The sequence below is a fragment of the Thorsellia kenyensis genome (assembly GCF_042432445.1).
Taxonomy (GTDB): Bacteria; Pseudomonadota; Gammaproteobacteria; order Enterobacterales; family Thorselliaceae; genus Thorsellia; species Thorsellia kenyensis.
Genome location: NZ_JBHLXE010000100.1, coordinates 1 through 115,343 on the forward strand (window position 1 = coordinate 1; position 115,343 = coordinate 115,343).

Annotated in this window: 85 protein-coding genes and 3 pseudogenes; 27 read left to right on the plus strand and 61 right to left on the minus strand. The window is 35.9% G+C overall.

Annotated features, from left to right (window positions below):
• On the minus strand, positions 1-198 hold a 198-nt coding region (locus tag ACFFIT_RS09435; protein ID WP_385877409.1), incomplete at its 3' end, for a helix-turn-helix domain-containing protein.
• A 136-nt stretch (positions 199-334) separates the two neighbouring features.
• On the opposite strand from ACFFIT_RS09435, the gene ACFFIT_RS09440 reads away from it, so the two are divergent.
• Positions 335-793: a GNAT family N-acetyltransferase gene (locus ACFFIT_RS09440; protein WP_385877410.1), complete on the plus strand. Its 459-nt coding sequence runs from the start codon at positions 335-337 to the stop codon at positions 791-793.
• A gap of 533 nt (positions 794-1,326) precedes the next feature.
• Here the strand turns inward: ACFFIT_RS09440 and prc are convergent.
• From prc to rpsF, 26 genes are all read right to left on the minus strand, one after another.
• Entirely contained in the window at positions 1,327-3,366 is a 2,040-nt protein-coding gene (gene prc / locus ACFFIT_RS09445) for a carboxy terminal-processing peptidase (RefSeq protein ID WP_385877564.1), read from the minus strand.
• 65 nt (positions 3,367-3,431) lie between these two features.
• Positions 3,432-4,220 carry an RNA chaperone ProQ gene (proQ, locus tag ACFFIT_RS09450; protein WP_385877411.1) on the minus strand — a complete coding sequence of 263 codons (789 nt, stop codon included), beginning with the start codon at positions 4,218-4,220 and terminating at the stop codon, positions 3,432-3,434.
• Positions 4,221-4,238: 18 nt separating this feature from the next.
• Positions 4,239-4,742 (minus strand): free L-methionine (R)-S-oxide reductase MsrC, encoded by a 504-nt coding sequence (msrC, locus tag ACFFIT_RS09455; protein ID WP_385877412.1) that lies wholly within the window; start codon positions 4,740-4,742, stop codon positions 4,239-4,241.
• A gap of 54 nt (positions 4,743-4,796) precedes the next feature.
• A complete protein-coding gene (locus tag ACFFIT_RS09460) occupies positions 4,797-5,156 on the minus strand; it encodes a DUF2511 domain-containing protein (RefSeq protein WP_385877413.1) in 360 nt (119 codons plus the stop codon).
• 95 nt (positions 5,157-5,251) lie between these two features.
• On the minus strand, positions 5,252-5,566 hold the full coding sequence (locus ACFFIT_RS09465) for an integration host factor subunit alpha (protein WP_385877414.1): 315 nt from the start codon (positions 5,564-5,566) through the stop codon (positions 5,252-5,254).
• A 4-nt stretch (positions 5,567-5,570) separates the two neighbouring features.
• Positions 5,571-7,970 carry a phenylalanine--tRNA ligase subunit beta gene (pheT, locus tag ACFFIT_RS09470; RefSeq protein WP_385877415.1) on the minus strand — a complete coding sequence of 800 codons (2,400 nt, stop codon included), beginning with the start codon at positions 7,968-7,970 and terminating at the stop codon, positions 5,571-5,573.
• Between the two features lie 14 nt (positions 7,971-7,984).
• A complete protein-coding gene (gene pheS / locus ACFFIT_RS09475; RefSeq protein WP_385877416.1) occupies positions 7,985-8,998 on the minus strand; it encodes a phenylalanine--tRNA ligase subunit alpha in 1,014 nt (337 codons plus the stop codon).
• Positions 8,999-9,287: 289 nt separating this feature from the next.
• On the minus strand, positions 9,288-9,647 hold the full coding sequence (gene rplT / locus ACFFIT_RS09480; protein ID WP_385877417.1) for a 50S ribosomal protein L20: 360 nt from the start codon (positions 9,645-9,647) through the stop codon (positions 9,288-9,290).
• Positions 9,648-9,682: 35 nt separating this feature from the next.
• On the minus strand, positions 9,683-9,883 hold the full coding sequence (rpmI, locus tag ACFFIT_RS09485) for a 50S ribosomal protein L35 (protein ID WP_385877418.1): 201 nt from the start codon (positions 9,881-9,883) through the stop codon (positions 9,683-9,685).
• A 106-nt stretch (positions 9,884-9,989) separates the two neighbouring features.
• Positions 9,990-10,529, minus strand: a complete 540-nt coding sequence (gene infC / locus ACFFIT_RS09490) for a translation initiation factor IF-3 (protein WP_385877565.1) — start codon at positions 10,527-10,529, stop codon at positions 9,990-9,992.
• A 3-nt stretch (positions 10,530-10,532) separates the two neighbouring features.
• Positions 10,533-12,461 (minus strand): threonine--tRNA ligase, encoded by a 1,929-nt coding sequence (gene thrS / locus ACFFIT_RS09495; RefSeq protein WP_385877419.1) that lies wholly within the window; start codon positions 12,459-12,461, stop codon positions 10,533-10,535.
• A gap of 524 nt (positions 12,462-12,985) precedes the next feature.
• On the minus strand, positions 12,986-16,594 hold the full coding sequence (gene mfd, locus ACFFIT_RS09500) for a transcription-repair coupling factor (RefSeq protein ID WP_385877420.1): 3,609 nt from the start codon (positions 16,592-16,594) through the stop codon (positions 12,986-12,988).
• A gap of 247 nt (positions 16,595-16,841) precedes the next feature.
• Positions 16,842-17,816 (minus strand): siderophore ABC transporter substrate-binding protein, encoded by a 975-nt coding sequence (locus ACFFIT_RS09505; RefSeq protein WP_385877421.1) that lies wholly within the window; start codon positions 17,814-17,816, stop codon positions 16,842-16,844.
• A 234-nt stretch (positions 17,817-18,050) separates the two neighbouring features.
• On the minus strand, positions 18,051-18,809 hold the full coding sequence (locus ACFFIT_RS09510) for an iron ABC transporter ATP-binding protein (protein ID WP_385877422.1): 759 nt from the start codon (positions 18,807-18,809) through the stop codon (positions 18,051-18,053).
• Complete coding sequence (locus ACFFIT_RS09515) at positions 18,806-19,765, minus strand: iron chelate uptake ABC transporter family permease subunit (RefSeq protein WP_385877423.1); 960 nt, start codon at positions 19,763-19,765, stop codon at positions 18,806-18,808. The genes ACFFIT_RS09510 and ACFFIT_RS09515 overlap by 4 nt, the downstream gene beginning before the upstream one ends.
• Position 19,766: 1 nt before the next feature.
• Positions 19,767-20,729 carry an ABC transporter permease gene (locus ACFFIT_RS09520; RefSeq protein ID WP_385877424.1) on the minus strand — a complete coding sequence of 321 codons (963 nt, stop codon included), beginning with the start codon at positions 20,727-20,729 and terminating at the stop codon, positions 19,767-19,769.
• Positions 20,730-21,044: 315 nt separating this feature from the next.
• Positions 21,045-21,659 (minus strand): OmpW/AlkL family protein, encoded by a 615-nt coding sequence (locus ACFFIT_RS09525; protein WP_385877425.1) that lies wholly within the window; start codon positions 21,657-21,659, stop codon positions 21,045-21,047.
• A 298-nt stretch (positions 21,660-21,957) separates the two neighbouring features.
• Complete coding sequence (umuC, locus tag ACFFIT_RS09530) at positions 21,958-23,232, minus strand: translesion error-prone DNA polymerase V subunit UmuC (RefSeq protein WP_385877426.1); 1,275 nt, start codon at positions 23,230-23,232, stop codon at positions 21,958-21,960.
• Between the two features lie 37 nt (positions 23,233-23,269).
• Complete coding sequence (gene umuD, locus ACFFIT_RS09535) at positions 23,270-23,749, minus strand: translesion error-prone DNA polymerase V autoproteolytic subunit (RefSeq protein WP_385877427.1); 480 nt, start codon at positions 23,747-23,749, stop codon at positions 23,270-23,272.
• A gap of 286 nt (positions 23,750-24,035) precedes the next feature.
• Positions 24,036-24,536, minus strand: a complete 501-nt coding sequence (gene tpx, locus ACFFIT_RS09540) for a thiol peroxidase (RefSeq protein ID WP_385877428.1) — start codon at positions 24,534-24,536, stop codon at positions 24,036-24,038.
• A gap of 124 nt (positions 24,537-24,660) precedes the next feature.
• Complete coding sequence (gene pabB, locus ACFFIT_RS09545) at positions 24,661-26,211, minus strand: aminodeoxychorismate synthase component I (protein WP_385877429.1); 1,551 nt, start codon at positions 26,209-26,211, stop codon at positions 24,661-24,663.
• Positions 26,212-26,622: 411 nt separating this feature from the next.
• A complete protein-coding gene (gene bamJ, locus ACFFIT_RS09550; protein ID WP_385877430.1) occupies positions 26,623-27,237 on the minus strand; it encodes a BamJ family beta-barrel-assembly machinery protein in 615 nt (204 codons plus the stop codon).
• A 113-nt stretch (positions 27,238-27,350) separates the two neighbouring features.
• Positions 27,351-27,803, minus strand: coding sequence for a 50S ribosomal protein L9 (gene rplI, locus ACFFIT_RS09555; RefSeq protein ID WP_385877431.1), 453 nt, complete (start codon positions 27,801-27,803; stop codon positions 27,351-27,353).
• 24 nt (positions 27,804-27,827) lie between these two features.
• The gene (gene rpsR / locus ACFFIT_RS09560) at positions 27,828-28,055 is read right to left on the minus strand and encodes a 30S ribosomal protein S18 (protein ID WP_093321864.1); all 228 of its coding nucleotides are present in this window, start codon (positions 28,053-28,055) and stop codon (positions 27,828-27,830) included.
• 4 nt (positions 28,056-28,059) lie between these two features.
• Complete coding sequence (gene priB, locus ACFFIT_RS09565) at positions 28,060-28,374, minus strand: primosomal replication protein N (protein WP_385877432.1); 315 nt, start codon at positions 28,372-28,374, stop codon at positions 28,060-28,062.
• An 8-nt stretch (positions 28,375-28,382) separates the two neighbouring features.
• Entirely contained in the window at positions 28,383-28,778 is a 396-nt protein-coding gene (rpsF, locus tag ACFFIT_RS09570; RefSeq protein WP_385877433.1) for a 30S ribosomal protein S6, read from the minus strand.
• A gap of 505 nt (positions 28,779-29,283) precedes the next feature.
• On the opposite strand from rpsF, the gene ACFFIT_RS09575 reads away from it, so the two are divergent.
• Together ACFFIT_RS09575 and ACFFIT_RS09580 are read left to right on the plus strand one after the other, a co-directional pair.
• Positions 29,284-30,600: an O-acetylhomoserine aminocarboxypropyltransferase/cysteine synthase family protein gene (locus ACFFIT_RS09575; RefSeq protein WP_385877434.1), complete on the plus strand. Its 1,317-nt coding sequence runs from the start codon at positions 29,284-29,286 to the stop codon at positions 30,598-30,600.
• A 617-nt stretch (positions 30,601-31,217) separates the two neighbouring features.
• The gene (locus ACFFIT_RS09580) at positions 31,218-32,267 is read left to right on the plus strand and encodes an isopenicillin N synthase family dioxygenase (protein ID WP_385877435.1); all 1,050 of its coding nucleotides are present in this window, start codon (positions 31,218-31,220) and stop codon (positions 32,265-32,267) included.
• Between the two features lie 362 nt (positions 32,268-32,629).
• On the opposite strand, the gene ACFFIT_RS09585 is transcribed toward ACFFIT_RS09580, so the two are convergent.
• The 3 genes from ACFFIT_RS09585 to ACFFIT_RS09595 form a co-directional block, all read right to left on the minus strand.
• The gene (locus ACFFIT_RS09585) at positions 32,630-33,445 is read right to left on the minus strand and encodes a symmetrical bis(5'-nucleosyl)-tetraphosphatase (RefSeq protein WP_385877436.1); all 816 of its coding nucleotides are present in this window, start codon (positions 33,443-33,445) and stop codon (positions 32,630-32,632) included.
• Positions 33,446-33,471: 26 nt separating this feature from the next.
• Entirely contained in the window at positions 33,472-34,242 is a 771-nt protein-coding gene (locus ACFFIT_RS09590; protein ID WP_385877437.1) for an ABC transporter permease, read from the minus strand.
• Between the two features lie 98 nt (positions 34,243-34,340).
• Entirely contained in the window at positions 34,341-35,255 is a 915-nt protein-coding gene (locus ACFFIT_RS09595) for an ABC transporter ATP-binding protein (RefSeq protein WP_385877438.1), read from the minus strand.
• A gap of 268 nt (positions 35,256-35,523) precedes the next feature.
• On the opposite strand from ACFFIT_RS09595, the gene can reads away from it, so the two are divergent.
• The 3 genes from can (at position 35,524) to ACFFIT_RS09610 (ending at position 37,817) form a co-directional block, all read left to right on the plus strand.
• The gene (gene can / locus ACFFIT_RS09600) at positions 35,524-36,273 is read left to right on the plus strand and encodes a carbonate dehydratase (RefSeq protein WP_385877439.1); all 750 of its coding nucleotides are present in this window, start codon (positions 35,524-35,526) and stop codon (positions 36,271-36,273) included.
• Positions 36,274-36,275: 2 nt separating this feature from the next.
• The gene (locus ACFFIT_RS09605) at positions 36,276-36,764 is read left to right on the plus strand and encodes a SoxR reducing system RseC family protein (RefSeq protein WP_385877440.1); all 489 of its coding nucleotides are present in this window, start codon (positions 36,276-36,278) and stop codon (positions 36,762-36,764) included.
• A gap of 297 nt (positions 36,765-37,061) precedes the next feature.
• Positions 37,062-37,817: a MipA/OmpV family protein gene (locus tag ACFFIT_RS09610; RefSeq protein WP_385877441.1), complete on the plus strand. Its 756-nt coding sequence runs from the start codon at positions 37,062-37,064 to the stop codon at positions 37,815-37,817.
• A 254-nt stretch (positions 37,818-38,071) separates the two neighbouring features.
• On the opposite strand, the gene sixA is transcribed toward ACFFIT_RS09610, so the two are convergent.
• The 5 genes from sixA to ACFFIT_RS09635 form a co-directional block, all read right to left on the minus strand.
• Positions 38,072-38,572 (minus strand): phosphohistidine phosphatase SixA, encoded by a 501-nt coding sequence (sixA, locus tag ACFFIT_RS09615; RefSeq protein WP_385877442.1) that lies wholly within the window; start codon positions 38,570-38,572, stop codon positions 38,072-38,074.
• Positions 38,573-38,590: 18 nt separating this feature from the next.
• Entirely contained in the window at positions 38,591-39,337 is a 747-nt protein-coding gene (locus ACFFIT_RS09620; protein ID WP_385877443.1) for an MlaA family lipoprotein, read from the minus strand.
• Between the two features lie 208 nt (positions 39,338-39,545).
• Positions 39,546-40,946 (minus strand): MATE family efflux transporter, encoded by a 1,401-nt coding sequence (locus ACFFIT_RS09625; RefSeq protein ID WP_385877444.1) that lies wholly within the window; start codon positions 40,944-40,946, stop codon positions 39,546-39,548.
• A 408-nt stretch (positions 40,947-41,354) separates the two neighbouring features.
• Positions 41,355-42,965 (minus strand): Ppx/GppA phosphatase family protein, encoded by a 1,611-nt coding sequence (locus tag ACFFIT_RS09630; protein WP_385877445.1) that lies wholly within the window; start codon positions 42,963-42,965, stop codon positions 41,355-41,357.
• A gap of 602 nt (positions 42,966-43,567) precedes the next feature.
• Entirely contained in the window at positions 43,568-44,845 is a 1,278-nt protein-coding gene (locus ACFFIT_RS09635) for a citrate synthase (RefSeq protein ID WP_385877446.1), read from the minus strand.
• 777 nt (positions 44,846-45,622) lie between these two features.
• On the opposite strand from ACFFIT_RS09635, the gene sdhC reads away from it, so the two are divergent.
• The 8 genes from sdhC (at position 45,623) to sucD (ending at position 55,182) form a co-directional block, all read left to right on the plus strand.
• Positions 45,623-46,027 carry a succinate dehydrogenase cytochrome b556 subunit gene (gene sdhC / locus ACFFIT_RS09640; protein WP_385877566.1) on the plus strand — a complete coding sequence of 135 codons (405 nt, stop codon included), beginning with the start codon at positions 45,623-45,625 and terminating at the stop codon, positions 46,025-46,027.
• A gap of 9 nt (positions 46,028-46,036) precedes the next feature.
• On the plus strand, positions 46,037-46,393 hold the full coding sequence (sdhD, locus tag ACFFIT_RS09645) for a succinate dehydrogenase, hydrophobic membrane anchor protein (protein ID WP_385877447.1): 357 nt from the start codon (positions 46,037-46,039) through the stop codon (positions 46,391-46,393).
• On the plus strand, positions 46,394-48,160 hold the full coding sequence (sdhA, locus tag ACFFIT_RS09650) for a succinate dehydrogenase flavoprotein subunit (RefSeq protein ID WP_385877448.1): 1,767 nt from the start codon (positions 46,394-46,396) through the stop codon (positions 48,158-48,160).
• Positions 48,161-48,182: 22 nt separating this feature from the next.
• Entirely contained in the window at positions 48,183-48,899 is a 717-nt protein-coding gene (locus ACFFIT_RS09655) for a succinate dehydrogenase iron-sulfur subunit (RefSeq protein ID WP_385877449.1), read from the plus strand.
• 61 nt (positions 48,900-48,960) lie between these two features.
• Positions 48,961-51,756 (plus strand): 2-oxoglutarate dehydrogenase E1 component, encoded by a 2,796-nt coding sequence (gene sucA / locus ACFFIT_RS09660; protein WP_385877450.1) that lies wholly within the window; start codon positions 48,961-48,963, stop codon positions 51,754-51,756.
• Positions 51,757-51,836: 80 nt separating this feature from the next.
• Positions 51,837-53,024, plus strand: coding sequence for a dihydrolipoyllysine-residue succinyltransferase (gene sucB / locus ACFFIT_RS09665; RefSeq protein ID WP_385877451.1), 1,188 nt, complete (start codon positions 51,837-51,839; stop codon positions 53,022-53,024).
• Between the two features lie 106 nt (positions 53,025-53,130).
• On the plus strand, positions 53,131-54,291 hold the full coding sequence (sucC, locus tag ACFFIT_RS09670) for an ADP-forming succinate--CoA ligase subunit beta (RefSeq protein WP_385877452.1): 1,161 nt from the start codon (positions 53,131-53,133) through the stop codon (positions 54,289-54,291).
• 15 nt (positions 54,292-54,306) lie between these two features.
• Complete coding sequence (gene sucD / locus ACFFIT_RS09675; protein WP_385877453.1) at positions 54,307-55,182, plus strand: succinate--CoA ligase subunit alpha; 876 nt, start codon at positions 54,307-54,309, stop codon at positions 55,180-55,182.
• 176 nt (positions 55,183-55,358) lie between these two features.
• Here the strand turns inward: sucD and ACFFIT_RS09680 are convergent, their stop codons facing one another.
• Entirely contained in the window at positions 55,359-56,345 is a 987-nt protein-coding gene (locus ACFFIT_RS09680; RefSeq protein WP_385877454.1) for a helix-turn-helix domain-containing protein, read from the minus strand.
• A gap of 279 nt (positions 56,346-56,624) precedes the next feature.
• Here ACFFIT_RS09680 and ACFFIT_RS09685 point away from each other — a divergent pair, with 279 nt between their 5' ends.
• Positions 56,625-57,152 (plus strand): cysteine hydrolase family protein, encoded by a 528-nt coding sequence (locus ACFFIT_RS09685; RefSeq protein ID WP_385877455.1) that lies wholly within the window; start codon positions 56,625-56,627, stop codon positions 57,150-57,152.
• 153 nt (positions 57,153-57,305) lie between these two features.
• On the plus strand, positions 57,306-57,542 hold the full coding sequence (locus ACFFIT_RS09690) for a DUF4282 domain-containing protein (protein WP_385877456.1): 237 nt from the start codon (positions 57,306-57,308) through the stop codon (positions 57,540-57,542).
• 100 nt (positions 57,543-57,642) lie between these two features.
• Here the strand turns inward: ACFFIT_RS09690 and thiQ are convergent, their stop codons facing one another.
• Positions 57,643-58,293, minus strand: a complete 651-nt coding sequence (gene thiQ / locus ACFFIT_RS09695) for a thiamine ABC transporter ATP-binding protein (RefSeq protein WP_385877457.1) — start codon at positions 58,291-58,293, stop codon at positions 57,643-57,645.
• 59 nt (positions 58,294-58,352) lie between these two features.
• A complete protein-coding gene (locus tag ACFFIT_RS09700) occupies positions 58,353-60,005 on the minus strand; it encodes a DUF2813 domain-containing protein (RefSeq protein ID WP_385877458.1) in 1,653 nt (550 codons plus the stop codon).
• Between the two features lie 30 nt (positions 60,006-60,035).
• On the opposite strand from ACFFIT_RS09700, the gene ACFFIT_RS09705 reads away from it, so the two are divergent.
• Positions 60,036-61,001, plus strand: a complete 966-nt coding sequence (locus ACFFIT_RS09705) for a LysO family transporter (protein WP_385877459.1) — start codon at positions 60,036-60,038, stop codon at positions 60,999-61,001.
• A 152-nt stretch (positions 61,002-61,153) separates the two neighbouring features.
• Here ACFFIT_RS09705 and ACFFIT_RS09710 read toward each other — a convergent pair whose 3' ends face one another.
• The 6 genes from ACFFIT_RS09710 to ACFFIT_RS09735 form a co-directional block, all read right to left on the minus strand.
• A complete protein-coding gene (locus ACFFIT_RS09710) occupies positions 61,154-62,161 on the minus strand; it encodes a 1-aminocyclopropane-1-carboxylate deaminase/D-cysteine desulfhydrase (RefSeq protein ID WP_385877460.1) in 1,008 nt (335 codons plus the stop codon).
• On the minus strand, positions 62,154-64,268 hold the full coding sequence (recD, locus tag ACFFIT_RS09715) for an exodeoxyribonuclease V subunit alpha (protein WP_385877461.1): 2,115 nt from the start codon (positions 64,266-64,268) through the stop codon (positions 62,154-62,156). The genes ACFFIT_RS09710 and recD overlap by 8 nt, the downstream gene beginning before the upstream one ends.
• A 159-nt stretch (positions 64,269-64,427) precedes the next feature.
• On the minus strand, positions 64,428-65,369 hold the full coding sequence (locus ACFFIT_RS09720; RefSeq protein WP_385877462.1) for a phosphatidate cytidylyltransferase: 942 nt from the start codon (positions 65,367-65,369) through the stop codon (positions 64,428-64,430).
• The gene (locus ACFFIT_RS09725) at positions 65,359-66,213 is read right to left on the minus strand and encodes a lysophospholipid acyltransferase family protein (protein WP_385877463.1); all 855 of its coding nucleotides are present in this window, start codon (positions 66,211-66,213) and stop codon (positions 65,359-65,361) included. Before ACFFIT_RS09725 ends, ACFFIT_RS09720 begins: the two co-directional genes overlap by 11 nt.
• Positions 66,214-66,289: 76 nt before the next feature.
• Positions 66,290-66,910 carry a YniB family protein gene (locus ACFFIT_RS09730; RefSeq protein ID WP_385877464.1) on the minus strand — a complete coding sequence of 207 codons (621 nt, stop codon included), beginning with the start codon at positions 66,908-66,910 and terminating at the stop codon, positions 66,290-66,292.
• 342 nt (positions 66,911-67,252) lie between these two features.
• Positions 67,253-68,221 (minus strand): NAD(+)/NADH kinase, encoded by a 969-nt coding sequence (locus ACFFIT_RS09735; protein WP_385877567.1) that lies wholly within the window; start codon positions 68,219-68,221, stop codon positions 67,253-67,255.
• A 155-nt stretch (positions 68,222-68,376) separates the two neighbouring features.
• Between ACFFIT_RS09735 and grpE the strand changes: the two genes are divergently transcribed.
• Positions 68,377-68,985 (plus strand): nucleotide exchange factor GrpE, encoded by a 609-nt coding sequence (gene grpE, locus ACFFIT_RS09740; RefSeq protein ID WP_385877465.1) that lies wholly within the window; start codon positions 68,377-68,379, stop codon positions 68,983-68,985.
• A 134-nt stretch (positions 68,986-69,119) separates the two neighbouring features.
• On the opposite strand, the gene argH is transcribed toward grpE, so the two are convergent.
• The 4 genes from argH to ACFFIT_RS09760 form a co-directional block, all read right to left on the minus strand.
• Complete coding sequence (argH, locus tag ACFFIT_RS09745; protein WP_385877466.1) at positions 69,120-70,496, minus strand: argininosuccinate lyase; 1,377 nt, start codon at positions 70,494-70,496, stop codon at positions 69,120-69,122.
• A gap of 120 nt (positions 70,497-70,616) precedes the next feature.
• Positions 70,617-71,417, minus strand: coding sequence for an acetylglutamate kinase (argB, locus tag ACFFIT_RS09750; RefSeq protein WP_385877467.1), 801 nt, complete (start codon positions 71,415-71,417; stop codon positions 70,617-70,619).
• Positions 71,418-71,665: 248 nt separating this feature from the next.
• The gene (gene argC / locus ACFFIT_RS09755; RefSeq protein WP_385877568.1) at positions 71,666-72,661 is read right to left on the minus strand and encodes an N-acetyl-gamma-glutamyl-phosphate reductase; all 996 of its coding nucleotides are present in this window, start codon (positions 72,659-72,661) and stop codon (positions 71,666-71,668) included.
• 118 nt (positions 72,662-72,779) lie between these two features.
• The gene (locus ACFFIT_RS09760) at positions 72,780-73,385 is read right to left on the minus strand and encodes a LysE/ArgO family amino acid transporter (protein WP_385877469.1); all 606 of its coding nucleotides are present in this window, start codon (positions 73,383-73,385) and stop codon (positions 72,780-72,782) included.
• A 356-nt stretch (positions 73,386-73,741) separates the two neighbouring features.
• Here ACFFIT_RS09760 and argE point away from each other — a divergent pair, with 356 nt between their 5' ends.
• The 3 genes and pseudogenes from argE to ACFFIT_RS13375 all read left to right on the plus strand — a co-directional run.
• On the plus strand, positions 73,742-74,917 hold the full coding sequence (argE, locus tag ACFFIT_RS09765; RefSeq protein WP_385877471.1) for an acetylornithine deacetylase: 1,176 nt from the start codon (positions 73,742-73,744) through the stop codon (positions 74,915-74,917).
• A 48-nt stretch (positions 74,918-74,965) separates the two neighbouring features.
• On the plus strand, positions 74,966-77,608 hold the full coding sequence (gene ppc, locus ACFFIT_RS09770) for a phosphoenolpyruvate carboxylase (RefSeq protein ID WP_385877472.1): 2,643 nt from the start codon (positions 74,966-74,968) through the stop codon (positions 77,606-77,608).
• 114 nt (positions 77,609-77,722) lie between these two features.
• Positions 77,723-78,413 (plus strand): annotated as a pseudogene (locus tag ACFFIT_RS13375) (IS982 family transposase); the annotation flags it as partial.
• Positions 78,414-78,558: 145 nt separating this feature from the next.
• Here ACFFIT_RS13375 and ACFFIT_RS09790 read toward each other — a convergent pair.
• Positions 78,559-79,329 (minus strand): DUF6882 domain-containing protein, encoded by a 771-nt coding sequence (locus ACFFIT_RS09790; RefSeq protein WP_385877475.1) that lies wholly within the window; start codon positions 79,327-79,329, stop codon positions 78,559-78,561.
• Positions 79,330-79,735: 406 nt separating this feature from the next.
• On the opposite strand from ACFFIT_RS09790, the gene ACFFIT_RS09795 reads away from it, so the two are divergent.
• A complete protein-coding gene (locus ACFFIT_RS09795) occupies positions 79,736-81,019 on the plus strand; it encodes an arsenic transporter (protein ID WP_385877476.1) in 1,284 nt (427 codons plus the stop codon).
• A 382-nt stretch (positions 81,020-81,401) separates the two neighbouring features.
• Positions 81,402-81,632 (plus strand): annotated as a pseudogene (locus ACFFIT_RS09800) (IS982 family transposase); the annotation flags it as partial.
• A 153-nt stretch (positions 81,633-81,785) separates the two neighbouring features.
• Here the strand turns inward: ACFFIT_RS09800 and ACFFIT_RS09805 are convergent.
• A complete protein-coding gene (locus tag ACFFIT_RS09805) occupies positions 81,786-83,426 on the minus strand; it encodes a lactate permease LctP family transporter (protein WP_385877478.1) in 1,641 nt (546 codons plus the stop codon).
• Positions 83,427-83,959: 533 nt separating this feature from the next.
• On the opposite strand from ACFFIT_RS09805, the gene purD reads away from it, so the two are divergent.
• Together purD and ACFFIT_RS09815 are read left to right on the plus strand one after the other, a co-directional pair.
• Positions 83,960-85,264, plus strand: a complete 1,305-nt coding sequence (purD, locus tag ACFFIT_RS09810; RefSeq protein ID WP_385877479.1) for a phosphoribosylamine--glycine ligase — start codon at positions 83,960-83,962, stop codon at positions 85,262-85,264.
• A 217-nt stretch (positions 85,265-85,481) separates the two neighbouring features.
• Positions 85,482-86,057, plus strand: coding sequence for a Maf family protein (locus ACFFIT_RS09815; protein WP_385877480.1), 576 nt, complete (start codon positions 85,482-85,484; stop codon positions 86,055-86,057).
• A 414-nt stretch (positions 86,058-86,471) separates the two neighbouring features.
• On the opposite strand, the gene ACFFIT_RS09820 is transcribed toward ACFFIT_RS09815, so the two are convergent.
• A complete protein-coding gene (locus ACFFIT_RS09820; RefSeq protein WP_385877481.1) occupies positions 86,472-87,017 on the minus strand; it encodes a DUF1543 domain-containing protein in 546 nt (181 codons plus the stop codon).
• Positions 87,018-87,044: 27 nt separating this feature from the next.
• Positions 87,045-87,482, minus strand: coding sequence for a hypothetical protein (locus ACFFIT_RS09825; RefSeq protein WP_385877482.1), 438 nt, complete (start codon positions 87,480-87,482; stop codon positions 87,045-87,047).
• 322 nt (positions 87,483-87,804) lie between these two features.
• Between ACFFIT_RS09825 and nagB the strand changes: the two genes are divergently transcribed.
• Both nagB and nagA read left to right on the plus strand, forming a co-directional pair.
• Positions 87,805-88,611, plus strand: a complete 807-nt coding sequence (nagB, locus tag ACFFIT_RS09830) for a glucosamine-6-phosphate deaminase (protein WP_385877483.1) — start codon at positions 87,805-87,807, stop codon at positions 88,609-88,611.
• Positions 88,612-88,695: 84 nt separating this feature from the next.
• Positions 88,696-89,868: an N-acetylglucosamine-6-phosphate deacetylase gene (gene nagA / locus ACFFIT_RS09835; RefSeq protein WP_385877484.1), complete on the plus strand. Its 1,173-nt coding sequence runs from the start codon at positions 88,696-88,698 to the stop codon at positions 89,866-89,868.
• Positions 89,869-90,153: 285 nt separating this feature from the next.
• Here nagA and mscM read toward each other — a convergent pair whose 3' ends face one another.
• From mscM to ACFFIT_RS09880, 9 genes and pseudogenes are all read right to left on the minus strand, one after another.
• Positions 90,154-93,510, minus strand: coding sequence for a miniconductance mechanosensitive channel MscM (gene mscM, locus ACFFIT_RS09840; protein ID WP_385877485.1), 3,357 nt, complete (start codon positions 93,508-93,510; stop codon positions 90,154-90,156).
• A gap of 46 nt (positions 93,511-93,556) precedes the next feature.
• Positions 93,557-97,981 carry a chromosome partition protein MukB gene (gene mukB, locus ACFFIT_RS09845; RefSeq protein ID WP_385877486.1) on the minus strand — a complete coding sequence of 1,475 codons (4,425 nt, stop codon included), beginning with the start codon at positions 97,979-97,981 and terminating at the stop codon, positions 93,557-93,559.
• Positions 97,982-98,124: 143 nt separating this feature from the next.
• Positions 98,125-98,880 (minus strand): annotated as a pseudogene (gene mukE / locus ACFFIT_RS09850) (chromosome partition protein MukE); the annotation flags it as partial.
• Positions 98,881-99,000: 120 nt separating this feature from the next.
• The gene (gene mukF / locus ACFFIT_RS09855) at positions 99,001-100,359 is read right to left on the minus strand and encodes a chromosome partition protein MukF (RefSeq protein WP_385877487.1); all 1,359 of its coding nucleotides are present in this window, start codon (positions 100,357-100,359) and stop codon (positions 99,001-99,003) included.
• Positions 100,360-100,379: 20 nt separating this feature from the next.
• On the minus strand, positions 100,380-101,255 hold the full coding sequence (locus ACFFIT_RS09860; RefSeq protein ID WP_385877488.1) for a methyltransferase domain-containing protein: 876 nt from the start codon (positions 101,253-101,255) through the stop codon (positions 100,380-100,382).
• On the minus strand, positions 101,245-102,909 hold the full coding sequence (gene glnS, locus ACFFIT_RS09865) for a glutamine--tRNA ligase (protein ID WP_385877489.1): 1,665 nt from the start codon (positions 102,907-102,909) through the stop codon (positions 101,245-101,247). The genes ACFFIT_RS09860 and glnS overlap by 11 nt, the downstream gene beginning before the upstream one ends.
• A 666-nt stretch (positions 102,910-103,575) precedes the next feature.
• Complete coding sequence (locus ACFFIT_RS09870; protein ID WP_385877490.1) at positions 103,576-104,163, minus strand: thymidine kinase; 588 nt, start codon at positions 104,161-104,163, stop codon at positions 103,576-103,578.
• Between the two features lie 454 nt (positions 104,164-104,617).
• Positions 104,618-108,250, minus strand: a complete 3,633-nt coding sequence (locus ACFFIT_RS09875) for a hypothetical protein (RefSeq protein WP_385877491.1) — start codon at positions 108,248-108,250, stop codon at positions 104,618-104,620.
• Between the two features lie 182 nt (positions 108,251-108,432).
• Positions 108,433-115,095 carry a hypothetical protein gene (locus ACFFIT_RS09880; protein WP_385877493.1) on the minus strand — a complete coding sequence of 2,221 codons (6,663 nt, stop codon included), beginning with the start codon at positions 115,093-115,095 and terminating at the stop codon, positions 108,433-108,435.
• Positions 115,096-115,343 lie beyond the last annotated feature (248 nt).

Genomic DNA, 115,343 nt, shown 5'->3' on the forward strand with positions numbered 1-115,343 from the left:
TTCTTTATGGCGCTGTATGGCTTTGTTGTTTGCTTGCTGGAAACGATACCCTTTCAGGCCTTTATTGCGTTTAACTTCTCTACTAATTGTACTTTGTGAACGTCCAAGATCTTTTGCAATTTGTGATAAAGACAAATGCTTTTGTAATGAAAAATAGATATAATGCCTATCTTCAAGACTCAGTTGATTATAGCTCATTGTGTAGCCCTCTGCTTAGTTTGGTCGCTTAGCATTATATCTCTGAGTCTTGAACTTTTCGACCCTCAATTAATCCCATGCGACTGACAGCGGGTATGCACTTATTATAAGAATCCACGACTTAAGGATTATTTGTATGAATAAAATCTATCAATGGATTAATGATCCATTTCTAATAACAACGGATGAAAAGTCAATTGATTATACAGCCGTTCATGAATACCTTAACCGTTCTTTATGGGCAAACGGTATAGATTTAGAAACAGTGAAAGAATCCATCGAAAACAGTTTATGTTTCAGCATCCTTTTACAAGGCAAACAGATTGGCTTTGCAAGGGTAGTTACAGATAAAGTAACTTTTGGTTACCTTTGCGACGTGTATATTTTGGAACCATGGCAAAACCAAGGTTTAGGACGTTGGCTCATAAAATGTATATTGTCACATCCTCTGATCCTAAAATTAAGAAGAGTTATGCTTGTCACCTCATCAGCGCCATTATTTTATGAAAAAGCAGGTTTCAGCCCTATAAACAGAGAAAATTTTGTTTGGCAAATTAACAATCCTAACATCTACCAAATAAAGGATAAAACTTAATTTTGACATTTTTACCTTTTTACCTTTTTAATTAGGTAAGTGTCAATGCATTGATGAACTTGTTTAGGACGCTTTCTTAGGGTTTTCCGAGATAATTCTGCATTTCTATTTGCTGTGAGACCGCTATTAGAACAATTGGGCTAGGCTGCACTATATTAATTTACGATATAATTTACTATATATTGATAACCTGCTGTTAAATTATCTTAACCAACCTTTGGTACCCATTCAATTTTAAGACTACTAAAGAAACGTTTTATAGTGCTATTATTCAAGGAATTTCTCGTCTAGATAAACTCTGCTTAATCTGATATTTTCAGCCCACTAGACGAAATTACTTGCTTGAGTAGTACATCCCTTAGTTATTATAAAAGAGTAGCTAGATAGGCTTGTTGATCGCATCAACATCGATAACCAACGCTTGACAGGTCAATTGCTTTCGGTTTTACCAGTTTTGTTTGACAAAAAAAGCCCATATTTTTTTATGGGCTTAAATTAAATCTATACCTTTTAATTATATGAATAACTAATGGCTATTTTTTATTTTCTATCACGTGCGATTCAGCAAACTTTGCAAAATCCAACATAATATTGACTGTTTCATCTAAATAAGGATCTGGTCCTTCATAATCCTTAGGCAATTCTTCCAATGACTTAAGCAGTGGTTTCCCCTCTACCTTAAGTCTTTCATTAATACGAGATAAACGTGTTTTCTCATACTCTTCATCTTCTTTTTTACGCTCATCGTAATTTAAAGAAATTGTTTCTTTATCTTTATTTTCACGATATTTTTTTATGTCTTCGTTGATATAATTAAATTCACGGTTTTTAGCGATTCGTGATTCATATGAATTAATTAGATCAGGCAGTATTTTAGAAAATCGCGCATACACTTCATATTGCGCAGGGTTTATGCTATCCCAAGGTAAAGCATTATCTTCTTTAGTTTCCCCTTGCTCTGCAGCATCTGGACCCGTTGGCATCATTATATCCGGTGTCACCCCTTTAAGTTGAGTACTGCCACCATCGATTCGGTAAAATTTCTGAATTGTATACTGTACTGAACCTAAGTCTGGCCAATCCGAACCCACCATACTATCATAGAGTCTATTTAATGGTCGGTGTTGTTGCACAGTTCCCTTACCAAAAGTAGGTTCACCCACAATAAGTGCTCTTCCGTAATCCTGCATTGCTGCTGCAAAAATCTCAGATGCTGAAGCACTATATCTATCAACTAAAACAACTAGAGGCCCTGAAAAATAAATTGTATCATCTTCATCTTTATCTTGGCGTGTTCTTAGGTTACTGTCTCTGACTTGTACTACTGGGCCACTTGGAATAAATAAACCTGATAATGAGATAGCTTCTGTTAAAGCGCCTCCGCCATTAGAGCGCAAGTCAATCACCAGTTTATCGATGTTATCTTTTTTCATATTCTGCAGTAAAACTTTCACATCATCAGTTAATCCAACATAAAAACCAGGGATTTCAATGACAGCGACCTTAGCACCTGAGACTTCTTTAATAGTCAATTTAGCTGCTCTGTCCTCTAATCTGATTTTTTCGCGAATCAGAGAAACTTCGGACGTTTTACTTGTCGTACCTTCAGGCAATATTAAAAGACGTACCTTAGTCCCTTTTTTTCCTTTAATTTTGTCCACAACATCATCAAGACGCCAACCAATGACGTCTTCCATCTCGCCGTCCCCTTGTGCAACACCAACGATTCTATCACCCACACCAATGGCCTTACTTTTAGCTGCAGGTCCTCCTGGGACTAATGAGTTTATTTTTGTATAATCATCTTCTATCTGTAATACAGCGCCTATACCTTCTAAAGAAAGTGACATCTCTGAATTAAACTGTTCTGTACTTCTTGGAGACAAATAACTCGTGTGTGGATCTATTTCTCTCGCAAAAGCCGTCATCACAAGCTGAAAAACATCTTCACTATTTGTCTGTGCAAGACGTTTTATCGCGCTTTTATATCTTTTATTCAGCGCTTCTGTAATTTCAGCATCTGTCTTATCCGCTAATTTAAGACTTAATGCATCATATTTTACTTTTAACAGCCAATATGCATCTAATTCTTGTTCCGTTTTAGCCCATGTTGCTTCTTTTCGCGATAAATTAATCTCTTCTTTAGCAGAAAAATCAAAACCTTTTTCTAGTACAGTTAGTGCAAAATTGAATCTTTCATAACGTCTTTGCTGGGATATATTATAGAGATCGTAGGCAACTGATAAATCACCATTTTGCAAATCAAATATAAAACCATCAGCTGCTTTGTCAAATTTTTTTATATCTGAATCAAGAAATAGTGATTTGTTAAAATCTAAGATATTTAAATAGCGTTCAAAAATTTTTCTAGAAAAATAGCTATTCATTTCGATTTGCTTATAATGAGATCTTGAAAGAATCCCAACTACTCTCTGGCTTACCGTTTTATGCTGCTTTTCCTGAGTCAAAATCGGGAGTTCTTGGGCCGATTCAACATTTATCTCTTTAGCAAAAGTTTTGCCAACAAAACCCAATAAGAAAATGATCAACCAGATTGCATTAATCAATTGGATAGTTACAACTCTATTTTTAAATTTATTCACTCAATAAACTCCCCCAACGCAACCAAGTCGATTAATTATTCACTTAGATTGTCAATTTTTACATTTAATGTTAAACCTGAAAGTAAGCTTACTCTAACATTGTCTTTATTAATTTCTAATATTTCAGCTTGCGAATACGACTGGCCTATGAGTACATTCACTTTTTTGCCTACTTGTAAACTCTCCTGTTCTAGGGGTTTCTTATTTATCTTTTGCAAAGGTGAATTGCCTGCTTTTTCATCTACCCCACTATTCTGTGCTTTAATCTTATTTTCTTTAGCACTATTATGTTGATTACTTTTATTATTTTTGGTTGCTAATTTATTAGGATTGCGCTTTGTTTTTGGTTGCGTTTTCTGTTCATTAGCTTTCTTAACTGCTTGGCGTGATTTGACTCTAGCCTTAGCTTCAGCTAACTGAGTTTCTGCATGCTGTTGTTGTTGTTCATCAACAATACCCACAGATTCCCCTGCTAAATCAATTCTTGCCCCACCTTTTGATACAGCTTCTAAATAACGCCAACTCATTGTGTAGTATCTAAGTGCTGCGCGTATATTTGTTTTACTATATAAAGCAGCTATCTCTTCATTTTCAACAACATCCTGAAAAATACCTAATTTAAGTGGTTTAACTGAGTCATCTTTACCAAAACAGAGAGGAAACTTTTCTATTAGTGTATTGATTATCTCTTTATTAGTTTCAATTTTTTTTGCATATTTTTCTTTTTTCGCTAATCCATCCGACTGAGCATGATTAGCAGTCGTCTCTTCAGTGTTTATTGTTGTTTCGTTTTGCTTAATATCTTCAACTAATTCATTTTGCATAATAATTTTAAAAATCCCTTAACTTAATACATTTAATAAAATTTCAATCTCAGCATTTGCTAATGCCCGAGAAATCAATTCGGCTATTTCAATCAAATTTTTTTCATCTTCTTCAGAAAATCTTGCTTTAATCGGACTATCAATATCTAAGACAGCAAAACATTCTTTTTTTCCATCAATTTCATAATATAAAGGGATGACTATTTCTGATTCACTTGCACTATCACAAGCAATATGACCTTCAAAAAGATGTACATCTGGAATATTTTGAACTGTATTAGTTGCCCAAGCAGTGCCACAAACCCCTTCTGACTTTGGTATTCTTGTACAAGCAATTTTTCCTTGAAAAGGGCCTAGTGTGAGCACTCCTAACGAGTTGTTGACTAGGTAAAAACCAAGCCAATTTATATTAGTTAGATGCTCTTTTAACAAAGCAGAACTATTGCACATTATTATAAGCGGATTAGTTTCTTCTGCAATTAATGCGTTAAGTTCACTTTTAAGTACGCTGTATCTTGTCATGGTGTTATAAATGCCCTATCCTATTTAATTTTGTGTATTATTGCAAATAAAACTTTAATCACACAAGGTTTTACCTAATTCTATCATAGCCGTTAAGTCTTTACTGTTCCCCTTATCGTCAGTTAATAGAATATCTTCAACTGGTTTATAACCATTAAGTGTTTTAGCTGCTTCTTTTGCATTTTCATTCAATGCATAAGAAGCAAGAGAACTGGCATGAATAGCGATAACCCTTTCATTTTCTAAGCATTGAATCATTATTTCAGGCCTCTTAAAAGGCCAATCACCATCAAATTTTTCTTTGATCACCAAACTGGGCTTCGCTGCCATTGCAGGAAAAACTAAAAAAATAGATAAAATACATAAAATAAAAACAGCTGTTCCTGACATGGAGAGTGTCTTTTTTACTGACATACACATTTTTTCACCTATTAAAAAAAAACCGCTATAGAAAATATCCATAGCGGTTATGATAATCAGGTTCGAGACAAAATGAAATCAAAAAGTTATTATTTTACAAGTTTTTTGATTAAAACTTGTGAGTTATCCTCAACTCTCAACTTTAATTTTTGCCCCGTTTTAAAAGTAACAACCCGTCTTGCAGATATTGGCACATCAACACCTGTTTTTGGATTTCGCCCAGGCCTCTGTGCCTTATTCTTTAGCTCAAAATTACCAAAGCCTGATAATTTGACTTCTTCACCATTTTCCAGTGTCGTTCGAATTGTTTCGAAAAATGCATCGACAAAACTTTTCGCATCTGGTTTAGAAAGATTTACTTTTTCACATAAATATTCGGCTATTTCTGCTTTAGTTAATGCCATCTTATTACTCCCTTAAAGAAGCACCCACATGATGTTTCAAAGCTGAAACACAAGCGTTAACAGTTTGAGATATTTCATCTTCTGTTAATGTGCGATTATTTTCTTGTAAAACTAAACTAATTGCAAGGCTTTTCTGTCCTTCAGCAATCCCCTTACCCTCATAAACGTCAAATAATTTTACTTCAATAAGAGATCTTTTTCCAACTTCCTTACAAATTTGTAATATTTTTTTCGCCTCAACATCATTATTTACAATTATGGCTATATCTCTTCTATTTGCAGGGTATTTAGATAACTCCTGTGGTGCTGGTAAAATTGTTTCATTGATGGAATCCCAGTTTAATTGAAATACCATTGTTTTACCATTCAAATCAAGAGCTTTCTCTATCAAAGGATGTAAAACACCAACAAAACCTACATATTCGTCACCTAAATAGATATCCGCTGATTGACCTGGATGTAACGCATTATGTTTAGAATGTACGAAATGGAAATTCTCCATTTTACCCGTTAAGGATAATAAAGCTTCAACATCGCCTTTTGCATCAAAATAATCGGCTTGGGATTTATCAAAACACCAATGTTCTGGGTATCTTAAGCCTGTTAATACGCCTCCAAGGTGTGCAGTTTGACTGATCCCCAAATCACTCTCCTTATCTGGCGTGAAACATAATCCATACTCAAACAAGCGCAAGCGTGTTTGTTGCCGATTTTGATTATAAACCACTGCAGATAACAAGCCAGGTAATAGAGATAATCTCATGGCTGACATGTCTTGTGAAATAGGATGAGGCAATATTTCCGCTACTTGGTTTGGATGCAACATGCTTTGTATTTTAGGGCAAACAAAACTATAGGTTATTGCTTCATAATACCCTTTTTCCACTAAACTATATTTTAGTCGTTCTATAGTAAGCGCTGTTTCAGATTTCTTCCTGATGATGAGTTCACTTTCAATATTCTGACTTACAATTTTGTCATAGCCATCTATTCTGGCAATTTCTTCAATCAAATCTTCTTCAATAGCCATATCAAAGCGCCAGCTAGGTACTTTAACAAGCCATATTTTTTCATCCCTAGTCGATGCATCTTCTATTTCACACCCTAAACGCGTAAGTATAGGTTCAATTATGCTACTCTCAATTTGATAACCTAATAGTTGAGCAATTCTCTTAAAGCGCAGGGTGATACTATTTTGTTTTGGCATATGCTCATCTGAGATAGCTTCCACTATTTCACCCGCCTCACCGCCACAAATTGCTAAAATAAGTTCAGTTGCTCTGTGCATAGCTTGAAAAGGTAATTGATAATCAACGCCGCGTTCATAGCGATAAGAGGCGTCCGTATGCAAGCCATAGCGCCTTGCTCTACCTGTGATAGCTAATGGGTGAAAAAATGCTGATTCTAGGACTATTGATTGAGTATCTGCAGTAACACCTGAATTAAGTCCACCGAATATTCCTGCCATAGCTAATGCTTTGTTATTATCTGCAATAACTAGCACATCCTCATTGAGTGATACCGTTTGATTATCTAATAGAGTAATTTTTTCATCTTTTTTAGCCATCCTTACTTTGATGCCACCTTCAATTTTATTAAAATCAAATGCATGCATTGGTTGTCCTAACTCAATCAAGACATAATTGGTTACATCAACTATAGGATCTATTGAACGAATACCCGAACGGCGTAGTTTTTCTTTCATCCATATAGGTGTTTTAGCTTGCATGTCGACATTTTTGATTACGCGACCTAAATATTTCGGGCAGGCAATTGGGGCTTCAATGCTTATTTTTAATATAGCATCCGTTGTTGGCTCGGTTATTTCAATTTTTGGTGTTTTAAGTTTCAGATCATAATATGCTGCAACATCTCTTGCTATACCTAATATGCTATTAGCATCAGCTCTATTCGGTGTCACACTTACCTCGATCATTTTATCATCTAAATCGAGGTACTCTCTTAAATTCATCCCAATAGGTGCATCTTCAGGCAATTCAATTATACCTTCGCTCTCTTCATTAATACCTAACTCTGAATAAGAACAAAGCATTCCTTCAGAGGGTTCGCCTCTTAATTTTGCTGCTTTTATTTTGAAATCACCAGGTAAGGTAGCACCAACCATAGCGACGGCAACTTTTAACCCTTTACGGCAATTTGCTGCACCACACACGATGTCAATTAGGTTTTCCTGACCCACATTCACTTTAGTGACTCTTAACTTGTCTGCATTTGGATGTTGTTCTGCTTCAATAACCTCACCAATAATGACATTATCGAATTGTCCAGCAACAGGTTGTACATCATCTACTTCTAATCCTAGCATCGTTATTTGATCTTGCAAGGTAGAAGAGTCGACTTTTACATCAACCAAGCTTCTTAACCAATTTTCACTGAATTTCATAGTATCCTCTTTACCTATTTAAATTGTTTTAAGAAACGTAAGTCATTTTCAAAAAAGGCGCGTAAATCATTAACTCCATACCGTAGCATGGTAAATCTTTCAACGCCCATTCCAAATGCAAATCCACTGTATTCATTGGGATCTATTCCTACATTTTTTAACACTGCAGGATGCACCATGCCGCATCCTAAGACCTCGAGCCATTTACCATTTTTGCTCAATACATCGACTTCTGCACCGGGTTCAGTAAATGGAAAGTACGAAGGTCTGAATCTTACTTGCATCTCTTCTTCAAAAAATTGATTTAAAAACTGCTGAAGTGTTGCTTTTAAATTAGCAAAAGTGATATTTTTATCAACGATCAACCCTTCTACTTGATGAAACATAGGGGTATGTGTTTGATCATAATCATTTCTATACACTCTGCCTGGCGCAATAATTCTTATAGGTGGCGATTGCTTCTTCATGGTACGGATCTGCACACCTGATGTTTGTGTTCTTAATAACCTCTTTGCATCAAACCAAAATGTATCGTGATCTGCTCTCGCTGGGTGGTGTGGTGGAATATTTAGTGCATCAAAATTATGATAGTCATCTTCAATCTCAGGACCTGTCTCAACAGTGAAACCCATATCAGCAAAAAAATCCGTGATGCGCATGATTGTCCGGCTTACAGGATGTATGGCGCCTTGTTCTATATTTCGTCCTGGTAATGAAACATCTATGGTTTCTTTAGCAAGCTTTTGATTCAATTCTTCTTGTTCAAATTGCTCTTTTTTTATATTTAATTTATTTTGGACTAGTTGTTTCGCTTCATTAATTATTGCACCTGCTGCAGGGCGTTGTTCTGCTTCAAAATTTCTCAACTCAGCCATTTGTAGAGTAAAAAGCCCTTTTTTTCCGAAATATTCTACTCTCAAGTTTTCTATTGTTTGTGTAGAATCTGCACTATCAATTCTCTCAAGTGCATCTTTTGCTAATTGATTTAAGTTACCTTTTAACGTTTCTAGATTGGCTAAATCTGACATATAATCCCTCTGTTCTTAGCGTTTATTGCTTTTTAGTTTCACGGCAATTTTAAGTAGTTTAATGAAATTTCTTTTGTAATTATTCTGCATAGGAAATCTATACGCGTAAAAACTATCTTAGCATGAAAGCATCAACATTATTTTATGTGTAGATGTTTTTTATATCTTATGATCAGAAAAACCTCCACAAGGGAGGCTTAGAATACTTAAGGTTCTTTTTTAACAATCACGTTATAAATATATATAAAAAAACAGAGCACAATAGTGCTCTGAAAACCTTAATAGCAAATTAAGCAGCTAATGCGCCTTTTGCTTTTTCAACTAATGCTGCAAATGCATCTTTATCGTACACAGCAATATCAGCAAGAATTTTACGATCTACTTCAACTGAAGCTTTTTTCAAGCCATTGATCAAAACACTGTAAGATAAACCATTTTGACGAGCCGCTGCGTTGATACGTGCAATCCATAGTTGGCGGAATTGACGTTTACGTTGACGACGGTCACGATAAGCATATTGACCTGCTTTAATGACTGCTTGGAAAGCAACACGATAAACACGTGAACGTGCTCCGTAGTAACCTTTTGCCTGTTTTAAAACTTTTTTGTGACGAGCACGAGCTATAACACCGCGTTTTACACGAGCCATGATTTTCTCCTAATTATCCTATTTTAAAATGTGAATTATGCATATGGCAGACAAGCAACAACAAGACCTAAATCACCTTTAGATACCATTGCCATTTGACGTAAATGACGTTTACGCTTAGTCGACTTTTTAGTTAGGATATGACGAAGATTCGCTTGCTTACGTTTAAAACCATTAGCTGTTTTTTTAAAACGCTTAGCTGCACCACGTACAGTTTTCATTTTTACTTTAGACATTTTAATACCTTTTTTAAAAAACATGAATGAATTCATGTGATTACTTCACATTGGTTAAACTTAAAAATAGTTGGCGTGTATATTACTATACCTCTTGAAGGCCACTCTATTTTTTCTTAGGTGCTAACACCATGATCATTTGACGTCCCTCAATTCTGGTAGGGAACGATTCAACAACCGAAATGTCAGCGAGATCATCACGCACGCGTGTTAATACGTCCATTCCAATCTCTTGGTGAGCCATTTCACGTCCACGGAAGCGAACAGTAATTTTAGCTTTGTCACCTTCTTCTAGAAAGCGTATCAGGCTGCGAAGTTTTACCTGATAATCGCCATCATCTGTACCAGGTCTAAATTTAATCTCTTTAACCTGGATAACTTTTTGTTTTTTCTTTTGTTCTTTAGCCGCTTTACTCTTTTCATAGAGGAATTTGCCATAGTTCATTATACGGCATACGGGCGGCTCTGCATTTGGGCTTAATTCAACTAAGTCTAAACCCGCTTCTTCAGCTTTTTGCAGCGCTTCATTGATAGTTACAATCCCTAGCTGCTCACCTTCTTCACCAGTTAAACGTACTTCAGGCACTTTGATCTCTTCATTTAAGCGATGAGCACGCGTTGGTTGTAATTTTTTTCCCGTTTTAATAGGTTATTCCTCCAATAAGTTAATACGACGATTGTTAACTTCATCTACTATTAATTTAACAATCTCTTCTACTGATTTTACACCAAGATCGGTTCCCTTGCGAGTTCTAATTGCAACTTGTGACGATTCCATCTCTTTATCACCACAAACGAACATGTAAGGCACCCTTCTTAAAGTGTGTTCTCTGATTTTAAATCCAATTTTTTCATTTCTCAAGTCTGCTTTCGCTCTAATACCTACTTTCTGTAACTCTTTGATTATATTTTGAGCGTATTCAGCTTGCTTGTCAGTAATATTCATGACTACTACCTGCAGTGGTGCTAACCAAGTTGGAAAAAATCCTGCGTATTCCTCAGTCAAAATACCAATAAATCTTTCTAATGAGCCTAGTATTGCTCTATGTATCATCACAGGGACAACTTTATCATTATTCTCATCTATGTAGGACGCGTCTAACCTATCAGGTAATGAAAAATCTAGCTGCACCGTACCACATTGCCACGCTCTATCCAAACAGTCATATAGTGTGAATTCAATTTTAGGTCCATAGAACGCTCCTTCACCTGGTAAATAAGAAAAATCGATGTCATTTTCTTTCAAGGCTGCAGCTAAATCACTTTCAGCCTGATCCCAAATCTCATCACTACCGATACGTTTTTCTGGGCGAGTAGAAAGCTTAACTACGATATTATTAAAGCCAAATGTCGCATAAATATCATAAACCATTTTTATGCAGTTATTAACTTCGCTTCTTACTTGTTCACGAGTACAGAAAATATGTGCATCATCTTGGGTAAAACCTCTCACTCTCATCAGTCCATGTAGAGAACCTGAGGGTTCATTTCTGTGACAACAACCAAATTCAGCCATTCTTAAAGGTAAATCACGGTAAGATTTTAAGCCTTGATTAAATATTTGTACATGTCCAGGGCAGTTCATTGGTTTTACACAATATTCACGACTCTCAGAAGAGGTTGTAAACATATTTTCTTTATAATTTTCCCAATGACCAGTTTTTTCCCACAAAATACGATCCATCATCAATGGACCTTTGACTTCCTGATAGTCATATTCTGTGAGTTTAGCTCTCACAAAAGATTCTAACTCTCTAAAAATTGTCCATCCATCATTATGCCAAAATGCCATTCCTGGTGCTTCTTCTTGCATATGATAGAGATCCATTTGCTTACCAATTTTTCGGTGATCTCTTTTTGCCGCTTCTTCTAATCTTTTCAGGTAACCGGCTAGTTGCTTTTTATCAGCCCAAGCTGTCCCATAAATTCTTTGTAACATTTTATTATTGCTGTCACCACGCCAATATGCCCCTGCAACTTTTTGCAATTTAAAGTGTTGGCAAAAACGCATATTAGGTACATGTGGTCCACGACACATGTCAATATATTCTTCATGATGATATAAACCTGGCTTGTCATCACGCTCAATATTTTCTTCTAGTATTTGAATTTTATAAGTTTCATTTCTTGCTGCGAAAACATCCCTAGCCTCTTGCCAAGAAACCACTTTTTTTACGACATCATATTCTGTTTTAGCAAGTTCCATCATTCTTGACTCTAATTTTTCAATATCTTCTTGAGTCAATGAGTGATCTAAATCCACATCATAGTAAAAACCATTGTCGATTACAGGTCCAATAGCCATTTTAGTATTTGGCCATAATTGTTTAATTGCATGACCGAGTAAATGTGCACATGAATGCCTCAATATTTCAAGCCCTTCATCATCTTTAGCTGTAATAATAGATAAAGTCGAGTCTTCAGTAATCTGGGTACATGCATCTGCTAATTTACCGTTAATTTTTCCAGCAATGCAGGCTTTAGCAAGTCCAGGACCTATATCCAATGCGACATCTAGAATAGTTACTGGTGCATCGAAACTTCTTATACTTCCATCAGGGAGGGTTATTTGAGGCATTATTGAATCCTTATAAACAGTGGTGATCCCTACGCCAGATCACATGTGGGTTTTGAATATTTTTAATAAACATTTATTTTTTTAGATTAGCTATTTTAGCATTGATTCAATTTTCTTAAAAGTAATAATAATCCGATATTTTATTTTTATCTCTTTTTTGTGGATTAAAGCTAAGTTAGATTTTTTGAATTCTATTCTATTTACCATTCTTCTGAATGGTGAATGTAGGTAATTTCTTTTTTCATTTGGAGAATACAAAGTCATCGTTCTCTTTCAAGGCGCTTATTACACAGTGACTTCTAGCTATATTTTTTAATAGGTTACATAAAATTCGAACTAAAAAGAGTTAAAACAATACGTTTGTCTTTGTTCTTCTAGTGTGGGATATTTAGATAAAAAAACCGGCTTTTTACAGCCGGCGTTTTCGATTTTATTTAATAATTTAAAAGCAGAGGAATGAAGTAACTATTTAGACCGCCAATTTTTAAAATAGTTCATTTTTTTTGAAAAAAAAATTTTTTTATTCACTCACTCCCCATAAAATATTTGATTAAATTAGAAATAAAGGCGATTCTTTTCTCTCTTTCGCTTAAGTCCGTCGTAAATTTAATTTTTGTCGGTCCATCGAATTTAAATATATGAGGTTGTTGCTGTAATAATTTAATCAAAATTTCTAAATCCACCTGATTTTTTTCATAAAATTGGACGAACCCTCCTTTATCGTGGGCATCTATTCTTTTAATGCCTAATTTGTCTGCTTGTTGCCTAAATTCAGATATTTTTAATAAGTTCAACGTTGGATCTGGTAACTTACCAAACCTATCAACTAATTCAATTCTTAGTTCAACTAATTCATCTTGGTTATTTGTACTAGCAAGACGCTTGTAAAGAGACAATCTAGTAGCAACATCATAAATGAAGTCATCCGGAAAAAGTGCAGGTATTCTTAGATCAATTTCTGCCTGGGTTTGTGTTAGATCTTCTAAAGAGGGTTCCTTGCCTGATTTTAGTGCCTTAACAGCGTTATCTAGCATATCCATATACAGTGAAAAACCGACCGTATTCATTTGTCCACTTTGTTCTTCTCCCAATAATTCACCTGCACCACGTATTTCCAAATCATGTGTTGCCAAAGTAAACCCTGCACCTAAATCTTCCAATGACGCAATGGCTTCTAGTCGCTTTTTCGCATCTCCAGATAAAGCTTTAGGCGGTGGAGTCAAAAGATAGGCATATGCTTGATGATGAGATCTCCCTACTCGTCCTCTAAGTTGGTGCAATTGAGCTAGCCCAAATTTATCAGCTCTATCGATAATTATGGTATTAGCTGATGGGATATCTATTCCTGTTTCAACAATCGTTGTACAAAGCAACACATTATATCTTTGATGATGAAAATCAGTCATCACTCGTTCAAGTTCTCTTTCTCGCATCTGCCCATGCCCAATGATAATTCTTGCTTCAGGAACTAATTCACTTAAGCTACTGCGCATTTTTTCAATGTGCTGAACATCATTATATAAGAAATAAACTTGCCCTCCACGTAAAATTTCTCGCAATATGGCCTCTCTGATAAGGGGAGTATCATACTGTTTTACAAATGTTTTTACCGGAAGTCTCCTTGCAGGGGGAGTAGCAATAATTGATAAATCTCTGATGCCGCTCATAGCCATATTCAGTGTTCTTGGAATAGGTGTTGCAGTCAGCGTGAGAATATCTACATCACTTCTCATGGCTTTAATTTTTTCTTTTTGTTTTACTCCAAAACGATGCTCTTCGTCAATAATAAGTAACCCCAGATCATGCCATAAAATACCACCTTGCAATAGCTTGTGCGTACCTATCAAAATATCAACTTTTCCCTGTTCTGTTTGTTCTAACACACCTTTCGTGTCTTTTATGCTTCTGAATCTTGAAATCAATTCAATATTCACAGGTAAATTGGCAAATCTATCTCTAAAATTATCGTAATGTTGCTGAGCAAGTAAAGTTGTTGGGACTAAAACTGCCACTTGTTTATGGTTATTTACAGCTAAAAATGCTGCACGCATAGCCACTTCTGTTTTACCAAACCCCACATCACCACAAACTAGTCGATCCATAGCGATAGGCTGACACATATCGCTAAGTACAGCATTAATTGCTTGCTCTTGATCGAACGTTGTTTCAAATGGAAAGCCTGCCCTAAATTCATCATAGGCTTCTTTATCATGAATAAATGCAAATCCAGGCTTAGCAGCGCGTTTAGCATGTATATCTAGCAAATCAGCAGCAACATCTCTTACTTTTTCAGCTGCCTTTTGTCTCGCTTTAGACCATGCATCACTACCTAATTTATGCAGAGGTGCCGTATCGGTATCTCCCCCACTATAGCGTGAAATCATATGTAATGAAGAGACTGGCACATAAAGTTTCGCGTCATTGAGATAAGTCAGCATCAAATATTCCGCAATTATCCCATTGGTTTCAAGCGTTGTTAAGCCTTGATATCTTCCCACACCATGTTCTATATGTACTACAGGTTTGTTAATATTTAACTCAGCAAGATTTCTAATTAATGTATCCGCATTAATCGTTCTTTTACGTTCATTCCGCCTTTGCTTAACTTTCTCACCCAATAAATCTGATTCGCAAATCAGAGCAAAATGCTTAGTAATACAACCATTTTGCGTTGCCCCCTTGATAATATACAGGTGCTGATGGGAGTGTTTTGGTGTTTTTTGTGAGGTGTTTTTTTCCTTCTGCTCATAAAAGTCAGGGGCATCTTGTGTTTCTACAATAGCGCCATAGATGTCACTTAGTCGGTTAATGACCGTGGTTTTTATAGAGTTTTTTGCCAATAATTCAATTAAGGCTTCTCTTCGACCTTCAGTCTCCACTGAAAATATGACCGGTTTTTCATAGAAATTTAAAAATACTCTCAAACCAATCACACTGTCTTTTTGTGTTACATCAATACCAATTTGTGGTAAGTGACTATACCCTAAGTTAAAATGTCCTGCTTTTTGTGGTAGTACTTCTGATTGTAGTTGAATTTTAGGATAGTGTTTAAAGTGAGTGAATATTTCCTCTTTTGTCATCCAAAGAAAACTTGGTGCAAGTAAAGGTCGCATAGGATCGACGCGCATATTTTCAAAACGATACACTAAATCATGCCAAAACTTATCCATTTGATTTTCTAAATGGCCCATAGTCACTAGCAATGTTTCCTCTGGCAAGTACTCAAAAAAAGATACTAATGATTGTTCAAAAAACAGTGGTTGCCAATATTCTATCCCGCCTGGTAATAACCCTTTACTTACTTGTTGATAGATATGTTCTTCTTCACGCAACACATCAAAATGAGTGCGCCACTGATTTCTAAATAACTCAATACCAGCTCCATCTAAGGGGTATTCATGTGCAGGCAATAAATTGATTGCATTGACCTTTTCTGTAGTTCTTTGCGTATCGACATCAAACAGTCTCAAAGAATCTATTTCATCATCCATATAATCAATACGAAATGGGTGCTCGCTTCCCATAGGAAATAAATCAAGCACAGATCCCCTAAGTGCATATTCTCCATGTTCCATGACCTGTTCTACATGGCGATATCCCGCAGATTCAAGCTGCAGTCTTAATTCTTCTCTAGGTAACTCTTGCCCAACTGACATTTGCAATGCATGCGCTCTCAAGAACTCTGGTGGGCATACTTTTTGCATTAAGGTATTAATTGAAATGACCACTGCACCTTTACGTAAATATTTTAATTGTGATAAAAGTGAAAGTCTGTCGGAAATAAGTTCCTGTTGTGGTGAAAAACTATCAAATGGTAATGTTTCCCAGTCTGCAAACATTTTTACAGGATGCTCTGTGAATGTTTTAATTTCATCAACAAGCATCAATGCATTTTGCATATCTCTTGCCACAACGAGCACAATTGAATTATGCCTTTCAATTAAAGCTGCACATTCTAATGCAAATCCGGCACCTTGTATTTCGCCCAATTGTGTTTGTATGCCGGGTTTAGATGATATGTCAAAAACTTTCTTTTTAGCAAATAGTTCATCACTTTTATTGCTCGGTGTAATTAAGGGGATTAAAGAGTAAACTCTTTGTGTTGGCTTTGTTGAGGTATTTTGATTCATCATGAATATTTTTTATAGTTATCGACTGTAATAATGTATAAGTTTAAAAAGAATAATAGCATATTTTTGATTCATTACACTGAATATAATAGCGATGTTTCTTTAAGTATTTATTATTGTCTTAAATTTTATTTTTGATGAAATGAAATAGTTTGCGGTAGTTAAATAGCAGGTAAATTAGTGGAGGTTGCTCTATCTTTAATGAGGAACCTTCCACTTGAGTAGATTATTTATTACATTTAACTCTTCATTATTTTTCTGAATAAGTTAATGCTTTTGATGCATCATCTAATATAATTTGAAAGCCTTCATACCCTCCAGCCGAAAGATACCATGCTTCTCCTGTTAAATATATCACTTGCTTGTTTTTTACCGCATTGACATTGCTAAGCAACTGATTACTCATAATTTCTTCAGCAGTTTTACTTTGTCCCATCGCTTCACCTCTATCTAACACAAATACTAAATCAGGATTTTTTTCAATTAGATATTCGTATGTGACTTTCTGACCATGATTAGTAATTTCTAATTCATTGTCTACTGGTGTAAACCCAAGTTCATCATATAATAAACCAAATCGAGAACCTGGGCCAAAAGCATTCAGATTCCCTTCGGTAACTATCATCGCCAGTGCTTTAGGTGAACTGCCTGATTGCTTATTTTCTTCAGTAATTGTTTTAAAATCAGCAATCCTTTTATCTAATTTATCAATCAATTGAGTCACTTCGTCCTCCTTTTGAAAGATTTTGCCTAATATTTTCATGTTTTCTTTCATAGAGCTCACATAAGCTTTATTATCCACGCCCATGAGAAGTGTTGGTCCTAATTTAACAAGTTCTGGATAAATATCTGCTTGTCTTCCTGAAATGATTATCAAGTCCGGTTCTAAACGGCTTATTTCTTCAAGATTAGGTTCCTTTAAACTTCCCACATTAATATATTTAGCGTCAGAGAACTGGCTAAGATACTTTGGTAAAGGTTCTTTAGGAAGTGCCTTCACATTAACATTCAAAGCACGTAATGTATCTAGCACTCCATAATCAAATACCACAACATTTTTCGGTGATAAATTCACTGTAGTTTCGCCTAATCGATGTGTCACAGTAATAGACTCTTTCTTACTTGCTTGCGTAGTTTCTTTAGCATCCTCATTTTCATTACAACCAACCAAAATGAGTGCAGCTGTAATAATAAGTACGGACATAAATGACTTAAACAAATTCATGTGACTCTCCTAATTAAAAATAAATCTCAGTTGCTCTAAACGAACTGATGTAAATTGATTGGCTAGTTCATTCGAGTTCTTACAAGTTCGCCTCTTGCGTTAGCATGTTTTCTCCTTTAGCAAATAAGGAGTATGACTATTTGGAGTACTAGCAGCTAAATAATTGAAGATCATGTTATTTACTGAAATAACCTAATTTTTCTCATTTTTACCCTCAACACATGCTTTTTTTATTTAGTGGTAATGCAAACATATTTTATTGTTTTCGTATTCTTTTAATGTTAATGGCATATCATAAAGTGATTCAAGTAAAGTTTTATCCATCATCTCATTTTTTTTACCTACCGCGACGATGTTACCTGATTTCATTGCGACCATTTCATCTGCATAAATAGAAGCAAAATTTAAATCGTGCAGTACAACAATCACCGTCTTACCCGCTTCATCAACGAGTTTTCTTAACAATTTCATGACTTCAACAGCATGGCGCAAATCCAAATTATTTAAAGGTTCATCTAATAAAATGTAGTCAGTATCTTGAGCAATTACCATAGCGATAAATGCTCTTTGCCTTTGCCCACCACTTAATTCATGAATGTGTTTGCCTGCTATATCTGTCAAGCCTACATACTCTATAGCCTCAGAAATTTTTTGTTCATCATTTTTACTTAAACGCCCTTTCGAATGGGGAAAACGACCAAAAGCCACCAGTTCTTTTATTGTCACTCGCATATTTAAATGATTAGATTGTTTCAAAATTGACAGTTGCTTTGCTAATTTTTCTGTTTTAATTTTATTAATCGCTAACCCTTCAATAAGAATTTCACCACCGTCTTGTGCCAACAACCGACTCATCATACCAAGCAAGGTACTTTTCCCTGCTCCATTAGGACCAATAAATGCAGTCAATTTCCCTTTTGATATATTAAATTGCTCCGTTTGTAGCACTGTTTTATTACCAAATTTTTTCAGTAGATGATTTATTGAAATCATGATTGTGTCCCTTTTAATAACAAGTAAATAAAATAGCTTCCGCCGATGAGATTAAGAACTACACTGAGTGCTGTAGAAAAATTTAATACATGCTCAATAATCAGTTGACACAGCGCTAAGGCAATAAAACCAACCAAAAATACTCCTAATGCTAAAAGTAAATGTCTATAGGTATTCATTAACTGATAGGTGATATTTATAGCTAACAACCCAAAAAATACGATTGGACCTATCAGTGCTGTTGAAATAGAGACATAAATAGCAATAATTATCAAAAGCTGTCTTACCACGCGAGTATAATTAATGCCCAAATTAATAGCATGAGAGCGCCCCAGCGCTAAGATATCTAAGTTACGAAATAAAAAAGCCAGCCATATCGTATTGGCAAGAATAAGTATACTTGATAGTTTTAATAGTTCTTGATTAACATTATTAATGCTTGCAAACGTCTTATCTTGAATAAATAAAAATTCATTAGGATCAATAAGCACTTGCAAAAAAGTTGATATACTTGAAAAGAATGCTCCTAATATCAACCCAACTAAGAGTAAAAAATAGATCCCAAATCGGTTTTCTTTGAATAGTAATTGGTATAAGACCAATGCAAATCCAACCATTAATAACACCGTGAGCATAAATTTATTTTCAGGGCTTATACTCATTAGGGCTAAGCTACCAAAAAAGTAGAGTAATAAAGTTTGCAATAACCCATATAATGAATCTAGACCAATGATACTGGGCGTTAAAATTCTATTTTGGGTTATGGTTTGAAAGAGTAAAGTAGATAAACCTATCGCTAAACTTGTTAATCCCATCGTCCAAATTTTTATCCATCGCCTATGTATTATATAACTTGAACCCCCCTGCAAATTTACCGTGAGATAGAGACATAAAATTAACAAGGCACACAAGGAAAGGAGTAAAATTTTTTTTTGTCCCGATAACTGTTTATTCATATTATTGCTGCTCATGCTTTTGTTGACGAAAAAGCAAAACTAAAAAAATTGCACTACCTATACTACCTACCATTAAGCTGATAGATATTTCATAAGGCGCTACCAATACACGGCCTAAAATATCTGCAATTAATATAAATAAAGATCCATAAAGTGCAGTGAGCGGCAAGGTTGTTTTAATATTATCCCCATGAAAAATTGAAACAATATTGGGTATAATTAATCCTAAAAAAGGGATAATTCCGACCGTTAATATGATGGTTGAAGCAATAATTGAAACTATCATTAAGCCAATAAAAACCACTTGCTTATATGACACACCTAAATTTTGAGCGAAACTCTCGCCCATCCCCACAATAGTAAATTTGCTTGCAAAAAAATAGGCTACTGCAATCAAGGGTAAGGTGATAAAGAGTAGTTCATATCTACCTTTTGTCATCATAGAAAAGTCTCCTTGTAACCACCCCGTTATGCTTTGCATCAAATTAAACTTTAATGCAAAAAAAATTGCGACGCCACTCACGACACTTCCGAGCATAATGCCAACTAATGGAACAAAAATAATATCTTTCATACGGATCCGTTCTAAAATTTTCATAAATAACAACGAACCCATAAATGTGACTATGAAAGCTACACTTAGCTTCATAAACAAGCTTGATTCGGCAAAAAGGATCATCGCTATTACTATACCTAACATAGCAAAATCCATTGTCCCAGCTGTGGTTGGAGAAACAAACCTATTTTGTGTTAACTGCTGCATAATTAATCCAGCAATACTCATTCCTGCTCCCGCCATTAATATACTAAGCAATCTGGGCAATCGGCTGAGCCAAAATATATTCCACTGTCCTTCACTCCAAGAGTGAATACTCAGTATATCCATTTTTGCCACACCTATAAATAAGGAGCAAATGGAAACGCTGATAAGCAATATAAGTGTATAAAAAATATTCTTATTCAATGAATTATGCCTTTTGTGTATAGTGTTTAATGAGTATTATTCAATTAATCAAATAATAACACAAATGAGACTTATTATCATTCGCATCTAATAACATAATAGATTTGATTGATGATGTTGTCAATGAATAATATTTATTTAGATTTTATTACAAGTTGTGGACAGGAGGCATGGTGTGAATACAGCAGAAAAGCTCATTTGGTGTATCACTTTGATACACCAATTTTAGAAGGTTATCTGCCTATATTTAATTCATAACGCCAAGCTTGATAAAGGAATCACCAAGCTTCAGAGGACATATCTAGGCTCTTTTATTTAAAACCGATACCCTAATGCAATACCAAAGACCCAAGGATTTATTTCCGCTTTTCCTATCTTTTGGCCATTTAGCTTTACATCAGATTCAATATGCATATAGCGGATATCTGTATTGAAATGCCAACTATTATCGATTCGATAATTTAATCCTACTTGCCCTGCCACGCCTACAGAGTTATCTATTGAAAGGTGCTCTCCTGCTAGTGGTCCTTTTGTTTTCGTATCAAAAAAATTCGTGAAATTTACACCCAAACCGACATAAGGTTGAAATGCTTCATGTTGGGTAAAATGGTACTGAGCACTTAGTGTTGGTGGAAGTTGCTTTGTTTCCGCTATTTTTGTTCCATCTAATTTAATTTCATGTTTAAACGGCGCTGCGACTAAAAGTTCCACACCTATATTGGGTGTCACCATATAACCTAAAGTCGCATGTGGACGAAAACTATTATCTGCATCTAGTTGCCCACCTCCCGTTATTTTGCCATTATTTGACTTTGGCACAACGGCAGCCATACCTCCTTGCACCACCCAATCCCCCGCCTCAAAAGCAAATGCATTAGAAAAAGGCATTAGCATAACTAAACTCATTACACCATATTTGAATGCTTTCATATCTGTCTCCTTTTGTATAACCTCTTTACTATGAATACTCCTTGCTTTACGTGTTACGATTAATGCTAAATGCAGCAATAGAGTGTTTGATAAGATCAGTATGACAAAGGTGCGGTTAAATATTATTGACCATGATCATTGAGTCTGTAAACCGTGCATTCTAAAACCCTAAACATTGATTAATATCAACATTTTAAGAACAACATGGAAACTAATTTGTGATCTTCTAATGCCAAATAGATAGAATGCAAATAAAAATTTAAGAGACACTTTATAATCAACATTTTTATGGTATTAATTACCCTTTTACCACAAGCAAATCATTCCATTGAGTTGTATATTGAGGTGAAAGAAAGCGCCGTTTCATTTGCCAAGGTTCATTAATTCCTTCACTAGCAAAAAAAAGCGTATGGCGTGTCTTCAAATTAATTTCATCGATCGTTTTCATTAGTTTTTCATTCCGCCATGTATCAATTGTGTTAAATAGATCATATTGATATTGATGATTTGGTGTAAAATCAGTGAGCATTACCCCTGCTTTTGCATAGAAATAATTAGCCCGAAAAATGGATTTTAAACCATGTTTAGCAGCCTGGATCAGTTGTCTTGAATCATCCGTTGGATGTAGAAATTGAATGCCTTGAGAGCGATTATAATAAGGATGTTTTGGATTAAATCGGCTCGTTGTTATAAAAATACTTAAATATTTTGCTTTTTGTTTCTCCTGCCTTAATTTATGCCCAGCCCTCGCTGCATGACTTGCAATCGCTTGTTCTAAACTGTCAAGTGATGTGACGCTTGAGCCAAATGAACGGCTACACACAATCTGTTTTTTAGTGGGGATAATAGATTCAATTCTTAAACAACTTTCCCCATTGAGTTCTCTGACTGTTCTTTCTAGGACAACAGAAAATCGTTTTCTAATTTCAAAGGTTGGTATACAGGCTAAGGCAAAAGCAGTTTTAATATTTAGTTCAGCTAATCTCTTACCAAGTTGCCTGCCAACACCCCAAACTTCCTCAACAGGAGTAATTTTCATTAATTTAATTTGTCTTTGTCTGTCAGTTAAATCAACGACCCCGCCTGTTTTAGGGTAAGCTTTGGCAGCATAATTTGCCAATTTGGCTAAGGTTTTCGTAGGTCCGATCCCAACCCCAATACTCAAGCCAACTTCTTGCTTGATTTTTTTTTGTATAGATTGGCCATAGGACAAAAGTTCAAAATTTTGTTTTACTCCTGATAAGTCAATAAAAGCCTCATCTATAGAATAAACTTCAACTTCTGCTGATATTTCTTCTAATGTTTGCATGACTCGATGACTCATATCTGCATACAAGGCATAATTAGAAGAAAATAAAGTGATTTGGTGCGCTAGAACAAGTGGTTTTATTTCAAAAAAAGGAACCCCCATTTTAATTCCAAGGGCCTTCGCCTCAGCAGAACGAGCAATAACACATCCATCATTATTAGAAAGCACAACTACTGGCTTGTATTTTAAATCTGGCCTAAACAACTTCTCACAACTAGCATAAAAATTATTACAGTCGACTAATGCAAAACAGGTATTTCCCATCTATCCTCTCTCTTTTTATTTCACTATAAGGCGATCTTTAAAAAATTGGATTCGAAGAGGCATGTGATGTCCCTTTATGTCTAGGTAATTTCCTGATGACATTAGTAACCACGCCAAAAATGTCTAATTCATCTCCCTCTTTAATTATGCGAATAGGATATTTAGGGTTATGAGCAACTAAGGCCACCTGAGGTGTGAGTTGTAACTCTTTTACAGTGAATTCACCATTCAAATTTACTATAACAATATCACCCTGTGCTGCTGTTATAGCCCTATCCACGATAAGAATATCACCAGAATATATTCCTGCCTCAATCATAGATTCACCTTCTACCCTAACAAAAAAAGTAGCCGATGGGTGTTGAATACATAATTCATTAAGATCAAGTGTATTTTCAACATAATCTTGCGCTGGAGATGGAAATCCTGCACTTACCTTAGAGAGATAAAAAGGGAGATAAATCGATTCTGGTAAACCATATGATTCACTTACTTTTCCTACAAATTTAATATCCATTGGTTCCTCTCTTGTAAACTGATTAAATACTGTTTATTTGTACAGTATATTTTAATGGATTTTTTTTGCAAGATCTACAAAATTAAAATGGCAGTCACATAATCTAAAAAACAGTCATTCTAGGCTGGGTAGACTCTATTACACGACGGCTAAACAACGAATTAACATACATAGCTAAATAGAGGATATAAATAGATGATATAAATAGATGAGAGATAACGTGGAGCATCAATTAAATTGTTACCTGATGAGTGACTCTTCAGATAACAATTATCAACAAGAATTATTATTTAAGGTGATTCATAGCTGCATCATAATTTGGCTCTTGGCCGATCTCTGGTACAAGTTCAGCATAAATGACTTCGTTATTTTCATCTAAAATAATCACTGATCTTGCAGCTAAATGCGCTAGAGGGCCTTCAGCAATTTGTACACCATAAGTTAGAAGAAAATCACTTCGAAAAGTAGAGGCTGTTTTCACATCATTTAGTCCCTCAGCACCACAAAAACGACTTTGTGCAAAAGGTAAATCTGCTGAAATACATAATACTACTGTATTATCTAATTGGCTGGCTAAATCATTAAAACGTCTCACCGACATTGCGCAAACACCTGTATCAACACTAGGAAAAATATTAAGTACTTTGCGTTGATTAGCAAACGTATCTAGTGTGATGCTCCCTAAATCGGCACCAACTAAGTCAAAAGCAACTGCTTTATCGCCGATTTTTGGAAATTTTCCATTTAAAGCAACAGGTGTACCTTTAAACGTAACTGAATTAGACATTATATATCTCCTAAGTTAAAAAACAAACTGCTTGATGACAGTTATAAAAGAGTGAACGTTTTGCTTTAGTATCAAATCGAATCACCATTATAGATTATCTTACCATACGCTTAGTAAAAAAAATCTATTTGTTTTGCCAAAGTGTCAATATTTTACTGAGCTTTGCGTATACTTCTTCATATTCTTCAGATTCAATGCTGTCTAAAACGATACCACCACCTGCAAAACATATTAATTTGCCTCTAGGAGATATCTCTTGGATGTCAAATCCCTCAGGATTTTCTGGTATGGCAATTAGCGTTCTGATTGCTATATTACTGTCCATTTGCCCACAAGCACTTATATACGCAATACTGCCACAATAAATTGATCTCTGAGTAGGCTCAATATGCTCTATTTTTTGCATAGCACTCACTTTAGGGGCTCCTGTAATTGATCCACCAGGGAAACACGCACGCAGTAATGCCAACGGGGTTATCTCATCTTTAAGCTGAGCGCTGATTGTACTCACTAAGTGATGAACGGCTGGAAAAGATTCTATTTCAAACAGTTTAGGTACTTCTACTGTTCCAGGCCTTGCTATTTTACCTAAATCATTACGCAGTAAATCTACAATCATCACATTTTCAGCACGATTTTTAGCTGAGTCTGCAAGTATTTTTTTATTACGCTCATCTTCATAAATATCATCACTCCTAGCAATAGTGCCTTTGATAGGTTTAGTTGATACTTGCTGCTTTTTTAACAATAAAAATCTTTCTGGTGATGCGCTTAATATTTTTGCTTCAGGTAAATGGCAAAAAGCAGAAAACGGAGCTTGATTAGCTTTAAGAAGATCGTTGAAAGCTTGCCATTCATCACCTTCATATGTTGCTTGGAATGCTTGGGTTAAATTAACTTGATAACACTCTCCTGCCTCTAACGCTTCTTGAACCTGTATAAATTGCTTATGATAATCAGTGGCAGTTATCGTTGATTGCCAAGATGATGTCAATTGAAATCGACTCTCTACGTTCGATGACTTACTGTTTTCTGTTGCTAATTCATCAATTTGCGTTAGATACAATTCAAACCGTGTTTTAGCTTCTGCCTCATTTTCTGCCTGAATGACACAATTTAACTTATTTAGTATGTTGTCACGTATAAATGCAACATCATAAATACCTACCGACATCGCAGGTAAAGGATCAATTTTTTCACTTATATTAGGGATATATTCCTGAGTTCGTCCTAAATCGTAAGTAAAAAGCCCAAGCGCACCTCCTTGAAAAGGAACATCTTCACGATGGTTTGCACTCATTTTATAATTATCAATCACTTTATCTAAGCAAGCAAAAGGACAACTTGCAAATTTATCTTGTGTGCCTTGAATTGGCTCATAAACCAATAAATTTGGTTCGTGTGATAAATAAGATATTTTTGTATCTATCAATACACCAATTGGGGCATTTGAATCAAATGAAGGAATAAGATTTGTTACTATAGTAGCTATAGGGTGACTGACTAGAATATCAAAACGACTATTGATGTGTTGTGATTGCCCTGAATGCAAAAGCATTGTCCAGGGATAGTAGACTAATTTATCACAGAGCTGAGTAAACAGATGAACAGATTCAATTTCAAAAATAAAGGCCTGTGTATTAGGGTATTGTTTATTATTGTACATAGTCGTCATAGTAAAAAATCCTATAGAGCCTTACTTTCATAATGCTATAGAAGAAAAGTAAATATCAAAGACGAACCGACATGAGAGAAATTTGTTCGCTACTGAGGCTCCCTAGCAATAAAGTCGTATAATTCATAAGACCTCATGTGCGAATTTCATCCTGAATTCAGGCTCAAATAGCCTACAAAGAAGCCGAAGATATGGAAGCATTCGAATTTAGTTAAAACTCTCATTTTTTCCAAATTGGAAAAATCTCCATATATGGCGTACTTTGCCCACGATCCTATTTCGTTTGTCGTACTGGAGGTGCGACAATAGAAACGCTTGAATCGCATCTACAATCATAACAACCCCCTAGTTTGCGCGTTTATATCCCCGCCCAATTGGACGAGGGGTTTAGAGCTTTTTGCTAACGTTTCATTAAATAATTTCTAATAATTCTACTTCAAATACTAACGTACTGAAAGGTTTAATCATTCCGCCAGCACCACGCTCTCCATAAGCTAACTCATATGGAATGACTAGTTCCCATTTAGATCCAACTGGCATCATACAAAGTGCTTCAACCCATCCCGCAATCACACCATTGACTGGAAATTCAGCAGGTTCGCCACGTTGTACCGAACTATCAAATACTTCCCCTGTGACTAATTTCCCTGTGTAATGTACGCGTACTTTATCTGTTTTACCCGGAATTTCACCCTCACCAGCCGTAATGACTCTATATTGCAAGCCCGACTCAGTTATGTTCACTCCTTCTAATTTAGCATTGTTTTCAAGGTAAACTTTCCCTGTTTCAGCTAGAGCTGCAACTTGAGTTTTTCTCTTTTCTTCAGCTTTTTCATGCATGGTTTGTAGCGCTTCATGAATTTCTTCAATCGCAATAATAGGCTGATTATTTTGCAGGGCATCCATAATCCCTGCTAATAAACCATCAGCAACAAGTTCCGTCATATCAGCTTCTCGAAGTTGTTGACCAATTTGTAAACCAATACCATAACTTGCTTTTTGTTCTAATGTAGTGAATTGACTCATAGCATAACCTTTTTTGGGTAGGATAAGTAAAGATTGAATATCAATTTTAACTTATGTAGAAATAACAACGCCAGCTTTCGCTGGCGTTTAAGAATTGAAATAATCAGGCTAGATTAAGCTTCAGCGATGATTTCAAATTTGATGTCAGCAAAAACTTCACTGTGTACTTGGATAGTGATTTCAAACTCACCTGTAGTACGTAACACACCATTGGGTAAACGAACTTCGCTCTTAGCTACTGCAACACCTGCAGCAGTGATTGCATCTGCAATATCACGAGTACCGATTGAACCAAATAGACGACCTTGATCACCCGCTTTAGAAGCGATAGTAACTTTGCCTAATGTAGTGATAGCTTCAGCACGTTGGTTTGCTGATGCTAAATTTGCTGCTAATTTTGCTTCTAATTCAGCACGACGTGCTTCAAAATAAGCAATGTTTTCTTTAGTTGCAGGAACAGCTCTTCCTGTTGGTACTAAAAAGTTACGCGCATAACCCGGCTTAACAGTAACTTGATCACCTAAGTTACCTAAGTTAGCGACTTTATCTAATAAAATAACATGCATAAGTTTATCCTCTTATTCAAGCGCTTACTTGTGGTTATCCGTGTAAGCCAATAATGCAAGGAAACGAGCACGTTTAATTGCACGAGCTAATTGGCGTTGATACTTAGCAGCAGTACCAGTAATACGACTAGGTACGATTTTGCCACTTTCAGTAATATAATTTCTCAATGTATTGATATCTTTATAATCAATCTCTTGCACACCTTCTGCTGTAAAACGACAGAATTTGCGACGACGGAAGTAACGTGCCATAGGGCTATTCTCCATGAATTAAAAATGTAATTTTTTCTGCATGTAAAACAAGTTTTGATAATCCATTTCTGGATTGGTGTTGAGAAATGAAACCTTCAACGCTTATTTTACTGCCTACGATTAACTGCTGTATAACAGATTGAAGTGATGATCCACTTGCCACAACTGAAACTTTACACCATGCTTGTCTCTTTAAACCCGCTTCATATTGAAATGATCGATGTTCAAGTACAAAACTAGAATGAATAACACCAGAAGGGCTTGTTTTTTGAACTATGCTCTTAGAGACGATACCTTCTAAAACCAAGCGATTCAACACAAACTATCTTACTCTGCGCTTTCTAAATCAGCATCATCACTCATTACTTCGTCATGAGAGAAATCATCACGACGCTCACGGCGATCGTTTACTTTCATCATAGGCGATGGCTCAGTGATAGCTGTTTTTACACGCATAATCATGTTACGAATCACAGCATCGTTAAAACGGAATAACGTTTCTATTTCATCGATTACTTCTTGTGGCGCTTCTACATTCATAAGAACATAGTGTGCTTTTTGAATTTTATTAATTGGATATGCGAGTTGACGACGACCCCAGTCTTCAAGACGGTGTACTTGACCTTTCGCTGCAGTAACCATGTTACTATAACGTTCGATCATGCCAGCAACTTGCTCAGATTGGTCCGCATGAACCATAAATACGATTTCGTAATGACGCATCGTTAAGAGCCCCTTTCGGTTTAGTAAGCTTCCTGTCTAGGCAACCGCGACCTATGGAAGCAAGGAACAAAGATTGAGTGCGGTTGAAAAAGACACTGCATTATATACATTAAGAATAAAAACTCAAGCACTATGCACTTGATTCGGTAATTTAATTGATAGATGCAGGCATTCTAAAAAGCCTAAAAAATAAATTCAGCATTTGAATAGTGGGAAAAAGTCTATAGTCAATCCTTGATAACAATAAATTACTCCTCTTTTATCTAATTCATGCTTAATGGGGATCACGATGCTGTTTTTATATTACTTAACGCCCACTAAATAGGTATCGCAATATATCTGCGACAGTCAATTAAAATTATTTAAGTATATAGCATCAAATACTGATTAGTTGTCAATAAGAATGCGCTATAGATGATAACTTTTGATTCTTTTCTCACAAGAAAAAAATCAAGTATATTTTTTAAACGAAGTTTAATTTTACTTTTTACCCTAGGAGATAATCATGAGCAAGCCTGAAATTAATGAAACTGAATTTAATTTAAAAAACAATTGGAAGCCAGAAACTCTTAGTCTACATGCTGGTTATGATGCCAATGAACATCAGCGTTCTGCTGCATTACCTATTTATCAAACGGCCTCATATCTTTTTGATAATGCCGAGCATGGTGCAAATTTATTTAATTTAGCTGAAGCAGGTTTTATTTATACAAGAACGGGGAATCCTACCTTAGATATTTTAGAAAAACGTATCGCGGCCTTAGAAGGTGGTGTTGGAGCGGTGACTTTTGCTACAGGTATGGCTGCTATTGATGCCGCTATCAGCACGATCGTATCCCATGGAGACGACATTATTGCTAGTAAAGAAATTTATGGTGGAACCCATAATTTTTTTAGAGATGTCTTACCAAGCAGAGGTATTAACGTTCAGCAATTTCCGATTGATGATTTAATGGCATTAGAAAATTTAATTAAACCGACTACTAAGGCCATATTTGTTGAGTCAATCAGCAACCCTAGCACCAGAATTGCTGATTTACCAAGGATTTCAGCAATAGCAAAACGTTATGGCATACCTTTAATTGTTGATAATACCGTTGCATCACCTATTGGAATTAATGCTTTGGAATTAGGAGCAAACATTGTTATACACTCCTTAACAAAATATATTGCAGGTCATGGTAATACACTTGGCGGTATTGTAGTAGATGGTGGGAATTTTGAATGGAATGACTACAAAGAAAAGTACCCTGCTCTCTCCACCCCTTCTAAAGCCTATCATGGTATTATTTTTAACGAAACATTTAAAGAGCTTGCATACATTGTTAAAGTTCGAACTAGTCCATTAAGAAGCTCAGGGGCAGCTTTAGCACCTCACTCTGCTTTTTTAATAGCCCAGGGACTTGAAACTTTGTCCTTACGGTATGAGAGAATAAGCCACAATACTTTAAAAATTGTTGAATTTCTCTCTTTGCACCCTAAAGTCATTTCCGTTCATCACCCAAGTCATACACATCATCCAGATCATGAATTAGCAAAGCAATTATTGAACCATAATGGCGCACCTGGCATCATTAGTTTTGAAATAGACGGTTTGGCAGAAGAAGTTACTTTATTCTACAATAAATTGTCTCTCTTTTTACGTCTTGTCAACATTGGAGACAACAAATCATTAGCCGCTATTCCCGCACAAACGACTCATCGGCAATTGGACAATGAGGAATTGAAGGCCGCAGGGATATCTGAAAATTTAGTTAGGCTGTCTATCGGTATTGAAAATATTGATGATCTAATTGATGACCTTAAGCAAGCTCTCAGCTAATGAATAACCAAAGCTAAAAGAAATAAAAGGGATAGGACTTTGCTTTCACAATTTCGATCTGTTATTAAAAAATTTTGATGCAAAGATCGAAAAAAATAGTTGTAAAATTGCAATCTATCAACCCAAAGTACACATTTTTATGTGCATGAACATGATATAAAACGGGCTTTATGACATTAAAACACGAATAAAAATAGAACTATATGATGAATTAACAATACTAATAAAACTAAATTTATTAGATAGATTGATAATTTACAAAAAAATGCGTCAAAAAACTCTATTAATAGGCGTGGCAAGGCTGAAAACTTCGATGAGCAAGGGGTGACTGTTCTAGGGTTGAGTCAAACTATTCTTGGAATGACAAGAACATAAATCGAATTAATTCTTTCAACCAATAGAGGTGAAATCGCTCCTAAGGAAGTAAAAAGTGGAAAAATCAAGAGAATTAAATCATCAGCATATTATCTTCAGAAACAATTAAAGAGAACATTTTAACTAACCGGAACGCTAAGCCCATCAGTCTTCAAAAAATCATATCGTGATGCCACTATATTATGCACACTATTATGCATATTTTTTTCAAAGACGCATATTCAAAAAATAGGAGTAATGCTATGCAAAATGTTATCAATAGCAATGTGAAAATAGAGGAAACTAAAGTAAATATGGACTCGCTTCCTATTCTCAATTTGCAAGAAGCGGAAAACCCAGAGTCAGCAGAAGCATTTGATGAAACATTTAGAAAACAGGCAAGAGAAATAGGTTTTTTTTACTTAGTCGGCCATGATATTAGCCATGAAGAAATCCTACGTTTGGAAAATATAGCTAAGGAATTCTTTGAATTAAGTGTCACGGATAAAAATAAAATAAGTATGGCTTATTCAAGACACTTTAGAGGGTATACAGGAATCGAAGAGGAAAACACCCAAAAACATCCTGATTACAGGGAACAGATAGATATAGGACCAGAATTGCCAGCTGATCCTTTAGTCTCTGACCTCGATTTATGGAGAAATCTACAAGGTCCTAATCAATGGCCTGAAGCATTACCTGAATTGAAAGACATCGTCTTAGATTGGGGGGAGAAAAATCGGCAGCTAGCCATAAGAGTTTTACGTATTTTTTTAAGAGCTTTATACCAAGATGATACAGCTGTCGATTATCTCATTAAAGGTACACCTCACCATTTGTTAAAGCTAATTCATTACCCTGGCAATTACGAAAATCCGCAAGGTGTTGGTGCTCATAAAGATGCTGGTCTGTTGACTCTTTTATTACAAGATAAGGTCGGAGGGCTTCAAGTTCAATCTGATAAAGGATGGATTAATGCACCCTATCTAGAAAATGCATTTATTGTCAATATAGGAGAAACTCTTGAATTACTGACTAATGGATATTTAAGAGCAAATATCCATAGGGTTATTGCGCCTAAAAAAGGAATATCAAGATTCAGTAATGCCTACTTTTTATCTCCATGCTTATCTTTAGGTGAATTGATTCCGTTTAAACTACCCGCTAATTTAGCTAAATTAGCGAAGGGGCCGACTAGCGATCCTAATAACCCTTTATTCCAGCACGTTGGAAAAAATGCAATAAAAGGGAGGCTAAGATCGCATTTAGCGGTAACAGAACGATTTTATCCTCACATCTTAAGTAATGAATAAATGGATAAATGGATAAATCGATAAATTCAAAAATGAGGGTAAACGAGGCTTTTTCAAAATTATGGTTCCGTGACTATATTGGCTGCAAATTATTTCGCTGTTGGTTTTAAAGGAGAAACTATCGTAAGAAAAGAGCTTTATGCTGAAGAGTAAAGCACTCTTCTCTAAAATTAACAAGGATCCTAAAAGTAATAGACATACTTTGCTGTCGGTGGTTACATTTTTTTAACGGCAAAGTTTTAAGATCAACTCAGTAAATAGCGTATACTGTCAATCATAATCAAAGAAGTAAAAAATACATTAAAGGGAACAGTATATTTGAAAAAAGTCTAAAATCTTAGCCATCTGCTAAAATTAGGTGGTTATTTAATTTTAGCAAGCACGCTCATTTTCGTTTTAAGTTCAAAATTAAATAGTGTCAATTCTCCCCCCCAAACACATCCTGTATCTAAAGCAAGAATATTAGGTTCATCAACTTTCCCATTAAGCGCAGCCCAATGGCCAAAGGCCAAAGTATATTCAGCTGGTATTTTTCTTGGTAAAGTAAACCAGGGATACAATCCTGATGGCGCTTCATTTGGTGCATCTTTACACAAAAAATCCAATGCACCTTCCTTTGAGCAATAACGCATACGTGTTAAAACATTTAAAATAAAACGTAGTCGTGGGATACCTTTCAGTTTATCATTCCAACTGTTAGGGGTATCTCCATACATCTGAGCCAATAAGTCTTTGTATTTATCAGACTGTAACACCATTTTTACTTCTTCAGCAGCTGTTAGAAGAGTAGATAAATCCCATTGAGGAGAAACACCTGCATGCGTCATTATTAATTTGAGTTTATGGCAATATTGAACCAATGGTTGTTTCCTCAACCAAAATAAAAGTTCCTCTTTATCTTTTGCCTTTAGCACCTTATCCAATTTGTCCTTAGCTTTATCCCTAACTAATCCTGCATCGATAGCTAATAGATGTAAATCATGGTTTCCGAGTACCATCTTCACACTGTTTTTAAGTTGATATACCTCTCTTAGAACTGATAAAGAATCTTTACCTCTTGCTACAATATCACCTGTTAACCAAATCGTATCTTCTTTTTCATTAAAAGAAGCTTTATCAAGCAATCGCATAAATTCATCATAAGAGCCATGAATATCCCCAATTATTAATGTCGCCACATAAACCTCGCTTATTTAAATAATTGTTAACTTCTCAATCCTTGGCCCTTTTCTATTAATCGCCAATTGATACCATATAGCATAGCAACAAATATCAGTAGGATCCCTACAGAAAGAGAGAATGGGACATCATTAATACCTAAAAAACCATACCTAAAACCACTAACCATGTAGACAATAGGATTAATTTTAGAAACTATTTGCCAAAATTCAGGTAATAGCGTAATTGAATAAAATACACCACCAAGATAAGTGAGTGGTGTCAACACAAATGTAGGTATCAGGCTGATATCATCAAATGTCCTCGCAAAAACAGCGTTCAACAATCCTGCTAATGAGAAAACAATCGATGTAAGTAATAGGGTTATAATCACCATACTCCAAGAGTAGATTTGTAAGGGCACAAAGAATAAAGATACTATAGTAACTAAAGCCCCTATCACAACCGCTCTAGATACTCCGCCTCCTACATAGCCCCAGATGATAATATGCGTAGGAACAGGAGCTACTAGTAATTCTTCAATATTGCGTTGAAACTTCGTGCTATAAAATGAGGAGGCAACATTTGAATACGCATTAGTAATAACAGACATCATAATAAGACCAGGGACGATAAACTGCATATAATCAAAACCGTGCATTTGCCCAACTCTAGCACCGATTAAATTACCAAAAATAATAAAATATAGTGTCATGGTAATCACTGGTGGAACAAGTGTCTGCACCCAAATTCGCATAAAGCGATTAATTTCTTTAATCCATATACTCTTTAATGCAGTGAAATATAATTGAAACATGATTTCCTCTGATTGTTTAATTCTTTGTATTTTTAATATAATGACTGATTTGAATTTTAATTAGTAAAGACACTTAAAATCTCTCATGAGTTTTAATGCTAAGCTTCAAGTTTTGAGGTTAATCCAACAAAAAGTTCTTCTAATCTATTCGCTTTATTGCGCATACTTAGCACTCGGATGTTTTGCTGGTTAAACTGTTCAAAAATACCGTTAAGCCCTTGTTCACGATAGACTTCAATTTCCAGAGTAGTTTCATCTAAAACTTCTGTCTTATAACCTTCAAGGGGTCTTATTAATTTAGCGCTCACATCAAAAATAAAGGTTTCAGATTGCAATTTAGCCAATAATGCTTTCATGCTGGTATTTTCAATCAATTTTCCTGATTGAATGATGCCGATATTTCGACATAACATCTCTGCTTCTTCAAGATAATGAGTCGTTAAGATGATTGTTTTCCCCTCTTTATTCAATTCTTGTAAAAATTGCCACATAGAACGCCTTAATTCAATATCAACCCCTGCAGTTGGTTCATCTAAAATAAGCAATTTAGGATCATGCATTAAAGCCCTAGCTATCATTAAGCGGCGTTTCATACCACCTGAAAGCATTCTTGCCCTATCATTACGTTTTTCCCATAAATCTAATTGCGATAGATATTTTTCAGCTCTTGCAGTCGCCTCTTTTCGATTAACACCATAAAAACCCGCCTGATTAACCACTATTTGAAGTACAGTTTCAAAAGAGTTAAAATTAAATTCTTGTGGTACTAATCCTAATTGTAATTTGGCATGGACTTTTTCTTTCTCAAGATCGTATCCAAAAATTTTAACTTCGCCCTCAGTTTTATTGACAAGTGAAGTTAAAATACCGATTGTTGTGGATTTTCCTGCACCATTCGGGCCTAATAAGGCATAAAAATCGCCTTTTTTTACAGTCAAATCGATACCTTTTAGGGCCTGAACCCCGTTAGAGTAGGTTTTTTTAAGCGATTTAATTTCTATTGCGTACGGCATTTTGACCTCTAAAAAAACAAATATATAAATAATAATATGGGTATTTCAATTAGTAGACAAATTTAATTACACTTCAATGCAATAAATTTCAACACAGATTTATAAAATACGATAAACTGGAGTAATCGTATTTTATAGCTTAACAATAAATAAAAGTGGCTAAAAGACGGTTTAATTTACATCTGTTTTAATTATAATACACCAAAACAAAATAAGCTTAATTAATTAGCATATTTGATAATAATTATATAGATACTTAGGAGCATTGATGGGTTCAAATAATCATAACAAAGATCATCACAATCATATCCAAGGTAATCCTTCATGTTCTTCTTATTGTAATAAAAACCATACGAATGCATGTATTGAAGATATCATAAAAAATAATACCGAATGGGCTGAGAATATTCATAAACACGATCCGGATTTTTTTCAGCGCTTATCACAAAACCAAACACCTAGATTTTTATGGATAGGATGTTCCGATAGCAGAGTTCCAGCAGAAACACTCACTGGTCTTGAACCTGGTGAATTATTTGTGCACAGAAATGTCGCTAATCTTGTTGTTCATACTGATTTAAATTGTCTTTCTGTTGTTCAATATGCAGTAGAAGTGTTAAAAGTAGAACACATTATTGTTTGTGGCCATTATAATTGTGGTGGTATCGTTGCTGCGGTAGAGAACAAAGAACTAGGTTTGATTGATAATTGGTTGCTTAACATAAGAGATTTGTTATTTAAGCATGCTGGATTATTAGGGCATTTATCAAAAGAAAAAAGAATGAATGCCCTTTGTGAGATCAATGTTATTGAACAAGTATATAATCTTGGTCATTCCACAATAATGCAATCTGCTTGGAAATCAGGCCAGAATTTATCTATTCACGGCTGGGTTTATGGACTAGATGATGGTAAAGTCAATGATTTAGAAATAAGTGCAAGAAATCAATCAACATTAGAACAAGCTTATCGACGCGCAATTGCAAAATTAGAAGTACACGCTGACAAAGAGGATTAGTTTTGACTCAATCGATAAAAAATATTGCTCCTAAATCTGAGTGTGAAAACACAATAAGCTCAAGTATTGTTGAAAAAAAGCACTCCGCACAAGTCATCCATACAGCACCAGGTAAAGTTACTTTGAGCATTGAACGAAATGCAAGTTGTTCAGGCTGTCAGCAAGAATATAGCTGCGCACATAGACAGACTGAAAAATTATTAAGTAAAAATATCACTTTAACGTTAGAAAAAAATGAGATGTATACTGTAGGGCAGTATGTTGATATTGAATTAGATGAAAAAATATTACTTAAATCAGCTTTTTTAATCTATTGCATGCCCGTCATTATTATGATTTTGTCGGCATTATTAGTAAATATCGTGACGCCAAATCAAACAATAATATTTATTACTTCTTTGCTATCAATGATTATAAGCCTGTTTGCCATAAAAAAATATTGTCAAGTCTTCGTGCCAAATGTTTTAAAGAAAATTGAAATTAAAAAGTAATTATTTAACAAACCTGACAAGGCCTGTATAATTAAAAACGAATAAAAGACACCTGCAACACCCAATAAGTGTTTATTTAACCGATTTCAAAGGAATTTGTTGATTATTTATTCAGTTCGGGTCACTAATTGTTCCTCAAATAGCACAATTAATTAACATAATTTTATATCGGCATTATCAAATTATTTTTTAAAGTGTTATTATTACTTTATATGATATATTAATTGAATCATATCAGGCTCCTCTAATAAGGATGCCTATAAAAAAATGGATTTTTTAACTACAATGAGGTTATTTATGAAAATAAAAAAGAATACACTGCTAAGCTTATTTGCAGTATCAGGATTAATGGTTATAGGAAGTGTTCAAGCAAATGATGTTACGTTAGGATTAGGGGTTGGATATTCCACTCAACCTTACTTAGGCGTGTCTAATGATGTTATTCCTTTACCAGTGATCAAATTTGAAAATGACCAGTTCTTTTTTAATACAACTAAAGCGGGTTATTTTTTATGGAATGATGGCCAACAAAAAGTTAATGTAAATATTTCTTACCACCCTCAGTCTTTTAAAGGCCGCGATAGCGATAATGTGAATATGCGTGCTCTTGACAGAAGACGTGAAACCGCTATGGTGGGTATTGGATATGACGTCACCGGTGTATTCGGTAAATTGGCAGCAGATGTATCAGGTGATGTACTTAATCGCAGTAATGGGATCATTGCTGATGCCAACTATAGTTACCCAATTACTCATGATTTACTCACTTTGGCTCCTATTGCTGGTATAAAATGGAATAGTGATAAATATAATGATTATTACTATGGAGTTTCAGCAAATGAAGCAAATAGAACTCCTGACTTTAAAGCATATAAATCAAACAGTGGCGTATCACCCTATATGGGCGCAGGCTTAAATTTTAAAATGACAGATAATTGGAATGCTTTTGGTATGGCTCAACATACTTTCTTTAATAAACAAATTAAAGACAGTCCAATGATTTCAAGTTCAGGTCAAACACTTGTTGGCGGTGGATTAAGCTATTCGTTCTAATTAATGAACCTTAAAATAGCATAATATTTTATTATCTTAAAGTCGCAGTAGCCGTAGAAAATGCCTAGCCTTATTTCAAATTAGGATAGGCATTTTTTATATTTCTTAATATCAAATTTTAACTGTTTATCATCTCGTCGTTTTGAAATTTTTTTCTCATCAGCCGTTCAAAAGTCGTCTTAAAATTAATATTATTTTAAATTCCCCATTAAGTACGAGCATATTGCTTAACCTCCAAGAATAGAAATTAAGAGTTACTCTTTAATTAATCCACCATGCCATAGTAGTTCTCCTTGACCCTCATTATTTAAACGAATTCCAGCGATATTTGCGGGTTGGAACATGATAGGAGAGTGCTCATTTGGACATAGTTCTTCAACTAAATAGCCCACAAGTGGAAGATGAGATATTATCATTAAGTTTACTTCATCAAGTGATAAAGGTGGGGTATGTTTATATAAAGAGTCAATAAATTCATAAATACTTTGAACAACCCTTTGCGCACTACCATTCGGTGTAATTGTTTCTAAAATCGTTGCTTCAATTCTAGATTCCATCGCTTGCTGAACTTTTTCCCAAGTCTGTATAGTTCTTAGATATGGACTGACCCAGACATGTGTTGGACATAGATCTTCTTGTGCAAGCCATGCACCTACTTGAGAGGATTGCTCTTCTCCATATGGGCTTAAAGGTCTTGATGAATCAGTGGGTGCTTGGTTAATTGCTTCACCATGACGCATGACTATAATATTCATTATGTTACTCTCAATTTTTTATTCATCAATACTGTCAAGATCTGCTTCTATAGCCTTTAAATCTGGAGAACTTGACGGGCTTGTTTCCCCACGATTGATTAAAAATTCATTTCGTTGGAAATAAGCTTCTCTGACTGTAATATAAGGATCAGCTGAACTTTTTAATAATCCTTCTTGCTCTATAAGTCTAGAACGACCATCTACAGCACTCACAGCAGTCGTTCCTAATAGCCACCAACCAGAAGATACAGCACTCAAAACAGGATAAAGCGTATCAGCAGCATTACCACCTTCTTGAGTAAACGTAAAACTACCAAAAAGAGGAAGTACAACATATGGCCCAGTAGGAACACCATATGATCCTAACGTCGTACCAAAGCGCTGTGGATCAGGGCGTTTTAATTCATCATTAGCCATGCCCGCAACATCTATCAGTCCCCCTAATCCAAGGATAGTGTTCAGTAAAAATCGGTTAAAACTTTTCGCACTCGCTTCTACTTCACCTTGAAGCAAATTATTAACCATATGGGCAGGTTCACTTAAGTTATAAATAAAATTGTTACTACCATCTTTGATTGGATTCGGGACATATTCTTTCCATACGACAGCAACAGGTCTTAACACATAAGGATCAACAACTTCATAATTGAAACTAAACATCACTCTATTAAATCCTTCTAGCGGATCATTTCTTTCACCAGTTTCTTGATTATGAGACGCACAACCAGAGATGAAAACAATTAAACTGATTATAAAAGCCTTCACTTTCACAATATAACCTCTTGATATGGTATTAATAAAATTTAAAATAGGGTGTAAGTCGGGCTCTGTTAGTATTAATAAATAGCTCCTTTTCAGGAATTAAGATTTTCTACTTACACTTGCCTCTACAGTTTAACAGATTATACGCAAATAATATAACCTCTTTTGACACATGTCAGCTCCTTGCAGACTTGTAATTTTGATAAAATCACTAACTTGATTTAGCCAAAACAAATTCATCAGTTTGCTTTTGAAGCCAAACCATCCGGCTCATTAATAAAATTGCTGATGTCGTTAATCCTATGATAAATCCTATCCAAAACCCATTAGGCCCCATTGCAGGCACAAACCAATCAGTCAGTCCTAAAATATATCCACTTGGAAGTCCTATGAGCCAGTAGGAGATAAATGTTGCGTAAAATATGAGTTTAGTGTCTTTGTAACCTCTTAATATACCACTGCCGATTACTTGCACGGCATCGGAAATTTGATAAATTGCAGAAAGCACCAATAGTTGAGTTGCAAGCATAACTACTGGAGTTTCTTGAGTATAAATCCTAACAATCTGCTCATTAAACAATAACGTGATTATCCCAGTACAACTTGCCAATACAACACCCCAAAAAAGACTAACATAAGCACTCATTTTTGCCCTATCAGTTCTTTTTTCACCGAGTGAAAAACCTACTCTAATCGTTGCTGCTGCATTTAGAGATAACGGTAACACAAAGCATAATGAACTGAAGTTCAAAGCCACTAAATGAGCAGCAGTTGGCGCATCTCCCATAGGATAAATCATCAAAGTCACCGCAGTAAATAAAGTGACTTCAAAGAAAATAGCTAAAGCAATAGGTAATCCAATCTTTATCAATTTCATGATGATTTTAAAATCAGGTCCTCTAATGTTTTCAAGAATGTTTATATCTTTTACTCTAAATGAGTTTTTATTATAGATAGCCATTAAAATAAACATTATCCAAAAAGCCGTCGCAGTAGCATAACCACAACCCACTGCACCAAGTGCGGGAAGACCTAATTTTCCGTATATTAAGACATAATTTAGTGGAACATTTATAGATAATCCAATAAATGCAGTAACCATACTGGGTACAGTAATAGATAACGCCTCATTTTGTGCTCTTAGCACAATATAAAATAAATAGCCAGGTACCCCCCATTTAATTGCATCTAAAAAATCAATCGCAATTTGTGCGGTTTTATCATTCCTAAGATGCTCCGGCTTGAACGTCTCTAAATAAAAGATAAGATGGTGGCTATTTGAGAAAAGTATGACTACTACTAACGATAGGAAAAGAGCTAACCAAAAACCTTGCACGGTATTACTAGCCACTTTATGGAGCCTTCCCGCCCCATTTAACTGAGCAATGACTGGCATTAAAGCAAGTAATATGCCTTGTGCCAAAAGAATAATTGGCCACCAAATAGCGTTACCTGCAGCAATCGCTGCAAGATCAGAAGTAGATACTCTACCGGCCATGATAGAATCAACCGCCCCCATTCCTGTTTGAGCCAATTGAGCAAAAATTACTGGTATCGCTAGCTTGAGTAAAATCTTGCTTTCTTTGATTGAAGAAACATTATGTTCTGACACAAAAAATCCTTTTATTTCTTATTTTAACCTATTAATTTAAATGTATTTAAGTCTATTTATTCTCTTAGCATGAGAAGTAAATTAGTCTTTTTTTACAAATACACACAATATTGTAAATTCCATGCAATTCTTTATAAAATGCTGACGTTTCAAAGAGCTATTTTGTGGTTTAATATAACCATGGATGACAAAGGAATGTCAGGGTTCAACCTTGTCAAGGTTTTACTATCCACCATGGATGGGGCTTAAGGAGGAGCCGTTGTGTCAACACTAAGGAATTTAAGGAAGAACAACAATATAGCACAAGGAATGTGAGATATGGATATCGAATATAAAGATTCTAATTATATAAAAAGAATCATAATATACAAGGATGTCATTTCCAAAACCCGGCTTATGCCGGGTTTTTCATTCTTGTTCTTCTTCAATAATCAGTTGCCATCCATCTACATCTTTCCAATATTCTTGCTCTTTTTGTAAATCCAATTCTAATAATGAATTTCTAACTAAATAATCTTTGGGAAAAATAAGTCGCCAATGAAATCCATCTATCTCGACTCTCATACTTTCGGGACGAGTCGTGGACTGTCTTTGATTATTCAGTAGAACACCCAATCGAAATATTTGTAAAAAGGGAAAGTAATGTTTCTTTTTGTAAAGATTAAATCTTGGTAATTCATCTTCTTTGATTGCTCTTCTATGGAATCTCACTAAAGTAGCTAAAAGCAATTGTTGTTCCTGACTGAAACCAGGGAGATCCGAGTATTGAATGATATAAGCAGAGTGTTTGTGCATACTCGATTGATTGATACTCAGCCCAACCTCGTGAAGAATTACAGCCCAGTTTAAAATTGAATCGATCCCTTTTTTATCGGTATTTTGAGTTTGCTCTCTCCAGACCCTAGATAAAGCCTGGACAGTTTCAAGTACTCTTGCAACTTGATTACGATCAATTGCATAGTGTTCGGCAAAACTCTCAGCAGTTCTGACACGGATATCTTCATGCCTAAAGACTCCTTCCATTTCATAAAGAATACCTTCCCTTAAGGCACTATCTGCATATCTCATTGATTGAATATTCAATGATTTAAACACCCCAATTAAAATAGCCAATCCTGGTAATAAAACTTTTTTTCGCTCATCTGATAAATCAGGGAAACTGATATCATTAATCGATTTAAATTGAATAAGAATATTTGATAGATAAAGTAATTTATCTAGCGTAATAAGTCCATCAAAATCCCCGAGAATCATTAATATTTGATGTACAGACTTAATTGTTCCAGAAGTGCCTAAAGCATTTTCCCAGCCAATTCGATGGTAGCGCCAAGCAATAGAATCAATCTGTTGTTGCGCCATGATGACTGCTTTATCGAATATTTTCGCATTAATTTTATCCGTTTCAAAAAAACGATTATAGAAACTGACACAACCAATATTAACGCTTTCTAAGGTTAATGGAGAAAACCCTTCACCGATAATAATTTCAGTAGAACCGCCACCAATATCAACGACCAATTTTTTCCCTTTCTCTGGCTGGGTATGTGCAACACCCATATAAATAAGTCTTGCTTCTTCATGACCTGAAATAACTTCGATAGGATAAGGAAAAACAGCTTGAGCGAGTTCTAAAAAATCAGTTGCGTTACTTGCCGCCCTGAGTGAGTAGCTTGCAATTACTCTAACCCTGGAAGTATCAAAACCATCAAGTCTCTCAGCAAACAGTGCTAAGCACGATAGTGCCCTATCGATAGACGGTCGAGATAGTTCTCCTGCGTCACTCATACCATCAATTAATTGGACTCTTTGTTTTAACCTAGCTAAAACTTGAAATGAGCCATTGACAATTCTAGCAACTATCATGTGGAAACTATTTGAACCTAAATCGATAGCAGCAACTTCAAAATGAGGTTCAGTGGCTAAATCGTCACCTTGGACATTCAACGGATTAACTACAGATAAAGGTGAAACTGGGGCAATTGAGCTGAGTTGTTCATTGGATTTATTTGCGGTATCCATATTATTTACCATTTAAAAACTCACTAGATATCCTAGAATCATAAAATAAAATATGATTTAGGGACTTTAGGTTATTATACACAGGAAAAGCAAAGAGATCACTTTTAGTAAGATAAGATTAATCTACTAACTTGGGAGCAAGTTAATACTTGACTTTTAGCTCATCTTATTTTTGAAAAATAATCATTGCGAAGAGATAATTGTGATACTTTTAATTATTTTACATTTGATAAAAATCATTATTTTATAATAACATTCGACACTTTACATAAACTTTGAATCAAAAAAATTTCAGCCTAATTTATTTATCAAGCAATTCATTTTAAAGCCTGTTCTGTTTGAGAGTACATACGTCAAAAATAACTTCTATCTTTACAATTTTCACCCTTAAACCTCAAATTTATTGCATAGAAATTACTTAACCTTCTAAATAAAAAATTTTGCAATTACATCAGGGGTACCCAATAGAATAAACTCAGTAAATTAGAATATTCTAGGTTTGAAGAACGCATTACATTAAATTGGATAAATAACAGCCATAAAAAAGGCTTAAGAATTTTAAACCTTAAGCCCCATAATATGAATAATATTTAATTAATCAATTATAATTTACTTTTGAAATCTCTTTGTGTATAGCCGGTGTATAACTGACGTGGACGAGCTATTTTCATTCCTTCTTCGTGCATTTCAATCCAATGTGAAATCCAACCAATTGTCCTTGAAATAGCAAAAATAACAGTAAACATTGATGCGGGTATATTCATCGCTTTTAGAATAATTCCTGAATAGAAATCTACATTAGGATACAGTTTACGCTCGATGAAGTAAGGATCATTCAATGCAATGCGTTCTAATTCCATCGCCACTTCTAATAAATCATCATGAATACCTAATTCATTCAATACCTCATGACATGTTTCACGCATCACTGTGGCACGAGGATCATAGTTTTTGTACACGCGATGGCCAAAGCCCATTAAGCGGAATGAGTCATTTTTGTCTTTTGCTCTAGCAATATACTCAGGAATATGATCAACAGTTTTGATTTCTTCAAGCATTTTTAAACATGCTTCATTTGCACCGCCATGCGCAGGTCCCCACAAGGAAGCTATTCCAGCTGCGATACAAGCGAAAGGATTTGCGCCAGAAGAACCCGCAGTTCTGACAGTAGAGGTTGACGCATTTTGTTCATGATCTGCATGTAATATCATGATTCTGTCCATAGCTCGTTCAAGAACAGGATTAACTACGTAATCATCAGCAGGTGTAGCGAACATCATATGTAAAAAATTGCCCGCATATGATAATTTGTTTTTGGGTTGCATGAAAGGCTGACCAATTGAATACTTATAGCACATAGCAGCTACTGTTGGCATTTTTGAAAGTAAGCGATAGGCAGTTAAACGACGGTGTTCAGGGTTATCAACATCAAGCCCTTGATGGTAAAATGCTGCAAGAGCACCAGTTACACCACATAAAACAGCCATAGGATGTGAGTCTCGTCTAAATCCATTAAATAAACGATGAATTTGCTGATGGACCATTGTGTGTGTTCTTATATCGTGTTCAAATTTAGAATACTCATCCTTGGTGGGAGCTTCACCATTTAATAAAATATAACACACTTCTAAGAAATTGGATTCTTTGGCTAATTGTTCAATTGGAAATCCACGATGTAATAAAATACCTTCATCACCATCAATGTAAGTTATTTTAGACTCACATGAAGCGGTAGAGGTAAAACCAGGATCGAAAGTAAAGTAACCAGTACTCCCTAATTTGCTCACATCAATTACTTGATTCCCTATACTGGGAGTAAGTAAACTAAGGTCTAATTCTTTGACATCACCAATTTTTACAGAAACTTTATTGTCACTCATTTGTTGCTCCTTAAGCTTATCTCTCTCATCAATGGTTGTAGCATCGTCATATTCGATTGTCTAAAAATTACATCTAATTTAAATAAAAGATCTTAAGTCCTTAAAAATATTCAGCCTAGCTATCAAGCTAATCTAGTTATTTGTTCAGAAACATATTTTTTTGTTATTGGATTGTGGGGATTTTTTATTATCAATAATCAAATAAGAATAGCTTTATAGCACAATTCGTTAAAAAAGTTAAATCTCCTTGAACAAGTCGTAAAATTAACGCTATATACATCACATTTTGAACAAAAAAGTCGTTGCATCAAATACAAAGAAGTTCATTTTTATTACATATATACGTAAAGATGTTACTTAAAAACATTAGATTAAGTCAATCATTCAAAATTTGCACTAAGCAATAGAATAGATTGATTATTGAAACAATCAAAAGTCTATATAACACAATAAAGGATAGGAATAATATAGCTACAACAAACTTTACCTTACATTATCTGATGATGCCAAAATTAATTAAAAAAGTGATTAAAAATATTTAATTAGCTTACATTTTGTTTTTAAATTGTGATTTATATCACTGATTGACATGAAAGAAGCCAAGTTTCATAGCACTTTAATTGTATTAAATTGTATAAAATCTTATACTTTAATGGTGAGTTTAATTTTAGATTAGCCGATATACGTGTTAAAATATTTTGTAGCAGTAATCTTTAGGGTATTTAGTGGCAATTATTGTTTATTTGCCTTGGGGTAACAGTTTTAATCTGTTGATTTATAGTAAGTTTAATGGTAGGTGAAATTTTGAAACGTACACGTCCAGTCAATCTTGATTTAAAAACAATTCATTTCCCGATCACCGCAATTGCTTCGATTTTACATCGAGTCTCTGGGGTAATGCTTTTTGTCGGTATCGCAATATTACTTTATTTATTAGGGGTATCGCTAGACGGAGAAACCGGATTTTTAAAAGCAGTCTCTCTTGCAGATAATATTTTTATTAAATTCATCCTATGGGGCATATTAACAGCTTTTGCTTATCACGCAATTGGTGGTTTTCGTCATATACTGATGGATTTTGGGGTGATTAAAGAAACGCTAGAATCTGGAACCAAAACTGCCAAAATCAGTTTTATTATTACCGGTATTCTTTCTGTGTTAGCACTCATTTTAGTTTGGTAAGGAGCCATTGTGAACACAAAAGTCATTAAACACGCAGGTGCACTTGGAAAAAAAGGAATCTTAGATTGGGTTCTCCTTCGAGCGACTGCACTCATCATCTCTTTTTACGCAATATACGTTGTTTCCTTTTTAGTATTTGCTGACATCAATTATGAAAGTTGGACTCGTTTTTTTACTTCTCCAACCACTAAAGTATTCACACTTATCACCTTGGTCTGTATACTTTGTCATGCTTGGATTGGTTTATGGCAGGTAATCACTGACTATATTAAGCCTTTTGCGCTTAAATTTTTATTACAAGTTATTGTAATTTTTGTCCTTGCTTCTTATGTATTGTACGGTGTTACCGTGCTTTGGAGTGTTTAAATGCAACTTCCTATTAAAGAATTCGATGCTGTTGTTATTGGTGCCGGTGGTGCAGGAATGCGCGCTGCATTACAAATTTCACAAAATGGCTTTTCATGTGCCTTAATTTCTAAAGTATTCCCGACTCGTTCTCATACTGTATCTGCTCAAGGTGGAATCACCGTAGCACTTGGTAATTCTCATGAGGACGATTGGCAATGGCATATGTATGACACGGTTAAAGGTTCTGACTATATTGGTGATCAAGATGCCATCGAATATATGTGTAATACAGGCCCTGAAGCCATATTGGAATTAGAACATATGGGCTTGCCATTCTCTAGACTAGAAGATGGCAGAATTTATCAACGTCCTTTTGGCGGTCAGTCTAAAAATTTTGGTGGTGAGCAAGCGGCAAGAACTGCTGCTGCTGCAGATAGAACAGGTCATGCCCTTTTGCATACGTTGTACCAACAAAATATTAAAAACAAAACAAATATTTTTTCCGAGTGGTACTCTCTTGATCTCGTAAAAAATCAAGATGGAGCAATTGTTGGCTGTACCGCACTTTGCATTGAAACCGGTGAGATTGTTTATTTTAAATCAAAAGTTACTATTCTCGCGACTGGTGGTGCTGGCCGTATTTATCAATCAACGACTAATGCACACATCAATACCGGTGATGGTGTTGGTATGGCATTAAGAGCTGGTGTACCAGTTCAAGACATGGAAATGTGGCAATTTCACCCAACAGGAATAGCTGGAGCAGGTGTCCTTGTAACAGAAGGTTGCCGTGGTGAAGGTGGTTACCTGTTAAATAACCAAGGTGAACGTTTCATGGAACGCTACGCACCTAATGCTAAAGATCTTGCTGGCCGAGATGTGGTTGCTCGTTCAATTATGATTGAAATTCGTGAAGGTCGAGGTTGTGATGGCCCATGGGGACCACATGCAAAATTAAAACTTGACCATTTAGGTAAAGATGTTCTTGAATCACGCCTACCAGGTATACTTGAACTATCTAGAACTTTCGCACACGTAGACCCTGTAAAAGAGCCTATCCCTGTCATTCCGACTTGCCATTACATGATGGGTGGTATACCAACCAAAGTTTCAGGTCAAGCGATTCGTGTTAATGCTAAAGGCGAAGATGAAATCATTCCTGGATTATTTGCTGTTGGTGAAATTGCTTGTGTATCTGTCCATGGTGCAAATCGTTTAGGTGGCAATTCACTTTTGGATCTTGTAGTGTTTGGACGCGCAGCTGGACTTCATCTTGCCGAATCAATTAAAGAACAAGGTGAACTTCGCGCGGCAAGTGAATCTGATATTGAAGCATCACTGACTCGTATCAATCGCTGGGAAAATACTAAAACAGGTGAAGATCCGGTTCAAATTAGAAAAGATCTCCAGTCTTGCATGCAAAACAACTTCTCTGTTTTCAGAGAAGGCGAAGCAATGGCTCAAGGACTCGAAGAATTAAAAACCATACGTGAGCGCCTAGCAAATGCCAAACTTGATGATAATTCAAAAGAATTTAATACTCAACGTATTGAATGCTTAGAACTAGATAACCTAATGGCTACAGCAATCGCTACTGCATATTCAGCAAATTATAGAACGGAAAGTCGTGGTGCTCATAGCCGATTTGACTATCCTGAGCGTGATGATGCAAATTGGTTATGCCACTCATTATTTAAACCAGAAACTGAAGAAATGACACGACGAGAAGTCAACATGCAGCCTAAATTGCGTGAAGCATTTCCTCCTAAAGTTCGCTCTTACTAATTGATTATTTAGGAAATAACAGATGAAAATTCAATTTTCTATATACCGATACAATCCAGATGTTGATAAAAAACCTCGTATGCAAGACTACAGCCTTGAAGTGCCTGAAGGTCGTGACATGATGGTGTTAGATGCTCTTATTTTGCTAAAAGAGCAAGACCCAAGTCTCTCTTTTAGACGCTCATGCCGAGAAGGTGTTTGTGGTTCAGATGGTGTCAATATGAATGGTAAAAATGGATTGGCTTGTGTCACTCCACTCTCATCCCTACAAAAAACTGGCAAACCAATCGTCATAAGGCCACTACCAGGTTTACCTGTTGTACGTGATCTTATTGTAGATATGGCCCAGTTTTATACTCAGTATGAAAAAATAAAACCTTATATCATCACTGATGGCGCTCAAGCGCCTGAACGTGAGTACCTTCAATCACCAGAGGAAAGAGAGAAACTTGACGGGTTATACGAATGCATCATGTGTGCTTGTTGTTCAACATCTTGTCCTTCTTTTTGGTGGAACCCCGATAAATTTATCGGTCCTGCTGGCTTACTCGCAGCTTATCGTTTTTTGATAGATAGCCGCGATACACAAACGCAAAGCCGTTTAGAGGGCTTAGACGATGCATTTAGTGTATTCAGATGCCATGGAATAATGAACTGCGTTAGCGTTTGTCCAAAAGGGCTGAATCCGACACAAGCCATCGGACAGATAAAATCGATGCTATTATCTAAAAGCGCGTAATTCAACTGGCTTAGTTAAGACTAAGCCTTTTTTAATTGACTATCTTAGGGAATCGTTTGCTATGCAAAACAACTTGATGAAAGATTGGCTAGATAACTCCTACCTTGCAGGTGCAAACCAAGGGTATATTGAAGACTTATATGAATCTTATTTAGAAGACCCAAATTCTGTTGAAACCAGCTGGAGACAAATATTTGAGTCCATTCCAAATTCAGGTAAAACTGAAGTAGCGCATTCAGCGCTAAGAGACTATTTTAGAGAAGCAGCTAAAAAACCTCTGTCCGCTCTTGCATCAGGCTCAACCAACAGTGAATCCGCTGCAAAACAGATTCGTGTCATGGAACTTATCGATGCATTTAGAATTCGTGGTCATCAAGCGGCTAGCTTAGATCCTTTAGGATTATGGGAAAGACCGGAAGTCAATGAATTATCATTAGCGTATCATCAACTATCAGAAAACGATCTTGAAACTTCATTTAATGTGGGAACTTTTGCCTCTGGTAAAGAAAGCATGAAATTGAAAGATATTTATGCTGCTTTAAAAGGCACTTATTGTCAAAACATTGGCGCTGAATATATGTATTTAACCAGCACTGAAGAAAAGCGCTGGATTCAGCAGCGCCTCGAATCTGTCAATGGACAACCTAGCTTTTCTGCGGAAGAGAAAAAACGTTTTCTAAATGAATTAACTGCAGCGGATGGTTTAGAGCGCTACTTAGGTGCTAAATTTCCTGGAGCAAAACGTTTTTCTCTTGAAGGGGGGGATGCGTTAATCCCTATGCTAAAGGAGATCATTCGCCATGGCGGCAACCAAGGTGTAAGAGAAGTTGTTTTAGGTATGGCGCATCGTGGTCGCTTAAATGTTTTGGTAAATGTTCTAGGTAAAAGACCTGCAGAACTATTTGATGAATTTGCTGGTAAACACGATCACCACTTAGGGACGGGCGATGTAAAATACCACCAAGGTTTCTCATCAGACTTCTTTACTAATGGCGGAAATGTCCATTTAGCACTGGCATTTAACCCTTCACATCTAGAAATTGTGAGTCCAGTCGTAATGGGTTCTGTGCGCGCCAGACGTGACAGACTGCCCGCAGGATCTAACGTACTTCCTATCACTATCCATGGTGACTCTGCAGTTGCGGGGCAAGGTGTTGTACAAGAAACATTAAATATGTCACAAGCCAGAGGATATGAAGTCGGTGGTACTGTACGTATTGTTATCAATAACCAAATTGGTTTTACAACATCAAATCCACAAGATACTCGTTCAACAGAATACTGCACAGACATAGCCAAAATGGTCCAAGCGCCAATTTTCCATGTTAATGCAGATGATCCAGAAGCCGTTATTTTTGTATCAAAACTCGCTCTAGATTTTAGAAACACCTTCAAAAAAGATGTGATGATAGATTTAGTTTGTTACCGTCGTCATGGCCATAATGAAGCCGATGAACCTAATGCAACACAACCTATAATGTATCAAAAAATAAAGAAACATCCTACACCAAGACAAGTCTATGCTGATACATTGATTGCTAGAAATGAAATTAACCATGAATTAGCAAATCAAATGGCTAATGAGTATAGAGATGCATTAGATAAAGGCGATTGTGTTGTAGCTGAATGGCGTCCTATGGCTGCCCTGCCTGTCTCTTGGCAATCTTACTTAAATCGTGATTGGGATGAGGCGTATGCAAGCAAAGTAGAAATTACTCGCCTACAGGATTTAGCTAAACGTATTAGCGAAATTCCAACTCACATCACAGCACACCCCCGTGTAGCTAAAATCTATCAAGATCGAGCAGAAATGGCTGCAGGCACAAAACCATTTGATTGGGGCGCAGCTGAAACTTTAGCGTATGCCACTTTGGTAGATGAGCATATTCCTGTGCGAATTTCAGGTGAAGATGCTGGTCGTGGTACATTTTTCCACCGCCATGCAGTTATCCACAGCCAGACTGATGGGGATGCGTACATCCCTCTTAAAAATGTTCATAACACGCAGGGTGTTTTTAATGTGTGGGATTCTGTATTATCAGAAGAAGCAGTACTTGCTTTTGAATACGGTTATTCAACTGCTGAACCAAGAGTACTTAATATTTGGGAAGCACAATTTGGTGATTTTGCGAATGGTGCCCAAGTGGTAATCGATCAATTTATCAGTTCTGGCGAACAAAAATGGGGCCGTTTGTGTGGTCTAGTCATGCTTTTACCACATGGTTATGAAGGTCAAGGCCCTGAGCATTCTTCTGCAAGGTTAGAACGCTATTTACAGCTATGTGCTGAACAAAACATGCAAGTATGTATTCCTTCTACCCCTGCTCAAGTTTATCACATGTTACGTAGACAGATGCTTCGTCCAATGAGAAGACCGCTTGTGGTCATGTCTCCTAAATCACTACTAAGACATCCTCTTGCGACTTCTTCGTTAGAAGAACTCGCGAATGGTACGTTCCAAAATGTCATTGATGAAATTGACACAATCAATGCTAAAGATGTGTCTCGAGTGATTTTATGCTCTGGAAAAGTTTACTACGATTTGCTTGAAAAACGCCGTGAGGATAAATTAAATCATGTTGCAATTGTTCGCATAGAACAACTCTACCCTTTCCCTCGTAAAGAATTACAGGGGATATTAAGTAAATATCAACATGTAAAAGATTGGATTTGGTGTCAAGAAGAGCCACTTAACCAAGGTGCATGGTATTGCTCACAACATAATTTCAGAGAAGCAATTCCTGAAGGTGCTTCATTGCGTTATGCGGGTAGACCAGCATCGGCTTCTCCAGCAGTCGGTTATACGTCTGTTCACCAAGAGCAGCAGACGGCTCTTGTCACAGATGCATTAAATTAATCATTATGATGTTTAGACTTAACTCTAAACATCAAAGAAAGAATAATAACCATTTATATCTATAATGAAAGGATCAAATTATGAGCAACTATGACATACTCGTCCCCGTTCTACCTGAATCCGTTGCTGATGCAACTATTGCCACCTGGCATAAAAAAGTGGGCGATACCGTCAATCGTGATGAAGTAATTGTTGAAATAGAAACAGATAAAGTTGTTTTAGAAGTGCCGGCTCAAGACAGTGGTGTTATTGAATCTATCAGTGCTGAAGAAGGTGCAACAGTGTTAGGTCAGCAAGTGATTGGACGCGTTAAAATAGGCACTGTTTCTGCAGCGCCTATTGCAACTGCACCACAACCTCAGGCTTTTGAATCACTGAATGATGACTCAACACATGATGCCTTGAGTCCAAGTGTCCGTCGTCTAATTGCCGAGCATAATCTTGATGTATCAGGTATTAAAGGGACAGGTGTTGATAATAGACTCACTAAAGAAGATGTTGAAAAACATTTAGCTAAGCAAAAAACAGGTAATAAAGCAGCTGAAATTGAACCGATTACAGCAGGGTTAAGGGAAGAGAAACGTGTTCCTATGACTCGTTTACGTAAACGTATCGCAGAACGCTTACTAGAGGCTAAAAACAGTACTGCAATGCTGACGACATTTAATGAAGTCAATATGAAACCTATTATGGCACTGCGCAAACAGTACGGAGAAGCTTTTGAAAAACGTCATGGTGTCAGATTAGGCTTCATGTCATTTTACGTCAAAGCTGTTGTTGAAGCACTTAAACGCTATCCAGAAGTCAATGCCTCAATTGATGGTGATGATGTAATTTACCGTAACTTTTTTGATATAAGCATCGCAGTATCTACCCCTAGAGGTTTAGTCACTCCTGTATTAAGAAATGCTGAACTTTTAGGTATGGCGGACATTGAAAAAGGAATCAAAGCATTAGCCGTCAAAGGCCAAGATGGTAAATTAACCGTTGAAGAACTTACTGGCGGTAATTTTACAATAACAAACGGTGGTGTTTTTGGTTCATTGATGTCAACACCTATCATCAACCCACCACAAAGTGCTATCTTAGGGATGCATGCAATCAAAGATAGGCCGATGGCAGTGAATGGCCAAGTTGAAATTTTGCCGATGATGTACCTAGCACTTTCTTACGATCATAGAATTATCGATGGACGTGAATCCGTAGGTTTCTTAGTTACTGTTAAAGAGTTACTAGAAGATCCAACACGTTTGATGTTAGATGTTTAAATTAAGACGTTTTCCATGAAGTGTGCTATTTATTAGCACATTTTATTTTAGATTTTGTGGTAACGAATACCATAAATTTTTCTCACTCAATTAAGGAATATACAGAATGAACTTACACGAGTATCAAGCAAAACAATTATTCGCAAGCTACGGCATGCCTGTTCCAGTAGGTTATGCATGCTCTTCACCAAAAGAAGCTGAAGAAGCAGCGTCAAAAATTGGTGGTAACCACTGGGTAGTCAAATGCCAAGTTCACGCAGGTGGACGTGGTAAAGCGGGTGGTGTTCGCTTAGTAAAATCTAAAGAAGAAATTAGAAGTTTTGCTGAAGAGTGGTTAGGCAAAAACCTGATCACTTACCAAACTGATGCTAATGGTCAACCAGTTAACCAAATCCTTGTTGAGAATGCGACTGATATTGCTAAAGAGCTTTACCTTGGTGCTGTAGTAGATAGAGCGACACGTCGTGTTGTATTCATGGCTTCAACAGAAGGTGGTGTTGAAATCGAAAAAGTTGCCGAAGAAACGCCTCACCTAATTCACAAAATGGTTATAGATCCACTAACTGGACCACAGCCATACCAAGGCCGTGAATTAGCATTTAAGTTAGGATTAAACCCAAAACAAGTGACACAATTTAGCAAAATTTTCATGGGATTAGCCAATTTGTTCATCGAATGTGATTTAGCACTAGTTGAAATAAACCCGCTAGTTATTACTACCGCTGACGATTTAATTTGTTTAGATGGTAAATTAGCTGCTGATGGCAATGCTTTATATCGTCAAGCTCAATTAAGAGAAATGCGTGATCCTTCTCAAGAAGATGCGCGTGAGTCACGTGCCGCTCAATGGGAGCTTAACTATGTTGCTCTCGACGGTAATATAGGCTGTATGGTTAACGGTGCTGGTCTTGCTATGGGGACAATGGACATTGTAAAACTTCATGGTGGTGAGCCCGCTAACTTCTTAGATGTGGGTGGTGGTGCTACTAAAGAACGTGTTACAGAAGCATTTAAAATAATTTTATCTGATGAGAATGTTAAAGCTGTTCTAGTAAACATTTTTGGTGGTATTGTTCGTTGCGATCTTATTGCTGATGGTATCATCGGTGCAGTAGAAGAAGTCGGTGTGTCAGTTCCTGTAGTTGTTCGTCTTGAAGGTAATAACGCTGAACTGGGTGCTAAAAAACTCGCTGATAGTGGATTAAATATTATTGCCGCAACCAGTTTAACTGATGCCGCGAAACAAGTTGTTAATGCTGCAAAATAATCATAGGAGCTTTAGATGTCAATTTTAATAAACAAAGATACCAAAGTCATTTGCCAGGGTTTTACTGGTAGTCAAGGAACATTCCACTCAGAGCAAGCCATAGCTTATGGAACTAAAATGGTAGGTGGCGTCACCCCAGGTAAAGGTGGTACTACACATTTAGGTCTTCCTGTATTTAATACCGTGCGTGAAGCAGTAGAAAAAACAGGTGCTACAGCTTCCGTTATCTATGTCCCTGCCCCTTTTTGTAAAGACTCTATTTTAGAAGCTATTGATGCAGGAATTGAACTTATTGTTTGTATCACTGAAGGCATACCAACATTAGATATGCTTATTGTCAAGGAAAAGGTCGCACAATCTGGTGTAAGAATGATAGGCCCTAACTGCCCAGGTGTCATCACTCCAGGAGAATGTAAAATAGGGATCATGCCAGGTCATATTCATCTAGCAGGAAAAGTGGGTATCGTTTCTCGTTCTGGTACATTAACTTATGAAGCTGTAAAACAAACAACTGACATTGGCTTAGGTCAATCAACTTGTGTGGGTATTGGTGGCGATCCTATCCCTGGTTCAAACTTTATTGATATCCTTGCAATGTTTGAAAAAGATCCCCAAACAGAAGTTATCGTAATGATAGGTGAAATCGGTGGCAGTGCTGAGGAAGAAGCTGCTGCATTCATAAAAGCTAATGTTACAAAACCTGTTGTTGGTTATATTGCGGGAGTAACTGCACCTAAAGGTAAGCGTATGGGACATGCTGGTGCAATTATTGCAGGCGGAAAAGGTACAGCAGATGAAAAATTTGCTGCTCTTGAAGCTGCTGGTGTAAAAACTGTTCGTAGCCTTGCTGATATAGGTGATGCAGTACTCGCTGTTCATAAGAAAAAATAGCAATATACTAAATAAAGTCTACTTTTTAAAGCCTCTTTTAGAGGCTTTTTTTTAAAACACGTGTCAGCAAAAAAAGAGATATTTTATCTAATAAATTATGCGAATAGAAATAAAATACCATAAATATATCGAAAATTTATTGCCTCTTTAATAGCTTAATACCGTTATAAGTTATATTACATAATGTTTAAAACAGAGTGTTTACGCCGAAATTCAAGTGGTGTCAGCTTAAGATGCTTCTTAAATAACATATTAGCAGAATTAACATTCTTATATCCTAGCGTGTAAGCAATTGAGCTAAATGGAAGGTCAGTTTCAATAAGCTGAGTACACATGGCTTGGATTTTAATCTTAAGACAGTAATTATTTAAGCTAATTGACCAAAATTTTCGAAAATATCTGTCTAACGTTTTAGGATGAAATCCAAAATCAGCTGCAATTTTTGCTTTAGAAAGAATAACGCCTTGCTTATCATGAATAAATTGTTGTATTTTTGCAATTCTTGATTCTGTAGATATCAGCGTGGGGTGAAAATAAACAAATATATTTGTGCAAGTACGAATATCAATAAATTCTAATTCAATATTGAGTATACCAGCAATATAGTTAACCTGATTTTTATCTATGAATTCTTGCAAAATGGAAATTAACAAATATTTCCACCCAAAGTATCCCCCAGAAGTAATAATATTTCCATCCTTGACAATAGCTTTATTTTCTTCAAGATAAATAGATGAAAATTGGTCTTTGAACATTGCATAAAAACTGGCATGAGTTGCTACCTTCGCAGGCGGGCTTAACAGTCCTCTACACAGTAAAATAACACCTGCGCATGCTGCAGTAATGAGCGCATTTTGTTCCGAGGCTCTATTAATCGCTTGAAATAAATTCGTATCAATTTGGGATAGCCATTCATGGATATCATCAAAAGAGTTGATATGATCTGCTGTAAAAGGAGGGATCATAACTACCTGCCTTTCAGAGCAAGTGTTTACAGAGTTGCTAAGATAGTTATCTAATTCATCATCTGCAACCAAATTCAAATTCACTTTAATTAAATCCAGTGAATTAATTATCTGAACTGATTCAAATAGCCCTTCTATTGCAGCTTTAGAAGTGCCCGTTGAATTAAGGCATATAATATTAATAATAGATTTTTTCAATACAACTCCATTAACTTGTTATGAAAATAGCTAGATTAATTTAATTTTCATCACTTGATGAATTCCATTACACGATCCAAAAAACTACTGAAACTACAACTACAGGTACAAGTACAAGTATAACTAGCAAATTAATTGTGCGGTACGTTCAGGATCATTAATAGAGTATTTTGTCCATTTAAGAGATAAATCTGTCTTTATAAGTTATATCTAGATGCCTGGATCAAAGTTAAAATAGGCGTATATATTTTAATTATTATACATATACAGGAGATTATCGTGGAACATAATTCAGCTATTTTACTCATTGACTTTCAAAATGACTACTTACCATCTGGTGCATTTGAACTAGAAAATACAGATGAAGTAATTAAAAATACTCTTCAAATTATTGAATATACAAAGAAAAAACAAATTCCTATTTTTCATATTCAACATATTGCAGATCCTAATTTAGGATTAGCCCCTTTTTTTAATATAGATACCCCAGGTGTAGAAATCATAAATGTGATTATGAAAGCAGCCCCAGATAGTCAAATTATCGTTAAACACTACGCTGATAGTTTTGAACAAACGTCATTAGATGATCATTTAAAACAATTAGGAATAAGGGAACTTTATCTCGCAGGTATGATGACACAAAATTGTGTTACTCATACCGCCCTGTCTTTAAAAGCAATAGAGTACAAAATTAACGTGATCAGCGATGCTTGCACAACTGTGAATTTTTTGCTGCATCAAATAGCCTTACATGCCTTAAGCAGTAGAGTAAATATCACTGATTCGGCAACCTTTTTAGCAAAATAGTTTAAATCTTTTAAACATCGAACTTAATTTTGTAAATGCAACAATGTAAAGCTTGCTTTTTTTTACACTTTGCATTAGATTGCTGACGCTTTATCGACTAGTAGGCGATCAAAGAAATAACATATAAATATTATTACCAATTAAGGATTTTCAATGAAAGATTTTTTGTTTTTTAATAAACTAATTACCCCATCAGTTATCACAGCAATCTATATTATTGCAAGCGTTTTAGTCATTCTTGGGGGAATTTTTGTAATGTTTACTGGTGAGTTTTTTAAAGGCTTATTAGGTACATTAGGTGGTTTATTCATGGTAAGAATGTACTGTGAATTAATTATTGTAATGTTTAAAAATAATGAACATTTACGCAAAATTGCCAATAAAGAATAAGTAATTTTCTTTAGCAAAATATTCTATAATAACGATAACACTAATTATTATCGTTATTATAGAGCTTATCTTTTCATCTTCATTTAATTTTCCCTTAAGTTCACAGTAATTCATCAGATACTATATTCCCTTCCTTTATTTGAATAACTCTATCTGCAAAAGCTTTAATATCCTCGTCATTGTGTGTTACCATCAATGTAGTTAAGTTATTTTCACGATGTATGCTTACTAGAAGTGATAGCATCTCAAATCTTAACTCTGAATCTAAGGCACTGAACGGCTCATCTAACAATAATATTGGTTTTTTACGTAATAGTGATCTAGCTAAGGCTACTCGTTGTTGCTGCCCACCTGAAAGCTGCTCCGGTATTCTATTTAAAAGATCTACAAGTTGCATTTTTTCTGCTAACGCCAGTAATGTATTCCTTTCATCACTAGTGAGTCTAAGTGTTGGCTTTATTCCAATGGCTATATTTTCAAATACAGATAAGTGCTCAATTAAATTGTTCGATTGAAACAGCATAGAGACTGGACGTTCACCAGGTAAGCTAAAAGTATGGTTTGCTCCCTCTAAATAGAGAGAGCCTTCTTCCTTACTTACATTAGTGTTTAATTCAATAAACCCAGCGATAATATTTAATAGTGTACTTTTACCTGCGCCACTCGGACCTATAATAGCTACTCGCTGTTGAGGTGAAACAGTTAAATCAAACTTGCAATAAGGCATTTTTACTTGGGTGAGTTTTATCATCTGATAACTTTTTTGTTAAATTTGTTTTTTTAGCTTAAATAACTTATAGATTGTAGCAATTATTCTGCTTTCCCTCTTGCCTCATTGATAATGCGGGCATAGATTCTTCGAATAATTATAGGAATTGCCTCAACGCCTCTTTGCTCTGCATCAGCAGCAATTTCAATGGCTAAATCTGGCTTAGACGTTCTATGAATGGCTTTATCTATGATTTTTCTCATTGGTAACTTAGGAGAATCAGGCAGTGCAGCAATTTTTTTAAATACATGCATAAACCCTGCTCTAAACATAAAATGCTCTATATCTAATGCAGGTAGTGTAGTTAATCGTCTATTTTCGTCATGATCATCAATTAAGGATTTCACTGTTTGAGCATACCTTTTTCCAGCTTCATCTCCATCCGTTAAAACATGCCAACCAATTCCTAATTGTTCTGCAAATTTTATCAACGGTTTTAATCCACATTGCGCATATTCAATTATCTTTATGCCTTCTGCTTCAAGATTATATCCACAAATTCTCGCTAATTCAGTGAGCAACCACACCTCTGTTTCTCCTTCAACGAGAAGCCAAGCTCTTGCAAATAAGGACGTTGCTCGATTCATACGGATGTGAAAACCAATACGCCTTAACTCATCTGCATGAAAAGAAGAACTTTTAATTTTAAATGCTTTAACTTTAGTTGATTCTCTAATTAATCGGTGAATATAGTGGATCGGCGTATAGGTGAGTAAATCGCCAGAGTTCGTAACAGTTAATCGTTGCAATGGAAGCTGATTAAAAAAACCCCATGCAATTGCAAGATTAACAGGATGTAATCCTTGTTCTGGTTCTTCTATTAATAAAATTGGGCTTGCATTTTCTTTGAGCCGAATATTATTTTTAGACTCGACTAGGGTGATCATAAGACTCAGTAGCAACATGCGAACAGTACGACTACTTGAGCGAGAGATTATTGTATTAATGGCATCTAAAGACTGCCATGCCTGTTTATCTTGAGAAGCAGAACTCACAAGTACTTTTGGAAATCGGCCGGAACCCGATAAATAGTGCTCAAGCAACTGTTGCATTGCTCTTAAGCCCTCTTTAAGCTCATGATTCGATAATGATTGAGGTTCGCTAGCAAGCCTTTCAACTAGCGAAGTCATGGTTTTATCTAACCCACTCGTTTTACTCATTTTATCAGCAAATGAGCTGGGTGATAGTTTGTTTATAAACCTAGCATCTTTTAAGCGTAGTACAGGATGTTTTTCAATCAACTGTCTCATCAAAGTATCTACATCAATATTAACAATTTCCTCTCCATTCGCATCTAAAAAAACTCTTTTTGTGGTAACATCTTGTCCGGTAGGAATATTTAATTCTGCTTGTAAACTTAAATAAATATTGCTGTCTTCTGCCTCTTCATCTGAGATAATAACAGACTGTAACAGCTCAATTACATCTGTATCATCAAGATCTAATTGAGTGAGATTATAAGTAAAAATAATCTGAATGTGCTTATGCCTAGCGTCTTTATCCCCAGGAGGAAAATGAAAGTCTTCCCGGCTAAATTGATATAATCTTTCACTAGGAGCAAGCAAACTAAGCGCATCTAAGAGGCTAGTTTTCCCCCAAGCATTTTCTCCTATGAGTACACTGTTACTTTTAAGACTCAACGCCAAGCGGTGAATACCTCTGAATCCAGATATATCAATGTGTTTTATATACATAAGTACCTATTTGCAAAAGGGCATAAAGCCATGTTAATCAATTTTACCATCATACTACTTCCCCTATTAGCCGGATATAGTATTGCATTATATAACTCTTCTAAAGCCGCTTTTTTTCTCAAATCCATCAATGTTTCTTTAAATTATCTAGTCTATGTAATTTTGTTCTGTATGGGACTTAATTTAGCATTCTTAGACGATCTTTCTAATAATTTAAAAACAGTGCTGTCGTCTTCAGCAGTATTTTTCATTTTAATTTGTAGTGCTAACACATTCTCACTCATAATTTTCACTGTCTTTATCAAAAAACAACAGTCTAAAAACAAATTAAATCCTCAATTATTTTCTACTAAAAAATTGCCCAGCTCTAAAGGTACTCCCATCAACTGGTCTATGCTCAAAGGTGCGTTTGAACTTTTAATATGTGTTGCGATAGGTTTAATTGCTGGACTTTTAACCCATGATACCTTATTTGAACCGTTGATGCATTATGCATTAGATATCAGCCAGTATGCCCTCATTTTTTTGATTTTTTTAGTCGGCATTTTACTGAGACAAAGTCAATTAACACTAAAACAGATTATTTTAAATAAAAAGGGGCTTATGCTCTCTTTTATTATATTAGCGTCTTCTTTGCTTGCTGGTTACTTTAGTGGGTTATTATTAGGTATTGAATTAAAAATTAGTCTAGCCCTATCCTCTGGCTTTGGTTGGTACTCCTTGTCAGGTATTTTAATTTCAGAGGCTTATGGGCCTTTATATGGTAGCATCGCCTTTTTCAATGACTTAGCAAGAGAAATCCTAGTTATTTTACTTATTCCAATGATTGGGCACTCTCATAAATACATCTCCTTAGGTTTAAGTGCTGCAACTTCAATGGATTTTACTTTACCCATTTTACAAAAATATTCTGGCATAGAAATAGTCCCTGCAGCAATTGTTCAAGGATTTATTTTAAGTCTCGCAGGTATTGTCTTAATGACCCTATTTTCTTAACTTATTTTTTGTTCCAAAAATGACAGAGAAATATTCTACTTCTACCAACAATAACTTGATTTTATATAGTTATGATGATTTATTGATATTAATCTCATCTACTTATAATGAACAATGATAGAAAGAGAATAAGCTAAACATTAATATTCTCATTACGTATTAAAAAGTAACTTAGGTTTATTATGTAATGATTGCATTTCATTAAATCCGTTTATACCTTGCAAACCTCCTGTGTGAATCATTAAAACTTTTGCTTTTTCACTTATTTCGCCTTTAAGTAACATGTCATAAATCCCATACACCATTTTTCCTGTATAAATAGGATCTAATTTGATATTTTCTTGCTGGTAAAACGCATTAATAAAATCAATTAGAGATTCATCAGTTTTTGCATATCCACCAAAAGTATATCCACTGACTAGACGCCAATCACACTTCAACGATTTGTTGTTGAAAATAGTCTGTTTTGAATTGTGTACATCCTGTTCAAATCTTGTTTTGAGCAAACTTAAATGCTTTTCAATCTCCTTTTTTAAAAATCCTCCTTCTAAAGCCGGAAAACCCAAAACAGTTTGATGTTTTTTAGCATGTTGAATAATGCCAGTTATCGTCCCACCTGTTCCTACAGGGCACGCAATGATATCAAATTCATCATCAGAATCTGTAAGGATCTCAAGGCACCCTTTTAGTGCTAAAAAATTAGTCCCACCTTCAGGTATGATATAAATTGATGATTTGTCTTTGGTGAAATTTGCAATTAATTGGCGTTGATACTCTTTTTCATTCCGTTTTTGATATTCACTTCTTGATACAAAATGTAGATGCATATTATTCAAATGTGCTTGTTTTAATGTAGGATTTAATGTATCAAGGTCTTTGCGAGCCAGTTCATCACCTCTAATGACGCCAATAGTACGAAATCCACACTCTTTAGCGCTAGCGGCAACAGCTGCGATATGATTTGAATAGGCTCCACCAAAGGTCAATAGCGTATCAAATCCTGTTTTCTTAGCATACTCTAAATTGAATATCAATTTTCGATATTTATTTCCAGATATTGTCGCACTTATCGCATCTTCTCTCTTTATATAAAGGTTGGGAAATCTATTTAATCTAAGATTAATACTGGCCGCTAAATTAACAGAATTTAACTTAATCATACAGTTCAGTCAAAGCATTGATTTGCTCTATCAATCCACTACTTCTCGGGGTTTGATGATTTACCGCGTGAAATATGATAGGTAATGTGCCGTATAAAGTGAGTTGTTTCGAAGCCCTAGTCACTCCCGTATATACTAATTCTTTTGTAAGAACTGGATTAGGCTCTGATGGCATTACCAATAGAGTATGTTGAAATTCAGAACCCTGCGACTTATGTACCGTCATAGCAAACGCTGTTTCATGTTCTGGTAATCTCGAAGGGGATACTGACACGATTTTACCCTGAGGATTTTTAAAATAAACTTTAAGTAGGCCGGTTTCTTTTTCTTTTAAGGTAATACCAATGTCACCATTAAACAGACCTAACATCTTATCATTGCGAGTAATTAAAATTGGTCTAGCAAAATAGTGAGTTTCTTTTAAGGAATCAATTAGTTCAGCTTCGTATAAAGCTACTCTGATTGCCTGATTGAGAGCCACCGTCCCATAAGGTCCATGATGAATTGCACAAAGTACCCTAAACTTGTTAAAGGCGCTTATTACATCATTTATAGGACCACTATTTGAGTACTCAGCAATAAATTCTAAATGTTTTTTTGCCTCTTCAATGTATGCTTTAAACCCAAGTAAACAATCTTTTAACAAGCCATGATATACTTGTATTAACGTATGCTCATCTGTTGAGTTTGTATTAATATAACGCAAAGGGGCCTCAAAATGTTCAAATTGCTGCTGAGTTGTAGAGTATTGACATTCATTTTGATTAAGTAAAGTTGCAATTTCCCCAATCGCTTTGTTGTTCATAGCACGCGCTAGCTGCCCTATTTTAGAATCAGCCGGAAACCGTCGACTAAAGGTTAAAAATCCTATCATATCCGCCATATGCCGATTAAGTACATTTTGCTTATCGTAGAACAGTGCAATCGGTTCTTCTAATACTTCACTCAAAGCAGTTGCCATCTCTTCAGAAAAATATAATCCTCCATAAGAACATAGTTCACCAAGTACTCGCCCTGGCGCAACAGAAGAAAGTTGATCTCTGTCACCTAAAAGAATCAATTTCATATTTTTAGGGATAGCCTCAATCAATTTAGCCATTAATCTTAAATCAATCATAGAAGCTTCATCAACTATGAGAATATCACCATTTAAAGGATGATGTTTATTGTGAATAAATGCATCACCTAAATGAGAAGCCCCTAATAGGCGGTGAAGTGTTAATGCCTCTAATGCCAATTTGTCTTTTTCCTCCTCGCTCATCATAATTGAATTTCTGGCCTCTAATAGAGATTCAGTAAGACGAGCAGCAGCTTTTCCTGTTGGAGCGGCTAATAATATACGTAATTTTTTATCTGCATTTAATCGTATTGCGGCAAGTAAAATGGCAGCAACTGTCCTCGTTTTTCCTGTGCCTGGTCCACCTGAGATAATTGAAACAGGTTTTCTTAATGCGATCACGCTTGCAATTTTTTGTCTATCAGGTGTTTCCTTTGGATTTACAAAAATGTCTTTATTCAAAATACTTTTGACTTTTGCTATATCAGGAGGTATTTGCGCGTTATCTTTTAAGAAAAAACTCGCCACAGTGTACTCATCTTGCCACATACGTTGAAAATAAAGTCGATTTGCAACAACAATAATAGGAGGGATTTCTTGTAATGTCTCTTTTATGGTTAACCAATCGGCATCATTTGCATTAATGATGGCTAAGTTTTCTTGGCTCATGATTCTCAAAATATGTTCAGTTGTAATGCCATTAATTACGGCCTGAAAATTAGAAGGAAGGAGTAGATAAAACCCGTCATCAAACAAGTCTAATAGTGATTCTTTTAGTAAAACACAGACATTGCCCTTAGTCATTTTAGTACTGATGAAACACAAAAAAATAGATAAGGTAATAAGGCTTTTGTTATCTAATGAGGAGTGAATATTCCTAAGAAAAAAACGCACCAATTGTTTATCAACCGCAGCAATTTTTTTTGTATTTACGGCAAAAGTCATCCACTCATTAAAATCATCAAGAGATAGATCATTTGACTGTTTTAGTGTATATTGACTATTGGTAAAAAATTCAACTGGTTGAATCACAATAGCTTTAGTTGACACAAGTTTATCCTCAAAATAAAGTATACAAAAAGAAAAATTATACTATCGGCTAATTTTTAGTGATTAAACTTATTTGAGCCAAATATTTAATGTTTAGCGCTCAATCTAATCGATAGATTTTGGTTAAACTCAAATGCGTAAATAAATTTACTCCACTAATCAGCCAAGGTAGTAAGTAATATGATAAAAAAGTGGGGCTGAAAAACACAAAGAATCTATTCTGTCCATCATACCGCCATGACCTTTAATCAGCACACCAAAATCTTTAACGCCCTGATCTCTCTTAATAGCAGACATAACAAGTCCCCCCATAAATCCCGTTAAAGTCAAAACTAGGGAAATCAGAGCAGTCTGCCACCAATTAAATGGGGTAAGCCAATGTAATGAAATTCCAATTAGAGTAGCACTAAACACACCACCAACAAAACCCTCTAATGTTTTATTCGGACTTATTTTCGGAGCAATTTTTCGATGTCCAAAGAGTTTACCAAAAACATACTGAAATACATCGGAAATTTGAACTACAATGATCAAAAATAAAATAAGCGTAATGGGATTAAAACCCTCTTTAGACGTTTCTAGTAAAAGTAAAGCGGGGACATAACTTAATAAATATATCGCAATCATAACTGCCCACTGCACTTTGGCTGTTCTTTCCATAAAGTGAGTAGAATCTCCAGCAATCGCAACACGTGTTGGTATTAAAACAAAAGCACAGATAGGAATGAAAACAGTAAAAAATGCTTGCCACTCTAATGCAATCAATAAGTATTGTGCTGGAAGTAACACAAAGAAACACCAAAATAAAACAGCATGATCTCCCCTTTTGGTTGGAATAAGCGTGATACACTCCCTTAATGCATAAAAAGAGATCACTAAAAAGAGCAGTAAAGTACCAAATTTATTGAATGTAAAAGCGATAATCAATACCAAGCACATAACCCACCAGGCCTTAATGCGAGCATTAAGGTTTGTGATTGTTGCTTTTTGAGCTACGCTAACTGGGCGCTTAGCCAATACAAAACCTATCATGGTGGCTAAGGCCAAAAAAACACCGATCCCCAGCATAAGATAGCGAACACTGACATCATCAAATAGCATTTTTTAGCTCCTCTAACGCGTGCTGAGCACGGCTTAAAAACTCTGATTTTTCTTCAACTTCACCTAAAGGCGCAATTGCTTTACCAAAACGCACATCACATAAAATAGGAACTATAAGCTTACTGCCTTTTGGCATGACCCGGTGCAAATTATGTAAATATACTGGAATGATAGGAATATCAGGTGAAGTCTTAGCCAAATGATATAAGCCTGATTTAAAGGGTTGAATCACTTCCCCTTGACCTCTTGTACCCTCTGGAAAAATGATAAGACTCTGCTTAACCTCTAGTAAGGACGCCATCAGCATAATAGGATCAACATTCCTTGTCTCTTTTTCTCTGTCAATCAATAGTGCATTAAATATATCGTTCGCAATAAATTCCTTGAGCGCACTTCCTTGCCAATAAGATTTAGCCGCAATCGGATGAGTTTCAATGCGTCGCTCTTTAGGTAGACTAGACCATAAGGCCAAACCATCTAGATGGCTTTGATGATTAGCATAAAAGATACATGGACCATTCACAAGGGGTTCTACAAACGAAGCTTTAAGTCCAGTAAAAAGATTACATAAACTAATCAATAGCTTCTCATAAAAAATGGACTTAACGTTTTTTTGGGCTTTTTTCTCTTCTACTTTTTTGAGAATTTTATCTCGGATGAAGGCTATTTGTTCTTTCTCATCCTCTGTAAGAGTTATTTGTTGCAAAGACTCCTCAAGCGATTCAATCGAATCTGACACCTCAGTATACAGTTCAGTTACTTCACTAATCGAGGGAATTTCATCTTGATTTTTATTTAGTTCTACTGATGAAGAGGGGCTGTCTAAAGGAGTATTCGAATTCATATAAACCTCTTATTTGTTCTATGAATAGGTCAGAGCCATCCGACAAAGTTAATTCAGATGGCTTTAAATGGAGGGATTACATGCCTAAAAATCCAAGCGCAAATTTAACCATAATGATAATCACCATAGGAAAGACATACAGTGGAAAATATTGAATAAATACTGAATGATGTTTTAATTTTAATCGAGAAATTAGCTCATCAGCACTCTGAACTTTTTCTCCTCGTGCTGTTTCAATAAATATGAGGCTGTCAACAGTTTGCTGCACATTTCTCACTTGACTAAACAACTTATCACTTGATTGCACCAACGCCATTCCTATAAACATACCCCAAAATAAGATAACAAAACCTAAGTTACCAAACACACCATCACCAATTACTGGCGTTGGGGCACTGGTCCAAAAAAAACCCATCACAGGCATATCAGAAAGACCTTTATCCAGTGTTTTAATAACAGAGGACATGATACCAAAAATAAAATTCAAGCCAGATTCCTCAGCATTTTTCACTTTATTCACAACCAGTTGACTATACCCTAATAGGGATTTTAATGCACCTGTAACAGTCCACAATAGTGAATATGCTAATAAGGATTTTAATGCACCGGAAACAGTCCACAATAGTGAAATAGCAAAAACAAACCATCCTGAACTCATTTTTATGTAAGCCAAAATTCTGGCTTGTTGATACGTCATACTCTTTCTCCAAAGTTAAATAAATAATTCTGTCAATTTTACGTTTAATTCACGCTAATGAAAAGCATTAACCGAATATTTATTAATATATACCTTAAATAACTGATTTTCTGATTTATAGTTTTCCAACGTTTCGCCAAGTTTTTAAAGTATGGAAGGATCAATTTACCCAACTTTATTTTTCTAAAATTTAACTGCTTTCACTTTCAATGACTTACTTGTATAAAACCTTATTTATTCATGAACTTATTTATTCATGATTTTTTAATATTTCTAGGCAGTTATCCTTTGAGTTTCTTTTTACGAAGAGAAATACAGGCCTGCTCGATAGTTTTATAAGAATTATTTAGCCCAATTTAATTTACTACTTAAGGTATTAAAATAACTGTAATCCTTCGGATGTATTAACTGCAAAAATAACCGTGATTTTTGAATTAATACTTCCTCACCCTCTTTTACAGAAAGTTCTTGGTAACTATCACAATTCACTTCTAATTCATTTTTAATTTGTGAAAATTTGAGTCGAATTTGACTATCAGCACTTACCACTAATGGTCTTGCAGTCAATCGATGTGGGAACATTGGAACCAATACTAACGCATTTAATCCTGGAGTCAAAATAGGCCCGCCTGCCGATAACGAATAGGCAGTTGAACCTGTTGGGGTTGCAATGATTAAACCATCGGCTTTATGACTAAACGCAAATTCATCATCTATATACACTTCAAATCCTATCATATGAGCAATTTGTTTTGAATGTAGTACCATTTCATTCAAAGCTTGGCAATACTTTGGAAAGTGTCGTAAAACTGGATTTGTCCCTATATCCTTATTATCTGAAAGATAAGGCGCTTTAGTTTCCTTTGGGGGCGATTTTGGAGGCTTTGGATTTACTACAGAGACATCTAAGAGAAAACGATTCTCTTGGGTGTATTCACCTAATAAGATGGGTTTTAAATGAGATATAACATCATCTGGACCTATGTCGGTTAAAAAACCAAGCGTTCCTCTATTCACTCCAATAATTTTAATATCATAATGAGCCAATATGCGCGCTGCACGTAATAAATTACCATCTCCTCCGATGACAATCGCAAGATCTGCTTTCTTTCCAATCATCTCTAAAGAACAATAATTGGCAGTTCTAATCAGCACTTTATCCGCTAACGACTCCTCAATAAGCGCATCAAATCCATTATCAATCAACCAGTGATAAATTTGATAATGAGTGCTTAATGCAGCTTCTTGCCTAGGATGGCCAATAAGAGCGATCGTCCCAAAATGATATAAGGTATTTGATATTTTTCCCATCATGTAAAAACTTTTCCCGCTTAAGAGTTGAAAGTGATAAACTTAGCCCCATAATAGTCATTAAACCTAAGAATTTCATCAATTATTTTAAATACATTATACTATGTATTTGCTTATAGTTTAAATCTACCCATATTATGTAATAGGAGTAAAAAATGAATCAATCAACACATGAAAACCAACACGCTGATGAAAATATTGATATGAACGAAGGTGATATCAATCAACCTCATGCAGATCAGGACAGTCATAGCGATGTTCATGTTCTAGATGAGCGCGACGCTAAAATTGCTGAACTTGAAGAAAAAATCGCATCTATGGCTGACTCTGAAGTACAAAAACAAGCCAGAGAAAGTGTATTAAGAGCGCAAGCTGAAGTACAAAATATTCGTCGTAGAACAGAGCAAGATGTAGAAAAAGCACATAAATTTGCTCTAGAAAAAATCATCAAAGACCTCCTCTCGGTAATTGATAATATGGAGCGTGCCTTAGAAGTTGCCGACAAAACAAACGAGGCCCTAAAGCCTATGATTGAAGGGGTTGAATTAACGTTAAAATCTCTTGTAGATACAGTAAAACGTTATGGGGCGGAAGTGATAGATGAAATCAATGTGCCTTTTAATCCTGATATTCATGAAGCCGTAACAAACGTCCCTGCTTCTGGTGAAATTGAACCGAATCATGTGGCTTTTATCATGCAAAAAGGCTATCAACTCAATGGACGCTTACTCCGAGCTGCTATGGTAGGTGTAGCAAAAGCTTAAACCTAAATGAGACTAGTTGATTTCAGATGCTTTAGCTCATATTATTATGGGCTAAAGCAAACGAAAAGCAATTACAACTCTATTGACTCCAGCAAGTTGAATTAACCTCAGGATATAAGATAATATCAGATTATTTAGAGACCCAATCGCATTTTAGCAACTTTAATCGCTTCAGCTACTTTAGCAGGATTTACCCCCCCTTTTGCTGAGCGCTTAACTAAACAAGACTCTAAAGATAGTATTAGATAAACATCTTCTTCAATCTTATCTGAAAATATTTTTAGTTCGTCTAGCGTCAACGCCTCTAATGCTTTTCCTTTGGCAATTGCCCCAACAACTGCTTCTCCTACGATATGATGAGCTTCTCTAAAAGGGATCCCTTTTTCAACTAAATAATCAGCAAGCTCTGTCGCATTAGCGTAACCCTGTTCAGCAGCTTCTTTACAGCGAGCGGTATTCAAGTTAATGTCTTCTAATACTAATGCAGCCATTTGTAAACAATCAGACCATGTTTCTAATGCATCAAAAAGTCCTTCTTTATCTTCTTGCATATCCTTATTATAAGCTAAAGGTAATCCTTTTAAGGTCATAAATAAGCCCATTAATGCGCCAATAACTCGTCCACTTTTACCTCGAATTAATTCTAGAGCATCGGGGTTTTTCTTTTGTGGCATTAAAGATGAACCAGAGGTTACTTTGTCTGATAGTGTAATAAAATTTGCTTCACCACTATTAAAGAAGATCATATCTTCAGCGTATCTAGAGAGATGTGTCATACTAATAGATGCAACACTTAATAACTCTAAAATATGATCGCGTGACGCAACACTGTCCAGACTGTTTCTTGTTGCTCCTTTGAATCCAAGATCTTTAGCCAAGAGTTCTCTGTCCATAGGATATGCAGTGCCAGCTAATGCTCCTGATCCTAAAGGGCTATAATCAAAACGTGCTAACGCATCACTTAGACGACTTTGATCTCGTTCAATCATTTCCACATATGCAAGGCACCAGTGAGCAAAAGTGATCGGTTGTGCCCTTTGTAAATGAGTATAGCCTGGCATAACAACAGTTTGATAATCTTCTGCAGTTAAAACCAAAGCTTGTTGAAAGTGGGTTAATAGTTCATGAAGTTGAATTACTTGGGCCTTACACCACAAGCGTAAATCAGTCGCTACTTGATCATTACGGCTTCTCCCAGTGTGTAATTTTTTTCCTAAATCTCCAACTTTAGCAATCAGTTGCTGTTCAACCCAACTATGAATGTCTTCAGCATCAGCTGCTATCATGCCTTTAGGATTCGCTTCCACTTCATTCAGTAATTCATTTAAGGCTTGTGATAATTTTTTTTGTTCATCATTGCTTAAAACCCCGACTCTCACTAACGCATTAGACCATGCAATAGAACCAATAATATCTTGTTTTGCAAAACGATAATCAAAACGTAATGAGTCGTTAAGTAGCCTAAAGCGTTCATCGGCTGCTTGTGAAAATCTTCCACCCCAAAGTGCCATATTCTTATCCTGTTATCTATTTTTGTTAATCTTTGATAAAGTGATATTAAGCTTTTATTAGCCTAACTTTTTCTACTTTTGAAATTTTTCTACTTTTTAATTTTTTTGACAATTTTTTCATTATGGGATCATCAAAGTACCCATTGATTGATTTTTAAATAATAATGGCAGTTTATCAAAATCTTTAAAACTAGCAATAGTGACTGCTCCACCTAAGTTACTTGCTGCATCAAGGGCAGCATTCACTTTAACTACCATGCCGTCTGTGATAACGCCTTTGTCAATTAACTCATTTGCTTGTGCCCTATTCATGCTGGGGATTAATTTTTTATTTTCGTCTAACACCCCACTGACATCGGCTAATAAAGCCAGTGATCCGCCTATACTTTTAGCAATCACGACCGCAGCCTCATCGGCATTCACATTCATCAAAAGTCCATCAGCAGTAATGCCAATAGAACTAATGATAGGAAGATAACCATGAGAAAGCAACAGAGTTAATAGTTTACCCGAACCTGCTGTCGCATGAGCTACGTGCCCCAACTCATCGGATATGGGTGTTACCTCTGCAATTGTCGCATCACCTAGGGAGAGGCCAACAGGCATCAATTTGGCGTTAATTGCATGCGCCATTATATTTTTATTCGCCGTTCCTGATAATGCGCCAGCAACAATATCAATTTGTGAGCTAGGCGTCACTCTTAGCCCCTCTTTTTTGACAATCGGTAAATTAAGCTGTTTCATAAGAAAATCAACAACACACCCACCGCCATGGACGATAACCACTGGTCTTTTAGATTCAGATTGACGTACCTGTGAATCCCAAATACCTTGGATAGTGCTAAATAAGGAGTCTAAAGCACCTGGGGTATCTAATATTACTCCACCTAGTTTCAATACGAGAGGTGTTTTTACTTGCATATATTTTTTCGCCCTAATATCAATTAAAATTTAATTACTTTGTCATAAATAAAATGCTATGTTAAGTCAACAAAAAAACTGCTCTTGGCATGTCTATTTTTCAAAAAAACACTTACCCTTAAGCAACTGACTTAAAATAATTTTTTGGTCACTACGCAGCGCTGTGTCATTATTGAAATAACATATAGTATGCAGATCAGATAATGGTGTTTTTTCCTAATCGGACGATAACAAAGTTTAAAGTAAAGTTAAAGTAAAGAAAGTGTCTCTTCATGACCAAATCTTAGGTTAAAACACTGAACTGCTTGAGATGCAGCTCCTTTTAATAAATTATCCTCTGCACTGACAATAATCGCATACCCATCACTGATTGCAAAACCAATATCACAATAAGGTAAACCAACCACAGATTTTAGCGATGGAAAGCCTGAGTCAAGTAATCTGACAATTTTTGAATGTCCATAGGCTTTGTTAAAGACTTCTCTAAATCGTAATTCAGAGGCTTGTTCATTCACTTTACAGGTCACTGTTGCGAGAATACCACGTTCAAATTGCCCCAAGTGTGGAGTGAAAATGACTTCCGTTCCTAAATGATAACTAATTTCTGGTTGATGGCGGTGAGTAAACACACCATAAGGTTGAAGGCTAACTTCACAAAAACTGGTATTTAGGGCCGCTTTTCTGCCAGCACCACTAACCCCACTGGTTGCGTTGATTATCGGTTTCATGGATAAATCCAATAATCCCGCCTCAATGAGCGGTTTTAATGCTAATTGAGAGGCCGTAGGGTAGCACCCTGGCACAGCCACTAAAGAGGCTTGGCTTAATGCGTCTTGCGCAAATTCGGCTAAGCCATAAACTGCTTTATTTAAATACTCAGGGTATGCATGAGAGAAGCCGTAATAGGTAGGATAAAACTCAGTACTCGGAACCCTGAATGCACCTGATAAATCAAATACACACACTCCTTTTTGTAAAAAAATAGGGGCTATGTCATGGCTAACTTCATGTGCGGTTGCTAAAAAGACAACATCACATGATTCAGCAACCTTTTCAATATCATTAAGAGGATAAATCTCTTTGTCTAATACGCCTCTAAATTTAGGATATAAAGTAGAAAGTGATTTTCCTGCATCGGCACTATTCGCAGAAACATATAATCCAACTAAATCACACTCAGGGTGTTTATTTAAAAAAAACGCTAACTCAGCCCCTGCATAACCGCTTGCCCCTATAATGACAATTTTTTTACGCGAATTACTCACAGCTCACTCCTTTATTTTAAGTATTTCTAAAGTTTGTATTGAACAAATTCTACGAGGTAAAATGACCGCTTTGAACTATAGCCCGTTTAATTTGCTTTTAAAATGCTAATAGTAGATTACCTGCAATAAAAAACATCACCACCCCAATGAATATATCTAGATACTGCCAGCTCTTTTTATTTATGAAAAAAGGGCGTAAAAATTTGGCCAAAAAACCTAGACCAGTAAAAAATACCACTGAAGCAAAACATGCACCTAAACCAAATAGCCATGCATTTTCCTTATACTGACTTGCAATGCCACCCAACAATATAACGGTATCTAAATACACATGTGGATTTAAAAAAGTAAAGGCTAAACAAGTGCCTAAGACAACTTTTAAGGGAAGTTTATGACTATCCGAAGACAATTCCATAAAACTGGTTGCTTTATAAGCTGAGATAAAGCGTAGAATAGCATACGCGCATAAAAATACGATCCCAAATACCCTCGTAATATCAATTACCAGAGGATACTTTTCAACAACAATATAAAAACCACTGACCCCAATCGTAATCAACAGTGCATCACTAAGTGCACAACAGATAATGACGGGAAGCACATGTTGTCCAAGTAAACCTTGCCTTAAAACAAAGGCATTTTGTGAGCCTATTGCAACAATTAAAGAAAGACCGAGCAGAAAACCTTCAAACCAAATAGCCATATTTCTCCGAAAGTGGACTGATGAATCACTTAAGATCATAAACCTTTAGACCTATACGATCTATGAAAATCATTCGCCCCAAAATTTTACACAATATAAAAAAATGTATCGCCATCGACTAGTATATCGTTACGTTGAACTAACCATTCTTTGAACAAAACAACCTCAATTCTATTAAATGCCAAATAAGCAACGCGACCTTACGAATTCCTATTGCACCTCTAGTCGTAATGTATTAAAGTCCATTAATTAATCTTGTAATATAATAACATTAACTTGCATTTTTATGCAAAAATTTAGCATAATATATCACGCATACCCGTGCTGTTTTTCTTATAAACTAGAGGACTTTTCTTATGGCATCGATTCCTAAATTCCATTCTCTCTATGAAACATTGATTGCGATTCCCACTGTAAGTGCTGAAGATATTCAATTAGACTTCCCTAACCTGCCTCTGATAGAAAAACTAGCTGAATGGTTTGAAAGCTTAGGTTTTGAAATATCAATCACTAAGGTACCTGAATCTCGAGATAAATATAATCTTCTGGCCAGTTTTTATCCTAGCAATGGGGTAAAAAATGGTGGATTGTTATTAACAGGACATACCGATACAGTTCCTTTTGATGAAGGGCGCTGGACACAAGATCCTTTTAAACTGACCTTAAAAGACGACAAGCTGTATGGACTGGGTACTGCTGATATGAAAGGTTTTTTTGCATTTATCTTAGATGCAGTAGCCCAACTTGATAGCAAAAAATTCACCAAACCACTGCATATTTTAGCGACAGCCGATGAAGAGATAACCATGGCAGGGGCTCGTTATTTTGCAGCCAATACACTCATCAGACCTGATTTTGCAATCATTGGAGAACCAACTTCTTTAGAGCCTATTCGAGCACATAAAGGTCATGTAGCCCATAGTCTTAAAATAGTAGGACACTCTGGCCACTCAAGCAATCCAGCTTTAGGTGTTAATGCCATCGACTTGATGCATGAATCGATAGGAAAGTTGATTGAATTGCGTGAAGAGCTCAAAGAAAAATACCAAAATGCTTCATTTACTGTACCTCATCCCACGATGAATTTTGGCTATATCAATGGAGGCGATGCAGCGAACAGAATTTGTGCGTGCTGTGAACTTCATCTGGATATTAGACCTTTACCTGGTCTGAAATTAGATGAATTAGATGGGCTAGTCGCAAAAGCATTAAAACCAGTAACTGATAAATACCCCGGTAGATTAAGTATTAAGCAGATGCACGCAGCAATTCCAGGTTATGAGTGCGAAACTGCACATCATCTGGTTCAAGAAATAGAAAAACTTCTAGACAAACGCACAGATGTTGTTAATTACTGTACTGAAGCACCTTTTGTACAAACTCTTTGTCCGACTTTGGTGTTAGGTCCAGGATCTATAGATCAAGCGCACCAACCCGATGAATATATTGATACTGCTTTTATAGAGCCTACCAAAAAAGTACTTACCGATTTAATAAGCCACTTTTGTATGAACTCTACTGAACAAGAATGAATTTTTAAATAATTATCGTTTATCAATCAATTAACTAATGGGAGTCTCATGAACGAACAATATTCAGCAATGCGTAACCATGTCAGTATGCTTGGCAGTATGCTTGGAGAAACAATAAAAGAAGCACTCGGAGACAAAATTCTAGACCGAGTTGAAAATCTGAGGTTACTTTCTAAGTCTTCAAGGGCTGGTAATAATGCGGACAGACAAGCTTTATTAAATGCGCTTGAAAATCTTTCTACCGAAGAGTTGTTACCCGTTGCAAGGGCATTCAGTCAATTTTTGAATCTCACGAATACTGTTGAACAATACCATAGTATCTCTCCTAAAGCAGGAAATACCACCACCCCACAAATTATTGAAGCACTTCGTACGCGATTAAAAGCGCAAGAAGTCAATGTAAGCGATATTGTAGAAGCCATTAAAAATTTGTCGATTGAACTTGTTTTAACCGCCCATCCGACTGAAATTACACGTCGCACAATGATAAATAAGCTCATTGAAGTCAATAGTTGCCTAGAAGGACTCGATCATGCGGATATCACTGACTATGAACGCCAGCGGCTAATGAGACGTTTAAAGCAATTGGTCGCACAATCATGGCATACAGATGAAATAAGAAAAGAGCGTCCCACTCCAATTGACGAGGCTAAATGGGGGTTTGCAGTAGTTGAGAATAGTCTTTGGGAAGCTGTACCTGAATTTTTAAGAGAACTCAACGAGCAAGTTACCGCATCAACGGATTACCGATTACCCATCGATGCTAGCCCAATCAAATTTACTTCTTGGATGGGAGGAGACAGAGACGGTAATCCTAATGTGACGGCTCAGGTTACCCGCCATGTGCTTTTACTAGGGCGTTGGAAAGCTGCTGACTTATTTTTAAAAGATATACAAGTCCTGATCTCAGAGCTCTCTATGAATGAGGCCACTGATACACTTAGAGCATTAGCACCAAAAGAATCTCAGGAACCTTATCGAGATCTTTTAAAAACAATACGGACTAAACTGACCGACTCTTTAGCGCACCTTGAAAATGTTATTAACAAGGGTGTTCAATTAGACATCAATTATTTACTGACTAACGAAGACTTATGGCACCCCCTTCATGCCTGCTATGAGTCCCTTAAATCATCTAAAATGGAAATAATTGCTGAAGGTCATCTACTTGACACTTTGAGAAGAATAAAATGCTTTGGTGTACATCTAGTCAAATTAGATATTCGTCAAGAAAGTACACGACACAGCGATGCCATCGCTGAAATTACTCGCTATCTTGGATTGGGCGATTACAGTAGTTGGTCAGAAAAAGATAAGCAGGCTTTTTTGATCACAGAATTAAATTCAAGAAGACCTTTATTTCCTTCTGTCTGGTCCCCTAGCCCTGATGTCAAAGAGGTGCTAGATACATGCAAACTTATCGCTAAAACCTCGCCTGATGCTATCGGTGCATATGTTATATCAATGGCGCGAACAGCTTCAGATGTCTTGGCAGTTCATCTTCTATTAAGAGAGTGTGGATGTGTTCATCCACCTATGGTCGCTCCATTATTTGAAACGTTAGATGATCTAAATAATGCCGAGTCTGTCATGAACTCCTTATTGCATATTGATTGGTATAGAGCTCTTCTCTTAAGCAAACAGAACAGTCGCCAGATGGTAATGATTGGCTATTCAGATTCTGCAAAAGATGCTGGAGCCATGGCGGCCTCATGGGCACAATATCAAGCTCAAGATGCGCTGATTAAACTGTGTGATGAACTGGGTATTGAACTAACATTATTCCATGGCCGCGGTGGTTCAATTGGCCGTGGTGGTGCACCAGCCCATGCGGCTCTTTTATCACAACCACCTGGTAGCTTGAAGGCTGGATTGCGTGTTACTGAACAAGGAGAAATGATTCGCTTTAAATTTGGTTTGCCTGAAGTTGCAATTAATAGCCTAGCACTTTACACAAGCGCAGTGTTGGAAGCCAACCTCTTAGCTCCACCCGAACCTAAAAAAGAGTGGTGTGATATTATGGATGATTTATCCCAAATTTCTTGCGAGATCTATCGTAGCTATGTGCGTGAACATCCGGAATTCGTCCCTTATTTTAGATCTGCGACACCTGAACAAGAGTTAGCTAAATTACCATTAGGATCACGCCCCGCTAAAAGAAATCCCAAAGGCGGAGTAGAGTCTTTACGTGCTATCCCGTGGATATTTGCCTGGACACAAAATAGACTTATTTTACCTGCTTGGTTAGGTGCAGGGGCTTCTTTAGCTAAAGTCATTGAGAAGGGTCAAAAAGCAAAACTCGAGGAAATGTGTCGCGATTGGCCATTCTTTTCGACTAGAATTGGTATGTTAGAGATGGTCTATACAAAAACAGATTTATGGTTAGCTGAATACTATGATCAACGTTTAGTAGATAAATCACTATGGTCACTTGGTCAATCATTGCGTGAAGCGCTAAAACAAGATATTGACACTGTACTTTCACTTGCGAATGATGAGAACCTAATGGCTGATTTGCCTTGGATAGCTGAGTCTATCGCTCTTAGAAATATCTATACCGATCCACTCAATGTCCTTCAAGCAGAGCTTTTACATCGTTCTAGAAAGTCTGAAGACTCAAATCCTAATATTGAACAAGCTTTAATGGTTACGATCGCTGGTATTGCAGCAGGAATGAGAAATACGGGTTAAGTTTTCTTAATTTTATTAAATAACGAGATGCTCGACTTTTTTGTTACATAATTTGGAGGGAGATGGCATAACTTACAACTAATTAAGAGACCAATCGAAATTAGGAGTAAAATCATGCCATCATTCCTAGACTATATCACCTATACTTTTATTAAAATAGACGATAGCTTAAATAAAATACTGGCTGAATACGATAGACCACTTAGAACAAGAGGATTCCTGCCAAAGCTATCAGATAGCGAAGTCATTACAATGGAACTCATTGGTGAATTATTTGGTATTCATAGTACGGTAGAAATTTGGAGATACTTTAACAAGCATCAGACTTACTTATTTCAAAATTTCTCTTCCCGTATTCAATTTGCCAAACAATGCCAAAATCTTTGGATTGTTAAGTAAAAAATATTGGAAAAACTTAATTCGTACAGGTATTTATTTCATATTATTAGCGAAGTTCCAATAGCTGTTTGTCATAACAAACGGACTATTAATTGCAAGCGGTTTAAGGAAGAGGCAGCTAGGGGTTACTGTGCCTCTAAAGAGCAGTATTATTACGGATTCAAAGGCTATCTCGTTGCTAATCAAGAGGGGTAAAATTGTTAATTTTGATGTGACTTCCGCAAATATAGATGAAAGAGAGATGATAATAGAGTTACTTGAAGGTAAAACAGGGTTAGCATTAGGGGATTAAGGCTATTTGGGTGAGACAGCGGAACAATATACAAAGCATGGGATTGCTATTGAAAAACCCGTTAGGAAAAACATGAGAGATAAGCTCCCTAAAAACATTAGGAATTTTTGGAATTTTAGTTAAAATTGAATTGTAACTATTAACAAGGGTAATGCAAATTATGATAGTTAGTGCAAATACCACTAAGAACATTTTTTTCATCAAACATCCTAAGGTTATTCATTTGTGGTATCCAGATTTAACAAGCTGATTATATAAATCAACTTTGCGTACTTGATATTTCATCAATACGCAATTGATCGTCGAATTTAATGTCTAGAGTCATATCGTTCGCTGTAAAACGAATAGCCGACTCTGAAAATTCAGCATGTTTTGAAAATTTTTCAATAAGAGGTGCAACCATAACTCGATGATTACCTTCATATGTTTGAATTACATATTTAATAGCTTGAACTATTTCATCGCAATTTGCAGAGTCAAAAATTTGAGTAGGTGGTGACTTAATTAAAATGTAAGCTGCACCGTTATCGTAGGGTGTTTTATAGTAACAGTCTCTATCAAAGAAGGCACTGACTAACGCACTTAAATTATGACCATTGATAAGTTCATCTAAAACAATATCTTTTGAATTAAAATCAATAAAACTAGCAAAATTGCTTTTTTGATTGAATAATAAAATATCTTCAGTGAATGTTGCAGGATAACTATCTGAATTGACTGTTCCAAATCTCCATGTATTAGATACATGCGATTCTGTGCCAATGAGTCCTGCCGTAAATTTATGATTACCTATAATCAATAACTGACGATCCACATCTAGTTGCCAATTTGCGTCACCAATAATTTCCCCTAATCGGTTTTGTTGAATGCATGCTATACCAACAGCACTAGCAATTAATTCTGCTGACGATGAAGGTTTATGCCTTGCGATAGATTCAATAAATGAAAAATCATTTGTTTGGTTCATTAGTGATCTGACAGAGGCTGTTTTGTTATTAAATATGCTCATTATTTTATTGAATAAAGACATAGGTATCCTTTTTATTTTTGATTTTATTTTGATATTCAATGAATAGTTTAAGCTAAATTATATGAGAAAAATTATAATATACAAAAAATAAAATTATACTAAGTCCCATCAACTTTAGTCCTTAATCTGCATATTTTGATTAGTATTATGTATGAAAGCTACTATATGTGGAATTTATTTTTGTATGAAACTATAATGATGCTGCTGTTGGTCTGTTAAATTAAGGCGAATTTAGGTAAAACGATTTACCCTCCTTTTCATATTAAATATAGACTAGGTACCGTAACTGATACTGGTGATACAAAATATTATGATAGCCAGAATGTGTACCACACATCTCTGTAATTTAACCTCTATAAGGATAGTAAATTTCTTACTGAATTAATCATATCTCTCGGGAGCCATTGTGTTATTAGCATTTTGTATTTTTTTATTAACTTTAATCTTAGTTATTTGGCAACCTAAAGGATTAAATATTGGATGGAGTGCAACTATCGGTGCTGTTTTAGCGCTAGTACTTGGAGTGGTTAATTTAAATGATATCCCTGTTGTATGGAATATCATTTGGAATGCGACTACAGCATTTATCGCAATTATCATAATCAGTTTATTGTTAGATGAATCTGGTTTTTTTGAATGGTCAGCTTTACACGTAGCAAGATTTGGGAATGGTAAGGGACGACTATTATTCACATGGATTATTTTGTTAGGTGCCGTAGTTTCAGCAATTTTTGCTAATGATGGTGCAGCATTAATTTTAACCCCCATAGTCGTTGCAATGTTACTTGCATTAAAATTTAGTAAAAGTTCAACATTGGCTTTTGTGATTGCAGCTGGATTTATTGCTGATACTGCTAGTTTACCACTAGTGGTTTCAAATCTAGTAAATATTGTTTCTGCTGATTTTTTCGAAATAGGCTTTACAGACTATGCAGCTGTCATGATACCGGTAAATATAGTTTCTGTTATTGCAACACTCGTGATATTGCATCTATTTTTTAGAAAAGATATCCCTACAAAATATGACAGTTCACTATTAAATCAACCTGCTTTAGTGATCAAAGATAAATCTACATTTATAGCTGGTTGGGGGGTGCTATTATTTTTATTACTGGGTTTTTTTCTCTCTGAGCTATGGGATATACCAGTCAGTGCTATAGCAGCTATCGGTGCGATAATTTTATTGATTGTGGCTAAACAACAAAGAAAAATTGATACGCTTAAAGTGTTAAAACATGCTCCATGGCAGATAGTAATTTTTTCACTGGGTATGTATCTTGTTGTATATGGTTTACAAAATGCTGGATTGACCAATATATTATCAGATATATTAAATTCGTTAGCAGACCAAGGTGTATTTATTGCAACTTTAGGAACTGGATTTTTAACTGCTTTTCTATCTTCTGTAATGAATAACTTACCTTCAGTACTTATCGGCGCACTATCTATTGAAGCTAGTTCAGCAGAAGGTATGGTTAAAGAGGCAATGGTTTATGCAAACGTAATTGGCTGCGATTTAGGACCTAAAATTACACCGATAGGCAGTCTTGCAACTTTATTATGGTTACATGTATTAGCTCAAAAAAACATGATCATCACTTGGGGATATTATTTTAAAACGGGTATTGTAATGACTTTACCTGTCTTATTGGTAACTTTGGTTGCTTTGAGCTTTAGATTAACGGTATAATTTTATACTTATTATTCAACCTCTTGTCATGCTTTATATTTTTTAGATATTATTAAGGACAAAACCTACGTAAAAATACGAATAACAAAATTATTCCAAAGATAGTGCCAACAGTTAGAATAACCGTTGAGCTAACATTCAATAAAAATCGATTCATTATTAGTGGCAGTTGATATTTTATCCCCCCTTTTTTTAGGCTTACATAGTTAACTACATCTTAATAGAACCAATTGCAATCGTTGCAGGATTTAAGTCCTTATCATAATGACGTTATGACGTTTTAAGGAAATTGATGTTTTACTAAGGCTAGAAATCTACTTTCGTAAAGCTTTTAAGTCAAAACCTTTTTCTACTTTGACATGCTCACCCCCGCTAGAGCAAGGGGATTGCTATTGAAACACCCGTTAGGAAAAGCATGAGAGATAAACTCCCTAAAAACATTAGGAATCTTTGGAATGATAGAAAAATTATTGAAAGTACAATTGGTCAACTCGCTGAAAAATTTAATCTTGAAAGAACATTCGCAAGAACAATGCTGAGCTTAACTAATAGGCTGAGCAGGAAAGTATTATCACACAAACTGGCCTCGCTGTTCAATAAAGAACAAGGTTGACCCATTTTAAGTATCGCAGATCTCGCATTTTAAAAGCCGAGCATCGCGTTAAATATGTATTAAAGACTTTTCTTATGAGCGGCTTCTTCATTGAAGCCGATTTTTTTTATTTTTTACTCCCTTGTTATTACACTAGCGCTACTTTTATGCAAACTAAATTAACATCCAAGTAAAAACGTAAGATTGCAACATCGTTAAAATACCAAACAGCGTAGCAAAAAAAAGGCTGTATTTTAAGGTAAATCTAAACAGTTCAGATTCTCTTCCCACAAGCCCTGTTGCAGCGCAAGCTATTGCAATAGATTGCGGAGATATCATTTTGCCTGAACCCCCTCCACTGGTATTAGCTGCATTCATCAAAACCGGATCTAACCCAAGTTGATTGGCTGTAGAGGCTTGTAATGAGCCAAAAAGCGCATTTGATGTTGTATCTGAACCTGTCAAAAATACGCCTAACCAGCCCAAAAAAGGGGAGAAAAAAGGAAAAAAGATCCCTGTACTAGCTAAGATAAGCGCCAAAGTCCCTGACATGCCTGAGTAATTCATCACAAAAGCAAATCCTAAAACCATACCAATAGATAAAACAGCAAATTGTAGCTCTTTTAAAGTATCAATATATGCTTTTATTGCATCTAAAATACTCACTCTTAAGATAAACATCGAAACTAAGGCAGAAATTAAAATTGCAGTACCTGTTTCGCCTATAGGATTAAATTTAAATACGATATCAATCAAGGTATTTTCATTAACCAATGGGGCTACACGATAGATGCTATCTGTCAGTGAGGGTAAATTCAATACAAAATTCATTGAGCTTATTAGTTCTTTGAAAAAATCTGTTGACCATAATGTCACCATTAATGTAAGTAATAAAAAAGGAGACCAAGCATGAAATTGCGCTGTAACAGACAGACTCGGTTTTGTTAAACTCACCACATAATCTTTAGCCGCAACTTTACCCTCTGGTGTCATAATATTTTTGGGTGTCCAAAAACGGCATAATATGATTAAGGAAACTATACCTGTAAATGAGGCCGTAATATTAGGTAATTCCGGGCCGATAAAGTTAGCTGTAATATATTGCGCCAAGCCAAAAGAGATCCCCGCAACAATTGCTGCCGGCCAAACTTCTTTTATTCCCTTAAAACCATCTAGTATGAAAATTAATAAAAAAGGCACTAAGAGAGACAATATAGGTAACTGTCTTCCTGTCATTGCACCAATCTCAAAAGCACTCAATCCTGTTACTTGACCTGCAACTAAAATGGGTACACCTAGTGCACCATAGGCTACTGGCGCGGTATTTGCAATTAAACAGAGCGCTGCTGCATAAAGAGGCTTAAAACCTAATCCCACTAGAATAGCGGCACATATAGCGACTGGTGTTCCAAACCCAGCGGCACCCTCTAAAAAAGCCCCAAAAGAGAAACTAATCAAAAGCACCTGAAGGCGCATATCGTTTGTTATTGATAAAATAGAGTGGCGGATGACTTCAAATTTCCCACTTTTAACGGATAATTTGTATAAAAAGACTGTAGAAATAATGATCCAAGAGATAGGCCATAGGCCATATAAAAAACCATGTATTGCAGACATAAAAGCCTTGTTCACAGGCATACCAAAAGCAATCACAGCGACTGCTATGGAAACCATCATGGTCAAAGCTCCTGCTACATGCCCTTTTAAGCGAAATCCAGCAAGCGCTATAAAAAAAAATATAATGGGGATTAATGCAACAAATGCAGATAACCAGAGATTATCAAAAGGATTATAGTTATGAGACCAAACTTGCATAGATTCCTCTTTAGCCAATGATAGAATTAATGTTAATAACCAGGATGAATACACTACACATACGCTAGCGTATGTTTAAATAAAACAAATGAGTTAAGCGAACAGGGATGGCTATAATCGATACTCTCCTCCCCCTAAACTATTCAAAGTTAACCTATAAAAAAATTCAAATAAGGACTTAGCTATTTAAATTAAACATTTTACATGTTAGGCTAGCCCTCAGGGATTTAAAGTGTTGATTTTCGTTAAAGTAAAATTTTTCATCAAGAGATGTTAACTTCACTTACGCAAATTACATCATTTACGTAACGAAGATTGTCTTATTTATATTTTACAAAAGAATTAATTTTTAACATTACACGATAAATTTCAATGAGATACTGATTTTAATCAATATTCATTTGATTAACTCAATTTTAGTATGAAATAATACCCTTGACGCACTGATTTAATAATTTAACTATACTATGAATCGTCCTATGGGTTTACATAATTATACTTACAACCTCAGCAAATACTACAAGGAATCAAAGATGCACCCTTCTTCAAATAAAACTATTCTAATTATTGGTAATGGCGGTAGAGAACATGCTCTTGCTTGGAAAATTGCGCTTTCACCCTCAGTTAAAAAAGTGTTTGTCGCGCCAGGTAATGGAGGGACTGCAGGAGAATCTCTCGTCGAGAATGTGGCAATTGGGGTCACAGAAATTGATAAATTAATTGAGTTTGCCAAAAAAAACGATGTGGATTTAACCATTGTTGGCCCTGAAGCGCCTTTAGTTATAGGAGTTGTGGACGCCTTCAAAAAAGAAAATCTTGCAATTTTTGGCCCTACACAAGCTGCCGCTCAACTTGAGGGTTCTAAAGCATTTACCAAAGATTTTCTGGCGAGGCACAATATCCCTACTGCTGATTATGCAAATTTTACTGATACAACGTCAGCGATTGAGTATGTGAAAGAGAAAGGTGCGCCTATCGTTATTAAAGCCGATGGATTAGCTGCGGGTAAAGGTGTTATTGTAGCAATGACTGAGGAAGAAGCTATTGCAGCAATTTTGGACATGCTTTCAGGAAATAAGTTTGGAGATGCTGGCAGTCGTGTAGTTATTGAAGAATTTTTGGATGGTGAAGAAGCAAGTTTTATTGTTATGGCAGATGGCAAACATGCTTTGGCGATGGCTACCAGTCAAGATCATAAACGAGTGGGTGATGGCGATACGGGCCCTAATACAGGTGGAATGGGTGCTTATTCACCAGCTCCTGTGGTTACACCAGCGATTCATGATAAGGTGATGAATGAGATAATTTATCCAACCATTGAGGGCATGGCAAAAGAAGGAATGCCTTACACTGGTTTTTTATATGCAGGATTGATGATTGACAAAAAAGGACAACCCAAGGTTATCGAATTCAACTGCCGTTTTGGCGATCCGGAAACCCAGCCTATAATGATGCGTTTACAAAGTTGCTTAGTTGAACTTTGTGAAATGGCCTTAGCAGGTAAATTAAATGAAGCTACTTGTACTTGGGATGACAGATCTGCTGTTGGGGTCGTAATGGCAGCAGGAGGGTATCCTGAAAGTTATGAGCAAGATCATGAGATAAATGGTTTGACCAATAGTGCCTTTAACGACGATGAGGTCAAAGTCTTTCAAGCCGGAACTAAACAAGTGGAAGGTAATACGGTCACCGCTGGTGGTAGAGTTCTTTGTGTTACAGCATTAGGACAAACTGTAAAAGCAGCACAGGAATTGGCTTATGAACGTGTAGCTGAGATCAACTGGAAAGGTGCGTTTTATAGAAAAGATATTGCTTATAGGGCAATTAATAGAAAGTAGATAAAAAATAATTGTTTATTATTACTTTGTAATTCTGTAAAAGTTGGTACTGAACAAAATAAGACAAGAGTTAAACCAAGTACGGTACTTTTATTTTTTCAATCTCTTCATGTGTCTTAGTTTTGGATAACTTTAAAAACCATCAAAGCCTAGACACATAATCATAGGAGTGCCTTGTTAAGTCCAATTTCACACAGCTATTTTGAGTAAACTCTGTATGTTTGATATTCCTTATCCCATAGTGCTTGCATCATCTTCTAAGGCCAGGCAATATTTATTAGGCCGTTTAAATTTGCCTTTTATCTCTGTTGCACCTGACATAGATGAATCGGCAAAACTAAATGAACCCGCCGAAGACCTAGTTACAAGGCTTGCTCAATTAAAAGCAGCAGCACTTGTTCCCCGTTATAACGATCATCTTATTATTGCTAGTGATCAAGTTTGCGTACTAGAAGGACAAATCATCGGTAAGCCTTATACTGAAGAAAATGCTTTTAAGCAACTTAAAAAAGCCAGTGGTAAGGCAGTTCCTTTTCTAACAAGTATTGCGATTTATCATCCACTGCATAAAGTGATCAAGACACAAATAGATAACTTCACTGTCCATTTTAGAACACTTACTGATAGAGAGATCATTCGTTATATTCAGCAAGATTCACCTTTAGAATGTGCTGGCAGTTTTAAATATGAAAGCCTTGGGATTACCTTATTTGAAAAGCTTGAAGGGGATGACCCTAATGCTCTGATGGGTTTGGGGCTTATTACGCTAAGTAAACTTTTAAGAGAACTCTGATTTACTGTTTTTCACTCACGAAAGCGAAACATTAAAAGTGTGGATGTATAAAGCAAAGAATATGTGAAATGATCTTTGAGTTAAACCTTAATTTCTCTAGGCATCTCCATGACCTGAATTAATTTACATTACTTTTATAGGGTAATGTCCTAATTTGATTGATAAGACGAGCAGTTTAACTGATATATAATATGATTTGAGGGATTAACGTCATTACAAAAGCCGACCGAATTTCCTTACTCTCTTTGAAGCGCTTTTGCTTCTTAACATCTCTTAATAGTATGAGCTAATCGCTTAGTAAACCTTGTGGAAAGTAAAAAGGTAATATAAGAATAGCTAACACTGTAAAAATATAAGGGATCAGAAGCATACTTTGCCCCCTTCTAAAAACCTATTGCGCGATATACGCTTTCACTATATAGGTAAATAACCTTGAAAAAGCAATTCATTAGGCTGATGTGTGTTTGAGGGGGTCAAATGAATATAGTAACGGCCAATTTTAGTTAATAATAAACAATCATCAATATCAGCAAGATCGTCTTTATGCTGCAAATGAAATCCCGTTAGTAGTTTTGTCATTGCGCGTGCTTTAGCACTTTTTTCATCCTTATCAACAAAAAAATCAAATTGATGAAGTTCAGCTAATTCTCCTTTCTTATATGCACCAGCATTAATAAAAAAGAGTTTCAGATCACTATTTTGTTTTTCTTCATGCAGTGATATATCGTAGCCGTCTGCATAACTTAATTCTTTATATCCATCAATATGAATATGTCTTTTATCTCCAATCCAGTTAGCTTTTAACGCACTATAACAAGACTCTGGATTGATGCCGACCACAAATTGGACATCGTGCACTTCGATATTTCCCCCTTGAATTCTCCCCCCAAGATAAAACAGAAAAAGTTTAGGTTTTCCACTTTCCGGGATAGAATCTAGACCAGTTAGTAGGTTTTGCATGTAAGCTCCTTTACAAATTGCTAGCGGTTATAAAAACGGAGAGATCATCTGCTTTAATTTAAAACAATTTTTACGTAAGTTATAGGGTAATGTCGAGTTAGGATCTTGAATAATTTGTTGATAATATACTCGAGAAACACGGCTCAATTGAGCGGATTGTTCTGAATTAGGATCAATGAGCGCTTCAACATTTAATCCTTTCAATGCCGCAACCTCTACTACTCTTGCTTGTAATGCAGCCCCTGTTATCATATTAGGTTCTTGACACTTTTCAGCTAAAAAGGTGCCACCAGCAATTACTGTGGCTAATTCTTCGAACTCAAACTGAGCTTGGCGCGCTTGCATCAATTCTACTTGCTCTTGTTCTTTACTAGAGCAACCACTAACAAATAATACAGAAAATAGTAAAAAGAATGAATAAGAGAAAAAGTGTGTTTTTTTAGAAGCAATCCATTCGATTTTCATCAATTATACCCTATTGTTCTTTTATATGATCTTAATTTATGCCTTTGCGTAATAAGATTGTTGAAGAACTCATTACTCTGTTTATAAGGCCACTATACCAATTTATTCACAAAATTCAAAGTGCTTGAGATGATATGTATGATTTTTACCGACAATATCTTTTCGTGATGTAAATCATTTTTTAGAGCAAATAGGCTAGATTAACTTATTTTTTTATGTAAAATAAGGGGTAACTAAATCTGACTAACAGAAGAATATTTGCTATTATTCCTCTAATATTCTTACATAATGTCACTTTTAATCTAACAGACCAGGAGTTTTTATGCGTTTAATTCCACTAGACATACCTTCACACGTAGCAAAATGGGCTGCACTTCATATTATAAATAGAATAAAGGCTTTTAGACCAACAGCTGATCAACCCTTTGTCTTAGGTTTACCAACGGGAGGAACACCCGTTGAAACATACAAGTTACTCATAGAGCATTACAAAGCAGGAAACATTAGTTTTAAAAACGTTGTGACATTTAATATGGACGAATATGTCAACTTACCTAAGGAACATCCTGAAAGTTACTATAGTTTCATGCACAAACATTTTTTTGAACACATAGACATCCCTAGAGAAAATATCAATCTTCTTGATGGTAATGCAAAATGTATCAAAACTGAATGTGAATCCTATGAAGCAAAAATGAAACAATATGGTGGTGTTCACTTGTTTATGGGAGGAGTGGGTAATGATGGTCATATTGCATTCAATGAACCAGCCTCTTCTTTGGCGTCGCGAACTCGTGAACAAGCTCTGACTGAAGAAACACGTATTGCTAATTCTCGTTTTTTTAATAATGATGTTAATCAAGTGCCTAAATCTGCGCTAACAGTTGGTATTGCAACCCTAATGGAAGCTAAAGAAATAATGGTATTAGCCACAGGAAGACAAAAGGCACTTGCTGTTCAGGCTGCTGTGGAGGGTAACGTCAATCATCTTTGGACGATTAGCTGCTTGCAGCTTCATCCTAATGCTATTATTGTATGCGACGAGCCTGCGGTGATGGAGTTAAGAGTAAAAACTTTAAAATATTTTCAAGCTCAAGAAAAAGAAAATATTCAATCGATATTGTCATAGTCACAAAGTTTGACACATGTCAGCACACATCATGTCAGCACACATATAGACACGACTTCTATCTATATTATCTAGGAGATTTAAATGTTCGCTTTGATTAATGCAAAGATCTATACTGGAGACTCGCTCCACAATACCCCTTTTCTTGAAAATAAAGCTATATTAGTCAATGGGAATAAGATAGATGCAATTATTGATAAAGAAAATTTACCAAAAGATATAGAAACTTTCGATCTCAAGGGACTGAATCTTGCTCCTGGTCTCATTGATTTACAACTCAACGGCTGTGGTGGAGTTCAATTTAATGATAATTTTGATTCCGTAAGTGCAAAAACACTTGCAGTTATGCAAGCAAGCAATGAAAAATATGGATGTACAAGTTTTCTTCCCACTTTAATAACCAGTAATGATGCACTTATCAAACATGCTGTCATAACGATGCGTGATTATCTTGAAAATAGCCAAAATACGCATCAAGCACTTGGGCTGCATATTGAGGGCCCCTATTTAAGTGTTCATAAAAAAGGGACTCATAATGCGAAACTTATCAGAAAAATTAACACTGAGATGTTGGAGTTTTTATGCGAAAATGCAGATGTCATTAAGATGCTGACACTTGCCCCTGAAGAGGTAGATGATAACGCTATTAAGCGTCTGTCTGATGCTGGAATTGTTGTGTCTGCTGGCCACTCTAATAGCTTATATGAACGTGCTAAAGAAAGCTTTTCTGCAGGTATAAGTTTTTCTACACACCTCTTTAATGCGATGCCTTATATCACGGGGCGAGAACCCGGATTAGTGGGTGCTATATTAGATACACCTCAAGTATATGCAGGTATTATAGCTGATGGACATCATATCGCTTGGTCAAATATAAGACTTGCTAAGTCGCTAAAACAAGATAAATTAATCCTAGTCACTGATGCGACTGCACCTGCAGGAACAGAGTTAGACACTTTCTTTTTTGCGGGAAAAACAATTTATCATAAAGATGGGGCATGCTTAGATGAAAATGGTACGTTAAGTGGTTCCGCTGCGACGCTTATAAAATGCGTTGAAAATTGCGTCAATAAAGTAGGTTTTTCCTTGGATGAAGCCATCAGAATGGCTACCTTATATCCCGCTCGTTCAATAAAGGTCGATCATCTGTTAGGATCTATTGCCGTTGGAAAAATTGCAAACTTAATGGCATTTGACGATAAATTTGAAATAAAGGCCTGCTTTGTTAATGGTAGACTAACGCACAAGATAAGCTAGGTTTTGCATAAAAAGTATAAAGGGAAAAGAGTAATAACTTTAATAGTTTAACATCATGTTAATGCAAGTCTTTAATAAAGTTATTTACCGCTCAAAAATCTTTTACCAGTCTCAAAACTCCTCTCTGTTACTACTTAATATAATTTATTTCTGTTCTGACGTTGAGAGATTAAAAACCATAAGGGGACACTCATATGAATGAGTATCCCTTTTAGTACATTTCTATTTACCCTAAATCAGTCAATGACTGATAGTTCCAACTTACTCGTTATACGTTATAATCAACTAGGGATGAATTGCCTCAGTTTTAACATGTAATGGTGGGTGTGCCAATTTAATTCCTGCTTCACGAAACAGTTTTAAAATTCTTTGGTGAATATCATGGCGCATCGGAAATAGAAATCTAATATTATCGGTATGTACCCGCAAGTTAAATTGTTGAATACCGTTATCCATACTAAACACGAAAGCTTCTGGTGGTGTTGGCTCTTGTACCACCATATAACACTCATTTGCAGCTTTTAAGATTAATTGAGTGGCATAATCAGTATCTACTTCTTGCGGTACAGGTATAACCATCACAACACGTGTAATGGCATCAGTTAATGACCAATTTATAAATTGTTCTGTAATAAACGCCTTATTCGGAACAATGATCTCTTTATTATCAAAATCGATAATTTCAGTCGCTCTCGTTCTTATCCGTGCGACTGTACCCGTTAATTCTCTTAGCGTTACAACATCACCAATACGCATAGGTTTTTCAAAGAGTAAAATCAAACCCGATATAAAATTAGCGAAAATTTCTTGTAACCCGAAACCTAGCCCAACACCCAGTGCAGCAACGAGCCATTGCAATTTAGACCATTCTATACCCATCCAGGAAAAACCAATCATTCCTCCTATCAACATCGTCAGATATTTAGTAATCGTGGTGATTGTAAAACCAGTACCTGGTGTTAACACAAGGTGCTGCAATAGCGCGAGCTCTAATAATGCAGGAAGATTTCTAACTAACTGTGCTGTGATGAAAAAAATCAATAACGAAATTAATATCGATCCTATCGTAATCGCTTGAGAGACATCTTCGCCATTCACAGTACTATTTGTTTGCCATAAAGTGATATTATTTAAAAAATCAAATGCAGAGTGCAATTCTGACCATAATAAAATAACAATAACGATACCTGTCATGGTTAAAAGAGAACTGACTAAACTCAAAGATTTTGCGCTTATTGAATCTAAGTCAATTGGAGCTATCTCTATCTCCAAATTACCTTCATTATTCGAAGTGTTGCTCGCACTACTTTCATCTAACGCTTCCATTTTAGCCCTTTCGAGCAGCCTTTCTGCTCGTCTTTGTTTTGCTCTTTCAAACTCAATTTTACGTTTTTGAATAAGCATCCAACGATGAATAAAGGAGTAAATAAGTCGAAGCCCAAAAATACAAAGAATCGAAGTTTCTAGTCTTAATAATAAAGCAATTGAAGTGGCTAAATATCCATATCCAGAAGCTACTGCGGCAACAATAGGAGCCACCAAAATAATAAACCAGAGTAGCTTATTAATAATCCTTTGATTACCTGCCTCTTTATTCACGTAAAAATTAACGCCCCCTCTTTTTAATCTGAAGGTTATCCATGTGACAAAAAGACATAAAACAATAAAAAAAGTTCTACCTAGTGAATCAGCGAATTTTCTATCAGCATAATTATTAAAAAGGCTAGATATCACAACCAAGGGAATGACCACCAAAAATAGGTATTTATAAATAGATAAACTTTTCCTTACCACTGCGCTAGGCCATCTAAAATGGGATATAAATAATCCATTTGGGTGGGAGAATGTTTTAAGAACCATAAACACCCAAAGCATAGGTGCGCCGTACATTAACCCTAAACCTAAAGCAAAGATGATATCAGGTTGGGTCGATACCTGTAATAGATTAGATAAAAATTGTATGATAAGAGGAATTGGAGATGAAAACACTATGCTAAATACAAACACCTTAATTGTCAAGAGAAAGCCATCCTGTGTCACTTTCCCCACTTTTTTGCTGGTTTCTTCTAAAAATGTAAAATATCTACGGCGCATTAGTAGAATTACTGACATAAAAATCAAGGCAACTAAGAAGAAAGTCAAGTTAATTGTCTGAGCTATTGTCGCATAAAAACCGTCTTTAATAATTTTAAGGTAATCTTGCTGTATAAATGAAAATAGATCAGCAGCTAAACTGAAAGGAAAGGAAAGCGAGATAGGATCAACATCAGCAACCCAAAATAGATATCTATTGGTGACTTCTTGTGTTTCTATTAAGGTTTGTGAAAGTTGTGATTCAAGGATAATTAAAGAAGTCAGCTCTTTTATTAATTCGTCATGGGAGGTGATTAGGGTACGCAGTAAGTCTCTTCGCGTGGTAAATTGATCAGTGACCAAATTTTTAACTTTATCATCTAACTGGTTTTCATATTCACGAATCAACAAATCTCTCGATGCATTTACCTGATTTAAGGTTTCTTGATTAGAAATTCTACCAATACTAAGAGCTGCCATCTCTTCATCATGGCGACGTTTATTAGGTGATATAGGCAAATTGGACACTTGAAGTCGTAATGATTTACCTAAAGCAGGAGAGACAGAAATCCACTGCGATTGCTCTCTTATAGAATCTAGGGTATTTTGGACTTGCTGAATTTCTCTTTGTCGTTGTCTTTGCAGCTCAACAACTTCTTGAGTGCGGCTAGTAATACGTTTAATTTCTGCTGGAATTTGACGATTATCTTGAAAAATTCGCTGTATATTCTCAGGTAAGTTGGATTCAATATTTTGTAACTCTTCAGTCGCAGAAACGGCTAAAGAAGCTTCCTGATTTCTTAAATTCGCTAATTCATTTCTAAGTGATTGCTGCTGATCCTCTGCATATTCGAGTCTAAGAAAAGTCAACTCCAGACGGAGTCTAGCCAGTTCTTGACGATTACTGGAAGAAATTTGCCTAAGTTCATTTTCTCTGATGCTGACGACCAAAGCGAACTTTTCTGCTATCAGCATATTTTTGGCGTATTCGTCTTGACGCGTTGCTTCATCCGTGGCGAGTGTTTTATCTATCTCATCTATACGTAGGCGTTTACTTTGAACGAGTTCTGCTGTATGAAAATTATTAGAGTCTCGCATCTCTTCATTTTCTTTTTGAATTTGATTATTTAACTCTTCAATGTAATTGCCTATCCTTTGTATGGCTATTTCATATTCAGATGGGGTAGTCGCTTGAAGTCTTTCGGGGGGATTATTTCTAAATTCATCAGATTTATCCTTGATCTCTTTTTCATAAATAAGGAAATTATCCATAATAGATTGAAATTTATTGGTTTGCTCGATGCTTTGTTCTGCCTTAATCAAAAAATCTAAGGTTTTATTGAGCTTTTGTAAGATGGCTTCTCTTACCTCCGAGGAATACAAAGTATCGGCATTTTGAATCTTTTTAGTTAAAGAGTCTATAGTAAAATCTGGCCTGGAAATACCCGAGGTTAATGCGTTTGCAAAAATTTGTACAGAGAAGCACAAGATCAATAAAAATGTGCATCCCCATTTCAAAAGATTTTTTTTATAGTGAAAATTTAACAATCCTTTATCAAATTCTTTCATATATCCCATCCGCCCTATCTATGATGATACTTTAGTTTAAATTGACTCATTCCTTTGATTCAAATCCTTTCAATCCAACCACATGTACATACTCATGATTTTGATGTACTTTTCTCATTAATTTATACGTTGTTCCTTGTTCTGGGCTTATATTCTCAGGAGCAGCAATAATTAATTGCATATTTAATCGCGAGCAAAGTTCAAATAACGTAGCAATCGATTTTCCATCTAACCTCGCTGCTTCATCTAAAAACAGGAGTCGGCAAGGTAGCATGTCTTTACCACGCATACGCATAGACTCATCCTCCCAACTCTGCACTACCATAACCAATATGGACATACCCGTACCTATTGCTTCCCCTGTTGATAATGCTCCACTCTCAGCTCGAAGCCAACCGTCGGTACCACGGAATATTTCCACTTCCATCTCTAGATAGTTGCGATAATCTAAAAGTTCTTCCCCTAATGTTTGCGGCGCTTTTTGGCCTATGTCTATTTGAGGATGTAGGCGTTGGTATAATTTTGCGAGTGCTTCTGAAAAGGAAAATTTAGGATTAGTAAATAAATCCTGATTAATCTCATCATTCGAAGCTAATGCATCTAGTAAAATAGCATGAGATTCTCTGATATTAACATTTAGTCTCACACTTTGTACTTGCCCAAACGCCACTGACTGCAATCCTTGATTTAGTTGCCTAATTCGACTTTGCTCTCTGTGGATCGTTTTACGAATAATATTAGCTACCGCTTGGGAACTTATCGATAACGTTTTTTCTCTGGTATTTAGCTCTTCTGTTAGTCTTCCTAATTCTATTTCCATCTGCATGATCGCATCAATTGGATCATCAGTATTGACAATATCTTGACGGATTCTCTCTTTTAGATGTTCATATACAGCAATATAAAATTGTACCTTGCGTACCGGATACTTAGGATCTTCAGAGGCCCTTAAAACATCTCTTAAGTGTTCATTATTCATTACTGCTAATCTCAATGAACCCAATGCCTTATCAGACATAGAGCGAAGTGTATCAGCATCTAAATAAGCATATTCTCTTTTATGCAGCCTTTTTTCAATATCATGTGTTTTAACTAACTTCACCACATCACACCAAGCAATCTTGTTGCTATTAACTAATTGCCTTACAGCCTTATAGGCTTTTTCATCATTTTTAATTTGAGTATTTAGCGTCTCAATGGCTGTTTCACAGGCAACAATTTGCCTATCTAAGACTGAACGTTTCATTCGACTTTCATTAAGTGATCCAAGGAGGGAATCTCTTCTCTCTATTGCTCTTGTTTCACTTCCTTCATCTGTAACAATGCCGATATCAAGACGCTCTTGTTCTAGTTCTCTGAGTAAATCCTGTTTTGTATCATAAGCACTTTTCAATGAAGCGTAGCTTTGGGTTGCCTGATTGTAAGCTGCTTGGTATTGTTTTAATTGTTCTCTTGCTAATTGCCTTTCTTGTTCAGCAATAATCAATTGTTCTTTTAATTTGACAATAAGATCCGACTCACCTTCTTCTATATTACCAGATGAGATTAAGGCTGCATAAGATAAATAAGTTTTACGCTGTAATAATTCTCTTAAAGCATATAATTTTTGTTCTAGCAATGTCTGTTGTTTAATTAACGCATCGTACTCAGCTAAATTAAAATCTGCCTCTAGTGGATCTGATTGTAATGCATCAATAATGATGGATAATTTATCAAGTGTAGCTTTATGCTGCTGTAAAAACTGTCTTGATTCTTGTGCTTCTAACTCTTTTTCTTTTAATTCTTCTAACTGATAAACTAACTCATCATTTTCTAGTAAATCTACCTTCGTCAAGAGACGATTCAAGATTGTGATCTGCTCTTTTAATTTATCAAAATCCTGTTTTTGTTGCTGATGCTTGAATTGATGATCACGTAAAGCTCGCTCATCATCGTTTTGTTGTTGCTGAAGTGCTGCGATTTTCTCTTCAGGATTTGCTAAAAAAACAACACCTAAGTGCTCTCCAACAAATTGACTGACTAACTGAATAAGTCGTTGGGTTTTTTGTAGGTCAAAAGAAACGATTGCATATGCTTCATTACTTTGCTCTCTCTGTTCGCTTAATTCTAAAAGCCTTTTTTCACGCGCAGCATTACCAAAAAGAGGATTAGCTGGAAAACGAGAATACCGCCATTGATTATCAGCGGCTTTAACTAGTACCGCATTTTCTAGTTCCTCTTTGATAAAAACACTGTCATCAAATGAAGTGGGATCTCCTTCTATAAGATATAAATCGTCAGGACAATCCGTAACTTCATCTAATTGTGGTCTTATTTCACTCAAATTAGGTACAACAATTGCATGTCTTGCTGGACCATATAGCGCCGAAAAATAAGGGGCATCATCTAGAGAAATATCATCATAAATTTCAGAAAGCAAAACTCCACCAAATTTTTGTGCTAATTGCAATAAATGTTGTTCATCACTACCATTAGCTTGACTCAAACTCTCTATCTCTTGTTCGATTTGCTCTTTTTGACTGTTAATCTTCTCTCTTTTTAAATTTAATTCCCGTTCAGCATTAATCAGCTTTTGCATATAAGCTGTTATCTCATTAGAGGACTCTAAGCTTTCATCTATTTGAGACGTAATTACATTTAATTGCTCTTGAGCGAGTAGCCAAGTCGGTGCAAATCGTCTTTGTTCCTGAATTTGAAGTTTGATATGCTCAATATTTTGTTGTATTTCGATACGTTTTTCATTTGCATCAGTCACCGAATCTTCTAGTGCTAGCATCATAGACTCGGCATTTTCAATATATTCAGCAATTTCGCTGCCTGTTAAACGCAATTCATATCTTTGGTTAAAATCGGATAGATGGCGCGAAGCTTCTTGCTTTTGTTGTAATTTTTGTTGAATTTCATTAATTCGCTGATGTAAATGTGTTAGTTGCTCAGCGTAATGTTGATGCTGGATTTGTGTTTGTAAATATTTTTTACCAACTTGATAGGCGTCTTTACGACTTACGCCCTCTTCTATTGAACAAACATATTGATATGCCTGCTCAAATTGCCCTGAACTGGCTTCACTTAAGCGCTTTTTCTGCTCATACCCAACTAACTTTTGAGTGATCTCTGTGAGTTGTTGACTGATGGATTTAAAATGAATTTCCGCATCACTTACAGACATTTCAGGATCAGAAAAAATTGTTCTGACTTTTTCCAAAGCTTCTAGCGCTTGTTGATATTGAATAACTCTTGTTTGCTGTGCGTCTAAAGCTTGTTGGAAATCAGCCAATTGTGACTTCAATGAATCGACTTCTTCTTCCTTTTGGCGCGTGCGTTCTTCACACTCAAATTGATGAGCTTGTGCCATATCAACACTTTCTGCTTGTTCCTCTAAGCGAAAAAGTAGCTCTTCTGACTCTTCACTAAATCGTTCAATTTTTTCTTGATGCCTTAGTGCATTTTGGACAAGAGATAAATGATCGGCTGCGCTTTGTGCATCTATTTCTAAGTCCTTTTCTAGCTCAGTAATTTCATGTAAGGCTTTAGCCAATTCAACTTGCTTATATTGTTCATTAATAAAAGTTCTTTTGCTATTAGCAAGTGTCTGTCTTAAGTGTAGTGCATCTTCAATATAAATTTTTCGTTCATTTAGGTGGCGCATATAATCCGCAGCGACATACTGGGTCGATTCATCAATAAGGTGCTTAAATAAATCTCTGTCTGATTGAGTCACTCGAATTGCTTCAAGGGTCATCCTATTTTCTCGCAGCGCGGATTCCATATCTGAGAAGGCTTTTCTAACACCACTATTTTCTGGTAATAAATAATCTCTTAATGAACGAGTAATGGCACTAGAGATCCCCCCATACAATGATGCCTCTATCAATCGATAAAATTTACTCCTATCACTACTGCTCCGAAGGCGTTTAGGTAAAAGACCTAAATCAAACATAACTGCATGATAGTCTGTAATCGCATTAAATTGTTTGAAAATTATCCCGTCTTGTGCTTCACATTTATCTTTTAATTCTGGCAGTGCTAAAATTCTAGCCTGAGATTCGGAGACTTTTTCAGTAAACCACTCTGTTGGAACAATCGATGTAGGCAAGCCTTGTAGAATAAAAGACTTAATATCTACTTTCTTGTCTCTACCAGCCACTTGCTGGAGTCTTACTCCTGCTATTACACGTTGATTTCTAGAATTTACTGTTTCAAGTAACGCATAACAAACACCTGGTTTCAATTTACCATGAAGCCCTCTATCTCTAGAGCTCGAGGTGGCGCCTGCCTCTGTAGTATTCCTAAAATGAAGGAGGGTTAAGTCAGGAATAAGTGCCGTAACAAACGCAGCCATAGTCGTCGACTTACCTGCGCCATTTCCTCCTGAAAGAGTAGTAACTAATTCATCTAGGTCGAAAGTTCTGGCAAAGAATCCATTCCAGTTGATCAGCGTTAATGATTTGAATTTACCACGTTGAATCATTCTTTTGCCTCACTTTCATCAAATTCATTATCATCATCCTCATTAAGCTCTTCATCAAATGCCAAAGCCAAATTATCGTCTTCTTGGATTAGATCTTCTGGGGTATCCTGTTTTTCATTATTTTGCATCACATCATCTAGGTCATCATCATGATTTTGTTCAAGCTTATCATCCTCAATGTGATTTTCTTTATTTGCATGAGTTGTCGCAATCAAGGTTTGTTCTGTTAATGAGATGGCTTCACCATAGCGTATCAGTCGAAGTTGAGCTGCAATAGGATCATCTCCTGTACGTACATCAGCCCCAAATCTAAACACTGACTCACTTATCGTATACTTAGACGTGTCGTTTCCTAAAAATCTGACCATGCCTAAACGGCGTAAACGATTTAAAGCAGATCGCAGTTTTTCTTGTAATTTTTGTCTATCTAAATCAGATCCTGTAGAACGATTATTAATAAGTTTTAATAATTTTTGCTCATCAGATAATGTTATAAGTTCTTCATATAAATCATTATATGTAAATATACCGTTATTAGCTAAACGTTCAGGACTTAGATAAAGATAGCAAAGCACCTTACCAACCAACATTTCTAGCTCAGATAAAACAGACCTTGGGATCAATGTTGTAGAACGTGGTCTTAAATAAAAAAAACCCTCAGGTGCACGCAATAACTCAACGGCATATCTGGCATAAAATTCTTCTAACTCATGTTGGTAATCCATCAAATACGCGTGGTTTTCCAATTCATCCACACTAATATGCCTTCCTGCTCTGAGTTGACTGTCAAGTAAAGGAAAAATAGGGTTCATTAAAGCAAGCATTAATTTAGGCGTCATCACTTGATTAGGTGTATGATCTAAAGGGACATTAGGTGGTACATCAAAAGAATCATTCATTTCGTTATTATTACTCTTCATCAATATGCAATTTGTTGTATATTTATTTAGGCCAAAATAGCTTTTATCTTATTTTTTGACTATATACTTTATAGATGATAGCCAAATACCTAAAATTTATCAGTCGCCAATACGCTCGTGAAAATATGTAATTGTATTCGCTTGAACTTTAGCCCCATAGTCATTTATATTTTGCCACTTAGCTGCAATACCGATAAGATCGTCCGTCGCAATACCTAAACGAACCGCCTCATCCACAATAATTCTGGCCAGATCAAAATGACTCTTTTTAGGGTGTTGAGTTAGATAATCTGATAAAATCTCAGCTAAATTAATTGGTTTATTTTCATTTGGGTATCGAGAAAGCTTTGCTTGAATCATGCCACTTAATTGTTCTTTTATCGAATCAAATGTTTCAAACTCAAGCTCATCAGGGAGTTCTCCCGTTACTTCATCTTCACGAAGTGCTAACTGTTCATCTCGCATGTCATATAATCTGTCAGCATAAACAGATGTCAATGCCCACGGGGCATCAAAGTAACGTTGAATAGATTGCCTTAAGCGAGAGGCAAAAACTCTATTTTTGTCTAAATCAATTGCGGTTCTAATAAATTTATGTACATGCTTATCAAATCCAATCCATAAATCAATTGACTGTTGACCCCAGCTAATGATTCTGTCCAGTTTATTCTGTAACTCAAAAATCAATTTATCAATCAAATTTTGGCCTGCAATCAAAGAATGATTAGGTTCAATTAATAAGGCATCTTGAATAGTTAAAAGGTGTGTTTGCAATTTATCCGCTGCAGCTTCTAGCGTGTCTTGCAGTTCACGTAAAGTATTTGACGTTTCTGCCAGTAATTTTTCGGAACTCGCCATAGCGCTTTGCCAATTTTGGCTGAGTAATTGTGCAATTTGCTCTTTTACAGTTTGCTGTTGCTCATCTAGCATACGCTGTGATAAATCAATACTATCAAAGATTTCAGCAACTGAATATTTCAAAGGGGCGTACACATGTCTATGCCAATGGAATTCGTCTCCTCCTTCATGAGCAGAATCTGCAGCACGTTTCAGTTCATGCGCCACAACAGCTAATTGCATAGACAATTTTAATGTTGAAAACTCTCTTTGACGAATATAGTACTCGCTTATCCCTATACCTAATGGAGTTAACCTATAAATGGCATTGCCTTCAATAACTTCACTGACAAATCGATTAAGTAGCCGCTGTTTAACCATGTCATTTATGGCATTATTAGCACGTAAATTTATTGTTTCATCCGCAAGAGCAAAACTTTGGCTCACATGGCGAAAAACATCAATTAAATCGCCTTCACCCAGTTCCCCATCAATTCGTTCAGCATTTAACGTAGCTAGCGCCAACAAAAAAACAAGTCGCTCTTGAGGCAACTGAATAGAAAAATCATGTTTTTGTGCCCAGTCAACTAGTTCTGGGATACTATGGCTCATTTCACTCATATTGATGCGCTTTTTTAGGCTTATTTTTTAGAATACGACTTGTTTTTTTTAGATTCTGCCATTAGGTGAATATAACGACCTAATTGTACATAAGGTATTTCACGACAATAACGTCTTTCAAGTGCTAATAATGCTTCAAATTCCGTTTCCCGTTGCTTAGGAAAGTGAAGATAATCATGAAAAACACGTACGCCCGTTTTATGAAAAATATCAAAACCTGATTCATCAAGCATCTTTTCAACCTGACTTAGAGACAATGGATATAAAGGTACTAATGAGTGTTCTACACGCTTGACTTCACCTTTAAGTAATGCTTTGAAATTACCCATAATGGCATTTCTAAAAAATGCGGCATCCGCATTATAAAACATTAAAGACATAGAACCATCGTCAGACAATATGTCATATAAACTTTCAATAAAAGGCGCAGGTTTAGCAATCCACTCTAATACAGCATGACACACCAGTAAATCGGCTTTTTCAGATAAATGATGTCCAATAGATTGCGCTTCTAAATGCAAAAAATCAATTTTATCACCTACCCCTGCTTCTTGTGCTTTTTGTTCAGCAATCTTTATCATCTCATGAGATATATCACAAAAAGTCACTTTATGGCCCATTAAAGCCCAATTTATCGCATTTCTTCCATCGCCGCCACCGGCTTCCACTACATGAAGATAGCCTTTTTTTTCAATAATATTTTGCGCTCTGTCTGAGTCATACCACAAAGAGAGATCTTCGTTAACAATTGACTGACGGATAGCTCCTTTGGTTGTCCCATAAATATTTTTACAAAATCTATGGGCCAAATCATCAAAATTACGATCGTAGTCTGTAGATGCACTTAAAATACTTGGTGCACTGAAGTCGCTTAGCTCTTTATCGTTACTCTGCATCGGCCATTTTAACCCAAGTATCTCTCAAACCGACTGTTTTATTAAACACAGGTAACTCATTTTCTTTTATATCTTTGTCTAGACAAAAATATCCTTCTCGTTCAAATTGAACAGCTTCCTGGACTTTTGCATTTAGCAAAGATTTTTCGATAAGTCCATATTTAATTTCTAACGAATTAGGATTTAATGACGCGACAAAATCATCCGCTGCTGCTGGATTTGGTACCATAAATAATCGGTCATAAAGATTAAATTGAGCTTCAATTGCATAGGAATTAACCCAATGAATTACTCCTTTAACTTTTCTACCATCTACTGGATCTCTACCTAAGGTATCAGCATCATAAGAACAATAAATTGTCTCTATTTCACCCGCATCATTCTTTTGTACACGATTAGCTTTTATGACAAAAGCATTACGCAATCTGACCTCTTTACCAAGCACAAGGCGTTTGAAATTTTTGTTTGCTTCTTCTTTAAAATCTGCCTTATCAATATATATAATCGAGGTAAACATACCATCTCGTTGGCCTAATTCTGGACGGTTAGGATGATTTGTTAACTTAATCGGTATCTCTTTGTCTAAATTTTCAATAACTACTTTAACTGGGCTGAGTACTGCCATCGCACGAGGTGCATTCACATTAAGATCTTCTCTGATGCAAGCCTCTAACGCACTCATCTCAACAGTATTTTCCTGTTTTGTAATACCAATTCTATTGCAAAATTCTCTAATTGATGCGGCTGTATAACCCCGTCTTCTTAATCCAGAAATGGTTGGCATACGAGGATCATCCCACCCAGCAACATGTCCTTCAACCACTAATTGATTTAATCGACGCTTTGACATTACAGTGTACTCTAAATTTAAACGAGAAAATTCATATTGTCTTGGGCGACTTTCAATGCTTATATTATCAAGTACCCAATCATACAATCTACGGTTATCTTGAAATTCTAATGTACATAATGAGTGGGTAATACCTTCAAGTGCATCACTGATACAATGCGTGAAATCATACATAGGGTAAATACACCAAGTATTCCCAGTTTGGTGATGTTCGGCAAATTTAATACGGTAAATGACAGGATCTCTCATCACGATAAAATTAGATGCCATATCAATTTTTGCTCTGAGGCAAGCTTTACCTTCAGCGATTTTGCCCTGTTTCATCTCAGCAAATAGAGACAAATTTTCTTGAATACTTCTCTCACGATAAGGACTATTTTTACCAGGTTGCGTCAAAGTACCACGATATTCACGAATTTCTTCAACAGAAAGCTCGTCGACATAAGCTAACCCTTTTTCGATTAATTCCACAGCGTAATCATGCAACTTTTGAAAATAATTTGATGAGTAAAGTACGTCGCCATCCCACTTAAATCCAAGCCAATTAACATCTTTCTTAATAGACTCGACATATTCAATGTCTTCTTTCACCGGATTCGTATCATCAAACCTTAAATTACATTTACCTTGATAATCTTGAGCTATCCCAAAATTTAAACAAATGGATTTAGCATGCCCTATGTGCAAATAGCCATTCGGCTCTGGAGGAAATCTTGTCTGTACATGGTCATGTTTTTTAGTTTTTAAGTCTTCATCTATGATTTGACGGATAAAATTAGTCTGACGAATTTCGTTTTCACTCATGTTGATTTACCTTGCAAGCAATGTTTACAGCCTAAATATTGGCTTAGTATGTTTAAACTGATTCTTCTTTTCTAAAAGAATGTTAAATTCTTATTACTGATTAATTTTAGTTCAAACTGTTTAATATGGATGATTTACAAAAATCACCTACAAAACAAAAATCTATTATTTCTCGTAGTCAAAATCGATTAGCCATTTTCTGTTGACAGTATAAAATCGCTTAACATAATTTAATAATAAGATACTATAATAACACGTTAAGGAGCTAATTTAAATCCGCCGAACGCGCATTTATAAAAAAGGTATTTCCAATCGTGATAAGATTTATACACTACATGCCTATTTGCATATATGCAATATGACTCATAACTATTACGATTTAAAGATAATTTAGCCGAGTTTATCAACTTTTTACTTTTAATTGAATTTGAATGATTGGCTTTAGTTTTAGAATAGGTAAGCAAGAAAAGAATTAAATGTGGGATATAGCTAATTCAGCGTAGAATTTATCCATTGATTGTCTAATGAAATTTCATTCGTGATTGTAAGGAAATAACACGTCTAAATACTCAATTTTTCCAGTAAAGAAATGAGAAAGAGCGCAGCGAACTTTCCCATTTTCATTAATTTAGGACCTTTTGAATGCTTAGGTAGAATTTCAAAAACTTAAAATATGGAGCCCTTTTCTAAACTGTGCGTATGACAAGAACGACACATCGAACGATAACGTTCATTACCCCCAATTTGTATTTGTTCATGCCCTAAATCAATACTACCATCTTCAAAATACCTAACAACATGGGTAGCTTTTTTGCCACACCGACAGATGGTTTTCACTTCCTTTAAACTGTCCGCATTCGCCATGAATACAGAGGATGCAGGAAAAGCTTGTCCTTTGTAATCATTTCTTAGGCCATATAATATGAACGCTTGTTCGGCAAAAACAGAATAGTTTAATAGATCAATAGCCTGAGGAACGCTTAAAAAATGGACTTCATCAACTATAACAATATCAGGTTTTTCCGATAAACCACTTAATAGATCTGATATTTTATCCTCTGGACTGACTAAGTAACATTCTTGATGTAATCCAACTCGCGATGCAATAACCGCCTGATTACCAATCCGCGTATCAATACTTGGTTTAATAATAATAGAGGTTAATCCTTGCTCTCTATAGTTAAAAGCCGCTTGCAAAAGTAAAGTCGTTTTGCCCGCATTCATGGTTCCATAATAAAAAGTTACTTTACTCATATTTAGTTTCACTATAGTTGGTTGAAATATCAATACCCCTTCCCTTAAATATTTTGATCACAGCAAGAATGAGCAATGCTAAAAATACCAATGACCCCAATATAGTCGCACTGGATTAATTGAAATAAATGAGCTCTTAAATACGCTCGTTCTTTCTTCGAATCAATAACATAAAAGCTACAAACTCATTTAGGTGTCGAGAGTATAAAGAGGGAACATAAAAAGATCAATAGAGTAAAAAATGGATGTTTAATATCATTGCGTAATCTACTTATACTCACATCATAAGTAAGAGTGAGTTAAAAACTTAATTTCTTTATCGATATTAATTCTAGATTTCGGTAATAGATAAGTAATTTAACTCTATCTATTACCTCAGATAAGATTTCTCTAAAAAACCCTTACTTAAAAATAAGCATTTTATGTAAGGGTAACAGAAAAGTTTTTCTCTTAATTAATAAAGTTGTCCAGGTGTTTGGTTGTGGGGTCCACTAGTACAACGTTTTCCTTTTTTGACAAGTTCCCCTTTATGATTAATTAAATCAACATAAGCACATACATCATACTCATCTATTGAACCATAGACTGGGTAATGGTATGTATACCCTTGCCAACTACCTTCTACAGGGACATCTTGATAAACAAAACTAACCGTTTGATCAAGCGTAGCGCCAGTTGATCTATTAACCAATTTTAATTTAACAGGGGGCATCTGCGTTACAGAAAATAATGGCGCAGTTGAATCTACCCAATCGATATATACATATTGAATTTTGTAATTTGGAAATAAAGGATTTTTTCCTAAATTAAATTTCATCCAACCAGTACCATCTTCATAGCCATCAAAAACAGATTCAAATGTTTTAGTCTTCGTATTACCTTGAATGTTATTCGCATCTTGGGCAATTACCTCGACTTTTAACACTTTACCAGCATCTGCTGCTTGAGGAGTAAATGTTTTGGTTTGATTTCCATTTTTTATATTATTCAAATACCAATTTATTATACTCTTATCAGTCGATTGGCTACCTGGGATAAAATCAAAATTCACTGTTGTTGCTTTATCCATTTCAGGTCTCGCTGTACTAGTTCTCAACTCACTGATTGCGGGCGCTTTATAGGTCACACTATTTGATGAAAGTATCGTTTCTCCTATTCTTCCTGTTTGATCTTCAGGAATAATTCGAAGCGTTATCGCTTTACCAACATCTTTAGTCATTACGGTATAAGCATTAGCACCATTAACTTGTCCAGAGAGATCGGTTAATCTACCTGATTTTAGTATGTCACTTCCGTTAGCTAACCATTCATAGCGGCTATTGTTTTGGCTAATAGAATTGTTCACTATGGTATAACTCCCAGTGATAATTGCACTGGTTTCAAATGTTTCTTGAATTGTTAGCGCCCCTATTTCTGGACCACTCTCAGGAACTTCAATAGATGCATAAGCCGTGTCACCTTCAATTTCATTCGTATCAATTGCCCTTACAGCAAGAGAAATTGTCTTACCGACATCTTCATTTTTCACTTCATAAGGCCCAACTTGACCCGTTATGCTGATAGATTCTTCCTGGGTTCTTGTATTACCATCATCTGTTATCCAACTAAATTTAGATGCATCAGAGCCGGGGTTAATATAGTCCCCTTTAACAAATCGGTATGTTGCAGTAAGAATGCTTCTTTCTTTAATCGGCATTTCATTACTATTTATTTGTAGTTCCACAATACTAGGTGGCGCTTTTATCATTAATGATTCAGTCGTTAAATTCACATCATTATGATACATATACCGTCCATTATAAGGCCTTAACGTTAAACGATAAGTTTCTCCAATTTGAGCCTCGGTAAGTTCTGGCAGCAAAAATTCATTATGCCCTAATACCCGATTATCGCCAGCAGGTTTAGAGTTAATAGTCAAATTAGGACTAGTGGTTTGCGGATAAAATTCATAGACGGTTCGATTTTCTGCATCTAATGGATTAGAGGTTACTAAACTATTAAATCCATAGATAACTTTTATTGTTTCACCCGCCTTTAGTCTTCCTTCTAGATGGGCATAATTAATAAAACCGCCTTCTAGCATATTTGATTTTAAATTTGGCATACTATATTGGAAGCCATCACTTGGTAAATATGCTACTCTTTGACTCACTAGAACTCGATTTTTAGGCAATGGTTTTACACAATCTCTGGCTGGCGTTTTATTTACGTCCATAAGACAATTAAAATCTAAATGGGCTGCATTTTGAATTACACTAGCATCGAGCGTGTCCTTATCAATCCCTGAGTATTTCTCAATAAATTGTGGATAAGCAGAGATAAGAATGCCATCTGTGCTACTGTTGTTATTCATCCACTCGCTACCCGGTTTTTCATCGAGTAATGTTGTGGGTCTATTAGACGGTAATTGTCCCCAAATTCTAGAGACAGCAACAGGTACTTTAATCTCTCTTCCATGATCTGGACGTCCAGTTTTTGTCTTAGGGGTAAAAATAAAACCAGGTTGTGCTAGCCATCTTATTTGAGTTGGGTTGTAAGGTATTCGAGCAGCACTAATATATTGGTTGCCTATACCAGAAAATTTAATACCCTCAGGGTTATCCTTAGGTGTTAAGGGCTCTGGTTTTAACTCTGGAATAGGTCTGACATCTTCCCAACCATCAACATCTGACCAAATTTGTGAAGAAAGTTCTGAAATTTGATTAAATTTTTGCTCAAACTCATTCCAATCTCTGGTATTGCCTTGATAAATAGGATTCGTATAAAAGTCATTCACCATGGCTTTTAATGTATTTATTCTCGCATCAATCGGTTCAACCATGAACCATTCAATTTGATTAGCTTCTATATCACAACTGTCTTCTTCTGCATCTGCAATCCAAAAAAGCGGTCTAAAAAACTTGAACTTTTCACCTGCATTGTTCGAATTATTGGGAAATATAGGAAAACCCACTGAATTTTTCAGTGCATTTAACTGAGCAATTTCGCTCATATCATTATTACTGTACTGACAAAAAGCATCGGGTAGATATACATAACCGCCACCTCCACCGATTAAAGCCATTGGTAATGCACCCTCCATCTGTTGATTAGATGTTGCTTGCATGTAATCTAAATAGTAGGTTAATTGGCTATCTGTTTGTTGGTCTTGATAACTAGTTATTGCTGGTTCGTATTGCGCACCTATGGATCGAACGTAAGGTGGTCTTCCTAATTGAACGACACCACCAGCTGTACTTAATTCACCACTGTTGAGTTCATCAGAGGGGTTTCTTGCTGCTTTTTGTCCTAAATTATTTTCTGCAGTTGTATCAAAATCACCTGCAGAAAGAGGCGGATTCTGCTTAAAGAAATAAAATAGATCCCATGCATATAATTCTGGACCTAATTTAGGAACCCCATACGATGTTGTTGGAGTTATCGAAAAGGCTATTCTTTTACCTAATGCTTCTTCTGGAACTTTCATTGCATCCAGAGTATTTAAACTGATGAGCTTATCCTTCAATGGGGAGTAACTATGTGTTTTTTGGTAATCACGAGCCTCATTGCTGCCTACTTTTATGATATTTGCTTCTGGCACAGGGGTAATAGTTAAATCAGACCAAATAAGATCGTCTCGCCAAGGTACGATGTCATCTACAAGATACCATTTTATTTTTACACCATTATTAGGTCGGGGATCACAAATATCTTCATCTGTATCGACAAAATCAAAATGATTTAGATATGGGCTTAATGAATTTACTCCTGGATCATTTCTAAGAGTCGCTAATTCTTCTCTATTCAATGAACAGAATAGATCTGGGATATAGACAATACTTCCGATAGTCAGACTTTTGGTAACATTATCATCAAGAAAAGTATATGGGAACTTTTTATCCACATTGTCCGTTGAAATTTGTGTTAATAACTCAGCTCCGACAGACTGAAAGTAAGGATAGTAGCCTTGAATTTTATGATTAGGTACTTCCTTTTTAATGATTTCCCCAAAAGAAATGTTTTGCGTCAATAAAAATACCACACTGAGTATTAATTTAACCGAAATAAAAGAATAATCATTCTTTTTATTGACAAATTTTAACAACATAAAGACTCCATTTTTATCCATTTAAGCCAGCTAAAAAAACAAAACCAATAACTGCCATTACAGATTACAATTCACTAGAATAAGTAAAAATGCATTAGATTATGTAATAATACTCAATCCAATGCATATACTCTAATTGATCAACCCTGCGATTGATCTTTATCAATTTATCTCTTTTAAAGCTAAGGAACCTTTCTACACCAAGCTTTTTCAAAAGCAGTTTTATTGTTTGATGAGGTAACGCCCTGCAGATATACACATACTTCTTTTGCTCTGTAACTTTTTACATTGATTGACTTCCCTACTCCATACTCAGTGTTTGATCCACTTCTTACTATTGTGCCAGAAGCAATAGGAGTGGCAATACCGGTAATTCTCCACTCATAATTTACCGATTTTGCTATCGAGTCGAGCGGCCAACCTAAATTTGCAATAGCACTGCCTTGAGTAATATTTATGAATTGGCCCGTACCTTGTGAATCCATCAACCAGTAATCTGTGCCTAACTGCGGGAATACAACCGGTTTCGTAAAGGTAATAGTTTTAGCAATTCCCTCAATTTGATTACCATCTCTAGGAACTACGGTCACCGAAATTTGTTTACCGCTACTGTCTTCTAGGAAACTGAAAGCTTGTGTCATTGCTAATTCAGCTTTAAATACTCCAGCAACAGACCAGCTAGCTTTTGATGTATTTGTACTATTGCTTCCTTTAATAAAATCAGCACTCAACACATAACTACTATAGTCTGGAATTGAAAAACTTTGATCTTTTATAGATTTTAGGTTTACCTCTGGCGCAATATACACGACTGTATTAGACGAATACACTTGTGTGCCTGTCTTACCATCTGAAGATTTAGGAGTCATTCGTAAACTGATAATTTTCCCCGCATGTTCAGTTTTAATCACAAAAGCGTTTACTCCAGATAATTTACCATTAGGCGAATTTACTGCCCCAGATTTTACAACTGCTCCATTCGCTAACCACTCATAATATGAAACATCTTTAGCATCAGTATTTGCTTCATGACTGAAATCATATTGTGCAAGCACTTCAGCACTGGTTTCAAAATTAGCAAAAATAGATAAAGAACTGATCACTGGTTTTTCTGAAATTACACCAGTAACAGTACTGATTTGTACTTTATTACCACCAAGTGTACCTAGATTATCTTTAGCAATAACTTCCATGGTGACAATTTGTCCAGCATAATCTTCTACTACGTCAAATTCAGGTGCTATTTCAGACATTTTAATTGTAGAAGACTGCTTTAGAGCACTACCAACATACCAATTAACAGTAGAGGCATCTGAAGCACCCTCTATAAAGTTTTGGAATTTATAAGTCCCAGCAATTTTGCTTCCACTGCTTACCTTGTCAACAACAACACCATTAAGCGTAATTTTTGGTTCTGAAACGCGCGGGGGCTGTTGTACATTTTTTGTCTGAGCTGTAGCAAAATTACCTTCTTGTAAATTACCATTTCTTGCGATAACTTTAAGTGTGATCACTTGTCCAACATCCGCCTCTTTTACTGTATATGTTGGTACATTTCTTGAAGCACCAACATCACCTTGTTGTTGAACTTGATTATTTACAATCCACTCGTAGCGTGATTTATCCCCAGGAATGGTTCCAGCATTAAATACATTATAACTGCCTGATAATTCGTGCCCAGGGAAAATTGAATTTGCATCATTAAGATAGATGATGAAGGCCTCATCAATAAAAGGTGGGATATAAGCAGATATAACAGGACCTTTGCTATTAGATGCAGTCAACGTGTTACCATTTATCTTATTTCCATCGGTTGCTGTCGCTGACAAACTGACCGTTTTACCAATATCATCAGCACTTAATCTATACTCATCATCAATAGGAAGGGTTTCATCTAGAACACCATTGATTGACCAATTGGCCATAGAACGATTTAATTGATTATTGCCTGGTTCGAAAGCATACAAAGCACTCAATGCATTTCCTTCAACAGCTTCCCCCGCAATCGATAAAGAGCTTAATTCTGGTGCCACATAAATGAGATTATTAGAGACAACAGAAGTTCCTACAAGCCCATTAGCATTTTTAGGTAATATTTCAAGAGTAATTAACTTACCTACCTCTTCTTGTGTTACCGTAAATCTTTGAAGGCCTTCTATTTTTGCTGGTTCTGCTATAGGCTGAAACTCTCCTATAGATTTACCATCAACAAGCCACCTATATTCAGATCGATCTAAGCTCGAATCATTTTGCCCTATAGAAATATCATATGAACCAATAATATTTAATCCTTGCGCAGGTTCAAAAGCAATCTCAACCCGACTCACTGAAGGTCGTTTACTCACAGTTAATTTCATTTGCTCTTTATCGTTATTACCTAATACGCCTGCCCCATCCTTGGCCTGCATTGAGAGGGTAATAACTTGCCCTACATCCTCTTCTTTAATCTCATAAAGGAGAGGATCAATTCCTATAATACCATTTTTTATATCATTCTCTGTAGACCAACTAAAGGTTGAGGCATCTACAAGACTTTGTGAACCTGCTTGGAACTGATAAGTCGCAGTTAGAATATCATTAGGTAGCAAGAAACCTGCTTGTTGTTGCTCTAAAATGTCAATAGATAAAATATCAATATTGGGAGGCACAATAGTAAATTCAGGGACCATGTAAGTGGTCGATTTTGTTTCCCCAACAACCCCAGCAACATCTTTAGGTATAACTGTTAACGTAAGAACTTTACCCGATTCACTTTTGTCTATTGATAACTCAGGTAGCCTGATTCTTCCTTCACCACGAGTTGAATTATTTAGGTTCGGTGTACTCAATCCCGTCCAACTATAAATAGAATCATTAGCTGGATTACTCGATTTACCCTCTACAAAGGTATATTCACCTATTACTCTCACGTTCCAAGGATAATTAGCCTCGATCGTTGGTGTTATAATCAAGTTTTCAACTTGAGGCGGCTTGATTATATTGGGCGTAAACGCCTCGGCATTATTTCCTTTATTATTTAGATCATCATAAGCCACCATATACAATTTAATCACGTTACCGGCATCATCAGGAGAAATTGTATACGTGATATCACCCGCTTTTACACCTTTGATGGTTTGTGAGGGTGCCACCCATTCATAGGTAGATGCATCCACATTACTCTGAGAGCTTGGGGTAAAACGGTATTGAGCTTTTATGATATCATTCACATAAAAGGCACCATTTCGGTTACTATTGGTATTAACTATCTCTAAGAACTCTATTTTAGGTGGATTTTGTTGTGTAGCAGCGTTAATTGTTGCCGTTTTAATATCACCGGCAAACCCAACACCATCTTTAGGAGTCATAGTTAATGTAATTAATTTACCTGCATCATTTTCTGTTAATGCAACCATCACAGGTGAATTATTTATAACATTTCCATTTACTGGTGAAGACAGCCCACTCCACTGATAAGTAGAGTTATTCTCAGGTTTAATGCTATTGCTAGGAATATAATCATAATCTGCCGTTAAAATAACTTGATAAGGTGTTTTATTACTCACAACATTCGCATTAATCACTAGATTTTCAATCTGAGGTGGTGTAACAAATTGGAAGCTATCATAACCAGGTTCCCCGACTTGATCCGCACCGTCTATTGGAGTCACTTTCACAGAAACGGTTTTACCTACTTCATTAGGACCAAACGTTAAACTACTTCTATCCGATGGAATACTGTTGCCTGTCCACGTAAAGGTAGAGTTATCATTGGCGTTACTTGTGATCCCAGCAAAAAAATCATAGTCAACATATATGGAACCAAAATAGAATGGCGTCATGACTTCTGTAGCTATTTTTATTTCCACATTCTCTACAGATGGTGGAGTTGGATTAATTTGATACGTTGCTGAATCAACTGCACCTTCCCTATTGAGGCTATTAATTGGTAAAACTTCAAATGTGATCACTTTTCCTAAATGTTCAGCCGTCAAATTAAACGTTTTAGATTGAGTGCTTACCTCCATGCCATCAACTAAAAACCGATAAGTAGATCTGTCTTCAGTATTGCCAGGTATTCCTGTATTGATTTCATAACTAGCTGTTAGGGTAGCTGTATAGCTTGGGGCGTAAATTTCATTGGTAGAATTAATTTTTATATTATAAACGTAAGGAATAGCATCAGAAATAAGAATATTATCTTCATCTGCATTGCCCACAAGATTATTCGAATCTTTTGCCTCTACACGCAATGTCATCAATTTACCCACATCATCAGAGCTGACTGTATAATTATTGACACTACCTGAAACAGAAATAGTTTGAGTTTCCATATTCCCCCATTGGTATACAGAGGCATCGCTACCTGGATTTGGGGTAACCGCTGGTTCAAAATCATAAGAGCCCTTAAGTACACTGCCTAGTGTAACTAACCCACTATCACTCGAGATACTTACATTCTTTACCTGTGGTGGTGTAATCTTAGGAAGATCTTTGGTATTAGCAACTGCAATAAAATTACCTCTGTCTAAGCCATCAATGGCTATTACAGCAATTTCCATAACTAATCCTGCTTGTTCAGGTGTCAATGGAGGTAAATCAAATTCATTAAGGCCAATCTTTCTATTGCTCCCTGCATAAGGAGATCTTCGTTTATTAATTGCTTGTATTGCCTGTCCTTCAGGCTTAAATTCATAAAGTGAATTATTTACTAAGCTATTGCCATCAAAAATGTTATCTGTTGGTATAAAATTATAGCTTACTTTAAGAACCTCACCCTTGCCAATAAATCCACTTAATTTTAACTCTGTGATTAAAGGCTCTTTATTCCCAAGATTATTCAGAGGGGATACAGATGAATCTGACCCAAGACTTCTCATATTTTTTTGAGAGGCGTTATTTGGGCTAGGGATCTCATTTGTACAATCTTGAGTCGGGATTTTTTTCTCATCAAACAAACAAGTGAAATTAACAAACGAGACATCTTCAAATTGATTAATTTGAATACTGTCTGAACGTAAAGATAGACCCAAACCAATAACCTGAGGATAAGCACTTATCAACTGCCCTGATCCACTTGCATTCCCTTCGTTCATCCATTGACTTGACGGATTTGCGTCTTCTACTGAAAGAGGACGACTTGACGGGTTTTGCCCCCATAATGTTGAAGCAACATAAGGCACTTTAATTTGTCTTCCTGTATCGGGTTTCCCAGATTTTGTTTTAGGAGTGAAGATGAAGGCTGGTCTCGCTAATAGGAAAATCCGCTTGTAATCTTGAGGCATTCTAACCGCACTGAGAAAATTGCCCCCTACAGCATCAAAATTAAATTTGTTATAGTCATCAGGATTTTGTTGCTTGCTCCCCGGTAAGATTACTTCTGGTGTTAAATAGGGGACTACCTGAACATCATCCCAAGACTTAACTTCTTTCCAAATGTCATGACTTTCGGCTATTAAATCAGAACGGAAATTCGCAGGTAAATCTGGATTGCTTTCTGAACTGGCATCAGGAGATTCTACTAGATAATTTAAACGCCAGTACTCTTCAACCTTTGCTTTAAAATCTTTAAAGCGCTGACTTTTAGGCTCAACAATAAACCATTCGATTTGATTTGATTCAATGTCACAGCTGTCTTCATCCGCATCGGCAATCCAAAAATAGGGTCTTAAATATTTTAATTTACCTGCATTCGTATTTAATCCGGCTCTTGGAAAGCCTAGCTGAGATTCCTTTGCATCAATATCCTCAAATGTTTCAATTTCATCATTTCTAAATTGGCAAAAAGCATCAGGGATATATGCAACTGCGCCCCCTAAAGGCACCATAGAAACAATAAATTTACTCGGATCTGTCTTGTCCCTTAACTCGACTAATTCCCAAGTAGGATACTCTTTAAGTCGACCATCTTCTATTTTTTCATATAGACCAATGTCCACACCGTCCGTACCATAATGAGCTCCAATCGATCTCACATAAGGAGGCCTACCTAATTGAACTACCCCACCTGCAGTAGTCGGTTTATCTGTTTGCGAATCTAACGTGGGATTGTCTCCTAAAATAAAACCTGGATTAAAATTTGGTTCTAATGAAACAGGCCCTGCTGGAATAGGTTCTTGAGCAAAATATTTGTTTAAGTCCCATACTTTTACTTCTACTCCCTTGTCCGGGACACCATATTTTGATTTTGGTTTTAGAATAAAACCAATTCGTTTGCCTAAGGCTTCTGTAGGTATTATGATAGCGTCAAGGGTATTAAGCGCTATTGCTTTTTCTGCATAAGGGGCAAAACTGTGTTTTTTCAAATATTTTTTAGCCGTGTCTGAACCTGCTATTATTAAAGCATCGCCTTTGACTGGTACCGGATTTAAATTTTCCCACTTCAAATCTGTATAGGGTTCCACATTATCTAGCATGAACCATTGAACGGTAACACCGGTACCAATAGCAGGATCACAAGGATCGTCATCTTTATCGATAAAATTGAATGCATCAAAATGAGCGCCAAGCAATGGATATTCTTTTGCTTCATCTATTTGAGAGGGTAATATTGAGCAAAATATATCTGGAACATAGGCAATACTTCCTATTGTTGGACCTCGCGTTACGTTATCATCATTTAAAACCCATGGATATTGTACTAATACATTTTTATCATCATAAGCTTCTGTTAATAATTCTGCACCCACTGAAGCCATATAAGGTGCATGTCCGTTAATGTCTTTTTTCTCTATTTTTTTGCCAATGATTTCTGCATCGACAGCAAAAGATGCACTGAGGATTATTGATGAGGTTGCAGTAATTTTAAGTAAAAGTTTAAGTTGCTTTTTTGAGTTATAGCAAAATTTTTCAAACATTTTTTTCATTAATACACCCTAATTAGAAGTATGCAAGCCAATAAGATTTGTTTTAACAGCTTGCATAATGCACCAGATAAAATTTCTTTAGCTATAAAACAGAAGGTTATATTTTTTTAATATTTATTTGTTAATCTATGTTGATATAAATTTTGTATCTAATTCATTGCTATTTTAAATTTATCCGCAACATTATAGCGAAATAAATATGTAATAGGAGCTTAAAATATGTAAAGTTATCATGCTATTAGTAAACC

Coding starts and splice junctions, on each gene's coding strand:
- rpsR (WP_093321864.1), bottom strand. CDS start 28,055: ATGGCACGTTACTTCCGTCGTCGCAAATTCTGTCGTTTTACAGCAGAA.
- rplT (WP_385877417.1), bottom strand. CDS start 9,647: ATGGCTCGTGTAAAACGCGGTGTTATAGCTCGTGCTCGTCACAAAAAA.
- ACFFIT_RS09710 (WP_385877460.1), bottom strand. CDS start 62,161: ATGATTAAGTTAAATTCTGTTAATTTAGCGGCCAGTATTAATCTTAGA.
- pheT (WP_385877415.1), bottom strand. CDS start 7,970: ATGAAATTCAGTGAAAATTGGTTAAGAAGCTTGGTTGATGTAAAAGTC.
- ACFFIT_RS09575 (WP_385877434.1), top strand. CDS start 29,284: ATGAGCAAGCCTGAAATTAATGAAACTGAATTTAATTTAAAAAACAAT.
- sucB (WP_385877451.1), top strand. CDS start 51,837: ATGAGCAACTATGACATACTCGTCCCCGTTCTACCTGAATCCGTTGCT.
- ACFFIT_RS09880 (WP_385877493.1), bottom strand. CDS start 115,095: ATGAAAAAAATGTTTGAAAAATTTTGCTATAACTCAAAAAAGCAACTT.
- mukF (WP_385877487.1), bottom strand. CDS start 100,359: ATGAGTGAAATGAGCCATAGTATCCCAGAACTAGTTGACTGGGCACAA.
- ACFFIT_RS09525 (WP_385877425.1), bottom strand. CDS start 21,659: ATGAAAGCATTCAAATATGGTGTAATGAGTTTAGTTATGCTAATGCCT.
- ACFFIT_RS09510 (WP_385877422.1), bottom strand. CDS start 18,809: ATGATTTCAATAAATCATCTACTGAAAAAATTTGGTAATAAAACAGTG.
- ACFFIT_RS09815 (WP_385877480.1), top strand. CDS start 85,482: ATGTTTGATATTCCTTATCCCATAGTGCTTGCATCATCTTCTAAGGCC.
- ACFFIT_RS09635 (WP_385877446.1), bottom strand. CDS start 44,845: ATGAGTGACAATAAAGTTTCTGTAAAAATTGGTGATGTCAAAGAATTA.
- thiQ (WP_385877457.1), bottom strand. CDS start 58,293: ATGATAAAACTCACCCAAGTAAAAATGCCTTATTGCAAGTTTGATTTA.
- sucC (WP_385877452.1), top strand. CDS start 53,131: ATGAACTTACACGAGTATCAAGCAAAACAATTATTCGCAAGCTACGGC.
- purD (WP_385877479.1), top strand. CDS start 83,960: ATGCACCCTTCTTCAAATAAAACTATTCTAATTATTGGTAATGGCGGT.
- mukB (WP_385877486.1), bottom strand. CDS start 97,981: ATGATTCAACGTGGTAAATTCAAATCATTAACGCTGATCAACTGGAAT.
- ACFFIT_RS09860 (WP_385877488.1), bottom strand. CDS start 101,255: ATGCAGAGTAACGATAAAGAGCTAAGCGACTTCAGTGCACCAAGTATT.
- ACFFIT_RS09590 (WP_385877437.1), bottom strand. CDS start 34,242: ATGTTTCAATTATATTTCACTGCATTAAAGAGTATATGGATTAAAGAA.
- msrC (WP_385877412.1), bottom strand. CDS start 4,742: ATGACAAGATACAGCGTACTTAAAAGTGAACTTAACGCATTAATTGCA.
- ACFFIT_RS09515 (WP_385877423.1), bottom strand. CDS start 19,765: ATGAATAAACAGTTATCGGGACAAAAAAAAATTTTACTCCTTTCCTTG.
- ACFFIT_RS09465 (WP_385877414.1), bottom strand. CDS start 5,566: ATGGCATTAACTAAAGCAGAAATAGCCGAATATTTATGTGAAAAAGTA.
- grpE (WP_385877465.1), top strand. CDS start 68,377: ATGAATCAATCAACACATGAAAACCAACACGCTGATGAAAATATTGAT.
- can (WP_385877439.1), top strand. CDS start 35,524: ATGGGTTCAAATAATCATAACAAAGATCATCACAATCATATCCAAGGT.
- ACFFIT_RS09505 (WP_385877421.1), bottom strand. CDS start 17,816: ATGAATTTGTTTAAGTCATTTATGTCCGTACTTATTATTACAGCTGCA.
- rplI (WP_385877431.1), bottom strand. CDS start 27,803: ATGCATGTTATTTTATTAGATAAAGTCGCTAACTTAGGTAACTTAGGT.
- pheS (WP_385877416.1), bottom strand. CDS start 8,998: ATGTCAGATTTAGCCAATCTAGAAACGTTAAAAGGTAACTTAAATCAA.
- ACFFIT_RS09580 (WP_385877435.1), top strand. CDS start 31,218: ATGCAAAATGTTATCAATAGCAATGTGAAAATAGAGGAAACTAAAGTA.
- sucA (WP_385877450.1), top strand. CDS start 48,961: ATGCAAAACAACTTGATGAAAGATTGGCTAGATAACTCCTACCTTGCA.
- ACFFIT_RS09690 (WP_385877456.1), top strand. CDS start 57,306: ATGAAAGATTTTTTGTTTTTTAATAAACTAATTACCCCATCAGTTATC.
- ACFFIT_RS09730 (WP_385877464.1), bottom strand. CDS start 66,910: ATGACGTATCAACAAGCCAGAATTTTGGCTTACATAAAAATGAGTTCA.
- argH (WP_385877466.1), bottom strand. CDS start 70,496: ATGGCACTTTGGGGTGGAAGATTTTCACAAGCAGCCGATGAACGCTTT.
- ACFFIT_RS09720 (WP_385877462.1), bottom strand. CDS start 65,369: ATGCTATTTGATGATGTCAGTGTTCGCTATCTTATGCTGGGGATCGGT.
- mscM (WP_385877485.1), bottom strand. CDS start 93,510: ATGAAAGAATTTGATAAAGGATTGTTAAATTTTCACTATAAAAAAAAT.
- ACFFIT_RS09705 (WP_385877459.1), top strand. CDS start 60,036: ATGTTAATCAATTTTACCATCATACTACTTCCCCTATTAGCCGGATAT.
- argB (WP_385877467.1), bottom strand. CDS start 71,417: ATGCAAGTAAAAACACCTCTCGTATTGAAACTAGGTGGAGTAATATTA.
- ACFFIT_RS09610 (WP_385877441.1), top strand. CDS start 37,062: ATGAAAATAAAAAAGAATACACTGCTAAGCTTATTTGCAGTATCAGGA.
- ACFFIT_RS09870 (WP_385877490.1), bottom strand. CDS start 104,163: ATGAGTAAAGTAACTTTTTATTATGGAACCATGAATGCGGGCAAAACG.
- sdhA (WP_385877448.1), top strand. CDS start 46,394: ATGCAACTTCCTATTAAAGAATTCGATGCTGTTGTTATTGGTGCCGGT.
- ACFFIT_RS09440 (WP_385877410.1), top strand. CDS start 335: ATGAATAAAATCTATCAATGGATTAATGATCCATTTCTAATAACAACG.
- ACFFIT_RS09630 (WP_385877445.1), bottom strand. CDS start 42,965: ATGGATACCGCAAATAAATCCAATGAACAACTCAGCTCAATTGCCCCA.
- ACFFIT_RS09875 (WP_385877491.1), bottom strand. CDS start 108,250: ATGTTGTTAAAATTTGTCAATAAAAAGAATGATTATTCTTTTATTTCG.
- rpmI (WP_385877418.1), bottom strand. CDS start 9,883: ATGTCTAAAGTAAAAATGAAAACTGTACGTGGTGCAGCTAAGCGTTTT.
- ACFFIT_RS09700 (WP_385877458.1), bottom strand. CDS start 60,005: ATGTATATAAAACACATTGATATATCTGGATTCAGAGGTATTCACCGC.
- ACFFIT_RS09460 (WP_385877413.1), bottom strand. CDS start 5,156: ATGTCAGTAAAAAAGACACTCTCCATGTCAGGAACAGCTGTTTTTATT.
- ACFFIT_RS09820 (WP_385877481.1), bottom strand. CDS start 87,017: ATGCAAAACCTACTAACTGGTCTAGATTCTATCCCGGAAAGTGGAAAA.
- ACFFIT_RS09725 (WP_385877463.1), bottom strand. CDS start 66,213: ATGAATTCGAATACTCCTTTAGACAGCCCCTCTTCATCAGTAGAACTA.
- ACFFIT_RS09825 (WP_385877482.1), bottom strand. CDS start 87,482: ATGAAAATCGAATGGATTGCTTCTAAAAAAACACACTTTTTCTCTTAT.
- ACFFIT_RS09655 (WP_385877449.1), top strand. CDS start 48,183: ATGAAAATTCAATTTTCTATATACCGATACAATCCAGATGTTGATAAA.
- ACFFIT_RS09595 (WP_385877438.1), bottom strand. CDS start 35,255: ATGCCGTACGCAATAGAAATTAAATCGCTTAAAAAAACCTACTCTAAC.
- bamJ (WP_385877430.1), bottom strand. CDS start 27,237: ATGAGTCAATTCACTACATTAGAACAAAAAGCAAGTTATGGTATTGGT.
- tpx (WP_385877428.1), bottom strand. CDS start 24,536: ATGTCTAATTCAGTTACGTTTAAAGGTACACCTGTTGCTTTAAATGGA.
- ppc (WP_385877472.1), top strand. CDS start 74,966: ATGAACGAACAATATTCAGCAATGCGTAACCATGTCAGTATGCTTGGC.
- pabB (WP_385877429.1), bottom strand. CDS start 26,211: ATGACGACTATGTACAATAATAAACAATACCCTAATACACAGGCCTTT.
- argE (WP_385877471.1), top strand. CDS start 73,742: ATGGCATCGATTCCTAAATTCCATTCTCTCTATGAAACATTGATTGCG.
- ACFFIT_RS09735 (WP_385877567.1), bottom strand. CDS start 68,221: ATGGGAAAAATATCAAATACCTTATATCATTTTGGGACGATCGCTCTT.
- nagA (WP_385877484.1), top strand. CDS start 88,696: ATGTTCGCTTTGATTAATGCAAAGATCTATACTGGAGACTCGCTCCAC.
- sucD (WP_385877453.1), top strand. CDS start 54,307: ATGTCAATTTTAATAAACAAAGATACCAAAGTCATTTGCCAGGGTTTT.
- sixA (WP_385877442.1), bottom strand. CDS start 38,572: ATGAATATTATAGTCATGCGTCATGGTGAAGCAATTAACCAAGCACCC.
- rpsF (WP_385877433.1), bottom strand. CDS start 28,778: ATGCGTCATTACGAAATCGTATTTATGGTTCATGCGGACCAATCTGAG.
- ACFFIT_RS09790 (WP_385877475.1), bottom strand. CDS start 79,329: ATGTCTTTATTCAATAAAATAATGAGCATATTTAATAACAAAACAGCC.
- ACFFIT_RS09760 (WP_385877469.1), bottom strand. CDS start 73,385: ATGGCTATTTGGTTTGAAGGTTTTCTGCTCGGTCTTTCTTTAATTGTT.
- glnS (WP_385877489.1), bottom strand. CDS start 102,909: ATGAGTGAAAACGAAATTCGTCAGACTAATTTTATCCGTCAAATCATA.
- proQ (WP_385877411.1), bottom strand. CDS start 4,220: ATGCAAAATGAATTAGTTGAAGATATTAAGCAAAACGAAACAACAATA.
- thrS (WP_385877419.1), bottom strand. CDS start 12,461: ATGCCTCAAATAACCCTCCCTGATGGAAGTATAAGAAGTTTCGATGCA.
- nagB (WP_385877483.1), top strand. CDS start 87,805: ATGCGTTTAATTCCACTAGACATACCTTCACACGTAGCAAAATGGGCT.
- umuC (WP_385877426.1), bottom strand. CDS start 23,232: ATGGGAAATACCTGTTTTGCATTAGTCGACTGTAATAATTTTTATGCT.
- mfd (WP_385877420.1), bottom strand. CDS start 16,594: ATGATGAATCAAAATACCTCAACAAAGCCAACACAAAGAGTTTACTCT.
- umuD (WP_385877427.1), bottom strand. CDS start 23,749: ATGGATATTAAATTTGTAGGAAAAGTAAGTGAATCATATGGTTTACCA.
- ACFFIT_RS09805 (WP_385877478.1), bottom strand. CDS start 83,426: ATGCAAGTTTGGTCTCATAACTATAATCCTTTTGATAATCTCTGGTTA.